This is a genomic window from Xanthomonas sp. NCPPB 4467 (assembly GCF_041475665.2).
Classification (GTDB): Bacteria; Pseudomonadota; Gammaproteobacteria; order Xanthomonadales; family Xanthomonadaceae; genus Xanthomonas; species Xanthomonas dyei.
Genome location: NZ_CM191260.1, coordinates 401,180 through 516,522, shown reverse-complemented (window position 1 = coordinate 516,522; position 115,343 = coordinate 401,180). Strand labels below are relative to the sequence as shown.

The 115,343-nt window shown below is 65.0% G+C and carries 99 protein-coding genes, 2 other RNA genes, 2 pseudogenes and 1 riboswitch (1 of these 104 cut by a window edge); of the genes and pseudogenes, 55 read left to right on the top strand and 48 right to left on the bottom strand.

All coding sequences use genetic code 11. The features are described 5' to 3' along the window. Positions 1-288: 288 nt before the first annotated feature. From mnmG to ACCQ06_RS02155, 3 genes are all read left to right on the top strand, one after another. Entirely contained in the window at positions 289-2,193 is a 1,905-nt protein-coding gene (mnmG, locus tag ACCQ06_RS02165; protein WP_316690002.1) for a tRNA uridine-5-carboxymethylaminomethyl(34) synthesis enzyme MnmG, read from the top strand. 76 nt (positions 2,194-2,269) lie between these two features. Beyond that, positions 2,270-3,091: a nucleotidyltransferase domain-containing protein gene (locus tag ACCQ06_RS02160; protein ID WP_228322867.1), complete on the top strand. Its 822-nt coding sequence runs from the start codon at positions 2,270-2,272 to the stop codon at positions 3,089-3,091. A gap of 273 nt (positions 3,092-3,364) precedes the next feature. Then, on the top strand, positions 3,365-4,075 hold the full coding sequence (locus tag ACCQ06_RS02155) for a DUF2490 domain-containing protein (protein WP_228322866.1): 711 nt from the start codon (positions 3,365-3,367) through the stop codon (positions 4,073-4,075). Between the two features lie 146 nt (positions 4,076-4,221). Here the strand turns inward: ACCQ06_RS02155 and ACCQ06_RS02150 are convergent, their stop codons facing one another. Continuing rightward, complete coding sequence (locus ACCQ06_RS02150; RefSeq protein WP_316690001.1) at positions 4,222-5,169, bottom strand: alpha/beta hydrolase; 948 nt, start codon at positions 5,167-5,169, stop codon at positions 4,222-4,224. A gap of 448 nt (positions 5,170-5,617) precedes the next feature. Next, on the bottom strand, positions 5,618-6,478 hold the full coding sequence (locus ACCQ06_RS02145; RefSeq protein ID WP_104617158.1) for a PA4780 family RIO1-like protein kinase: 861 nt from the start codon (positions 6,476-6,478) through the stop codon (positions 5,618-5,620). Between the two features lie 146 nt (positions 6,479-6,624). Between ACCQ06_RS02145 and ACCQ06_RS02140 the strand changes: the two genes are divergently transcribed. Further along, entirely contained in the window at positions 6,625-7,485 is an 861-nt protein-coding gene (locus ACCQ06_RS02140) for an IclR family transcriptional regulator domain-containing protein (protein WP_104617182.1), read from the top strand. Positions 7,486-7,690: 205 nt separating this feature from the next. Here the strand turns inward: ACCQ06_RS02140 and ACCQ06_RS02135 are convergent. The 9 genes and pseudogenes from ACCQ06_RS02135 to ACCQ06_RS02095 all read right to left on the bottom strand — a co-directional run bounded on the left by ACCQ06_RS02135 (position 7,691) and on the right by ACCQ06_RS02095 (position 15,773). Next, positions 7,691-8,616, bottom strand: a pseudogene (locus ACCQ06_RS02135) (alpha/beta hydrolase). 88 nt (positions 8,617-8,704) lie between these two features. Then, entirely contained in the window at positions 8,705-9,091 is a 387-nt protein-coding gene (gene pcaC / locus ACCQ06_RS02130; RefSeq protein WP_104617160.1) for a 4-carboxymuconolactone decarboxylase, read from the bottom strand. 26 nt (positions 9,092-9,117) lie between these two features. Further along, positions 9,118-9,900 (bottom strand): 3-oxoadipate enol-lactonase, encoded by a 783-nt coding sequence (gene pcaD, locus ACCQ06_RS02125; RefSeq protein WP_228322863.1) that lies wholly within the window; start codon positions 9,898-9,900, stop codon positions 9,118-9,120. Positions 9,901-9,910: 10 nt separating this feature from the next. Continuing rightward, on the bottom strand, positions 9,911-11,263 hold the full coding sequence (locus ACCQ06_RS02120) for a 3-carboxy-cis,cis-muconate cycloisomerase (RefSeq protein ID WP_228322862.1): 1,353 nt from the start codon (positions 11,261-11,263) through the stop codon (positions 9,911-9,913). 274 nt (positions 11,264-11,537) lie between these two features. Beyond that, complete coding sequence (pcaG, locus tag ACCQ06_RS02115; protein ID WP_316690000.1) at positions 11,538-12,101, bottom strand: protocatechuate 3,4-dioxygenase subunit alpha; 564 nt, start codon at positions 12,099-12,101, stop codon at positions 11,538-11,540. 4 nt (positions 12,102-12,105) lie between these two features. After that, positions 12,106-12,837 (bottom strand): protocatechuate 3,4-dioxygenase subunit beta, encoded by a 732-nt coding sequence (gene pcaH / locus ACCQ06_RS02110; protein ID WP_316689999.1) that lies wholly within the window; start codon positions 12,835-12,837, stop codon positions 12,106-12,108. Between the two features lie 82 nt (positions 12,838-12,919). After that, on the bottom strand, positions 12,920-14,128 hold the full coding sequence (gene pcaF, locus ACCQ06_RS02105) for a 3-oxoadipyl-CoA thiolase (protein WP_316689998.1): 1,209 nt from the start codon (positions 14,126-14,128) through the stop codon (positions 12,920-12,922). Further along, complete coding sequence (locus tag ACCQ06_RS02100; protein WP_316689997.1) at positions 14,125-14,913, bottom strand: CoA-transferase subunit beta; 789 nt, start codon at positions 14,911-14,913, stop codon at positions 14,125-14,127. The genes pcaF and ACCQ06_RS02100 overlap by 4 nt, the downstream gene beginning before the upstream one ends. Continuing rightward, entirely contained in the window at positions 14,910-15,773 is an 864-nt protein-coding gene (locus ACCQ06_RS02095) for a CoA transferase subunit A (RefSeq protein WP_104617166.1), read from the bottom strand. The genes ACCQ06_RS02100 and ACCQ06_RS02095 overlap by 4 nt, the downstream gene beginning before the upstream one ends. A 254-nt stretch (positions 15,774-16,027) precedes the next feature. Here ACCQ06_RS02095 and ACCQ06_RS02090 point away from each other — a divergent pair, with 254 nt between their 5' ends. The 7 genes from ACCQ06_RS02090 to glpK all read left to right on the top strand — a co-directional run bounded on the left by ACCQ06_RS02090 (position 16,028) and on the right by glpK (position 24,238). Then, the gene (locus tag ACCQ06_RS02090) at positions 16,028-17,110 is read left to right on the top strand and encodes an aromatic ring-hydroxylating dioxygenase subunit alpha (RefSeq protein WP_104617167.1); all 1,083 of its coding nucleotides are present in this window, start codon (positions 16,028-16,030) and stop codon (positions 17,108-17,110) included. A gap of 22 nt (positions 17,111-17,132) precedes the next feature. After that, the gene (locus ACCQ06_RS02085) at positions 17,133-17,936 is read left to right on the top strand and encodes a GntR family transcriptional regulator (protein ID WP_104617168.1); all 804 of its coding nucleotides are present in this window, start codon (positions 17,133-17,135) and stop codon (positions 17,934-17,936) included. After that, positions 17,929-18,912 carry a PDR/VanB family oxidoreductase gene (locus ACCQ06_RS02080; protein WP_228322857.1) on the top strand — a complete coding sequence of 328 codons (984 nt, stop codon included), beginning with the start codon at positions 17,929-17,931 and terminating at the stop codon, positions 18,910-18,912. The genes ACCQ06_RS02085 and ACCQ06_RS02080 overlap by 8 nt, the downstream gene beginning before the upstream one ends. A gap of 141 nt (positions 18,913-19,053) precedes the next feature. Further along, positions 19,054-19,881 carry a DeoR/GlpR family DNA-binding transcription regulator gene (locus tag ACCQ06_RS02075; RefSeq protein WP_104617169.1) on the top strand — a complete coding sequence of 276 codons (828 nt, stop codon included), beginning with the start codon at positions 19,054-19,056 and terminating at the stop codon, positions 19,879-19,881. A 221-nt stretch (positions 19,882-20,102) separates the two neighbouring features. Next, on the top strand, positions 20,103-21,617 hold the full coding sequence (gene glpD, locus ACCQ06_RS02070) for a glycerol-3-phosphate dehydrogenase (protein ID WP_228322856.1): 1,515 nt from the start codon (positions 20,103-20,105) through the stop codon (positions 21,615-21,617). Between the two features lie 169 nt (positions 21,618-21,786). Continuing rightward, complete coding sequence (locus tag ACCQ06_RS02065; RefSeq protein ID WP_228322855.1) at positions 21,787-22,608, top strand: MIP/aquaporin family protein; 822 nt, start codon at positions 21,787-21,789, stop codon at positions 22,606-22,608. 130 nt (positions 22,609-22,738) lie between these two features. Next, positions 22,739-24,238 (top strand): glycerol kinase GlpK, encoded by a 1,500-nt coding sequence (glpK, locus tag ACCQ06_RS02060; RefSeq protein ID WP_104617184.1) that lies wholly within the window; start codon positions 22,739-22,741, stop codon positions 24,236-24,238. Between the two features lie 111 nt (positions 24,239-24,349). Here the strand turns inward: glpK and ACCQ06_RS02055 are convergent, their stop codons facing one another. Next, entirely contained in the window at positions 24,350-24,862 is a 513-nt protein-coding gene (locus ACCQ06_RS02055; protein WP_228322853.1) for a nuclear transport factor 2 family protein, read from the bottom strand. A gap of 212 nt (positions 24,863-25,074) precedes the next feature. Continuing rightward, a complete protein-coding gene (pobA, locus tag ACCQ06_RS02050) occupies positions 25,075-26,262 on the bottom strand; it encodes a 4-hydroxybenzoate 3-monooxygenase (RefSeq protein WP_316689996.1) in 1,188 nt (395 codons plus the stop codon). Between the two features lie 96 nt (positions 26,263-26,358). On the opposite strand from pobA, the gene ACCQ06_RS02045 reads away from it, so the two are divergent. Further along, complete coding sequence (locus ACCQ06_RS02045) at positions 26,359-27,255, top strand: helix-turn-helix domain-containing protein (protein ID WP_316689995.1); 897 nt, start codon at positions 26,359-26,361, stop codon at positions 27,253-27,255. Positions 27,256-27,380: 125 nt separating this feature from the next. Here the strand turns inward: ACCQ06_RS02045 and ACCQ06_RS02040 are convergent, their stop codons facing one another. The 7 genes from ACCQ06_RS02040 to ACCQ06_RS02010 all read right to left on the bottom strand — a co-directional run bounded on the left by ACCQ06_RS02040 (position 27,381) and on the right by ACCQ06_RS02010 (position 35,123). Further along, positions 27,381-28,862 (bottom strand): benzaldehyde dehydrogenase, encoded by a 1,482-nt coding sequence (locus tag ACCQ06_RS02040; protein ID WP_228322850.1) that lies wholly within the window; start codon positions 28,860-28,862, stop codon positions 27,381-27,383. Between the two features lie 30 nt (positions 28,863-28,892). Continuing rightward, positions 28,893-29,660, bottom strand: a complete 768-nt coding sequence (locus ACCQ06_RS02035; protein ID WP_104617175.1) for a coniferyl-alcohol dehydrogenase — start codon at positions 29,658-29,660, stop codon at positions 28,893-28,895. Between the two features lie 33 nt (positions 29,661-29,693). Then, a complete protein-coding gene (locus ACCQ06_RS02030; protein WP_228322848.1) occupies positions 29,694-30,713 on the bottom strand; it encodes a SphA family protein in 1,020 nt (339 codons plus the stop codon). 137 nt (positions 30,714-30,850) lie between these two features. After that, on the bottom strand, positions 30,851-31,327 hold the full coding sequence (locus tag ACCQ06_RS02025) for a MarR family winged helix-turn-helix transcriptional regulator (protein ID WP_316689994.1): 477 nt from the start codon (positions 31,325-31,327) through the stop codon (positions 30,851-30,853). A gap of 543 nt (positions 31,328-31,870) precedes the next feature. Then, complete coding sequence (locus ACCQ06_RS02020; RefSeq protein WP_316692477.1) at positions 31,871-33,124, bottom strand: HD-GYP domain-containing protein; 1,254 nt, start codon at positions 33,122-33,124, stop codon at positions 31,871-31,873. A gap of 149 nt (positions 33,125-33,273) precedes the next feature. After that, positions 33,274-34,539, bottom strand: a complete 1,266-nt coding sequence (locus ACCQ06_RS02015) for an MFS transporter (RefSeq protein ID WP_316689993.1) — start codon at positions 34,537-34,539, stop codon at positions 33,274-33,276. 506 nt (positions 34,540-35,045) lie between these two features. Beyond that, positions 35,046-35,123, bottom strand: a non-coding RNA gene (locus tag ACCQ06_RS02010) — sX9 sRNA. 360 nt (positions 35,124-35,483) lie between these two features. Here ACCQ06_RS02010 and ACCQ06_RS02005 point away from each other — a divergent pair. Further along, positions 35,484-36,029 (top strand): gamma carbonic anhydrase family protein, encoded by a 546-nt coding sequence (locus tag ACCQ06_RS02005; protein ID WP_228322845.1) that lies wholly within the window; start codon positions 35,484-35,486, stop codon positions 36,027-36,029. Positions 36,030-36,085: 56 nt separating this feature from the next. On the opposite strand, the gene ACCQ06_RS02000 is transcribed toward ACCQ06_RS02005, so the two are convergent. Then, complete coding sequence (locus tag ACCQ06_RS02000; RefSeq protein ID WP_372364920.1) at positions 36,086-36,340, bottom strand: YkgJ family cysteine cluster protein; 255 nt, start codon at positions 36,338-36,340, stop codon at positions 36,086-36,088. Between the two features lie 416 nt (positions 36,341-36,756). Between ACCQ06_RS02000 and ilvD the strand changes: the two genes are divergently transcribed. Together ilvD and ACCQ06_RS01990 are read left to right on the top strand one after the other, a co-directional pair. Further along, a complete protein-coding gene (ilvD, locus tag ACCQ06_RS01995; RefSeq protein WP_316689990.1) occupies positions 36,757-38,595 on the top strand; it encodes a dihydroxy-acid dehydratase in 1,839 nt (612 codons plus the stop codon). 146 nt (positions 38,596-38,741) lie between these two features. Beyond that, positions 38,742-39,722 (top strand): IS5 family transposase, encoded by a 981-nt coding sequence (locus ACCQ06_RS01990; RefSeq protein ID WP_316689989.1) that lies wholly within the window; start codon positions 38,742-38,744, stop codon positions 39,720-39,722. Positions 39,723-40,127: 405 nt separating this feature from the next. On the opposite strand, the gene ACCQ06_RS01985 is transcribed toward ACCQ06_RS01990, so the two are convergent. Further along, the gene (locus tag ACCQ06_RS01985) at positions 40,128-40,556 is read right to left on the bottom strand and encodes a phage integrase N-terminal SAM-like domain-containing protein (protein WP_316689988.1); all 429 of its coding nucleotides are present in this window, start codon (positions 40,554-40,556) and stop codon (positions 40,128-40,130) included. A gap of 424 nt (positions 40,557-40,980) precedes the next feature. Here ACCQ06_RS01985 and ACCQ06_RS01980 point away from each other — a divergent pair, with 424 nt between their 5' ends. The 7 genes from ACCQ06_RS01980 (at position 40,981) to ACCQ06_RS01950 (ending at position 46,426) form a co-directional block, all read left to right on the top strand. Next, positions 40,981-41,562, top strand: coding sequence for a hypothetical protein (locus tag ACCQ06_RS01980; protein WP_316689987.1), 582 nt, complete (start codon positions 40,981-40,983; stop codon positions 41,560-41,562). Between the two features lie 83 nt (positions 41,563-41,645). Continuing rightward, positions 41,646-42,110, top strand: a complete 465-nt coding sequence (locus tag ACCQ06_RS01975; RefSeq protein WP_316689986.1) for a hypothetical protein — start codon at positions 41,646-41,648, stop codon at positions 42,108-42,110. A 398-nt stretch (positions 42,111-42,508) separates the two neighbouring features. After that, a complete protein-coding gene (locus ACCQ06_RS01970) occupies positions 42,509-42,994 on the top strand; it encodes a hypothetical protein (RefSeq protein WP_316689984.1) in 486 nt (161 codons plus the stop codon). A 130-nt stretch (positions 42,995-43,124) separates the two neighbouring features. Further along, a complete protein-coding gene (locus ACCQ06_RS01965; RefSeq protein WP_316689983.1) occupies positions 43,125-43,424 on the top strand; it encodes a hypothetical protein in 300 nt (99 codons plus the stop codon). Between the two features lie 565 nt (positions 43,425-43,989). After that, a complete protein-coding gene (locus tag ACCQ06_RS01960; RefSeq protein WP_316689982.1) occupies positions 43,990-44,538 on the top strand; it encodes a hypothetical protein in 549 nt (182 codons plus the stop codon). 473 nt (positions 44,539-45,011) lie between these two features. Then, on the top strand, positions 45,012-45,803 hold the full coding sequence (locus tag ACCQ06_RS01955; protein WP_316689981.1) for a hypothetical protein: 792 nt from the start codon (positions 45,012-45,014) through the stop codon (positions 45,801-45,803). A gap of 236 nt (positions 45,804-46,039) precedes the next feature. Beyond that, entirely contained in the window at positions 46,040-46,426 is a 387-nt protein-coding gene (locus ACCQ06_RS01950) for a YfeK family protein (protein WP_316689980.1), read from the top strand. A gap of 70 nt (positions 46,427-46,496) precedes the next feature. Here the strand turns inward: ACCQ06_RS01950 and ACCQ06_RS01945 are convergent, their stop codons facing one another. The 3 genes from ACCQ06_RS01945 to ACCQ06_RS01935 all read right to left on the bottom strand — a co-directional run bounded on the left by ACCQ06_RS01945 (position 46,497) and on the right by ACCQ06_RS01935 (position 50,016). Continuing rightward, positions 46,497-48,596 (bottom strand): methyl-accepting chemotaxis protein, encoded by a 2,100-nt coding sequence (locus ACCQ06_RS01945; RefSeq protein WP_316689979.1) that lies wholly within the window; start codon positions 48,594-48,596, stop codon positions 46,497-46,499. Further along, the gene (locus ACCQ06_RS01940) at positions 48,593-49,090 is read right to left on the bottom strand and encodes a hypothetical protein (RefSeq protein ID WP_316689978.1); all 498 of its coding nucleotides are present in this window, start codon (positions 49,088-49,090) and stop codon (positions 48,593-48,595) included. Before ACCQ06_RS01940 ends, ACCQ06_RS01945 begins: the two co-directional genes overlap by 4 nt. Positions 49,091-49,578: 488 nt before the next feature. Further along, the gene (locus ACCQ06_RS01935) at positions 49,579-50,016 is read right to left on the bottom strand and encodes a winged helix-turn-helix transcriptional regulator (protein ID WP_104615224.1); all 438 of its coding nucleotides are present in this window, start codon (positions 50,014-50,016) and stop codon (positions 49,579-49,581) included. A 136-nt stretch (positions 50,017-50,152) separates the two neighbouring features. Between ACCQ06_RS01935 and ACCQ06_RS01930 the strand changes: the two genes are divergently transcribed. Both ACCQ06_RS01930 and ACCQ06_RS01925 read left to right on the top strand, forming a co-directional pair. Then, the gene (locus ACCQ06_RS01930) at positions 50,153-51,043 is read left to right on the top strand and encodes an SDR family oxidoreductase (protein WP_104615225.1); all 891 of its coding nucleotides are present in this window, start codon (positions 50,153-50,155) and stop codon (positions 51,041-51,043) included. An 804-nt stretch (positions 51,044-51,847) separates the two neighbouring features. Further along, positions 51,848-53,299: an OprO/OprP family phosphate-selective porin gene (locus tag ACCQ06_RS01925; protein WP_228322829.1), complete on the top strand. Its 1,452-nt coding sequence runs from the start codon at positions 51,848-51,850 to the stop codon at positions 53,297-53,299. A 406-nt stretch (positions 53,300-53,705) separates the two neighbouring features. On the opposite strand, the gene ACCQ06_RS01920 is transcribed toward ACCQ06_RS01925, so the two are convergent. Continuing rightward, positions 53,706-54,065, bottom strand: coding sequence for a winged helix-turn-helix transcriptional regulator (locus tag ACCQ06_RS01920; RefSeq protein ID WP_228322828.1), 360 nt, complete (start codon positions 54,063-54,065; stop codon positions 53,706-53,708). Positions 54,066-54,268: 203 nt separating this feature from the next. Here ACCQ06_RS01920 and ACCQ06_RS01915 point away from each other — a divergent pair, with 203 nt between their 5' ends. The 3 genes from ACCQ06_RS01915 (at position 54,269) to ACCQ06_RS01905 (ending at position 56,664) form a co-directional block, all read left to right on the top strand. After that, a complete protein-coding gene (locus ACCQ06_RS01915; RefSeq protein WP_316689976.1) occupies positions 54,269-55,252 on the top strand; it encodes a quinone oxidoreductase family protein in 984 nt (327 codons plus the stop codon). 638 nt (positions 55,253-55,890) lie between these two features. Continuing rightward, positions 55,891-55,967: non-coding RNA, sX9 sRNA (locus ACCQ06_RS01910), on the top strand. 64 nt (positions 55,968-56,031) lie between these two features. After that, positions 56,032-56,664: a dihydrofolate reductase family protein gene (locus ACCQ06_RS01905; protein ID WP_228322826.1), complete on the top strand. Its 633-nt coding sequence runs from the start codon at positions 56,032-56,034 to the stop codon at positions 56,662-56,664. 175 nt (positions 56,665-56,839) lie between these two features. On the opposite strand, the gene ACCQ06_RS01900 is transcribed toward ACCQ06_RS01905, so the two are convergent. The 3 genes from ACCQ06_RS01900 to ACCQ06_RS01890 all read right to left on the bottom strand — a co-directional run bounded on the left by ACCQ06_RS01900 (position 56,840) and on the right by ACCQ06_RS01890 (position 59,505). After that, a complete protein-coding gene (locus ACCQ06_RS01900) occupies positions 56,840-57,838 on the bottom strand; it encodes an NADP-dependent oxidoreductase (protein WP_228322825.1) in 999 nt (332 codons plus the stop codon). 58 nt (positions 57,839-57,896) lie between these two features. Beyond that, positions 57,897-58,751 carry an oxidoreductase gene (locus ACCQ06_RS01895; protein WP_104615235.1) on the bottom strand — a complete coding sequence of 285 codons (855 nt, stop codon included), beginning with the start codon at positions 58,749-58,751 and terminating at the stop codon, positions 57,897-57,899. A 160-nt stretch (positions 58,752-58,911) separates the two neighbouring features. Beyond that, positions 58,912-59,505, bottom strand: coding sequence for a TetR/AcrR family transcriptional regulator (locus ACCQ06_RS01890; RefSeq protein WP_316689975.1), 594 nt, complete (start codon positions 59,503-59,505; stop codon positions 58,912-58,914). Positions 59,506-60,103: 598 nt separating this feature from the next. Between ACCQ06_RS01890 and ACCQ06_RS01885 the strand changes: the two genes are divergently transcribed. After that, positions 60,104-61,039, top strand: coding sequence for an NAD(P)-dependent alcohol dehydrogenase (locus ACCQ06_RS01885; protein WP_316689974.1), 936 nt, complete (start codon positions 60,104-60,106; stop codon positions 61,037-61,039). A 1-nt stretch (position 61,040) separates the two neighbouring features. Then, complete coding sequence (locus ACCQ06_RS01880; RefSeq protein ID WP_316689973.1) at positions 61,041-61,739, top strand: helix-turn-helix transcriptional regulator; 699 nt, start codon at positions 61,041-61,043, stop codon at positions 61,737-61,739. A 102-nt stretch (positions 61,740-61,841) separates the two neighbouring features. Here ACCQ06_RS01880 and ACCQ06_RS01875 read toward each other — a convergent pair whose 3' ends face one another. Together ACCQ06_RS01875 and ACCQ06_RS01870 are read right to left on the bottom strand one after the other, a co-directional pair. Continuing rightward, entirely contained in the window at positions 61,842-62,579 is a 738-nt protein-coding gene (locus ACCQ06_RS01875) for an SDR family oxidoreductase (RefSeq protein WP_316689972.1), read from the bottom strand. 591 nt (positions 62,580-63,170) lie between these two features. Next, positions 63,171-63,335: a hypothetical protein gene (locus ACCQ06_RS01870; protein ID WP_158255503.1), complete on the bottom strand. Its 165-nt coding sequence runs from the start codon at positions 63,333-63,335 to the stop codon at positions 63,171-63,173. 31 nt (positions 63,336-63,366) lie between these two features. Beyond that, positions 63,367-63,608, top strand: a riboswitch (cobalamin riboswitch). A 209-nt stretch (positions 63,609-63,817) separates the two neighbouring features. On the opposite strand from ACCQ06_RS01870, the gene metE reads away from it, so the two are divergent. Together metE and ACCQ06_RS01860 are read left to right on the top strand one after the other, a co-directional pair. After that, positions 63,818-66,109 carry a 5-methyltetrahydropteroyltriglutamate--homocysteine S-methyltransferase gene (metE, locus tag ACCQ06_RS01865; RefSeq protein ID WP_228322820.1) on the top strand — a complete coding sequence of 764 codons (2,292 nt, stop codon included), beginning with the start codon at positions 63,818-63,820 and terminating at the stop codon, positions 66,107-66,109. Between the two features lie 281 nt (positions 66,110-66,390). Next, a complete protein-coding gene (locus ACCQ06_RS01860) occupies positions 66,391-68,340 on the top strand; it encodes a choice-of-anchor X domain-containing protein (protein WP_316689971.1) in 1,950 nt (649 codons plus the stop codon). A gap of 615 nt (positions 68,341-68,955) precedes the next feature. Here the strand turns inward: ACCQ06_RS01860 and ACCQ06_RS01855 are convergent. The 8 genes and pseudogenes from ACCQ06_RS01855 to ACCQ06_RS01820 form a co-directional block, all read right to left on the bottom strand. Next, positions 68,956-69,441, bottom strand: a complete 486-nt coding sequence (locus ACCQ06_RS01855; protein ID WP_316689970.1) for a hypothetical protein — start codon at positions 69,439-69,441, stop codon at positions 68,956-68,958. Between the two features lie 179 nt (positions 69,442-69,620). Next, the gene (gene purU, locus ACCQ06_RS01850) at positions 69,621-70,472 is read right to left on the bottom strand and encodes a formyltetrahydrofolate deformylase (RefSeq protein ID WP_316689969.1); all 852 of its coding nucleotides are present in this window, start codon (positions 70,470-70,472) and stop codon (positions 69,621-69,623) included. A 218-nt stretch (positions 70,473-70,690) separates the two neighbouring features. Further along, complete coding sequence (locus ACCQ06_RS01845) at positions 70,691-71,083, bottom strand: XVIPCD domain-containing protein (RefSeq protein ID WP_228322816.1); 393 nt, start codon at positions 71,081-71,083, stop codon at positions 70,691-70,693. Between the two features lie 206 nt (positions 71,084-71,289). After that, positions 71,290-72,165 carry an NAD(P)-dependent oxidoreductase gene (locus ACCQ06_RS01840; RefSeq protein ID WP_104615245.1) on the bottom strand — a complete coding sequence of 292 codons (876 nt, stop codon included), beginning with the start codon at positions 72,163-72,165 and terminating at the stop codon, positions 71,290-71,292. Positions 72,166-72,204: 39 nt separating this feature from the next. Further along, positions 72,205-73,302 carry an NADH:flavin oxidoreductase/NADH oxidase gene (locus ACCQ06_RS01835; RefSeq protein ID WP_503297852.1) on the bottom strand — a complete coding sequence of 366 codons (1,098 nt, stop codon included), beginning with the start codon at positions 73,300-73,302 and terminating at the stop codon, positions 72,205-72,207. 81 nt (positions 73,303-73,383) lie between these two features. Beyond that, on the bottom strand, positions 73,384-74,265 hold the full coding sequence (locus ACCQ06_RS01830) for an NAD-dependent protein deacetylase (protein WP_316692476.1): 882 nt from the start codon (positions 74,263-74,265) through the stop codon (positions 73,384-73,386). 521 nt (positions 74,266-74,786) lie between these two features. Then, positions 74,787-75,207, bottom strand: a pseudogene (locus ACCQ06_RS01825) (VOC family protein). Next, entirely contained in the window at positions 75,170-76,444 is a 1,275-nt protein-coding gene (locus ACCQ06_RS01820; RefSeq protein WP_316689967.1) for an MFS transporter, read from the bottom strand. The pseudogene ACCQ06_RS01825 and the gene ACCQ06_RS01820 overlap by 38 nt, the downstream one beginning before the upstream one ends. 97 nt (positions 76,445-76,541) lie before the next feature. On the opposite strand from ACCQ06_RS01820, the gene ACCQ06_RS01815 reads away from it, so the two are divergent. Next, complete coding sequence (locus tag ACCQ06_RS01815) at positions 76,542-77,429, top strand: LysR family transcriptional regulator (protein ID WP_104615246.1); 888 nt, start codon at positions 76,542-76,544, stop codon at positions 77,427-77,429. 129 nt (positions 77,430-77,558) lie between these two features. Here the strand turns inward: ACCQ06_RS01815 and ACCQ06_RS01810 are convergent, their stop codons facing one another. Continuing rightward, positions 77,559-78,122: a hypothetical protein gene (locus tag ACCQ06_RS01810; RefSeq protein ID WP_146091660.1), complete on the bottom strand. Its 564-nt coding sequence runs from the start codon at positions 78,120-78,122 to the stop codon at positions 77,559-77,561. A gap of 370 nt (positions 78,123-78,492) precedes the next feature. Here ACCQ06_RS01810 and ACCQ06_RS01805 point away from each other — a divergent pair, with 370 nt between their 5' ends. Next, on the top strand, positions 78,493-79,161 hold the full coding sequence (locus tag ACCQ06_RS01805; protein WP_170068572.1) for a VOC family protein: 669 nt from the start codon (positions 78,493-78,495) through the stop codon (positions 79,159-79,161). A 9-nt stretch (positions 79,162-79,170) separates the two neighbouring features. On the opposite strand, the gene ACCQ06_RS01800 is transcribed toward ACCQ06_RS01805, so the two are convergent. After that, positions 79,171-79,977 (bottom strand): TatD family hydrolase, encoded by an 807-nt coding sequence (locus tag ACCQ06_RS01800; RefSeq protein WP_316689965.1) that lies wholly within the window; start codon positions 79,975-79,977, stop codon positions 79,171-79,173. Between the two features lie 202 nt (positions 79,978-80,179). After that, complete coding sequence (locus tag ACCQ06_RS01795; protein ID WP_104615249.1) at positions 80,180-81,097, bottom strand: LysR family transcriptional regulator; 918 nt, start codon at positions 81,095-81,097, stop codon at positions 80,180-80,182. A gap of 126 nt (positions 81,098-81,223) precedes the next feature. Between ACCQ06_RS01795 and ACCQ06_RS01790 the strand changes: the two genes are divergently transcribed. The 9 genes from ACCQ06_RS01790 (at position 81,224) to gvpU (ending at position 92,961) form a co-directional block, all read left to right on the top strand. After that, positions 81,224-82,276 carry an aromatic ring-hydroxylating dioxygenase subunit alpha gene (locus tag ACCQ06_RS01790; RefSeq protein WP_316689963.1) on the top strand — a complete coding sequence of 351 codons (1,053 nt, stop codon included), beginning with the start codon at positions 81,224-81,226 and terminating at the stop codon, positions 82,274-82,276. Between the two features lie 17 nt (positions 82,277-82,293). Next, entirely contained in the window at positions 82,294-83,253 is a 960-nt protein-coding gene (locus ACCQ06_RS01785; protein ID WP_316689962.1) for a PDR/VanB family oxidoreductase, read from the top strand. 383 nt (positions 83,254-83,636) lie between these two features. Beyond that, on the top strand, positions 83,637-84,950 hold the full coding sequence (locus ACCQ06_RS01780) for an NCS2 family permease (RefSeq protein ID WP_316692475.1): 1,314 nt from the start codon (positions 83,637-83,639) through the stop codon (positions 84,948-84,950). Positions 84,951-85,068: 118 nt separating this feature from the next. After that, on the top strand, positions 85,069-86,613 hold the full coding sequence (locus ACCQ06_RS01775; RefSeq protein ID WP_316689961.1) for an adenosine deaminase family protein: 1,545 nt from the start codon (positions 85,069-85,071) through the stop codon (positions 86,611-86,613). 403 nt (positions 86,614-87,016) lie between these two features. Beyond that, positions 87,017-88,477 (top strand): AtzE family amidohydrolase, encoded by a 1,461-nt coding sequence (locus ACCQ06_RS01770; protein WP_104615254.1) that lies wholly within the window; start codon positions 87,017-87,019, stop codon positions 88,475-88,477. Next, a complete protein-coding gene (ggt, locus tag ACCQ06_RS01765; RefSeq protein ID WP_316689960.1) occupies positions 88,477-90,057 on the top strand; it encodes a gamma-glutamyltransferase in 1,581 nt (526 codons plus the stop codon). Before ACCQ06_RS01770 ends, ggt begins: the two co-directional genes overlap by 1 nt. Positions 90,058-90,546: 489 nt before the next feature. Beyond that, positions 90,547-91,140: a hypothetical protein gene (locus ACCQ06_RS01760; RefSeq protein WP_316689959.1), complete on the top strand. Its 594-nt coding sequence runs from the start codon at positions 90,547-90,549 to the stop codon at positions 91,138-91,140. Between the two features lie 169 nt (positions 91,141-91,309). Then, complete coding sequence (locus ACCQ06_RS01755) at positions 91,310-92,023, top strand: hypothetical protein (protein WP_316689957.1); 714 nt, start codon at positions 91,310-91,312, stop codon at positions 92,021-92,023. A 479-nt stretch (positions 92,024-92,502) separates the two neighbouring features. Continuing rightward, positions 92,503-92,961 (top strand): gas vesicle accessory protein GvpU, encoded by a 459-nt coding sequence (gene gvpU / locus ACCQ06_RS01750; protein WP_055853542.1) that lies wholly within the window; start codon positions 92,503-92,505, stop codon positions 92,959-92,961. Between the two features lie 146 nt (positions 92,962-93,107). Here the strand turns inward: gvpU and ACCQ06_RS01745 are convergent, their stop codons facing one another. Both ACCQ06_RS01745 and ACCQ06_RS01740 read right to left on the bottom strand, forming a co-directional pair. Continuing rightward, a complete protein-coding gene (locus ACCQ06_RS01745; RefSeq protein WP_316689956.1) occupies positions 93,108-95,612 on the bottom strand; it encodes a S9 family peptidase in 2,505 nt (834 codons plus the stop codon). Between the two features lie 101 nt (positions 95,613-95,713). Then, on the bottom strand, positions 95,714-96,613 hold the full coding sequence (locus ACCQ06_RS01740) for an alpha/beta fold hydrolase (protein WP_316689955.1): 900 nt from the start codon (positions 96,611-96,613) through the stop codon (positions 95,714-95,716). A 371-nt stretch (positions 96,614-96,984) separates the two neighbouring features. On the opposite strand from ACCQ06_RS01740, the gene ACCQ06_RS01735 reads away from it, so the two are divergent. The 3 genes from ACCQ06_RS01735 to ACCQ06_RS01725 all read left to right on the top strand — a co-directional run bounded on the left by ACCQ06_RS01735 (position 96,985) and on the right by ACCQ06_RS01725 (position 99,494). After that, positions 96,985-97,878, top strand: a complete 894-nt coding sequence (locus tag ACCQ06_RS01735; protein ID WP_316692474.1) for a LysR family transcriptional regulator — start codon at positions 96,985-96,987, stop codon at positions 97,876-97,878. A 489-nt stretch (positions 97,879-98,367) separates the two neighbouring features. After that, on the top strand, positions 98,368-98,535 hold the full coding sequence (locus tag ACCQ06_RS01730; RefSeq protein WP_228322798.1) for a hypothetical protein: 168 nt from the start codon (positions 98,368-98,370) through the stop codon (positions 98,533-98,535). Positions 98,536-98,684: 149 nt separating this feature from the next. After that, positions 98,685-99,494 (top strand): oxidoreductase, encoded by an 810-nt coding sequence (locus ACCQ06_RS01725; RefSeq protein WP_311239146.1) that lies wholly within the window; start codon positions 98,685-98,687, stop codon positions 99,492-99,494. Between the two features lie 90 nt (positions 99,495-99,584). On the opposite strand, the gene ACCQ06_RS01720 is transcribed toward ACCQ06_RS01725, so the two are convergent. Both ACCQ06_RS01720 and ACCQ06_RS01715 read right to left on the bottom strand, forming a co-directional pair. Continuing rightward, entirely contained in the window at positions 99,585-100,784 is a 1,200-nt protein-coding gene (locus ACCQ06_RS01720) for an MFS transporter (RefSeq protein WP_316689954.1), read from the bottom strand. 527 nt (positions 100,785-101,311) lie between these two features. Then, positions 101,312-102,205: a LysR family transcriptional regulator gene (locus ACCQ06_RS01715; RefSeq protein WP_316692473.1), complete on the bottom strand. Its 894-nt coding sequence runs from the start codon at positions 102,203-102,205 to the stop codon at positions 101,312-101,314. Positions 102,206-102,776: 571 nt separating this feature from the next. Between ACCQ06_RS01715 and ACCQ06_RS01710 the strand changes: the two genes are divergently transcribed. From ACCQ06_RS01710 to ACCQ06_RS01675, 8 genes are all read left to right on the top strand, one after another. Further along, a complete protein-coding gene (locus ACCQ06_RS01710) occupies positions 102,777-104,048 on the top strand; it encodes an allantoate amidohydrolase (RefSeq protein ID WP_316689953.1) in 1,272 nt (423 codons plus the stop codon). Continuing rightward, positions 104,038-105,294, top strand: a complete 1,257-nt coding sequence (locus tag ACCQ06_RS01705) for a pyridoxal-phosphate-dependent aminotransferase family protein (RefSeq protein WP_316689952.1) — start codon at positions 104,038-104,040, stop codon at positions 105,292-105,294. Before ACCQ06_RS01710 ends, ACCQ06_RS01705 begins: the two co-directional genes overlap by 11 nt. Continuing rightward, positions 105,291-106,181 carry an allantoinase PuuE gene (puuE, locus tag ACCQ06_RS01700; RefSeq protein WP_316689951.1) on the top strand — a complete coding sequence of 297 codons (891 nt, stop codon included), beginning with the start codon at positions 105,291-105,293 and terminating at the stop codon, positions 106,179-106,181. The genes ACCQ06_RS01705 and puuE overlap by 4 nt, the downstream gene beginning before the upstream one ends. Further along, positions 106,178-106,573 (top strand): oxalurate catabolism protein HpxZ, encoded by a 396-nt coding sequence (gene hpxZ / locus ACCQ06_RS01695; protein ID WP_104615266.1) that lies wholly within the window; start codon positions 106,178-106,180, stop codon positions 106,571-106,573. Before puuE ends, hpxZ begins: the two co-directional genes overlap by 4 nt. Further along, the gene (gene uraD, locus ACCQ06_RS01690; protein ID WP_104615267.1) at positions 106,570-107,061 is read left to right on the top strand and encodes a 2-oxo-4-hydroxy-4-carboxy-5-ureidoimidazoline decarboxylase; all 492 of its coding nucleotides are present in this window, start codon (positions 106,570-106,572) and stop codon (positions 107,059-107,061) included. Before hpxZ ends, uraD begins: the two co-directional genes overlap by 4 nt. Beyond that, positions 107,058-108,479 (top strand): FAD-dependent urate hydroxylase HpyO, encoded by a 1,422-nt coding sequence (gene hpyO, locus ACCQ06_RS01685; RefSeq protein ID WP_316689950.1) that lies wholly within the window; start codon positions 107,058-107,060, stop codon positions 108,477-108,479. Before uraD ends, hpyO begins: the two co-directional genes overlap by 4 nt. Continuing rightward, positions 108,476-108,808: a hydroxyisourate hydrolase gene (gene uraH, locus ACCQ06_RS01680; protein ID WP_316689949.1), complete on the top strand. Its 333-nt coding sequence runs from the start codon at positions 108,476-108,478 to the stop codon at positions 108,806-108,808. The genes hpyO and uraH overlap by 4 nt, the downstream gene beginning before the upstream one ends. Before the next feature lie 232 nt (positions 108,809-109,040). Further along, positions 109,041-109,514 (top strand): YehS family protein, encoded by a 474-nt coding sequence (locus ACCQ06_RS01675; RefSeq protein WP_104615270.1) that lies wholly within the window; start codon positions 109,041-109,043, stop codon positions 109,512-109,514. 180 nt (positions 109,515-109,694) lie between these two features. On the opposite strand, the gene ACCQ06_RS01670 is transcribed toward ACCQ06_RS01675, so the two are convergent. Beyond that, complete coding sequence (locus ACCQ06_RS01670; RefSeq protein WP_104615271.1) at positions 109,695-109,979, bottom strand: hypothetical protein; 285 nt, start codon at positions 109,977-109,979, stop codon at positions 109,695-109,697. A gap of 231 nt (positions 109,980-110,210) precedes the next feature. Between ACCQ06_RS01670 and ACCQ06_RS01665 the strand changes: the two genes are divergently transcribed. Beyond that, positions 110,211-110,558 (top strand): hypothetical protein, encoded by a 348-nt coding sequence (locus tag ACCQ06_RS01665; protein ID WP_104615272.1) that lies wholly within the window; start codon positions 110,211-110,213, stop codon positions 110,556-110,558. A 186-nt stretch (positions 110,559-110,744) separates the two neighbouring features. On the opposite strand, the gene ACCQ06_RS01660 is transcribed toward ACCQ06_RS01665, so the two are convergent. Then, complete coding sequence (locus ACCQ06_RS01660) at positions 110,745-112,862, bottom strand: methyl-accepting chemotaxis protein (protein WP_316689948.1); 2,118 nt, start codon at positions 112,860-112,862, stop codon at positions 110,745-110,747. 309 nt (positions 112,863-113,171) lie between these two features. On the opposite strand from ACCQ06_RS01660, the gene hrpB reads away from it, so the two are divergent. After that, positions 113,172-115,343, top strand: the 5' portion of a protein-coding gene (hrpB, locus tag ACCQ06_RS01655; protein ID WP_316689947.1) for an ATP-dependent helicase HrpB. 330 nt of this gene lie beyond the right edge of the window; the window shows 2,172 of its 2,502 coding nt (coding positions 1-2,172); its start codon is at positions 113,172-113,174; its stop codon lies off the right edge, out of view.

Genomic DNA, 115,343 nt, shown 5'->3' with positions numbered 1-115,343 from the left:
GTTGCAGGAATCGCAGAAAAAAATAAGGGTCGGCAGTCCCCCGACTACCGACCCTTACGCTACCCCATCGCGCGCGCGGCTGGCCCCTGTTCCAATTCCAGCCTTTGCGCCCATGTCGCAATGCCACGATAGGTGCAGTAGGGATATCCGCACGGAACGTGCCAACTTGAGGGTCACTATCTTAAAATGTGACTCTCATCACATATTTAACGATTTAGTGACCATCGCGGCGCTTCAGTCGATACTTCTGCGGCCGTTTTCCTTCTCTCTGCTGATCAGTCCACGCCCATGTCCGACTCTTTCTATCGCTTCGACGTCATCGTGATCGGCGGCGGCCATGCCGGCACCGAGGCCGCGCTGGCGTCTGCGCGCGCAGGTGCCCGCACCTTGCTGCTGACTCACAACATCGAGACGGTGGGCGCGATGAGCTGCAACCCGGCCATCGGCGGGATCGGCAAAGGGCACCTGGTCAAGGAGATCGACGCGCTGGGCGGGGCGATGGCACGCGCGGCGGATCTGGCCGGCATCCAGTGGCGCACCCTCAATGCCTCCAAGGGGCCGGCAGTCCGCGCCACCCGCTGCCAGGCCGACCGCAACCTCTACCGCAACGCCATCCGTTGCATCGTCGAGGCGCAGCCCAACCTGACCGTGTTCCAGGCGGCGGTGGACGATCTGATCATCCACAACGGCGCCGCCGAAGGCGACAGCGTGCGCGGAGTCATCACCCAGACCGGGTTGCGCTTTGAGGCGCCGGCGGTGGTGCTGACCGCCGGCACCTTCCTGGCCGGCAAGATCCATGTCGGCGAAACCCAGTACGCGGCCGGGCGCATGGGCGACCCGCCGGCCACCACGCTGGCCGCGCGTCTGCGCGAGCGGCCGTTCGCGATCGACCGCCTCAAGACCGGTACCCCGCCGCGCATCGACGGGCGCACGCTCGACTACAGCGTCATGGCCGAACAACCCGGCGACGACCCGCTGCCGGTGATGTCGTTCATGGGCCAGGTCAGCGACCACCCACGCCAGGTCAGCTGCTGGATCACTCACACCACCGAGCAGACCCACGACATCATCCGCGGCGCACTGCACCGCTCGCCGCTGTATTCGGGGCAGATCGAAGGCATCGGCCCGCGCTACTGCCCGTCGATCGAAGACAAGGTGGTGCGCTTTGCCGACAAGACCAGCCACCAGATCTTCGTCGAACCCGAAGGCCTGGAGGTGACCGAGATCTATCCCAACGGCATCTCCACCTCGCTGCCGTTCGATGTACAGCTGGCGCTGGTGCGTTCGATCCACGGCTTTGCGCAGGCGCATATCACCCGCCCCGGCTATGCGATCGAATACGACTTCTTCGACCCGCGCGGACTCAAGGCCTCGCTGGAAACCAAGGCGGTCGGCGGGCTGTTCTTTGCCGGGCAGATCAACGGCACCACCGGTTACGAAGAAGCCGCCGCGCAAGGCCTGCTGGCCGGCCTCAATGCCGCCCGCCATGTGCAGGGGCTGCCGGCCTGGTCGCCGCGTCGCGACGAGGCCTACCTGGGCGTGCTGGTGGACGATCTGATCACCCACGGCACCACCGAGCCGTATCGCATGTTCACCAGCCGCGCGGAATACCGGCTGCAGCTGCGCGAGGACAATGCCGATGCGCGCCTGACCGGCGTTGGCCGCGCGATGGGCCTGGTCGATGAGGCGCGCTGGGCGCGGTTTTCGGCCAAGCAGGAGGCCGTGCAACGCGAGACCGCCCGCCTGTCGGCGCTGTGGGCGACGCCGGGCAATGCGCTGGGCCGCGAAGTGGCGCAGACGCTGGGCGTGTCGCTCAGCCGCGAAACCAATGTGCTGGACCTGATCAAGCGCCCGGAACTCAACTACGCCACGCTGATGCGGGTGCCGACATTGGGGCCGGGCGTGGACGATACGCAGGTGGCCGAACAGGTGGAAATCAGCGTCAAGTACGCCGGTTATCTGGATCGCCAGCGCGACGATATCGCACGCCAGCAACGCCAGGAAACCACGCCGATCCCGGAAGACTTCGACTACGCCGGCGTGCGCGGTCTGTCGATCGAGGTAAAGCAGAAACTCGAACGCGTGCGCCCGCAACACATCGGTCAGGCACAACGCATTCCCGGCATGACCCCGGCAGCGATCTCGCTGCTGCTGGTGCATCTGGAACGCGCGCGGCGCAGCAAGGTGGCATAGCCCTGGCCGTGTGCCAGGCTGCATCTGCGTGAGCTGGTTATGATTGGGGCACGTCATGCACAAGGACAGCGACCCCATGGACATCCATCCCATCGCAGCGGACAAACGCGAGGCAGTGCTGGCGGCGTTGCGCGAGATCGAGCAGCAACATGAGGTCCGCATTCTGCTGGCGTGCGAATCGGGCAGCCGCGGCTGGGGATTTTCCTCGCCCGACAGCGATTACGACGCACGCTTTGTCTACGTCCATCGGCGCAACTGGTATCTGAGCGTCAACGAAAGCACCGGCCCCGGCGAGCCGCAGCGCGACGTGATCGAGCTGCCGCTCTCCGACGATCTGGATGTCAGCGGCTGGGACCTGCGCAAGGCATTGCGGTTGGTCTCCAAGTCCAATCCGACGCTGCTGGAATGGCTGCATTCGCCGGTGGTGTATCGGCAAGATACGGTTGCTGTCGAGCAGTTGCGGGCGATCGCAGCGCACTTCTATTCACCGCTTGGCACCTGGTGGCATTACTTCAACATGGCCAAGAGCAACTATCGCGGCTACCTGCGCGGTGAGCGGATTCGCACCAAGAAATATTTGTACGTTTTGCGCCCAGTGCTGGCTTGCCAATGGATCGAGCGCAGGCAGGACATGCCGCCGATGGCGTTCGAACTATTGCTGGACGAATTGTTGCCGCATGGCGAACTGCGCAACGCGGTGGATCGCTTGCTGGCGCTCAAGCGCATCTCCACAGAAGTGGAAGATGGACCACGGATTGCGGTGATCAGCGACTTTCTCGAAGCAGAACTCGACCGCATGGGCGCGGCGCAGCCACGGCTGCCGGCCGGCAGCGGGCGTGCGGATGCTCTGGACACCTTGTTTCGGCAAATGCTCTCCAGCGACGCTGCATCGCCCTGACGCATTGGGATGCCCTGTCGGCCTGGTTATCGACCGCAAGTCACTGCAGCGCAGCGCAGAGCTGCCTATGTCGGCATCGAGCTGGTCAAGCAGAAGACAACAGATACGCCACCGGGCGGAGACCTGCACACCTTGCCAGCGGATGCACGAAAGCGAAGCTGTGTCGCGATTAGCGAAGATGCAGCCGAACAGAGGCGCTACGGGCCGACCAGACGGTCGATGGAAGCACGATAGATGTTGCTATGATTTGCCAACGCCGACACATTTCACTAAATGAACGCATTTGGCACGCTACGGACCGCAACGTTTCGCATCGCCGGTCCTGTTCTGTTTTTGCTGCTGGGCAGTATCTCCACGGCCCATGCCAATACCGAAGAAGATGGCCGGTATTGGTTGAGTATCTACGCCCAGGGCAAATTGCCGGTCGAGAACCTTTACTGGAGCATGGATATTCATCCGCGCTGGCGCGAGGAGGGCGAGCAGTTCGATCAATTGATCCTGCGCCCTGCGGTGTTTTACCGGCTCAACCCCAAAGCCAGCGTCTGGATGGGCTATGACACCATCATCAGCCATCCGGCCGGTCAGCCGTCCAACCGCGAAAATCGCTGGTGGGGACAGTTTCAGTATCAGTTCGATCCGATCGCCGAGATCAGCATCACCAGCCGCACCCGTCTGGAGCAGCGCCACCGCGAAGACTTCAGCGACGAGGGCTACCGCGTGCGGCAAATGATCCGCGCCACCCGCCCGAGCGGATTCAGTCCGCAACTGTCCTGGGTGCTGTTCAACGAGCTGTTCGTCAATCTCGATCAGACGCAATGGGGCGCACGCCGCGGCATCGACCAGAACCGCGTCTTTGTCGGCATCAACTGGAAATTCAACGCCATCTCCAATATGGACATCGGTTATCTCAACCAGTTCGTCAATACGCGCGCAGTGGACCGCGAAAACCACGTATTGATGACCACGTTCCGCTTCAACTTCTAAACGCCGCGGTAGCGCACCGGCATCCAGTGCCGGATCGCGCCGGAGTTTCTTCGCGTGGACCGAAGCGGCAGCGCGTTTGCATCCGCACCGTGCGCCAACCCGCCACGATGCTGCGCGTATTGCCGACACCTCGGCACTACGCCGGATTACACCGGCAACAGCCGCTGTCGCAGCATTTCGGCAAACAGGTCCACGCTCTTGTCGGCTGCCTGGATGATGCTGGCCATATGGATGAAGCCGTGCACCATGCCGGGAAAGGTGTGCACGCTGACCTCGACACCGGCTGCGCGCAGGCGCTCGGCATAGCGCAGGCCTTCGTCGTGCAGGATGTCGCGCTCGGCCAGCACGATCAGCGCCGGCGCAACGCCACTCAGATCCGGAGCAAGCAGCGGCGAGACGCGCCAATCCAGGCTGATGGCCGGGTCCTTGATGAAATGCTGGTTGAAGAACTGCGTGGCCTGCCGCGTCAGCGGCGGGATGTCGGCATTGATCGTGCGGGACGGATGCTCGCCGTTGTCTTCGCGTGCGTCTGTCAGCGGATACAGCAACAGCTGGCAGCGCAGCGCAATGCCGGCATCGCGGGCGGCGATTGCAGCGGCGGCAGCCATCGCACCGCCGATGCTGTCGCCGGCCACCGCCAACCGCTGTGGATCTGCGCCGACCTGCCCGGGATGTGCGGCCAGCCACTGCACCGTGGCGATGACGTCCTCCACCCCGGCCGGCGCGGGGTGCTCGGGAGCCAGCCGGTAGTCGACGGCCAGCACCTGGCAACCGGCGCGTGCCGCGAGCTGCCGGCACACATCGTCATGCGAGTCCAGATCGCCCACCACGCCACCGCCACCGTGCACGAACACGCAGGTTGGGGCGGGCGCGTCGCTCAGGCCCGGCGGCCGATACAACCGTAGCGGCACGTTGCCAACAGCGGTGTCGGCCTGCACGACGCGCACCTGCGCCATCTCCAGCACCGGAAAGCCGAGCTGCGCTCCCAGCCCACGCATCATTGCGCGTGCGTCTGCCAGGGGCAGCGTTTCCATCGGCGGCTGGGCGGCTTGCTGGAGAACAGCGAACAGGCGAACGACATCGGGATCGAACATGACGGTCTCATTGGCAGTGGACGACTACCGAGTTTGCCTGATACTTATTTTAAATAACCATTAAATGAAATAACTACCTGCCCGGATGATGCGCGATCGCTTGGGCAGGCCGGTGCTGGCTTGATACAGAAGGGTTCCGACCTGCAACGCGTTACATCTTGCGGACATGCACGCGACCACCTGCAACGCCGATTGCTGCGTTGCATCGCGTGGATGCGCAACCGCATGACGCGTGCGCAGACCTGCAAGTGCAGACCGTGCGGGATGAAGCGGCAGCGCGCCTCTTCCCCGTGCCCTCTTTTAGACGCACCGTGGCTCGCGTCGCTTCAATCCCATCAGTGCGCAAGCAACATGGTCGCGTCCGGACAGGTGACGCCCGTGCAACGGCAAGCCCCGTGCCGGCGGCGGCGGCCGGGCAAGGCAATGCGCCGTGTGGCGCACGCAGCGATCAGTCGTCGTCTTCGGCAGCGGCTTCGCGGCCTTGCTGGCGGATGAGGTTTTCCTGCCGCGCATCTTCGATGGAAGCGCGGATGGCGCGCACATCGGCGCGCTTGGTGTCGAACTTGAAGCGGCCGGTGAGCGCGCTGTCCGGGCGCAACTCACCCTTTTCGTAAAGCGCCCACATTTCTTCGCCGTAGTGGGTGTCGAGCAGATCCGGAGCGAAGCGGCCCAGGCAGTCGCGCAGGTTGTGCACATCGCGCAGCAGCATGTCGCGCGCGGCATTGTTGCCGGCGGCGCTGACCACCTGCGGAAAATCGATCACCACCGGGCCGTCGGGCGAGACCAGCACGTTGTATTCGGACAGATCGCCGTGCACCAGACCCAGCGACAGCATCTTGACCACATCGCCGATCAGGCTGATGTGGAATGCGCGCGCCTGCTCCGGCTCCAGCTCCACTTCGCCCAGGCGTGGTGCGCTGTGACCGGCGGCATCGGTGACCAGATCCATCAGCAGCACGCCATGGAAATAGCCGCGCGGTTTGGGGACGTGCACGCCGGCATCCACCAGCTGGTAGAGCGCATCGGCTTCGGTGTTCTTCCATGCGGTCTCGGCTTCGCGGCGACCGAACTTGGTGGCCTTGCCCATCGCGCGCGCCTGGCGGCTGCCGCGTACCTTGCGGCCCTCCTGATATTGCACGCGCGCCTGGAAGCTGCGCTGCGCCATGTCCTTGTAGACCTTGGCGCACAGAATGTCTTCGCCGGCGCTGACCACGTAGACGGAGGCTTCCTTGCCGCTCTTCAGTGGTCGCAACACTTCGTCGATGACACCGTCGTCGATCAGCGGCTGCAGGCCCTTGGGGGTTTTCATGGACGAGGGGGACCGATCCGAAACAAGTCAGTAGCGATTATGCGGCAAGCAGGATGAAGTGCTTACATGCGACGCACACACTGCGACCGGAGGCAGGCATTGCCGCGAGCGCTTACCATGCGTGGACCTGCCTGACCCGCGATCCGATGCCCGAGCCCACCGCCAGCCGCCGCAAACGTCCCGCCGCCATTGCCGCGACCGGGAGCGAGCGCGGCCTGCCGCACGAGTTGATGCAGCAGATTGCCGCCGCCCAGGGCGACCCGGACTTCATGACCTCGCTGGGGCGCGGGCTGGTGGTGTTGAGCGTGTTCGCCCAGCATCCGCGCGAGGTGACGATGTCGCAGATCAGCCTGGAAACCGGCATTTCACGCGCGGCAGTGCGCCGCGTGCTGCACACGCTGGCCAAGCTGGGCTATGTCGGCGAGCAGGGCCGTGGCTATGTGCTGTTGCCGCGCGTGCTGGGCATTGGCGGCGCGTATGCGGCGTCTTCGGCGATGACCGCAGCCGCGCAGCCGGTGCTGGACGGGCTGCGCGACCACCTGCACGAATCCTGCTCGCTGGGCGTGCTGGATGGCGACGACCTGCTGTACGTGGCGCGCGCGGAGACGGTGCGGATCATGTCGATCGGGCTACGCCCGGGCACGCGGCTGCCGGCGTATTGCACCTCGATGGGCCGGGTGCTGCTGGCCGCCCTGCCCGCCGACACCTTGCAGGCCTACCTGGAGCGCACCACGCTGCGCCCGCGCACCGACCGCACGGTGACCCAGGCCTCGGCGCTGCTGGAGATCCTGGCGCGTGCGCGCCGCGAAGGCATGTGCCTGACCGATCAGGAGCTGGAAATCGGCCTGCGTTCGATCGCGGTGCCGGTGCGCAACCTGCGTGGCGAGGTGATTGCCGCGCTCAACATCGGTGCGCAGGCCGGGCGCGTCAGCCTGCAGACCATGCAGACGCAGTTGCTGGAGCCGTTGAAGCTGGCGGCGCAGCGCCTGGGTGCGTTGTTGAGTTAGCGCGTGCGGCGCGTCCTGGGTGATGAAGCAACTCCAATCCTGAGCGAAGCGGCCGAGATCCTTGGGCGGCGCGTGGCTGGGTCCCGCGCACGTGTGGCCTGCGTCTCGCGTATAGCCGCATGTCGTTGCGTTGCATGCAGCCAGCAGCGCGTTCGTCGCCTGCTCCCGCGGCTTTCTGCTTCACTTGCGTCACCCGCCGAAGGGCTCAACGCGGCCGACGCAGAAACCCACCACCGTCTCCACCCAGGCCGCGTGGGTGTCTTCTACATGCGCCACATGATCGGCGTGCGGCAATGTGACCCAGCTGCGATCTTCGCTATGCAAACGTGCAAATAGATGCGCGTTGTCGGCCTGCGTGGCGATGGGATCGTCGACGCCCCGCAGCAGCAGCACCGGCAACGTCGTGACCTGCTCGGGATGGAACGCGAACTGCGCCATCGCGCGCCAGTCCGTACGCACCGGATCGGCGGCCACTGCCTGCGCTTCATAAGCCGCGCGCACACCCGGCGGCGCGGCATTGGCAGTGATGAAATCCTCGCCGGCCGCGGCGATGGTGGTGCGTGCGCGCAAGGGCTGGGCCGGCGTTGGCGTGTCGGTGGGCGGCGCATCGACATCGTCGGGGAAGCCGTACAGCACCAGCGCGGACACCGCCTGCGGCTGTTGCTGGCCGACCAGCAGCGCCACCCGCGCGCCGTTGGAATAGCCGATCAAGGCCGGCGGCGGCAGGTCCGGATGTTGCCGGGCGACCCAGGCCAGCACCTGGGCGACATCGCGCACCGCGCGGTCGGGCGTGTTCCATCCGCTGCGATCGCGCGCACTGCCGCCGTAGCCGCGCAGGTCCACCGCGTAGGCGGCAAGTCCGGCGCGCGCCAAGGCGGCCAGCACCGAGCGCGAATCGGCCGCTTCGCCCGGCACCTGCAGGTCGAAGTTGGGCAGCGAACTCCAGGTGCGGCCATGCACCAGCAGCACCGTGCCGCGCGGCTGCGCCGGCACGCGCGACCACACCGCCAGTGTCTGGCCATCGTCGGCGCGCACCTGCGCCAGCTGGGTGCCCGGCCCGGGCTGCGGTTGTGCGCCGGCAGCCAGCGAGAGCAACAGCAGCAGGACCAGGTAGACGGGGCGGACCGTCATGCGGCATCTCGTGATGGGCGCGGTGGACTGGCTACGCTGCGCGGCACGGCAGGCGGACGCGAAAGCGCAAGCGATGAGGCGAGCCGGATCAGGTCTCGGCAGCCTGTTCTTCCAGGATTGGTTTGGCCAGCGCAAAGGCGTGGTTGGCCGCCGGGACACCGCAATAGATGGCCGCCTGCAGCAGCACTTCCTTGATCTGCTCCGGGGTGACGCCGTTGTTGCGCGCGGCGCGCACATGCAGCTTGAATTCTTCGTCGTGGCCCAACGCGACCATCATCGACAAGGTGATCAACGAGCGGGTATGCGCAGGCAGGCCGTCGCGGGTCCAGATGGTGCCCCAGGCATACCGGGTGATCAGGTCCTGAAACTCGGTGGTGAGCTCGGTGCGCGCGGCCAGCGAGCGCTCCACATGCGCATCGCCCAGCACGCGGCGGCGTTCGCGCAGGCCGGTTTGATAGCGTTCGTCTTCGTGCATGGGGCGTCCTCGTCATACGGAAAAGATCAGTCGGCTTGCAGGAACCCCAGCACCGCGTCGTTGAACGCGGCCGGCGATTCCAGATTGCAGATATGGCGGCCCGGTACCTGGGCGTAATGCCCATCGGGCGCGGCGTAGGCGATCTCGCGCAGGTCCGGCGGCGGGCACACCGGGTCGTCGTCGCCGGCCAGGGCCAGCAGCGGCAGGCTCAGCCCATCCAGCGCGCCGCGGAAATCCGCTTCGGCCACCGCCTGGCAGCAGGCGATGTACCCGTCCGGGGAGGTGGAGACGAAGGCGGCGGCGATCATGTCCAGGCGCTGCGCGTGGCTGATGGAAAATTCCGGGGTGAACCAGCGCTGTAGCGTGGCATCGATCAGCATCGGCAGGCCTTCGCTGCGCACCTGCTCGATGCGGGTTTCCCAGGTGGCGGTACTGCCGATCTTTTGCGCGGTGGCGCAGACCACCAGCCGGCGCAACCGCTGCGCGGCATGCAGCCCCAGCCACTGCCCGGTCAGCCCGCCGATCGACAGCCCGCAGAAATCGCTGCGCTCGATCTGCAAGGCATCCCACAGCGCCAGCACGTCCTGCCCCAGGTCGGCCACGCTGTACGGGCCGGGCGGCGAGTCCGAATAGCCATGGCCGCGGCGGTCGTAGCGCAGGATGCGGTAGTACGGGGCGAAGGCTTCGATCTGCACGTCCCACATGTGCAGGTCGGTGCCGAGCGAATTGCAGAAGGTCAGCCAGGGCCGCCCGTCGGTGCCATCCAGACGGTAATGCAGACGATGCGTGGGCAATTGCAGATAAGCCATCGAAGCACCGTCAACGGGAGGAAGAGGCGGCCAGCACGCGATCGATCCAGACCGAGGACATGCCGCGCCAGCTGTCGCTATCGAACACCGCCTGCAGTTGCGCGTGCGTGAGTACCGCGCCCACTTGCGCGTCCTCTGCCAAGACCTCGCGCAGATGCCGCTGCTGCGCCTGCGCGCGCGCCACCGCCTGTTCGACCAGCGCGTGCGCCTGCGGCTTGCCGAGCTGCGCGGCCAGCGCGAACACCGCCGCCTCGGCGTAGAGCACGCCGCCATGGCTGTCCAGGTGCTGGCGCATGCGGCTGCGGTCCAGTTCCAGTTCGGCCAGGCAGGCCTGCATCTGCGCCAGGCTGCCGGCGGTCAGGCACACGATCTGCGGCAAGGTGTCCCATTCGGCATGCCATTGCCCGGCGGCGCGCTCATGCGGCTGCGCCATCGCACTGAACAAGGTGGCGATCAGCCCGGGTACGCGGGTGGCCGCGGCCACCGCCGCCACGCTGGAAACCGGATTGCGCTTGTGCGGCATCGCCGATGAGCCGCCCTTGCCGGCCGCCGCGGGCTCGAACGCCTCACCGACCTCCGATTGCATCAGCAGCACCACATCGCCGCCGATCTTGCCCAGCGTGCCGGCGAGCAGGCCGAACGCGCAGCCGACCTCGACGATGCGGTCGCGCGCGGTGTGCCAGGGCAACGCAGGCAGCGGCAGCGCCAAGCTGGTGGCCAACGCTTGCGCCACGTCCAGGCCGCGCTCCTGCAAGGAAGCCAAGGTGCCCGCCGCGCCACCGAACTGCAGCACCAGCGCCTCGTGCCGCAACGCGTGCAGGCGCCGATGCGCGCGCTGCAAGGCGTCCAGCCAGCCGGCCACCTTGAGCCCGAAGGTCACCGGCACGGCCTGCTGCAACAAGGTGCGCCCGGGCAAGCCGGTATCGCGCTCGCGTGCGGCCAACGCGGCCAGGGTGTCGCACAGCTGCTGCAGACGCGGCAGCAGCAGATCGAGCGCGGTGCGCAGTTGCAACACGCTGCCGGTATCGATGACGTCCTGGCTGGTGGCTCCCCAGTGCACCCAGCGCGCGGCCGCAGCATCGTGCGCGGCGACGCGCGCGGTCAGCGCCTTGACCAGCGGAATGGCAGGGTTGCCGGCGAGCGCGGTGGCCTGCGCCAAGGCAGCCATGTCGTAGTGCTGCACATCGCAGGCCGCTGCAATCGATGCGGCTGCCTCGGCAGGAATGACACCGCACTGCGCCTGCGCGCGGGCAAGCGCGGATTCGACGTGCAACATGGCCTGCACACGCGCCGCATCGTTGAACAATGCGTCGCACGCAGGCTCGCCAAACAAGGATCCCAACAGCAAAGACGTCGCACTCATGCATCGCATCTCTTGGCGTGCCGGCAGCATGGCACCGAAGCACGGGGGTGCCAACTAGACGTTAGGGCAATACGCGCAGCGAGGCCGCGGCGGGCGAAGGTGACGGCATAATCGCCTGGTGTGTATCCGCGCCTTGGAGACGGCGGTGCGCGCTTGCGGGCTGTCATCGTGATCGACGGCGGTGCGTGGCGTGCTGGACGTGCAGGCCGCAGGGTCAGGCTCACGGGGCGCATGGCAACACCGGCTGCGTGCAGCGCTGCCGACGATTTGCGCATCAATACCGAAAAAACACAGTCTCCATCTCGCCCTGCATATGGATATCCCAGGCATACGCGCCATTGCCCGCTGGCCGGGCCAGCAAGGTGGCGCGGCGCGCGGCCGGCACCAGCGCCAGGATCGGGTCGTTGCCCAGCTGCGGGTCATCGGCGAAGTACAGGCGCGTCGATACGCCGCGTAACAGCCCGCGCATGAACACCAGCACGCTCAAATGCGCGGCCTGCGTCCTGCCCTGCGGCCCGGCGACGGCACCCGGCTTGACCGTGCTGAAGCTAAAACGCCCCTGCGCATCGGTCGGCACCCGGCCCCAGCCATCGAAGCTGGCGTCGTGCGCCTGGTAGCGGCTGTCGGCAGCATGTGCGTAGATACCGGCGGCATCGGCTTGCCACAGTTCCAGCACCGCGTCGGCCACCGGGACGCCGGCACCATCGAAGACGCAGCCGCTGATCTGCACGTGCGTGCCGGCGGCCTGCGCCGGTGCGAGCTGGTCGCGATACAGCGGCTCCAGCCCAAGCCGGTAATACGGGCCGACGGTTTGCGAAGGGGTTGCGTGCAGGCTCATCGATTCACTCCCAGACCGTTTGCTTGCGGCCGCGCAGCACGATGTCGAAGCGGTAGGCCAGGGCATATTCGCTGATGGCGTTTTCCCAGTCGAAACTGGACACCATGCGCTCGCGCGCCAGCGCATCGTCGACGCAGTTGTAGATGGGGTCGTGCGCCAGCAGCGGGTCGCCCGGGAAATACATCTGGGTGATCAGCCGTTGCCCGATGCCATCGCCGTGCAGCGAAAAATGGATATGCGCCGGCCGCCAGGCGTTGTAGTGATTGCGCCACGGATACGCGCCCGGCTTGATGGTCTTGAAGACGTAGCGGCCATGCTCATCGGTGAGCACCTGGCCGGTGCCGCGGAAGTTGGGGTCCAGCGGTGCGTCGTGGCGATCGCCGGCATGCTGGTAACGGCCGGCGGCGTTGCATTGCCACACTTCCACCACGCTGTTGCGCACCGGCTTGCCGTTTTCGTCGAGCACGCGGCCGGAGACGATGATGCGCTCGCCCAGCGGCTCGCCACTGAACCCTGCGGTGAGATCGGCCGCTTGCTCGCCCAGGGTAAGCCGATCAAGGCGCGGGCCGGTGACTTCCGACAGCGTGGCCGGGATATCGATGGGCGCGTGCGTCGGCCCGCGCAGGGCGGTGGAGGCATAAGCCGGATGCAGATAGGCCGGCTGCGTGCCGGGTCGGGTGCGGCGGTAGCCGAGCAGCGGGTCTGCAAGTGTCGAATCATCGGGGGCATCGCGCATCGTGAGATCTCCCTGCGCCGCACTGCGGCATGGTCGAGCGGGTAGGTATGCGGTGGCGGCGCAGTGGTTGCAGTGGGCTGGCTCACAGGCGCTCGATCGCCAGAGCCACGCCCTGCCCCACCCCGACGCACATGCTGGCCAGCCCAAGCCGGCCGTTGCTGGCTTCCAGCTGGCGCAGCAAGGTGAGTACCAGCCGCGCGCCGCTCATGCCCAACGGATGACCGAGTGCGATGGCGCCGCCGTTGGCGTTGACATGCGCGGCATCGTCGGGCAACCCGAATGCGCGCGTGCACGCCAACGCCTGCGCGGCGAAGGCTTCGTTGAGCTCGATCGCATCGAACTGCTCGATACGCAGGTTCAGCCGCGCCAACAGACGCTGCGTGGCCGGCACCGGGCCCATGCCCATGTAGGCCGGCTCGACACCTGCCGACGCAAAACCCAGCACGCGTGCGCGCGGGGTCAACCGATGCGTCTGCACGGCCTGCGCGGAGGCCAGCAACAACGCGGCCGCACCATCGTTGATGCCGGACGCATTGCCGGCCGTCACGCTGCCGGGCTGGCGGAACACCGGCTTGAGTTTGGCCAGCATCTCGGCGGTGGTATTCGGGCGCGGGGCTTCGTCGTATTCGACGGTGACGGCATCGCCGCCCTTGCGTGCGGCCACCGGCACCGAGGTGATCTCTGCATCGAAGAAACCGGCGGCCTGGGCGGTAGCCACACGCTGCTGGCTGCGCAGTGCGAAAGCGTCCTGATCCTCGCGCGTGATGGCATGGCGCTGCGCGATGTTTTCGGCGGTTTCGCCCATCAACTCGGTGCCGTAGGCGGCTTGCAGGCGCGGGTTGATGAAGCGCCAGCCCATGGTGGTGTCTTCCAGTTGCTGGGTGCGGGCGAAGGCGCTTTCGGCCTTGCCCATCACCCAGGGCGCGCGCGACATCGATTCGACACCGCCGGCGATCGCCAGCCCCAGTTCCTCGGCGCGGATGCCGCGCGCCACCGTGCCGATCGCATCCAACCCGGAGCCGCACAGGCGATTGAGCGTGCTGCCGGGGACCGAACTCGGCAGGCCTGCCAGCAACAGGCTCATCCGCGCAACATTGCGATTGTCTTCGCCGGCCTGGTTGGCGCAGCCCAGATACACATCGTCGATGGCGGCCGGGTCCAGCTGCGGATGACGGGCCAGCAACGCGGCAATCGGTAGCGCGCCCAGGTCGTCGGCACGCACGCTGGACAGCGCACCGCCATAGCGACCGATCGGTGTGCGGATGCCGTCGATCAGATAGACCTCGCTCATGCCTCCGCTCCTGCCGATTGGGTGCCATGTGCGGCGTCGGTCCGTGCCTGCAACGCGCGCAATGCCTGCAGTTCCGTGATGCTGGGCGGTGCGGTGTGCGCAAGATCGTCGGCAAAGCGGATCGGCCAGCCGGTCGCCGCGCTGACCTGCTCGCGGCTGATCCCCGGGTGCAGCGACGTGACGGTGAGTTCGCGGGTTACCGCATCGGGTTCCATCACGCACAGGTCGGTGACCACCACGGTGGGGCCGGCGCCGGGCAGGCCGGCGCGCGCGCGCGCATCGCCACCGTCCAGATGCCCGACTGTGGTGATGAAGTCCAGCACCGACACGAAGCTGCGCTTGGACTGCCGCATGATGATGAACACCTGCTTGGCGCTGGCCGCGATTTCCGGCGCGCCACCGGCGCCGGGCAACCGCGTCTTCGGCGCGGCGTAATCGCCGATCACGGTGGTGTTGAGGTTGGCGTGTCGATCGATCTGCGCCGCGCCCAGGAAACCGACATCCACCCGCCCGCCCTGCAACCAGTAGCGAAAAATCTCCGGCGTGGAGACCACGGTGTCGGCAGTTTCGGCCAGCTCGCCGTCGCCGATCGAGAGCGGCAGCACGTCCGGGCGTGCGCCGATCGGGCCGGATTCGTAGATCAGGGTGACATCCGGCGCATGCGTGAGCCGGGCCAGATTGGCCGCGGTGGACGGCAGACCGATGCCGACGAAACACACCGCTTCATCAGGCAGGCGACGCGCCGCGGCGACGGTCATCATTTCATTGGTGCTGTAAGCGCTCATGCGGCCACCTGCTGCTGCGAGTGCGCATACACGCGCATGAATGCGGCGAAGTCGTCGGTGTCCAGAATATGTGCCTGGATCCACGCCTGGAAGCGCGCGCGGTCGCGCGCAATCGCGTCCCAGGCCAGATAAAACCGGTTGTCGCGGGCGTAGTAGCCATGCGCGTACGACGGCGCGGCGCCACCAGGCACATGGCACACCGCATCGACCACCCAGCGCGGCAGGATGCAGGCGTTGGGTGGCGCATCGAGCGTGTCGACGATTTCCTCAACCGTCACGATCACCTTGCGCGCCGCCAGTGCCGCCTCTTTCTGCACGCCAAGAATGCCCCACAGCAACACGTTGCCGCGGCGGTCGGCCTGCTGTGCGTGGATCACGGTGACATCGGGGTTCACCGCCGGCGTGGTGGCCAGCGTTTCGCCGGTATAGGGACATTGCAGGAACTTGATGCTGTCGTTGACGCGCGGCAGGTCAGAGCCGACATAGCCGCGCAGCACCGCGAATGGCAGACCCGACGCACCGGCCACGTAGGCGTTGGCCATGTCGGCATGGCTATGTTCGCGGATCTGCAGGGGCTGCGGCCAGGCGTGTTCCACCGCATCGCGCAGCCGGTGCAGCGAGCCGACCCCCGGATTGCCGCCCCACGAAAACCGCAACGCCGATGCGCAGCCGGCGCCGATCAGCTGGTCGTAGATCAGGTCCGGGGTCATGCGCACCAGGCGCAGCTCGCGTTTGCGCTGGCGGATCACCTCATGGCCGGCCGCATGCGGGATCAGATGGGTGAAGCCTTCCATCGCCACGCAATCGCCGTCGGCGATCAGGTTAGACACCGCATCTGATAAAGCGACGATTTCAGCCATGAGCAAGGCACCGCTGCGAATGTGCAGCCACGGTAGAGCCGGCTGAACAGCCTGGTCAATACGATTATCGGTAATTGAATTCGATAATCGCACAACTTCCGCTGCACAGTCATGTTCCCACATTGTCTCCGGTGTATACATAACTTCGCCTGCAAGCAGACGCCAGCGCTGACATGCGCGTCAACTGCTTGCACGCCGGCGCAGTGCGTCGATTCGTACCCCAGGTTGTATACAAAACCCCAGGAGTCACGGTCATGTCCGAGTCCCAGTCCAAGCCGCTGTTTCCCCTCAACGCGTGGTATGCCGTCGCCTGGGACCACGAAATCAAGCACGCCCTGACGCCGCGCAAGGTCTGCAACCTCGAAGTGGTGGTCTACCGCACCACGGCCGGCGCGGTGGTCGCGCTGGAAGATGCCTGCTGGCACCGGCTGGTGCCGCTGTCGATGGGCAAGCTGCGCGGCGACGATGTGGTGTGCGGCTATCACGGCCTGGTCTACAACACCCAGGGCCGCTGCGTGCACATGCCCTCGCAGGAGACCATCAACCCGTCGGCGTGCGTGCGCAGTTTTCCGGTGGCCGAGAAGCACCGCTATGTGTGGATCTGGCCGGGCGACCCGGCCAAGGCCGACACCGCGTTGATTCCCGACCTGCATTGGGCGCACGACCCGGCCTGGGCCGGCGATGGCCGCACCATCTACGCCAAGTGCGACTACCGGCTGGTGCTGGACAACCTGATGGACCTGACCCACGAGACCTTCGTGCATGGTTCGAGCATCGGCCAGGACGAGATCGCCGAAGCGCCGTTCGATGTCGTGCATGGCGATCGCTCGGTGGTGGTGTCGCGCTGGATGCGCAACATCGACCCGCCGCCGTTCTGGGCCGGCCAGATCGCGCGGCATCTGGATTACCACGGCAAGGTCGACCGCTGGCAGATCATCCGTTTCGAAGCGCCCGGCACCATCGCCATCGATGTCGGTGTGGCCATCGCCGGCACCGGCGCGCCGGAGGGCGACCGCAGCCAGGGCGTCAACGGCTACGTGCTCAACACCATTACGCCGGAGACCGATACCACCTGCCACTACTTCTGGGCGTTCATGCGCAACTACGCGCTGCACGATCAGTCGTTGACCACGCTCACCCGCGCCGGCGTCACCGGTGTGTTCGGCGAGGACGAGGCGATTCTGGAAGCGCAGCAACGCGCCATCGACGCGCATCCGGATCACACCTTCTACAACCTCAACGTCGATGCCGGCGGCATGTGGGCGCGGCGGGTGATCGACCGCCTGATCGCGCACGAACAGCGCGCGCAGGATCTGTCGCTGCGCATGGTGGGCTGAGCGCAACGCGCAGGAGACCCCCATGCCACCGACCACACCGTTCCACAGCAGCGCGGCGCAGACCACGCGCGCGCTGCTCTCGCTGCGTGAGCTGATCCTCGACGGTACCTTGCCCGCCGGCGCGCGATTGTCCGAAGTAGCAGTCGTGCAGCGGCTGGGCATGTCGCGCACGCCCGTGCGCGCGGCCTTGCAGCGCCTGTGCGAAGAAGGCCTGGCCAGCGCCTTGCCGGGCGGCGGCTACGCGGTGCAGGCCTTCAGCGAGCACGACGTGCACGACGCCATCGAACTGCGCGGCACGCTCGAAGGGCTGGCCGCACGCATGGCCGCCGAGCGCGGGGCGACTGCCGCGCAGCTGGGTCAGGCGCATCAGCTGCTGGAGACGCTCGATGGCATCGTCGGCGTGCCGCAGGGTGCCATCGACTTCGCCGCCTATGTCCAGGCCAACGCGCTGTTCCATGCGTTGCTGGTGGCGATGGCCGGCAGCGATGTGCTCGGCCGCGAGCTCACCCGCGTGCTGCAGCTGCCATTCGCCTCGCCCAACAGCCTGGTCATGGCCCAGACCAGTGCTGCCGATGCGCAGGTGCTCCTGACCGTGGCGCAGGACCAGCATCGCGAAGTGATTGCCGCCATCGCGCAGCGCCAGGGCAGCCGCGCCGAAGCGCTGATGCGCGAGCACGCCCGTCTGGCGCACCGCAATCTGCGCCACATCCTGCAAACCCCCGCGGCCATCGCCCAGGTGCGCGGTGGCGCCCTGCTCGGCCGCGCCCATGCATCCACCGCCGGCGTTGCCCGGCACGCTCTTCTGCCTGGAGTTCCCCATGCGTAAAGACACCCAATGGCATCGCGCCCATGTCGTCAGCATTGCCGACGCCTGCGAGGGGGTGCGCGAAATCGTGCTCGACCCAGGCACGGCAGCGCGTGCGTTCGAGGTGGGCAGCCACCTGGATTTTCGTCTGCAATTGAACGGCCGCAGCGATGTGCGCTCTTACTCGCTGGTGGGCGAGCCACGCGCGGACGGGTATTACCAGATCGCGGTCCGGCAGATGCCCGACAGCCGCGGCGGCTCGCTGCATATGTGGACGCTGCAGCCGGGCGATGTGGTGGAAATGTCGCCCCCCAGCAACAACTTCGCGCTGGACGAGAGCGGCGAAGAAATCCTGTTGATTGCCGGCGGTATCGGCATCACGCCGATCCTGGGCATGGCGCAGCGGCTGGCGCAGCGGCATCAGGCCTTTCGCCTGCTGTATGTCGGGCGCTCGCGCAGCGCGATGGCCTACGTGGACCCGTTGGAAGCGCTGCTCGGCGCGCGCCTGCAGCTGCATTGCGACGACACCGACGGCCCGCCCGATCTTGCCGCCGAACTGGCACGCCTGTCGCCCAATGCCGAGGTCTATGTGTGCGGCCCGCTGGGCATGCTGGAAGCGGTGCGCCAGCACTGGCATGCCGCCGGCCGCCCGCGCGCACGGCTGCATTTTGAAACCTTCGGCAATAGCGGCCGGGTGCCGGCGCAGGCGTTCGTGGTCAAGCTGCCCGGGCTCGGTCTGGAAGTGCCGGTGGCCGAAAACGAATCGATGCTCGATGCGCTGGCCGATGCCGGGGTCGAATTAATCGCCGAATGCCGTCGTGGCGAATGCGGCTTGTGCGCGGTGGAGGTGCTCGACAGCGCCGCCGATATCGATCACCGCGATGTGTTCTTCAGCGACGAGCAACGCCGCGAAAATCGCAAGCTGTGCGCCTGCGTGTCGCGTGCGGTGGGCGGCAGCATCAGCATCGACACCGGCTACCGCGGCGAGCTGGGCTGAACGTCGTCGTCATGCGCACCGCGCTCGCTGTCGGGCGGGCGCGGCGCTGCTGAAGTCGCCATACGCTATGCGGCGGCGTGAACTGATACGTCCACACGACTGACAACCGCACGCAACCGCTGTGTTTGCATCCTCACGCGCATGCGCGATCATCAGCGCATGGAGTCAACTCACTACAGGACTGTCCCGGCGCCGGCATTGAACCCGCGCCAGGAGCAATTGGTGGCGCTGGTGCGGCAGCAGGGCTTTGCCGATGTCGAAGGCCTGGCCACGCGCTTTGAGGTCACCCCGCAAACCATTCGGCGCGATCTGACCCTGCTGTGCGATGCCGGCGTACTGCGCCGCTACCATGGCGGCGTCAGCATGCCCTCCAGTGTGGAAAACCTGGCCTACACCGCGCGCAAGGCGCTGCAGGCACGCGAAAAGCAGCACATCGCCACGCACGTCGCGCGCTTCATTCCCGACGATGCCTCGCTGTTCATCAACCTCGGCACCACCAACGAAGAGGTCGCGCGCGCATTGCTGCAGCATCGCGGCCTGCGCGTGATCACCAACAACCTCAACGTGGCGGTGATGCTCAGCGCCAACCCCAGTTTCGAGGTGATCGTGGCCGGCGGCGTGGTGCGCGGGCGCGACCAGGGCGTGACCGGCGAGGCCACGGTGGAGCTGATCCGTCAGTTCAAGGTGGACTTCGGGGTGATCGGCATTTCCGGGATCGATCTGGACGGCACCTTGCTGGATTTCGACTACCAGGAAGTACGGGTGGCCCAGGCCATCATCGAACACTCGCGCCAGGTGGTGCTGGCGGCCGATCACAGCAAGTTCGGGCGCAATGCGATGGTGCGGCTGGGCGCGATCGCGCAGGTGCACGACTGGTTCACCGACCGACCGCCGCCGCAGGAACTGGCCAGCGTGCTGGCCGAGGCCGGCACCCGGGTGCACCTGGCGGACGCTAGCGACAGCGACTGAATTTGTTCGTTTAAGTACTTTTTTGATGCGCAGACCCGTGATAGCTGCCAGGATCGATTTACGTACCGAATCGAATCTCGGGTTTTGATTGCTTTTACAATCGAAACAACCACTTACTGAGAGGCAAGCCGCGTCTTCACGCCCCGAAAAGGTTTGATGTTCGAATATGTTCGAACATGACAACTTAGGTTCGCTCGCAGCGCACCTGGACGGAGGCACCGATGGGCGAGACATACGATCTTCTGGTGGTAGGCGGCGGCATCAACGGGGTCGGCATCGCCCGCGATGCGGCCGGGCGTGGCCTGTCGGTGTGCCTATGCGAGCAGGACGATCTGGCCGCGCATACCAGCAGCGCCAGCACCAAGCTGATCCACGGCGGGCTGCGCTATCTGGAGCAGTACGAGTTCGCGCTGGTCGGCAAGGCATTGGCCGAGCGTGAAGTGCTGTTGCGCCTGGCCCCGCACATCATCTGGCCGCTACGCTTTCTGTTGCCGCATCAGCCGCATTTGCGTCCGGCCTGGATGATCCGCGCAGGCCTGTTCCTGTACGACCATCTTGGCGGCAGCAAGCGCAGCCTGCCGCGCTCGCGTCGGCTGTCGCTGCGCACCCACCCGGTCGGGCAGCCGTTGCAGGAATCGCTGCGCACCGGCTTCGTGTATTCCGATGCCTGGGTGCAGGACGCGCGGTTGGTGGTGCTCAACGCGATGGATGCCGCCAAGCGCGGCGCCAAGATCCACACCCGCACACGCTGCGTCGGTGCCTGGCGCGATGCCGGATTCTGGTACGCCGAGCTCGAAGACCGCGACGGCCGCCGCCGCACCGTGCAGGCGCGCGCACTGGCCAATGCGGCAGGGCCTTGGGCGGTGTCGTTCCTGGACAAGGTCGCTGCGGTGCCGCATCAGCACGCGCTGCGCCTGGTCAAGGGCAGCCATATCGTGGTGCCCAAGCTGTTCGATCACGACCACGCCTACATCTTCCAGCAACCGGACCGGCGCATCGTGTTCGCCATTCCGTACGAGCACGATTTCACCTTGATCGGCACCACCGACGTCGATTACGAGGCCGACCCCGCCGCACCCAAGATCGATGCAGCCGAGGTGCAATACCTGTGCGATGCGGTGAACCTGTATTTCCAGCAGCAGATCAGCCCCGAAGACGTGGTGTGGAATTACAGCGGCGTGCGGCCGTTGCTGGACGATGCCGAAGACAACGCCGCCGAAGTGACCCGCGACTATCAACTGGAAGTCATCAACGACGGCGCGCCGTTGCTCAACGTGTTCGGCGGCAAGTTGACCACCTACCGCAAGCTCGCCGAAGAGGCGGTCGACCGGCTCACCCATGCGCTGGGCGCACGCAAGCCGGCATGGACGGCGCGCGGCGACGCGCTGCCGGGCGGCGAACAACGCGATATCGCCAGCCTGCTCGAACGGGTGCGCACCGCGCGCCCCTGGCTGCCCGCAGCCACCGCGCAGCGGCTGGTACGCAATTACGGCACCTGTGCAGAACAGCTGTTGGGAGATGCGCAGGATGTGGCCGGCCTGGGCACGCACTTCGGTGCAGACCTGTATCAGGCCGAGGTGGACTACCTGCGACAACACGAATGGGCGCAGACCGCCGACGATATCCTGTGGCGTCGCAGCAAACTCGGGCTGCGGCTTGATGCGGCCGGACGTGCGCGGCTGGAAGACTATCTGCAGACGCCGGCGCTCCAACCAGCCGAAATCGCGACCGTTTGAACACACCGCGTTGCCGACGAGGACGGGTCGTCGGCAACGTATCCTGGCGCACTGCCTGCATCACCCTGTGGAGGGCACCCCCGATGAGCACGACCCACTCCCCCTGCGCGCCAACGCGCGCGTCGCAATCCCCTGTTCGTTGCAATGACCTGCTCGCGGGCCTGCGCGCATGAACCGTCAACTCGTGGGTGAGTTGATTTCCGAGGCGATCGCGATGTTCATCATCATTGCGCTCGGCGATTCGGTCGCGGCGATGTACATCCTCTACGACCCCAGTCCTTATCAGAACGCCTATTGGGGCGTGTGTATCGCCTGGGGCCTGGCGGTGACGCTGGCGATCTATGTGACCGGCTCGGTGTCGGGCACGCATGCCAACCCGGCAGTGACCCTGGCGCTGGCGCTATTTCGCGATTTTTCGTGGAAAAAGGTGGTGCCGTACTGGATTGCCCAGGTCATCGGCGCCTTCCTGGGCGCGGCCATCGTCTACCAGCTGTACGGGCCGGTGATCGACCATTTCAATCAGGTGCAGCAGCTCACCCGCGAAGCCGGCGGCGCGGCCGGTGTGTTCTTCACCGCGCCCGGTCTTGCGGTCACCCCAATGCATGCGCTGGTCGACCAGATCATCATCACCGCGTTCCTGATCTTCGGCATCTTCGCCATCACCGAGCGCTTCAACGAAGCCGCGCCGGGCGCCAATTCCGGCGCGTTGATGATCGGCCTGCTGGTGGCAACGCTGGGTGCGTCGATGGGCTATCTGGAAGCGTGGGCGATGAACCCGGCGCGCGATTTCGGCCCGCGTCTGTTCGCGTATTTCGCCGGCTGGGGCGAGGCGGCGTTGCCGGCCAAGGACAATTACTGGTGGATCCCGATCGTCGGCCCGTTGATTGGCGGTCCGATCGGCGCACTGGCCTACCAGTGGCTGATCCTGCCGTTCCTGCCGGCGCGCGTGCGCCATCTGCAGGGCGACACTGCGCCGCTGGATCCGCGCTAGTCGCCGCGCAGTGAATCGACCACCACGACGATGCGCGGGCCGCCGCTAAACGGCAGCCCGCGCATCGCTCCCAGGCTGCACCGACCACTCTCGCCGCGCGCCAATGCCGGCATTGTTCGAGGAATCTTCGATGGAAAAGCAATACGTCCTTGCGATCGATCAGGGCACCACCAGCTCGCGCGCGATGTTGTTCGATCGCCAGGGCAAGGTGGCCGGCGTGGCGCAGCGCGAATTCGGGCAGATCTTCCCGCAGCCGGGCTGGGTGGAACACAACCCGCGCGAGATCATGACCAGCGTGTACACCACCATTACCGAGCTACTCAACAATGCGCAGATCGATGCGCGCTCGATCGCCGGCATCGGCATCACCAACCAACGCGAAACCGCGGTGGTGTGGGACAAGGCCACTGGCCAGCCGATCTACAACGCCATCGTGTGGCAATCGCGGCAGACCAAGGACATCTGCACCCAGCTCAAGGAAGCCGGCCATGAGCAGATGGTGCGCGACAAGACCGGGCTGCTGATCGATGCGTATTTTTCCGGCACCAAGGTCAAGTGGATTCTCGATCACGTGGAAGGCGCACGCGAGCGTGCACGCAACGGCGAACTGGCCTTCGGCACCATCGACAGCTGGCTGATCTGGAACCTCACCGGCGGCAAGGTGCACGTGACCGATTACACCAACGCCTCGCGCACCATGATGTTCAACATCCACACCCTGGAATGGGATGCGCAGTTGCTGGAGATGCTGGACGTACCGGCGCAGATGCTGCCGGAGGTGCGCTCCTCCAGTGAGGTCTATGGCATGACCCAGACCCAGTATTTCTACGGCGAGCAGGTGCCCATCGCGGGCATCGCCGGCGACCAGCAGGCGGCGTTGTTCGGCCAGGCGTGTTTCGAGCCGGGCATGGCGAAAAACACCTATGGCACCGGCTGTTTCATGCTGATGAATACCGGCGACAAGGCGGTGATCTCCAAGGCCGGCCTGTTGACCACGATTGCCTGGGGCATCGATGGCAAGGTCGAGTACGCGCTGGAAGGCGCGATCTTCGTCGCCGGCTCGGTGGTGCAGTGGCTACGCGACGGCTTGCGCATGCTGGGCAAGGCCAGCGACTCGCAGGCCTATGCCGAACGCGCTGGCGATAACGATGGCGTCTACCTGGTGCCGGCCTTCGTCGGCCTGGGTGCGCCGTATTGGCGCAGCGATATCCGTGGTGCGGTGTTCGGCCTGACTCGTGGCACCAGCAAGGAACACTTCGTGCGCGCGGCGGTCGAATCCATGGCGTATCAGACCCGCGACGTGCTCACCGCGATGCAGAGCGATTCGGGCATCGAGTTGAAGGAGCTGCGTGCCGACGGCGGCGCGATCGCCAACGACTTCATGGCGCAATTCCAGAGCGACATTCTCAACGTGCCGGTGCTGCGCCCGGAAGTGGCCGAAACCACCGCGCTCGGTGCGGCGTATCTGGCAGGTCTTGCAACCGGCTTCTGGAGCAGCCGCGAAGAAATCGCCAAGCAATGGGCGGTGGATCGACGCTTCGAACCGGCCATGGCCGAAGACAAACGCGAGCAACTGTATGCCGGTTGGCAGCAGGCGGTGGAAGCGACGATGGGCTTCCGGATCAGCTAAACGTCAGAATCTGACGGCGGCTGCCGGCGTACTTCCTGCTGCAGTGTTTGCCGATTATCCAACCCATCTATTGCCGGCCTGCATGGTGCAGGCCGGCGATACGTCAGATGATTACTGGCCGCTGGTGTTTGCGCGGCCGGCAATGGTGTCCGGGTCCCAATGTTCCTTGATCAGACCTTTTTCGATACGGAACATGTCGAACCAGGTGGTGGTGTAAGTCTTGCCCGGGTGACGCGGGTCCGGCAGCGTGCGGACCGACACCAGCGTGACCAGATCGCCATCGGCGGTGATGGCCACCAACGGCAACTGCACGCGCGGTTGCACCGGGGTCGGCTTGACGAAGGCGGTCAAAAACGCAATGAACGCATCGCGCCCGTTGGCCACATTCGGGTTGTGCTGGATGTAGTTCTTGTCCATGTACATCGGCGCGTACTGCACCTGCCCCGCTTCGAACACGATACGCCAGAAGTCGTAGACCAGGCGCTTGTTGGCGGTTTCGTACCAATTGGAACCGAGCAACAATTTCTGGTGATTGGTATTTTCAGTGACGGCGGTCTGCGCGAACGCCGCCATCGGTGCGACCAGCATGAGCAACAACAAGGCGCGGGAAACAATCTTTTTCATGGGGATCTCCTGGAAGGAAACGGGCCGTGCGCTCACGGGGGAGTTGGCACACGGCGCGATTGGGGCAATGACGCGTCCTTGCACAGACAGCAACCGCCACGCGTCCACGCCACCCTACCGAGCACATCCACTGCCGCGCTAGCCACCGCGAGGTGCACCAGGGAACCTTGAAACTGCCTGGTGATAAAAAAATCACCTTTTAACCGGCTGCCTCAGACTTCCGCCAGCTCCACCAGCGGCAGCCCCGCATAGTTTTCTGCGATGGTCGCGCGGCCGGCCTGGCTGCCGAGCAGATACTCCAGCTCGGCCCGGCGGATGCGTGCAGTAAAGGCATCTTCGTCGTCGAAGGTATGCAGCAGCGTGGTCATCCACCACGAAAACCGCTCGGCCTTCCACACCCGCTGCAGCGCCAGCGCCGAGTACTGCTGCAATACATCGGCATCGCCGGATGCCTTCCAGCGTATGAACAACTGCGCAAGCAGGCCGACATCGGCCAACGCAAGGTTCAGTCCCTTTGCACCGGTCGGCGGCACGATATGCGCCGCATCGCCGGCCAGAAACAGGCGGCCGTACTGCATCGGTTCGGCGACGAAGCTGCGCAGCGGCGCGATGCTCTTTTCGATCGATGGGCCGGTGACCAGTTGCTCGGCCAACGCTTCCGGCAGGCGTGCGCGCAACGCATCCCAAAACGCCGCATCGCTCCAGGCGTCCACACGGGCGTCGGCGGGCACCTGCACGTAGTAGCGCGTGCGGGTGGGCGAGCGCATCGAGCACAATGCAAAGCCAAGCCGATGACGCGCATAGATCAGCTCCTCGTGCACGGGCGGCGTGTCGGCCAGTACACCCAACCAGCCGAACGGATAGACACGCTCGAACACGCGCATGCGCTCGGCCGGGATGCTGGCGCGGCTGACCCCATGAAAGCCGTCGCAGCCGACGACGTAGTTGCAGGCAACGCGCAGGCGGCTGCCCTCATGCGTGAATTCCACGCTGGGCGTCGCGCTATCCAGCGCGTGCAGGGTGACGTCGTGTGCGTCGTAGTAGGTCGGCGCACCGCTACGCTGACGCGCCTGCATCAGATCGGCAGTGACTTCGGTCTGGCCATACACCGTGACCCCGCGGCCGCAACTGCGCAGCAGATCGATGCGCTCACGCTGGCCATCGAGCGACAGTTCGAAGCCGTGATGCGGCAGGCCTTCACGCTGCAGGCGCTCACCCACACCGGCGCGTTGCAGCAACTCCACACTGCCCTGCTCCAGCACCCCGGCGCGGATGCGCCCCACCACGTGTTCAGGCGTCTGCCGTTCGACGATGAGGGTGTCGATACCGGCCCGCAGTAACAACTCGCCCAGCAGCAGCCCGGATGGCCCGGCACCGATGATTGCAACCTGCGTCCGCATGGGGCGCTCCTGCTTTCAGTGATCAGGCCTGCAGTGTCGGTAGCCAAGCACGACCATTGAAGGGATGATTGCGCGCAGTGCTTGGACTTTTCGACGATGCCCACTCGCGCGCACCCCACTGCTGCCATCGCTGCTGTTCCCGCCTTCGGCCTGTATGGCGAGCGGCACGCCGATGCACCGGAGTTATTGCATTGGGAGTCGATCGCCGCGCGCAGCCGGCTGCACGACTGGCGCATCACCCCGCACCGGCATGAGGATCTGGCGCAGCTGCTGTATGTGCAGCGCGGGCCGGCAACCCTGCAACTGGATGGACGCACCCAGCGTCTGCGGGGTGCCACCGTGGTATGGCTGCCGCCGCTGTGCGTGCACGGGTTTGCGTTCGACCCGCAGGTGCGCGGGCACATCATCACCTTGTGCATGCCGCTGGTGCGCAGCGCACTGAGCGCTGCACCGCTGCTGCAATCCGGCCTGGCGATGCCGGCGGTGTTGCCGGTCAAGGCATCGCAACGCCTGCTCGATGTGCTGTTCGACAGCATCGCCGACGACCATGCGCATCAGCGCGTGGGGCACGAGGCCGCACTGCAGGCCGCAGCAACGCAACTGGTGATCTGGACTGCACGTGCTGCGCTACAAGGCCTGCAGGACGCGGCCGTGGCCAACGCGCAAGCCAATCCGGCGCTGCGGCATCTGCGCGCGTATCAAACCTTGATCGACCAGCACTACCGCGCACACTGGCCGATCTCCCGCTACGCCGATCAGCTTGGTCTGACGCCGGGCCATCTCAATGCGGTGTGCCGACGGCTTGCCGATGCCTCGGCCCTGGAACTGCTACAGCGCCGGATCATGCTCGAAGCACGTCGCACCCTGCGCTACACCAGCCTGAGCGTGCAGCAGATTGCCGCGGCCCTTGGATTTTTCGACGCTGCGTACTTCAGCCGCTACTTTGCGCGGCAGGCAGGCTGCTCGCCGACGCGTTTCCGCACCGGCGAGTGACTCGATAAAGCGCTGCCGAGCCGGGGCACGACGACGTCGCAACAAGCTCGGCACTGACACAGCAACGCAGCCCGCCATGCCTTGGACTTGCGTCGGGACCAGCTAGCCGATCCCGGCGCCTGCCGTCAGAACGGGTACTGCGGCACCTCGTTCTTGATCGTCAGCCACTGCCAGTGCGTGTATTGCTCCCAATCGGCCGGGCCACCGACGCTGGTGCCATTGCCGGATGCGCCGGTGCCGCCGAACGGGTTGATCACCTCATCCAATACAGTCTGGTCGTTGATGTGCAACAGACCCGGATGCAGGCGTTCGCCCAGCGCCAGCGCCCGCGAGACCGAGGCCGACATAATGCCGGCGGCCAGGCCGTATTCGCCATGGTTGGCCATCTGCGCGGCTTCTTCGTCGGTGTCGAACACGCTGACATTGATTACCGGCCCGAACACTTCCTCATCGAACACGCGCATGCCCGGACGCACGTTGGACAGCACGGTGGCCGCGTAGAACAGCCCCTCGTTGGTTGCGCCGGCTTCCACCACCGCGCCGGCGGCGACACTGTCGGTGACGATATCGATCACCCGCTGCAGCTGGCGCTGGTCGATGATCGGCCCCAGTGCCACGGTGCCGCTGACCGGGTCGCCCACTGGCAGATGGCGCGCCTTTTCCGCCAGACGCTGGGTCAGCGCATCGGCCACGCTCCGCTGTACCAGCACCCGTCCGGTGGCCATGCAGATCTGGCCTTGGTGCATGTACGCACCGAAGGCAATCGCCGAGGCGGCGCGATCCAGATCCGCATCGTCGAGCACGATCACCGCGTTGTTGCCGCCCAGTTCCAGCGCCACCTTTTTCAGATGTCGTCCGGCAATTTCGCCGATGCGGCGGCCGGCCGCAGTGGAACCGGTGAAGGCGATCATCGGGATATCCGGCGCTTCCACCAGCGCCTGGCCAATTTGCGCATCGCCGTGCAGCACGTGCAGCAAGCCCTTGGGCAGGCCGGCTTCTTCCAGCACCTGCGCAATGATCACCCCGCCGGTGTACGGCGTGCGCGGGTCGGGTTTGAGGATGACCGCATTGCCCATCGCCAATGCCGGCCCCACCGAACGCAGCGACAGGATCAACGGAAAGTTGAACGGGGAGATCACCGCCACCACGCCCAATGGCATGTGACGGGCCAGGCTGAGCTGGCCGGCACCGGTCGGCAGCACCTGCCCCATCGCCTGCAACGGCAGGCCGGCAGCGTGCTGGTAGAACGCCACCGCTTCATCGACCTCGCGCTGCGCCTTGGGCAGGATGCCGCCGGTTTCGCGTGCGATCAGCAACGCGGCTTCGGCACTGCGTGCCTGCATCACCTGCGCGGCGCGGTGAAAGACCGCAGCGCGTTCGCGCGGCGCGGTGGCGGCCCAGGCGCGCTGCGCGTGTTTGGCTTGTGCCACGGCAGCGGCAACATCGGCCAGATCGGCCTTGCTCACCTCGTGCAACAAACCGCCGGTGGCCGGCTCATAGATCGGCAAGGCGCCGCCGTGACCTGGCACCCACTCGCCATTGAAGATGCAGCCGTGCCACGCGGGTGTGGCGGTCGCAGCGATCGCTGCGCTGGGAAGAGCATTCATGGTCTAGCCTCCTGCTAAAACAGTGGGGAATTACAGCGTGGTGGATGCCAGGCCGCCATCGACCGGCAAGGTAATGCCGTTGATCCAGCGCGCGGCATCGGATGCGAGGAACACGATGGCCTCGGCCACTTCGTCGGCATACGCAGGCCGCGTCATGCGCTTGGCATCTTCCTTGACGCGCTCCTCGCCCAGCATGGCGGCGAAATCGCCAAGGATCGGCGTAAACACCGGCCCGGGTGAGACGTTGTTGACGCGCACGCCGCGCTCGGCAAACCACGGCCGCGATTGCAGCAAGGTCCACACGATCAGGGCTTCCTTGAAGTATTGATAGCAGGTGTCGTGCGCCACCGGATGCGCGGCCAGCCAGGCGGTACCGGCGTCGAAACTGTCGGTAGCGGCCAGCTGCTTGTGCAGGTCCAGCCGCTGCGGCCATTCGGCGCCCAGGATCGAGGCGACATTGATGATGCTGCCGCCGGCCGCGATGCGCGGCAACAGCGCCTGGCTCAGATGCCGCAGGCCCAGGTAATTGACGCGCGCCACCACATCCAGCGGCGCGGTGCCCGGCACGCCGGCCACGTTGGCCAGCGCATCGATCTGCTGCGGCAGCGCGCGCACCAGCGCGTCGATGGAGGCCGCATCGCCCAGGTCGGCCTGATGGAAGCCATGCAGGGTCATCTGCACCGGTGTGCGGTCGACACCGATCACCGTGGCGCCATGGAACCGCGCAAGCCGTGCGACCTCTGCGCCGATGCCCGACGCCACACCGGTCACCACGATCGTCTTGTTTTGCAAATTCATTGCCACCCTCCGTAGGAGCCAGCTGCGCCGGCGCTAGAACACATGGACGTACTGCAGGTTGACGTTGTTGCCGGAAGCCGCGTTTCTGACTTCCACCGGCAGGTAAAGATTGGCGAACAGGATGTTGTTGGCATCGAACCGCCACACACCGCCCGGGCCGGCGTAGAACACGCGCTGGCGGCTGTCGGACACGCGCTGGCCATTGGTGCGGTTATCGCGAAATTGGGTGAGGTAATACGCGTTGATGCCGAATCGCACATCCGGCACCACTTCCCAGGAAGTGGCGAAATTGATCCAGCCCGCGTCGCCGGCCTGGCCGTTGCGGAAGGCAAACCCGTCGGGCAGGTTGGGCCGGCGCTCGCTGCGAAAGTTGTAGACGTAGTTGAGGCGTGCGCTGATTTCCCACTTGGGCGTGGGCAGCACCGTCACTGCGTAATTGGGGATCAGCGACCAATAGCCCGAGCCCTGGTTGAGATCGCGGTCGCGGTCGAACTTGCCGATCGGTGCCACCGCGTTGAATTCGAACCGCTGCGAGAACACCGGCCGCCCGTCGCGCATCACCGGCAGCATCTGCAGATACGGGCCGAAGGTCAGATCGCCCACCCCGGCGCCGTTGTCGCGCAAGGTGGCAATGCTGTTGCGACCGAACGAGGCATCCAGATTCACCAGCGGCAGTAGCGTGTTGAAGCCCACTACGCCACCGAACAATTTGTAAGGCGTGACGTACGCGATCTGCGTCAGCAGCAGCGTCGAGTCGATGCGCGGGTTGTCGAACACCGGCACATCGTCGCCGCGTGCATCCTTCACCGAATCCAGCGAGGTCTGGCGCAGGTAGGTGACCACGGCCCAGCCAGGCGTGGTGCGGGTAAAGCCATCCAGAAAACTCGTCCCGCCGGTATTGAGGCCGTTGGTCAACGCCATGCTCTGGGGCACGCCCTGCGCCAGCGCCGCCCCACTCGCAAGCAGCCCCACGAGGCCGAGCGCTGCACGCACCCGCCACGCCGCCTTTACAGCCACGCCACGCACCACCGAGGATCGAATCACGACGCACATCTCCAGCGTTGGAAGGAAACAGCGGGCGTGCCACCTGGCACGCGATCAGGCAGGGGCGATCCCCGCGCTGCGTACGGCACGTGTCATCAAGACATTGGTGAGATCACGCTGGCCGGCAGAGGGCCGGCGCAGTGGGCTTACAGCGTGTCGAGCCGATCCAGGCGATCGAGCGCGCGCAGCAGCGGCGCCTCGCTGGTGCCGAGCACCGCACTGAGCTGCTGTTCCATGCGCAGCACTTCGGCTTCGGCATCGGTCAGCAGGGTCATGCCGGCCGGCGTCAACGACAGATGCTGCATGCGCCGGTCCTGACGCCCGCGTACCTGCCGTAGCAGACGACGCTTGACCAGCCGCGCCACCACGATGGCCAGGTTCGGCGGCGAAACATGCAGCACGTCGCCGATCTGGCGCTGGTTGATGCCCGGATTGCCGTCCACCAGCATCAGCAGAGAGAAATCGACCGGCTTCAGATCGAAGGCGGCAACGCAGTCCTGAAACATGCGCCTCACCAGTAGCTCGGTGCGGGTGATGCGGTAGCCCAGCAGTCGCAGCAGACGCGCCTGGTCCACCACAGTGATGGCATCGGGCAACGGTGCAGCAGTGGCAGTAGCGGGCATGACGGTTCTCGCGACAAAGGCAGCGGGCGGAGCGGTACGCACCATGCGCCCGGTCCGCAACGCCGATCCCCGGCGTGCAGCGCATTGTAGACGCGGCCAGGCCTGCCGATGTGGACACGCCGGCTGTCGATACGTGCCGTGTCCCTGCGCGTGCCGCTGCCGCACCGCCCTTCCACGCACGCGCATGGTCGCGATGCAGCGCTGCGGTGTGCGGGGGACGGTGGTGATCCAGGCACGGCTTGGACATGAGATCCGGTCGGCAAGTGTTTGCGTTTCGGAATAGTTATTTATCATAACTACATTTGCCAAGCTGCAGCGCAGCATGGTCGCGCTCGCTAGTTCATGGACGGGTGCCGGGCAGACGGGAAGGCGGGCGCCCATTGTTCAGGTACTTGAGCCATCGCTCTTTGCGCGTGTCCAAGCCGTCCGGCAGCATCGAGGCCGCCATCCCTGATGCGCAGAAACGCGCTGCGGTGTGTGGGCGAGCGACGCACGCACGCGTCGCGCAAGCAGCATCCCGCAACGCCTGCATGCGCAGCGCGCTTACGGCAGCCAGAGTTTCTCGAGATCGCGGAAGCCCCAGTCGGTCGGGCTTTCCATCTGCGCGATACGGTCCTGACAATCGGGCCGCGACAGGTCGATGTCCTGCACCAGCACGTGGCTGCGCAACTTGGCCGAATAGAACACGCGCACCTTGGGCTTGAGTAGCGCGTCCTGGGTCTGTTCGATCACCACGGCCAATTTTTGCGATTCCAGACGCACCAGCGAGCCGACTGGATAGATGCCCAGCCGGCGCACAAACGCCTGAAAGATCGTGGGGTCGAAGTGACCTTTCCACGACGCCATCTGCTTGAGCGATTCGGCCGGGTCCCAGGCGCGTTTGTACGGGCGATCGGAACTGATGGCGTCGTACACATCGCACACCGCGCCCATCCGCGACATCAGCGAGATGTCTTCGCCGACCAGGCGGTTGGGGTATCCGCTGCCGTCCATCTTTTCGTGATGATGCAGCGCAATTTCCAGCACCACCGCGTTCTGCACGCCGCCGGCCACCAGCAGGCGATGTCCATCCAGCGGATGCTGGCGCATCACATCCATTTCTTCATCGGTGAGCCGGCCGGGCTTGTTGAGAATCTCCAGCGGCGTCACCGCCTTGCCCATGTCGTGCAGCAGGCCGCCCATCGCCGCTTCCACCACCTGCGCCTCGGGCAGACCGAGCTGCCGCGCCAGCCCGCTCATCAGCCCGGCCACAGCCATCGAATGCAGATAGGTATAGTCGTCGGCGGTCTTGAGCCGCGCCACGCTGATCAGGGCCTGCGGATGACGCAGCACCGAATCGTTGATGGCTTCCACCAACGGCATGGCCGCCTCGGTGTCGACAGTGCGCCCCAGCCGCACATCGCGAAACATCGCTTCCACCGTGTCGCGGCCGTCTTCAAAAATGCGCCGCGCCCGCACCACTTCGGCTTCGATCCCGACCTGCGCGGTGACGCTGTTGGTCCGTGCACTGCGCACGGTGGACGCCGGCTCCGGCGGTTCGGGCTCCGGTTCCGGCGTGGGCGGCGACGCTGGCGCATCGCCCGCAGCCTGCTCGCCGACCGCCGCGCCGGTCTCCACATCCAGGCCGCGGGCGGTGTCGATCACCAGTTGCTCGATCCGACTGCCGTGAATCTTGTCCACGTCGTCGGAATCGACCAGAAACGACGTTTTCCAGAACGGATGGTGCACCCACGCGCCCAGCAGCTTGTAGACATACATGCCGGGACGGAGTTGGTCGGAGTCGATGGTTCTGAGCATGCCGGCGCTGGTCTGCACAATGTCCACGGAAGAGTCCGCCACGGGCTTGGCGGTCTTCGGAGTTATCGGCACCGGTCTGGATTTCTTTGGTCTGCGAACGCAACCGCAGCAGCGCGGTCAGCGGTTTCGGGCACCCCCGGCGGAGCGGTTCAGCGCTCCGGCAAGCGCATCGCCACCACCGCAGCAGCGGCGAACAGCAACGGCACGCCACAGGCCAGATACAACATGGCCGGCGACCAACCGGCATCCAGCAGCACCCCCGCGCACAGCGGCGAGGCAATGGCGCCCAGCCGCCCAATCCCGATCGACCAGCCCATGCCGGTGGAGCGCACCGCCGCGGTAAAGACCACCGGCGCCACCGCGTATAGCCCCCCCATCGCCGCCGTCAGGGCCGCACCGGTCAGCAACGCGGTGACAAATGCCCAACTCAGCACCGTGCTGCTCAAGCCGAACGCGACCATCCCGATCGTCACCAGCACCAGTGCGCCGGCGGTGAGCCGCGACAAGCGCCCGCGCAGGGCCAGCCAACTGAATAGCGTACCGCCAACGATGCCGCCCAGGTTCAGCAGCACCCCGCCGGTAAGGCCCTCGGCCGCCGACAGGCCGGCGGTCACCAGCAGCTTGGGCGTCCAGCTGAGCACGAAGTAGAACGCGAACATCAGCAGGAAGAACGCCAGCGCGATCAGCAGCGATTGCCGCCGCAGCTTACCCACGAACAAGGCCGCATACCCCTGCGCCTGCCCTGCCGCCTGCGCAGGTGGCAGCGGCAACTGCGGATGCGGCGCCATCCCCATGCGTGCCAGCACCGCATTGAAGCGCGCATGCGCGTGAGGCGGCCGGCGGGCGATCAAAAAGTCCAGCGATTCGGGCAAGAAGGCCAGCACCAGCGGCACGCAGAGCAGCGAGCCGAGCGCACCGAGCCAGAACACCGATGGCCAGGACCAGTGCTGCACCAGCAGCGCCGCGATCGCGCCCCCGATCGTTGCCCCGACCGGGTAGCCGGTGGCCTGCAGCACCGTCGCCGTAGTGCGCCAGCGTGCGGTGGAATATTCGGCAGCGGTCACCGCCACGCAGGCCAGCATGCCGCCGATCCCGACCCCGGTGAGCGCCCGCAGCGCGCCCAACTGCCACACATCGCCTGCCAGTGCGGATGCGCCCATGCCGACGGTCAGGATGGTCAGACACACCAGGATCAGCGCACGGCGACCGATGCGGTCTGCCAACGGCGCCAGCAACAGCGAGCCGACCGCCATGCCGACCAGCCCGGCACTGAAAAGCGCACCCAGCAGCTTGCCCGACAGCTGCCAGTCCGCCGACACATGCGGAGCGGTGAATGCCATCGCCATCACGTCGAAGCCGTCGAGCATCGTCAGCAGCACGCACACCGCCACGGCCCTCCACTGGAACGGCGTCATGCGCTCCAGGACAAACTGCGTGGACTTGGCGTGTTTTGGAGCATTGGCGTGTCCTGTGAGGGAGCTGATGTGGCGCAGCGTTAGCGCTGGTGCATTCACGCTGCGGCATGGGACCCCGCGCGGACGCACACCTGAAGACCTGGCACGTGCGGCAGAGGCGACCGACACGTGGCAACGGCCTGCACGCTAGGCCGATTGCCGGTGCCATTCAAGGCCGATTACCGCAGTGTTGTGCGCTTATCGGATGCAGACCCGATGGGCTTCGCTTGCGCAGCGCTGGGTTCGGATGTGGGGTCTGCGTTGGCGGTTGCGCCTCCAGGCACAGGGCACGACTGGCGATCAGATCCTGCGCGGTTGCCTTGTTCGTAGGCGCATCGTTCACGCGTTAGCTGCGCGAAGTCGCCTTCAAACGCGAATGTGCGGTGCTTGTCCGGAGTGTCGCGCCACCTTTCGCAAGGCACTTCGTCGGCGAATATCACGGCGACAACGATCTTGCGGCTTGGGGTGGCTGACAGAACGTGGCGAGCAGCTGCCAGGTGGCTATGGACTGCGCGCTCAGAATCGGAGAGTTACGAATGGCTCATACCGATTCCGAACAACCGCCGCGCCTGCCTGGTGGTCGCGCAGCAGTGTGGTCAGGCACTCCTGGTCGCGCCTGCATCGTGATTAACGCACGCGCTGCATCTGTGTCAGATCGCCGGATACACCGCATGTGCACGCAACAGCACCGCAGGCGACCTCGAATCGCGTCACTCACATGCAGCGATAAACCACGGCCTCACCCAACACGCATCGATACGCGCTTCCACCAAAGCATCCACAACGCGCATCCATCATGCCATCTGCCATCGCGCAGCACTGACGCTACCGCAGCAACACACACCGCACAGGTATCATTCACCTGTGTCCGCAGTTGGCGGCACGCTGACTTGCAGGAGAGTGCCGTGACCCCGATCCGCCCATTTCTGGACCACACCCCACAGCTGGGCGCACGCGTCTATGTCGACCCGGCCTGCACCATCATCGGCAAGGTGAGCCTGGGCGACGATGTGTCGGTGTGGCCAGGCACGGTGATCCGCGGCGACGTCAATCACGTGCAGATCGGCGCACGCACCAACGTGCAGGACGGCACCATCATTCACGTCAGCCACCACAGCCCGTTCAACAAGGCCGGCTATCCAACCATCATCGGCGCCGACGTGACCGTCGGCCACGGCACCATCCTGCACGCCTGCACCATCGAAGACCTGTGCCTGATCGGCATGGGCGCCTGCGTGCTGGATGGGGCCACCATCAAACGCTACGGGTTTGTCGGCGCCGGTGCGGTGGTAGGGCCCGGCAAGGTGGTTGGCGAAGCGGAATTGTGGCTGGGCAATCCGGCGCGGCTGGCGCGCGCGCTCAGCGACAAGGAAATCGAAAGCCTGCATTACTCCGCGCAACATTATGTGCGGCTCAAGGATCAGTATCTGAGTGGGCCGGCGGGCGACTGAGCAGGCGCGTGGCCGACTGCTGAATCGCGTCGACGCACCGGCGCGTTGCTGGTTTTTCAGGGCTGCGTGGCGCGCTCCAACGCCGTCAGCATCGTCAACGCCTGTTCGCGCGATGTGCCGCACATCTCCAGCGACGGCCGCAAGTTGCCGCACACTGCCGGGCGCTGCGGCAACCCGAACAACCGGCAGCCCAGCTGTGCGTCCAGTTGCACGCACGCCACCCCCGCCGGCTTGCCGTTGGGCATGCCGGGAATCGGCGAACTGATCGAGGGCGCGATGCAGCACGCGGCACAGCCGGCGCGGCACGACATGGCAGGGGTCATGCGCGCAGTTTAGAGCGGCTAGCAAAACGTAGCGAGCGAAGGTCAGATACGTATGGGCGAGGCACCCGGCCCCGCGATTCGCATGGTTGGCGACGACGCTGCGACCCGAATGCCCCCCCTGACGGTGAGCGCTGTGGTTGTCGTGGCCGCCCCCGAACCCGCGCGCATGCGCGCAGCCTGGAAAACGCGTGTATCGCGCCGCATCGATGAACCGTTTGGGGTGGCCGCAACCCCTGTCTGCCCGCGCGCGCGCCGCATTCGTACTCGTCTGCCGCCGCGCTCGTGCCTGGCGGCTGCGTGCTACCGTGCCCGATCGCCAGAACGCGCCGCGACGGTTGCAGCAGCAACAGTCGCGACGCGCTCTAATTGCCAGCCACCGCTCGCTGATCAGCCGTCGAATCGCCATGCCCGAGTATCGCTCCAAGACCTCCACCCACGGCCGCAACATGGCCGGCGCGCGCGCACTCTGGCGCGCCACCGGCATGCAGGATGGCGACTTCCACAAGCCCATCATCGCCATCGCCAATTCCTTCACGCAGTTCGTGCCCGGGCACGTCCACCTGAAGGATCTTGGTCAGCTGGTCGCGCGCGAGATCGAGCGCGTCGGTGGCGTGGCCAAGGAGTTCGACACCATCGCCGTGGACGACGGCATCGCGATGGGCCATGACGGCATGCTGTATTCGCTGCCTAGCCGCGAGATCATCGCCGACTCGGTCGAATACATGGTCAATGCGCATTGCGCCGACGCGCTGGTGTGCATTTCCAACTGCGACAAGATCACCCCGGGCATGTTGATGGCCGCGTTGCGGCTGAATATTCCGACCGTGTTCGTCTCCGGCGGCCCGATGGAAGCCGGCAAGACCAAGTTGTCCGAACATAAACTCGATCTGATCGACGCCATGGTGATCGCTGCCGACGACAGCGCATCGGACGAGAAAGTCGCCGAATTCGAACGCAGCGCCTGCCCCACCTGCGGCTCGTGCTCGGGCATGTTCACCGCCAACTCGATGAACTGCCTGACCGAAGCGCTGGGACTGTCGTTGCCGGGCAACGGTACCGTGGTGGCCACGCATGCCGACCGCGAGCAATTGTTTCTGCGTGCCGGGCGCGTGGCGGTGGAACTTTGCCACCGCTGGTATGGCGGCGAAGATCCCACCGCACTGCCGCGCGGCATTGCCACCTTCGAAGCGTTCGAAAATGCGATGACGTTGGACATCGCCATGGGCGGCTCGACCAATACCATCCTGCATCTGCTCGCCGCCGCGCAGGAAGGCGAAGTACCATTCGGCATGCGCGACATCGACCGCCTGTCAAAGCGCGTGCCGCAGCTATGCAAGGTGGCGCCGAATACGCCCAAGTACCACATCGAAGACGTGCATCGTGCTGGCGGCATCATGGCCATCCTGGGCGAGCTGGCACGTGGCGGCCTGCTGCACACCAACGCGGCCACGGTGCATGCACGCACCCTGGCCGACGCCATCGCGCAATGGGATGTCACCCAGACCGACGCGGAGACCGTGCACACGTTCTACAAGGCCGGACCGGGCGGCATCCCCACGCAGATCGCCTTCAGCCAGGCCACGCGCTGGGACACGCTGGATACCGACCGCAGCGAGGGCTGCATTCGCGATGTCGCGCACGCGTTTTCGCAGGAAGGCGGCCTCGCCGTGCTGTACGGCAACATCGCCCGCGACGGCTGCGTGGTCAAAACCGCTGGCGTGGACGAATCCATCCACGTGTTCGAAGGCAACGCCCGCGTCTACGAAAGCCAGGATTCGGCGGTCAAGGGCATTCTTGCCGACGAAGTCAAAGCCGGCGACATCGTGGTGATCCGCTACGAAGGCCCCAAGGGCGGCCCAGGCATGCAGGAAATGCTGTACCCCACCAGCTATCTCAAATCCAAGGGCCTGGGCAAGCAGTGCGCCCTGCTCACCGACGGCCGCTTCTCCGGCGGCACCTCGGGCCTGTCGATCGGCCACGCCTCCCCGGAAGCCGCTGCAGGCGGTGCGATCGGTTTGGTGCGCGATGGCGACAAGATCCTGATCGACATTCCCAATCGCTCGATCAATCTGCTGGTCTCCGACGAAGAGCTTGCTAGTCGTCGCGCCGAGCAGGACGCCAAGGGCTGGAAGCCAGTAGAGGTACGCCCACGCAAGGTCACCACGGCGTTGAAGGCGTATGCGTTGCTGGCGACCAGCGCGGACAAGGGCGCGGTGCGGGACAAGGCGTTGTTGGACGGCTGAGATATCTCCGAGCCAGGCCCATGCCGTCCGTCCCCGCAACCGCGGCCATGACCAACTGCACTCCCTGACTTGCGAAGACTTAAGGAACCTCTGAACAAAGCACGGCAGATGCGCGACACTATCCGCCTCGTGTTGAGGAATCATCCATGCAACTGACGTTCGGTGACGCTGAGGGCCTGGGCAAGCGCAAGCAGACCCGGCGCGAGATCTTTCTGGCCGAGATGGAGCAGGTCGTTCCGTGGCAGCAATTGCTCGGTCTGATCGCTGCACACTATCCGGTGTCGGGACGGCCAGGTCGGCAGCCGTACGCACTGGCGACGATGTTGCGGATTCATCTGCTGCAGCAGTGGTATGCGTTGAGCGATCCGGCGATGGAAGAAGCGCTGCACGAGATTCCGACCTTGCGGCGCTTTGCCCAGCTCGGTGGGTTGGACGACATTCCGGATGAGACCACGATTCTCAACTTTCGGCGCCTGCTGGAGACCCATGGCCTTGCCGCACGGATGCTGGAAGCGGTCAACGCACATCTGGCGCGCAAGGGCCAGAGCCTGCGCTCCGGCACGATCGTCGATGCGACCCTGATCGCTGCACCCAGCTCGACCAAGAATGCCGACCATGCGCGCGACCCTGAGATGCATCAGACCAGGAAGGGCAATCAGTGGTATTTCGGGATGAAGGCGCACATCGGCGTGGATGAGTTTTCCGGGTTGGTGCACCACGTCCATTGCACAGCGGCCAATGTCGCCGATGTCACGGTGATGCACACGTTGCTGCATGGCAAAGAAGACAGCGTGTTCGGCGACAGCGGTTACACCGGCGCGGACAAACGCGACGAACTGCAGGCGTGCGACGCTGCATTCTTCATCGCCGCCAGGCCCTGGACGATCCAAGCCATCGGCAAGAAGCGCGAGCGTGCTCGGGCACAGCGTTTGGAACACGTCAAGGCCAGCGTGCGCGCGAAGGTGGAGCATCCATTCCGGGTGATCAAGCGCCAGTTCGGTTACACCAAGGTCCGCTATCGCGGCCTGGCCAAGAACACCGCACACGTGCTGACCTTGTTTGCGCTGTCAAACCTGTGGATGAAGCGAAAGCAATTACTGCCTGCGATGGGGAGCGTGCGCCTGTGATCCGTGGAATTCCCACGGAAAGCGCCAGAAATGGCGAAACTCCGAAGATCCAAACGCGATTCTCCGGAACGATGCGGACATTCTGCCCTCTTAGGCCTCGTTGTTCAGACCTTCCTTAAGGAAAAACCACCCTGCGCCCTTCCCCCGCCTGCGGGGGAAGGTGCCCGAAGGGCGGATGGGGGCAGCCACGCGATCACGCGACAATGCCGACGAACCTAAACCGCGCCCACTGCAAAGCACCCTGCAGAACTTCCCTGTAAGCGTGACGCCGGCCAATCCAGCGGATGCCTGGATCCACCGACTGACGCGGCGACCGAACGGATATTGCCAACCATGGCGCGGCGTCGGCTTGGGGACACTTCCGCGCTACTGCATGCGACAGCACCACCCACCAGGCACAGGTCATCACTTCCCCGCACGGAGCAGCAGCATCCGCTCGCATTGCTGCATCATCGCCGCGCGCAGACTGAGCGCCAGTGGCAACAACCCGTCGCTAACAATCTCGCCGTCGCGCACCACGATCTCCCTGCGCGCGGCATCCACATCCTTGATGCGTAGACGCACGCATTCCATCAAACGCATGCCGCCGCTGTAGAGCATTGCCGCCATTAGTGCGTGACACCCTTCTATCTGCGCCAGCACCGCCATGACCTCCGCCTCACTCAAGACCGTAGGCAACCGCCGCGGCCGCTTGGCCCGCTCAATCACGTCCATCCATGGTAGATCGCGTCCCAACACCTCGCGATACAGAAACAGCAAAGCAGCCAGCGCGTGATTCTGCGTCGAAGGCGCCACATGATCGCGCGCCGCCAGCAGAGTCAGGAACGCTTCCAAGTCGCGCACTCTCATCGTCTCTGGATGGCGTTTGCCGTTGGCCAGGCTGAAGCGCCGAATCTAACCAACATAGGCATCCTCGGTGCGCTTGGCACGGCCCAGCCGCCCCAACCGATCGAGGACGCGATCCAGCAACCGAGCCGGTCGTCGCCCGGTAGGCGCTGCCGAAGACGGCTACCTGGCGCCCGATGCAGACCAGGAGATTGAAGCCGTTCGGTCGGAATGATACGGTCGCATTCATGATGAGTCGGTCAAGGGGAATGCGACATGCTGACGCATCGTAGTCACGCACCACGATCGGCATACCGCGTTGATACGACTGGGGTTGCACTGGGTGGGGAGGTCAGAAATTACGTACTACACCCCGGTGCTACGCACCTTTTTGACTTCGAATAGTTGTTAGGCATCAGAGCGAGGGCTGCTAGTGGTCGACCGTCCTCAGGGCACAGTGATCCTGGATCTCCAGCTATCTGATCGAGAAATGTTTCTGATCGGAATGATCGTTGCCCATTGGGGAACGATCGAGCATGAAATCTTCATGCAGACTTTTGTCACGTTTGATGACGCTCAAACTAAGGCCTCTGATTTTCCAAAAGCAATGAACAACCTCCAGTTCACGCAGGTCCTTGCCTTATGGAAAGAACGTGTCGTAGAAAAATCTGAAGGCAAGCGGGCTACGGTCCTGCGAGATGTACATGGCCAACTGCTTGACCTTAAAGAGCCTCGGGACGCGCTAATCCACGGCATGTGGCAGTGGTCGCCGGAACATCTCCATCGGATTAGTACTGTGCGAGTCAGGAAGTGTGAGATAAAGACTAGCCATTTTGACGTGGAGTACTTGCAGGATCTCGCGATGCGCCTCGCAGAGCTCAACTTTTCGGTCCATTATCCTCGTGGAACAGTTGATCTCGTCGCGTCCAGGAAGGATGCAGGCTTTTACATCAGTCGCAAGGGATTTCAGTTGATGTCCGATCTGTCTAAAGCAAAGGATGCACCAGATGAGTAGGCTGATGCCTAACAATTCATTCAAGCCGAACTTGCTTCGCAAGTCGGCTTAATTCAGGTGTTAGGTGCGTACAGGAGGCCGCGATGGAACATAACTTCGAACGATTGAAAGCCCACATACTTCCCCTGTCGCAATCGGGAGTATTCGAGGTAGCCCGCATTGAGTGGGATTTGGTAAGTGTTGAGATCACGGAAGAATTCGATAGCTGCCCCTGCGGGCAAGAGATCAAAGAACATTGCTACATAACAAATCGCATCACCGGACAGTCGACGCATGTCGGAAATGTCTGCATCAATCGCTTCATTGGCATTGACACGGGCACCTTGTTCGAAGGCCTGAAGCGAATTGCAAAAGACCCATATGCCAACGCTAACCTCGACGTCATTGAGCATGGACGCAAGATGGGATACATCTATGACATTGAATATGCGTTCTTGGTCAGCACACGCCTCAAGCGCAAGCTTTCGGACAAGCAGCTTGAATGGAAGCGAAAGATCAATCGTCGCATTGCACAGCAAATTTCTGTGCAACGTCGCACACGCACCTAACAATTAATCCAAGCCGAACTGGCTTCGCCGGTCGGCTTATTTCGGGCGTTAGAGCCCACGAAGGGCACAAGGGGGACTGAAATGGCAAGAAACGAGATTTGTTCTAATTGCGGCTATACGGGAAATTCCAAAAGCATTACAAAGGGCAGCATTCTCATTGAGCTGGTCCTTTGGCTTTTCTTCATTATTCCAGGCTTGATTTATTCGCTTTGGCGTCTTACTACTCGTCATCCTGCTTGCCCGCAATGTGGTGCAACCAACATGGTTCCGCTAGATTCGCCACGCGGCAAAAAGCTTCAAGCAGAGCTGAGTCAGTAGGTGGGCTCTAACAATTCAATCAAGCCGAACCTGCTTGGCAGGTAGCCTTATTTTAGGCGTTAGGTGCCACAGGGAGATTCATGACGATCCAACGAGAAGCCGCGTATCACGAGGCAGCGCACGCCGTCCTGGCGCACATTTCTAATTACCACGCGATCGTGGGGAATATAAATCTGCTCAGCTACGGCGCTGGAGATTCCTACATGTCACTCAGCAGGTCAAAGTGCGCCGCTGGCGGGAAGCCCCAAGATGCTTCTGCGCAAGGGGACAAAGAGGTGGCTCGAGACTTCGCCATCGTCCTTTGCGCAGGTCTGGTCGGAGAGCAGATTGCTTCAGAACTAGACAGCTCCTTGACGCCAAACCCGGCGTGTGCCGAGCCCGATCATGCTCTTGCGGAGCGGCAATTGCGCATTGCGGGCTTGAGCAAAAAGTGCGATCTATACCAGTCACAAGCACGCGACCTGTTGCAGCAAAACTGGGATACTGTTGAAAGGCTAGCCACGTACTTGTTCGCAAATCACTCGGTAAGTCCCCACCAGGTGGTCGCCATCATCGATGGTACCTAACAATTCATTCAAGCCGAACTTGCTTCGTTACGGCAACGACATGGCCAAAAAGCTCGCCACGTTCTTGCCTCCACTACACAACTCGGCTTAATTCGGACGTTAGGCCTCACATCGACCAATGGAGTTAGCCATGCAAATCCAGCGATACTCGAAAGATCAGCCCTTCGTTGATTGGCAACAAGGCGCAAACGGCTTCAAACGAGCCTGGATTCAGTGCAAGCCCGGAACAGACAAGGACTGGGCAAGTGCCAAAGATGGCCGTTATCTCAATGTCGTGCGCGTGGAGAGGCGTGGCGCAGGTCCAGCGGGCAACGCCACAGACTTCCCTATCTTCTCGGATCTCTCAGACGAACAGATTTTGGTCGCTTTTGTCACTGCTGTCTCTGCGATCACTGGCTGCAAACTTGAGCCAACTGGCAGTGAGGCCTAACAATTCGTCAAGCCGGAACCACATCGTGGCGTCGACCACGTGCCTACGCTACGCTAGATGTGGTCGCCACCCCGCTGCGGGGCGGCCTAACTCAGGCGGTGGGCCACATGACAGAATCCCCGGCTTTGCCGCTCTCAACCTGGCTTCTCCAAGCCGTACCATCCAGCACTCCCGATGGAGTGGTGGCTTACAATTTCAATTTGGCGGAATGTGGCGACTGGATCGTAGAGTTGATCGGAGCCGGCACCTACGACCAAGATGATTCTGAGTGGGCTTGTCCGGCGGAGTTATGGTCATCTCAGCCACTTGAGCTTACGCTTGAGCGCTCTGTTGCGGGCGCCGGGTGGGAACAAGCGCTGACGTACGTGACTGCAGAGGTAAGATCTTTTATCGAGAACTCACCTACCTTGCAGGCAAGTGTGCTTCGCGACGCTACGGCGGTATGTGTCGGCTTTGTCGACGGTGAATTGGTCGAAGTTTGGCCCGCAAATACGGCTGACAGGTAATTGGCGCAGAGCCATTTTCACAGGTCGGCTTAGTTCAGGCCTTGGCGACCTGGAACGGTATGCGCGCACTCGTCATTCTTTGCCTTGCTTCGATCGTTGCTATGGCGGGATGCACCTCCATTCCGCTTGCAACGGCGCTTAGTCTTTCGTCGATGAGCCCGCGTTCGTTGGCCCAACTAGACCCAGCGAAGCTGTTGGTCCGCGTTTCCGTTCCGGTCGGCTTTGAGCTCAACGTCGCGGCAACGCGCCTCGACCTTCAACTGAAGGCCTCTGGCACCAGTAAAGCTGCCGCTATGGGTCTGACCGCAGTCACGGTCTCGCGCGCCGTGCGCTCAGGCGGCCTCTTCAACCCGGATGTACCGGTGTCGACATATCTTCTGCGGCTGACGCCGGAGGGAAGCCGGCAGCTTCATGAATTACAGCGCTTTATCCTCGCAAACGATGCGAAGCAGTTTGAATTTGTCCTGCATGTGCCCTTTGCTACCGTGCCCGCCTCGGCGCGCGAAGCGATCTTCTGGGCCGATCTCAAACTTTCACAGTCCGAGCCGTTCAAGCCTTTGGTCGATGGTGCAACCATCAAGTTTACAATTGAGCAGGATGGTGGTTGAGAATGTCATTCAAAAGGTTCGCCGTCCGACGTCTACCCGTCAGCGCGTAATCTCCTTCACCTGCCCATCGACGTTGCAGAGCAAGTTTGCAGTTTGCATAGCGACATCATCGAGAAGACATCCCGGTGTTGCAGAACTGCAGTTGCCTTCATCGAACCGCTACGCTTGGATCTTTAGGCTCACAGACTACGCACCAACGGTGTCGGCTCCTCCGATGTCCCGCGCCAGATGCGTTTGGCCACCCTGGCCCACGGCTGCATGCCTGGTTGCCTGCACCTGCGCCCCGAAGGCGAGCATCAAACATCGAGTTCGACGCGAATGCAGTAGGCCAATGAGCGCGTCGCCGGCTCCGTGACAGGTTGGCAAGACGATGCCGCGTCAGGCATGGTGAGCGCCCTGTGTCTGCGCGCCGCTCCATCACGCGTGCACTCGGCGCCCTGCCCTGCCACCCACACGTTGTTGCCAAGGACCGCATGTTCTCCATCTTCAAGAAGAAAGCCACAGCGTTGTTGATCGTTCGAGCCGATGGAAATGAGTTGTGTCGCGTGACAGAACAAGATCTCCCTTGCGAAATGACGCCTTCAGTGCAGTTGAAGTCTGGCAGCGTGCTGGAATGTGTGGATTCGGCAGGAGACGTGCGCACGCATGAGCTCGGCAGTGCGTCTGGATGGTTCCATTTTTCCGTGCGCGTCCATGCCAATCTGGGATGCCAGGTGGATTGCGTCATTTCCGAGGAGCAGCAGCTCGCTTCGGATGCGTTTGCGACCGGCAAGGCATCCGGGATCAGGTTTCAGCCATTCTTTTTGCCGGACGCAGCCATCAGCAACTCCGCGCTTGCAGGCAAGGGGCTGTTTGCGCGGGGACTGCACTACGGTGGCACGGTCACCAGTGGCAATGTGGTGCTGTCCTGTGTGTGCGACCACTGCCAGCGTTCATTCCTGATCCGCTCCTATCACGCAGGGTTTAGTAACGCGGGCTACTTCTATTCGGCATCCGGCGCGTACACCATGACGGTCGACAGCCATCTGCCTGGCAGCCCAGCAGCGTTGTCCGAGCCCGATGCTGAGGCACTTGCTGCGTTGGAAAGCGCATTGCCTCTGGCGCCGGATGGGTCGAGCTATAGCTACCTCAACCCTTTCCGCTGCCCGCATTGCTCCGCGCCGTATATCGATTTCATCGCCAATCCCGGCTTGCGGCAGAGCGAGTACTACGGCAACTATTTTGATGGCTCCACGCTGCTGCGCTATGTCCCGGCAGATGCCTAGCGTTCGCCCTTGATACGTGCAGGGCTGGATTGGTGCCGTTAGCCGGACGCGGCGCCGTGGCGCATAGTGCGCGCTGCGCCATGCAATGCCGATACCCGCACTATCTTGCAAGAGCGACGCTTCCAACCGTCTTGCACCATGAAGTGTGCCGTGCTCTTGATTGACGGTAGACAACCCTCGCCGCCACCGGCTCTTCTAGCGGCCAACAGGGTGGCGTCCTGCGCTACCATGCGGTCATGAACACTAAATTTCTTCTTGTTGCACTACTGCTGTGTGCCTCTGCTTCTGCACAAGGTGTTTCGCCCACCACTACGCGGGAGGTGAACCAGCTTTTCAAAGTACTTGAGCAATCCAACTGCGAATTTTCCCGCAACGGGTCGTGGTACGCAGCGCCGAAAGCCAGCGAACACCTGCAGCGTAAATACGAGTACCTGCAGAAAAAGGCATTGGTAACGTCTACCGAGTCTTTCATTGAACTCGCCGCGACCAAGAGCAGCATGTCGGGCAAGCCGTATCAGGTGCGCTGCGGGAACGCTGCGCCGGTATCGAGCCAGTCGTGGTTCATCGGCAAACTGCGGGAGTTGCGCAAGCGCGCTTCCAATAACGACGCCACGTCCGGCTAAACCGTGCGGGCGGATGTTGATCGGCCGATCAACATCCGGCGATCGATGAGCCTGAAGACGGCATGCGCCATCAGGCGACCAGCCGCTGCCTCGGCAACGTGGTGCCACGTGCCTGCGCATCGGCCACAAAGGCACTCACCGCATCTTCCAGCTGCGCGGCGTGATCGCCCATCGCGCGTGCGGCAGCACTGGCGTCCTGCATGCGGGTGACGCCGTCGCGCATGTCGGTATCCACGTCGTTAAGGGTGTGATGTACCTGCGCGATGCTGCCAGCTTCCTGTTGCGAGGCGATGGCAATCTTGCTGAGCGTGCTGCTGACCTGACCGATGGTGGTCACGATGTGCTGCATGCCTTCGCCAGCGTGGCGCACCTGCTGCACGCCTGCCTGCATGTGCGTGACCGACTCGCCGATCAGCGTCTTGATCTGGCTGGCGGCGGTGGACGAGCGTAGCGCCAGCGCGCGCACTTCGCTGGCGACCACTGCAAAACCACGGCCTTCGTCGCCAGCGCGCGCGGCTTCGACTGCGGCGTTCAAGGCCAGGATATTGGTCTGGAACGCAAGGCCGTCGATCACCGAGATGATGTCCTGGATGCGACGCGATGCGTGCTCCATCTGCTGCATGGTGCCCATCGCCTGTTGCATGGTGTCGCCGCCACTGCGTGCGGCCTCCGATGCGGCGGCAGTGAGTTTGTCCGCATCCGCTGCCTGCGCGGTGTGTTGCTGCATGGTGCCGAGCACCGCCTGCATCTGGGCAGCGGTGCGGCCCAACGTGGCCGACTGGCGCTGCACCTGCTGCTCCAACGCATCGTTGCGGGTGAGGATGTGGCCGGCCGCATGATTGATCGCGCTGCTTGAGCTGCGGATCTGCGCAATGATGCGGGCCAGTTCATCGGCGGTGGCATTGGCATCGCGCTTCATCTGCTCGAACACGCCTTCGCACGGGCGATCGATGCGTTGCGACAGGTCGCCGCGCGACATCGCGGCCAGCATCTTGCGCATGTCCTGCAGGCTGCCGTCGGTGATGGCGAGAAAGCGGTTGACGCCGTCGGCCAGCTGGCCGAGCGTGCCGCCGTTGGCGTGCCCGTGCAGGCGCGCCCCCAGTTCGCCGCGCGTGGCCTGGGCGACGACCGTCGCCAGCTGCTCTTCCAGCATCAGATCCTGGGTGCGGTCCTGCCACTCCACCACCACGCCCAGCGAACTGCCGTCATGATCGTGCACAGGCGTGATGTTTTCCTGCAGCTGCAGCGCAGCGAGGGCGCGCGTTCTGCTGGTGCCGGTGGCATTCCCCAGCTGCACTGCATCGGCCAGCGCGGTCTCCAGCGCATCGGCATCGACATGCGTGCTCAGTTGCTGGAACGACTGATTGCGGTAGATGGCAGCGCCCTGCCCGTCGACGATGGCCACCGCCATCGCCGAGGCATCCAACGCCAGACGGATGCGGCGGTTTTCCAGCAGTAACTGTTGTTGCTGCGCGATGCGTTCTTCCACCTGCACGCTCATCCGCACCAGCGCTTGCGCCAGCGACCCGCTGCGGAAGGTCTGCTGCATGATCGCCGGCGGCAAGGTGGCACCGGTCGCCAGGGTGTCGGCCAGTTCCGCCAATGCATCGGCTTCGTGATCCAACGCATCCACCTGTCGCCGCAGTTGGATAGCCATCACGCAGACGAAGGCGGTTTCCACGATCACGTAGCCGGCGTGCAACAGCACGATGCCGAAACCGCTGCCGGCGGTGAAGGCCTGCACCGGCATCCCGCGCGATTGCAGCCAATAGAACGCAAGATGGTGCACGGCGATGGCGCCAGCGGCGACGACCACTGGAAGCCAGTCGCGGTAATACAGCAACAACGCCAGGATCACGAACACGCCGAAGTGCATTTCCACCAGGCCATGCGCTTGCTGGATGGTGGCGGCGACCAGTGCCATCAGCACCAGCGCGTTGGTGATGCGGGTCAGGCGCGTGCCGGGGTTTGCATGCACTTGCCAGGCCATCAATAGCAGGCTGGGCAGCGTGACCGCAAGAAAGGTGGTCCATTGGCCCTGGCTCCAGGCCAACGCCAGCGAGCCGGCGCTCTGCAGCACCGCCAGCCGCAGGAATAGCCGGTCGGCCTTGATGGCCAGACGCGTGGCGTAGTTGGAGGTCGGCGGCGCCGATGCGGACAGTTCCATCATGACAGCGACTCCATGGCACACGGACAAGGGGACGCCACTGCGGCACTTGCCGCGCGGCTCAGGACATCGGGTAACCAACGCGACCACGCCGCTGCGCCGGCAGTGCCGCACACCGCGCCACCGTCTGCGGGGCCGGCATAGCGCGGCTGACCATCGGCGCCGAGCAGCCACACGGCGTAACCGCTGCCCTGCAGTGCCGGGCTGTCGAGCAGCCGCACCTGGCCGCCGCGGGCGCGCACGGCGGCGCTGAGCTCAGCCCAGGCGCGATCCGATGCGAGATCGGTGCAGGCGCAGGCGTCGACGACGCCGATCAACATCGGCGCCGGCTGCGCGGCCGGCAGGCTCGCCTGGACCTGTGCCCAGGCACTACCCAGATCACCTGCTTGCGCGCGTGGAGTTGTCCAGGCCACGGCAATCCAGCCGCACCACAGTGCGAGCAGTGCGATGCCCAGGGTACGTCGCGATGCACAAGACAGGCTGCCGAACACAGGCATGGAGGGTTGGCTTCGCGAGATAAGGTGAGCCCTTATCGGACGCGCTTGCGTGCGCTTGAGCCGGCTTGCGATTGAAGTTTGCGATGGGTGCGATAGCCAAAGGCATCGCCATTGCGCTGCAAGGGTTTGCTATCGAATTTGCCCATGCAGCGGCAATCAGGCATTTAGCTGAAGCGGGATTTTGTGAGCACGTGTTCACATCATTGCAGCTGCCCGCAGCAGCTCGTCAACGCCGCCGATTACGGGCGAGGCGGCATCGCCATGCCTCCGTGACTTGCCGGATCACCACAGCTCGGCCGTCGGGAGCGCATCGGCGCAACACTCCCGACCGCATCCTGCCGTGCGCCACCGGACGTCAGCGGTGGCAATACGGCGGGCAAATCGGAGCACGCCGGCGTGCCTGTGCAACCACACGGCCACTGGTGTGGTGGCAACCATCGTTTCCAAGCTGCGGACACCGCCCAGGCCGTCCGCGCTGGTTGACCGCGTTACGCCTGCGCCATCGCTTCGTCGGCATCCAGCGCGACCAGCGGCTGCTGCGCACGATCGAAGCGCTCGCGTGCGGCGCGGATACCGGCGTGGTTCTCGCCTGCCCAGTTGAGCAATTGCGAGACCGGGCCGAGCAGGGCGACACCGAGCTTGGACAGTGCGTATTCCACGCTGGGCGGCTTGGTGGCGTAGACCTTGCGGGTGATCATGCCGTTGCGCTCGAGGTTGCGCAGGGTCTGGGTCAGCATCCGCTTGGAGATGTCCGGCACGGCGCGCTGGATGGCGCTGAAGCGGGACGGGCCGGGGATCAGCGTCAACAGGATCAGCAAGGTCCACTTGTCGCCGATTTGATCGAGCACATCGCGCACGGGGCACTTGGTAGCATCGAAGGGGCCTTCCAGGGAGGGCGGCGGTGGGAACAAGGCAATCGCATTCACGGGGGGTATCTCACAGTAACCAGGGGGAGTAAAACTGCCTCCTTGCGAAGGACCGGGCGGTCCTGACAATAGGCTCGCTGACCACAAGGTCTAGATACTAGACCAAACCTCTTCTCTAAACCTATTGGAGCACCACATGGCACATGCCTCCCCCCTGATCCTTGTCACCGGCGCCAGCGGGCAGCTGGGCGCGCTGGTCGTCGACGCACTGCTGAACCATGTGCCTGCCAGCCGCATCGTAGCAACGGCCCGTGATACTGCGTCACTCGCGGAGTTCGCAAAACGCGACATCACGGTGCGTCAGGCCGACTACGCCGACCCGCACAGCCTGGACCTGGCCTTTGCGGGCGTCGGCCGGGTGTTGCTGGTGTCGTCCAACGCGGTGGGCGCACGCGTGGAGCAGCACCGCAATGTGATCGACGCGGCCAAGCGCGCCGGGGTGGAGTTGCTCGCCTACACCAGCATCCTGCGCGCCGAGACCAGCACGCTGTCGCTGGCCGAAGAGCATCTGCTCACCGAGGCGCTGCTGCGCGAGAGCGGCCTACCGCATGTGCTGCTGCGCAATGGCTGGTACACCGAAAACTACACCGGCTCGATCGCGGCCGAAGTGGCGCACGGTGGGGCGATGGGCAGCTCGGGCGAGGGCAAGCTCAGCACCGCCACACGTGCCGACTATGCGGCGGCCGCCGCGGCGGTGCTGGCCTCGGATGCACCGCAGGCCGGGCAGGTCTATGAGCTGGCCGGCGATACCGCCTTCACGATGGCCGAGTACGCAGCCGCGCTATCGCAGTTGGCGGGCAAGCCGGTGGTGTACCACGACCTCCCGGAAGCCGACTACGCCGCAGCGCTGGTGCAGGTTGGCGTGCCGGCCGGGTTTGCGCAGGTGTTGGCGCAGTGCTCGGCGTCCTCGCGCGGCGGCAGTCTGTTCGACGACAGCCACACCCTGAGTCGTTTGATCGGCCGCCCCACCACGCCATGGCGCGACACCGTGGCGGCGGCGCTGGCGGCGGCACAGCCGGCAGCCTGAGCCAGGGGGCCGGGCAGGCCGCGAGACGCAGCGATGCGTGTGGCGGCCGGTGGCCAAATCAAGCAACGCCATGCCCGGCGGGTGTGGCGTTTTAAGCGCTTACGCGGCATCCGTGCCGCGTCAGGTCCCGCGACGGTGCGCAGGCAAGGATCTGTGGAGAGTGTCGGTACGCATGGCTTTCAACACAACAGCCATCACACTGTCTGGCGCGGTGTTCTCGCCGATTGCGGGACCGTGTGGCGGCATGGATGCCATCACCGAGCCCCCAGGGACGCGTTCACGACGTGTCCCGCGAGCGGTGCGGGCGCCGCACATTCGACCCTGCACTCACTGACAGGCGCTCGCTCGGTTTTGTTAGCCGCTCTTAACTGGCGAGGTGCCACCAGCCCCGCTCGACGAGCGCATTCCTCAATCTGGCCGACTGTTCGACCGTCACGGTCAACGTGCGTGCCAGGCGTATCGCTGCACGTAGCGCCTGCTCAGGCGGGTGGGCCACGCAAGGATCAGTGCAGACGTTACGGCCGCCAGGGCCCCCGCCGTCGCAAGGCCACCACCGCTTCTCGACACAGCTCGCATCGCCGGACTGACATCTACCGGACACGTGGCTGACACAGTCGCCGGTCGAATCGCGGCGCGGATGTCACCAAACTGACATCAAACCTAAATATAACTGCACCCTATCGCTGCTACGGCAGCAGTGCGGAGCGCCATGACGGTGCCCGGCGTCTGGCCGCACGCGCCCCTGCAAGGGCGCCCTGACTGGCCACGCCACCGCCGCCCAGTTTCCCTTGCCGAGCCGTGTCCATGAAAAAACGCAATCTCGCCACCGTCCTGTGCGCCCTCAGCGCGACCGCCAGCGGCAGCACTCTGGCCGCCGAGCTGGAGTTGTACGTCGACCGCAAGACCAAGCAGATCTTTGCCGAGCCGGCACCCGGGCGCGACAAGCTGGGCACCTTCGTGCAGGTGGACGAAAACGGCAAGCTGCCCGCCTCGGCGATGCCTGCCGCGCCGACACAGGCCCTGCCACCGGCACCTGGCGCAACCGTGCCGGCCGACACTGCCATCGCACAGGCCGCCCCTGCACCGGCGCCAGCCGCCGCACCGGCCAAGGCCGGCGATGTCGGCAAGAAGTGGTACGACAAGCTGAGCCTGCGCGGCTACACCCAGATCCGCTACAACCAGGGCATTGGCGGCGATGCGCAAGACTTGCGTGCGCCGGGCGATCGCTTCATCGGCAACGACCAGAGCCTGGGCATCCGGCGTGCGCGCCTGGTGCTGAGCGGCGATCTCAACGAACACGTGTCGCTGTATTTCCAGCCGGATTTCGCCAGTACCCCGACTGGTTCGACCACCTCCAACTTTGCGCAGCTGCGCGATGCGTACGCCGATATCTTTTTCGACAAGAAGCGCGAATACCGCGTGCGTGTGGGCCAGTCGAAGATGCCGTACGGCTGGGAAAACCTGCAGTCCAGCCAGAACCGCCTCACCCTGGATCGCGCCGATGCGCTCAACTCCGGCCTGCGCGACGAACGCGATATCGGTGCGGTGTTCTATTACAGCCCCACCGTGGCCAAGGGCCGCTTCCAGGACCTGGTCAAATCCGGTCTGAAGGGCTCGGGCGATTACGGTGTATTGGGCGCAGGCGTGTACAACGGCCAGGGCGCCAACCGCGCCGAGCGTAACGACGGCATGCATGCGGTGGTGCATGCCACCTACCCGTTCAAGTTCGCCAACGGCCAGTATCTGGAAGTGGGCGCCGATGCCTACAGCGGGCGCTTCGTGCCGACCGCTGCGGCGGTGAATATCGGCGGCCGCAGTTTCACCCCGGCGATCACCGACCCCAATGGCTATACCGACCAGCGCGTTGCTGCGCACGTCATCTACTACCCGCAGCCGTTCGGCTTGCAGGCCGAGTGGACGGTGGGCCGCGGCCCGGAGCTGGATGTGGCGCAGCGCCGCATCCGCACCCGCTCGCTGAGCGGCGGGTATGTGCAGGCGATGTTCAAGCACGACTTCACCTACGGCACCTTGCTGCCGTACCTGAAATGGCAGACCTACCGCGGCGGCTCCAAGTTCGACACCAATGCGCCGCGCATGCGTCTGGACGAAGTGGAAGCCGGCGTCGAATGGCAGCCGATGGACGCGCTGGAACTGGTGTTTGCGTATTCGAAGATGAAGCGCACCGACGTCACCACGGCGCCGTATCCGGTGGTGGAAGGCGATCTGCTGCGTCTGCAGTTACAGGTCAACTACTGAGGCACGCCACGCGGCCTGCATCGCGCGCAACACCGCAGCAGTGGGCGTGATGCAACGCTGCAGTACTACGACTGCAAACGCCCCGCCCTGTGCGGGGCGTTTGCATGACGACGCTGCGTGTTGTACGCCCCTGCAATGCGATGCCTGCACAACGTTGAGGGCAGTGGCGGTTGCTGCACGTCAAGGTATCGCGCTGCGCGCCCCTTCGTGCAGCAATGACAAGTCCATGCCACGGTGTAAGCCCTGTATTACTTTCGGCTGTCCGTTTCTGCCAGGCTGGTGCAAGCGCGGATCGTGCGCCATTGCATGCGCTGCGATGCCCGGCCGTCAAGGCATCGCGGCGTGCCTGTCTGCCACTGAGCTGCGCATCGCAGCCACGCCCTGTCGCCTATCGCCGGATCAGCAGCTACGCGGTCTCGCGGTCGAAGGTTTCCCGTGCTTTGGCGATGGCACGCTGATTGTCGAGCGTCCAGGCGCATAGCAATTGGATTGGCTCTTTCAGACGCAGGCCGAGCGGGGTGATGCGGTATTCCACCGCGATCGGCGAGCGCACGATCACCGTGCGCACGATGATGCCGTTGCGCTCCAGCCGACGCAGGCACTGGGTCAAGGCTTTTTGCGACACGCCTTCGAGATTGCGCTTGATCGCGTTGAAACGCAGCGGCGTCACCAGCAGGCAGGCCAACACCATCACCGACCATTTGTCCGCCAGTTGCTCCAACGTCTCACGGCCCGGGCAGTCGAATTTGAAGGCGGGTTGCGGCATCGCTGTGTGCATTGCAAGTGTCTCGCGGGATACCTAGTGGATGAGTGGTGCCTGATTGACATCAGGTTTACAGAATATACCTTGTGATGCGTCCCGCGACGACCGGCTGCACAGCCTCTCCCAGGGACAACATCTCCTGCCGACACTCTGGTTGCGGCAGGCGTCTCCGGCCACTCGGCCCCCTGACCCAGCGAGCATGCATCATGAAGGCAGTACGGTTTCACCAGCACGGCGGCACCGACGTGCTGGTCTATGAAGACGTTCCGCAGCCGCAGCCCGGCAATGGCGAAGTGCTGATCAAGATCGAAGCGGTCGGCCTGAACTTTGCCGACGTCATGCGTCGGCGCGGCGATTACATCGAGGCGTCGCCCCTGCCGTACACCCTCGGGATCGAGGTGGCCGGTACGATCGCCGCGCTCGGCGAAGGCGTCACCGGGCTGGAGGTGGGCATGGCGGTGCTGGCCACGCCGGGCGTGGGCGGCTATGCGCAATACATCGCCTTCCCCGTCGCGCTGGTGGTGCCGTTGCCGCCGGGCGTGAGCGCGGTGCAGGCCGCCGCAGTGGTCGCGCACGGGCTCACTGCCGGTATCGCGTTGCGGCATGCCGCGCGGCTGGCACCGGGCGAGACGGTGTTGATCGAAGCGGCGGCCGGCGGTGTGGGTTCGTTCGCGGTGCAACTGGCCAAACTCTATGGCGCCGGCAAGGTCATCGCCGCGGCCAGCTCGCCGGAAAAACGCGCACTGGCCGAACGCCTGGGCGCCGATGCCTCGGTGGACTACACCGCACCCGGCTGGTCCGAGCAGGTGCTGGCATTGACCGATGGACGCGGCGTGGATCTCATTCTGGAAAGTGCCGGCGGCGACAATGTCGGCGAAGGGCTGGCGGCACTGGCACCGTTCGGGCGCATGGTGTTTCTGGGCCAGTCCAGCGGCAAGACCGCATTGATCGACCCGTGGCAGCTCACGCTGAAGAACCACACGGTGACCAGCTTCTACATCGGCGGCTATCAGACCCAGCCCAGGCTGATGCAGGAGGTGCTGGGCGAGATCATGGGCTTCATCATGACCGGCAAGCTGGCCCCGCAGATCGGCACGGTGTTGCCGCTGGCGCAGGCCGCGCAGGCGCACCAATTGCTGGAAAGCCGCCAGACCACCGGCAAGGTCGTGCTGGAGCCCTGGGCCGAGTAACCGCGACAGACAAAACGACCGCCCCGGCAATCGGGCGCGGTCGGCGTCGGCGAGGTCCATGCACCGGGCTGCGTGGCGAGGCCCGCAACCGGGCTTCAAACCCATCGCGAGATTGGATGGATTTGAAGGCATGCACGGCATCACTGCTGGTCACACCACACAACACCCGCAGCGGCCATCGAATCGGCGGTCACTGCGGGTGTTGCACGTTGCGCGTTTCAAAAATACACGTCTGTATGCCGCACTGCGCGATGGCGCTGCGGTCAGTGCTGGATCGTTGCGCTGCGGCCGGCCATACCGGGCGCACTTGGCATCAGCGCCAGCACCTCGTTTGCGGTTAGCCCACGAAGACGCGGGTAAGAACCCGTGCAGCACGCCACAAGGACGCACGCATAGATCGGTTGGCAAGCCACCGACATGCGCACGCGTTGGCGTACGGCGCATCGCGCTTCTGGTGGTTTCTATCTTCCGTAACGGAAAAAACCACTGGCCTGCAGATGTGGTTGCATCAGCGCTGTACCAAGCGAAGTCTGCGCATCGTGGGGGACTAACAATGCATGCAAGCAGACGCAACTAAGAGCAGCTAACAAAAGGACTGTGCTCACCATCAGGTGGGCGCGGCCGATACTCGATGCGGCATGGACCACGCGTACACTCCGGTTTTGAACGCGCCGTCCACACCCACCTGACAACTGCTCGCTATGTTTTGTTAGCCGCTCTTAGCGGGTCGAGATGAATTCGGATGTTCTGCAGCCCTCAGACGCGTGACAGGTGAAATCATGAGCAAGGTATTCGTCAGCATCGGCCTTAGCCTTGATGGCTACATGGCGCCGGAAGGGATGACCATGGACGATCCCGAGCACAAGAACTGGGGAGCCAAATGGGGTGCGATGATGGGCTGGCTGATCACATCGCAGTATTTCCGCGAGAACGTGCTCAAGCTCGCATCGGGTGGTACTACCGGCCCGGTCAACGACCTGGTCCGCAGCACCTTCGCGCGCATCGGCGCCAACATCATGGGCAAGCGGATGTTCGACCAAGGCGAGGTTGCCTGGCCAGAGGAGGCTCCGTTCCACACACCGGTCTACGTGCTGACCCACGAAAAACGCGAGCCCTGGGTGCGTCCCGGCGGCACGACCTTCCACTTCATCAACGACGGGCCGGAGCATGCGCTGGAACTGGCTCGCGAATCGGCTGGCAGCCGCGATGTTCGGATTGCCGGTGGCGCAGATCTGATCCAGCAGTATCTGAGCTTGGGCGTTGTCGACGAGCTGGAGATTGCGTTGGCACCGGTATTGTTCGGCGGCGGACGACGTCTGTTCGAACACCTTGGCGAGCCCCCGACACAATTTCGTATCGACAGGGTGTTTGATGGGCCTGCGGCCACCCACCTGCGCTATGTGCGGCAGTGAGCCGAGGCCTGGCTCATACACTTAGGTGCGAGGCGCCCAAGTCACTTATTGCAAACGCTCACTTCGCCTGGAGCGCATACGCAAACGGGGTGGGTACCCTGCCCACCCCGTTATCGTTTTCGAAGCACGGCCTTATCGCTGTCAACGATAAGGCAACATCACGCGATCGCCGCTGCTACAGCGTGACCACGACCTTGCCTTTGACGCGGCCGCTGTCGACATGCGCCAGTGCTTCTTGCGCACGTGCGAGCGGATATACCGTATCGATCACCGGGCGTAGCACGCCGCTGTCGAGCAAGCCCGCCAACGTGCGCAGCTGCGGGCCATCGCCGCGCATGAACAGGAAGGTGTACGACACCTGCCGCTGCCTGGCCTGCGCGCGCACCTTGCGGCTGAGCAGGCGCATTACCAGCCTGAGCGGGAACGCTAGGCCGAGTTGCTGCGCAAATGCCGGCGTGGGCGGGCCGGTCAGCGAAATCAGTACACCGCCGGGCTTGAGCAGTTGCAGCGACTTGAGCAGCGTCGGCGTGTCCAGGTTGTGCAGCACCACATCGTAATCGCGCACCAGCGTCTGGAAATCCTGCTGTTTGTAGTCGATCACCAGATCGGCCCCCAGCGACCTGACCAGCTCCACATTGGCAGTACTGGTGGTGGCGGCCACGTACGCTCCCAGATGCTTGGCCAGCTGGATCGCGATGGTGCCCACGCCGCCGGAGCCGGCATGGATCAACACCTTCTGCCCCGGCTTGAGCGCAGCGGTTTCCACCAGCGCCTGCCAGGCGGTCAGGCCGACCAGCGGAAATGACGCGGCGTCTTCCATGCTCAGGCTGGCCGGTTTGGGTGCGACTACTGCCGCATCGATCGCCACATACTCGGCCAGGGTGCCGATGCGGCCCGGTTCGATCTTGGCGAACACCGCATCGCCAACCGCGATGTCGCGCACTGCGGTGCCGACCTGTGTCACCACACCGGCCACGTCGTTACCCAGCACGAATGGCGTCTTGAACGGCAGCAGCATCTTGAATTCGCCATCGCGCACCTTGGCGTCCAATGGATTCAGGCTGGCGGCGCTGACCTTGATCAACACATCGTTGGGGCGCAGCTGCGGCATCGGCATCTCGCCGATGCGCACCGGGCCATGTTTCTTGTACTGGTCGACAATGACGGCTTTCATGCGTGTCCCCAACAGGCGCGTACCGCTATCTTGGCATCGGTGCGATCAATCCTGTGCATCATGCGCGTGCTCCGGCAACATTCGAGCCGCGGGCTGGCGATGCGACCTGATCCAGCTTGAATTCCTTGCGCAGCGCATTGCCGAGCATGCGGTTGGGCAACAGGCGACGCAGCAGGCTCATCTGTTTGGCCACCTTGCCGGCGGTGTAGCGCGCCTTCGGTTGCGGATCCTGCGCTGCTTTGAGCACGACCTCGGCCACCACGCTGGGCGCATCGGCCTTTTGCATCACCTGCGCGACGTGCGCGGCTAGATGCGCGCGCATATCACGGTAGATCTCCAACGGTGCGTCGGGCTGCAGCGCATTGGCGTCGAACGGCGTCCTGGTGTAGGCCGGCTCGATTACCGAGACCCGGATACCCCAATCGCGCAGTTCGTGATCCAGCGATTCGCTGTAACCCTCAACGGCATGCTTGCTGGCCACATACAGCGCGGTGTACGGAACCGGCACCAGGCCCAACACCGAGCCGATATTGAGGATGCGTCCACCGCCTTGCTTGCGCATCTGGCCGATCACCGCATTGGTCATGCGCACGGTGCCGAAGAAGTTGGTGTCGAACACTGACTGCGCCTGCGCGATGGAGCTTTCTTCTGCCGCGGCAGGCGCGACGCTGAAGCCGGCATTGTTGACCAACAGATCCAGGCGACCTTCCTTGCGCAGCAGGGTATCGATGGCGGCGGCCACCGACGCGTCGCTGGTGACGTCCAGCGACAGCATCTGCACGCCGGGCGTGCTGGAGCGGCCACCGCGGCGGCTGGTGCCATAGACGGTGTAGCCGGCCTTGGCCAGGTGGGCGGCGGTGGCTTCGCCGATGCCGGAGGAGGCTCCGGTCACGAGTGCGATCTTGCTGTTCATAGGTGCCTCTTTCTCGGGTAGTGGGTGGCGGCAAGCCATTGAAGTGCTGCCGTCGCACGCGGTGATGGTGGAGAGCCGCGGCTGCGGCGGACTGCGATCTGTACGTCTAAAATATTACGATCATCATATTTTTGAACAACGATCAACTTGTGCGTTTTGCTCAGGCTGCGCCGAAGTGGTCGAGTGCCGCCTCACGCATCGCGGCCGACAGTGCGGGGTCGTCCACGGCACGCGCCAGCATCAAGGTGCCGGCCATGGCACAGACCGTCACCAGTGCCCGCGCATGCGCCTGCGGCGTTCCCCAGTCCGGCGATTGGCGGGCGGCCAGGTCGATCATTTCCTTGATGCGACGTGTTGCCGCCTGGCGCACCGCCGGTGCCTGACGCGGCATCTCCGAGCCTAGCGCAGCAATCGGGCAGCCGGATTCGACGTTGTTGACGTGCCCATCGGACAGATACGCCCGCATCAGTGCCTGCGCCGCCTGCTCCGGCGGCACGGCGGCCGCAATCTGCGCGGAGTTGGCCACCGTCTGCGCACCGGCATGGTCGGCAGCCTCGGCCAGCAACGCATCGCGCGATGAGAAGTGTGCGTAGAAGCCGCCGTGGGTCAGCCCGGCCTCTTTCATGATGTCGGCCACGCCGGTGCCGTCGTAGCCGGTGCGCCGGATCGCGCGCGCCGCGACTTCGACGATGCGTGCATGGCTGTCGGCCTTGCGGCCTGAGGATGCGCGAGAGCGTGGCGAGGTGTTTTTCATGATGGTCATCATACATAAGATCGGTTGCGATGGAAGCCGCATTGGCTGCTGTCCGACGAGCGGTAGGGCACGGCGCACCGCCTGCTTTCAGAACCCAGCGGCACCGCGACAGCACAGACAAGGGCACGGCAAGGGCAGTCGCATGCTTTCCACGACGCGATTGCCGTGCGGCACGCGGCTGTCTGATGGACCGAATGGCAAGGCTGGGTCCGCGCGTCGCGCTGCGCGGGCATGTCGTGCCATCACACAGTGCCGGCGCTGGCTACGGCTATTGCGCATCAGCGGCGTGATGCAATGGTGCCAGAATCTGTCACCACCGCTTCCTACACTGGGCACCCAACACGAGGAATGTCCTAGTGATCATCTTCACCCGCTCCCGCATGACCGCACCTGCAACCTCGCGCGCGTTCGATGCCCACGCGCCCACACGGATGCTCTGGCAGACAGCAACGCGCACGCTCTTCCGCGCTGGCCGGCCTCTCGTCGGTCGCAGAACCGAGTCTGCCGCCAAGCCCGGCAGCGCAGTCGACCGACTGCACGTGCTTCCCGCTTGCCAGGTCGCCTCCGCACCTGCCGTTGCCATCGGAGCACCGCGCCAATGAAGCGCCTTCAATACAACCGCTATGGCGGCCAGGACGTCATGCAGCTGGCCGAGTTCACGCTTGCTGCGCCGGCAAAGGGCCAGGTCGCGGTAAAGGTGAAGTACGCCGCGATCAATCCGGTCGACTGGAAGATGCGCAACGGCGTCATGAAGATCGTGACCGGGCGGACGTTTCCGCGTGCGATGGGCATGGATCTGTCGGGCGTGGTGCTCGCGGTGGGCGAAGGCGTCACCCGCTTCAAGCCCGGCGATGCGGTGTTCGGTCTGGCGCGCTTCAAGGAGTGCGGCGCACTGGCCGAGGCGGTGATCACCACCGAAGAGAATCTGTTCAAAAAACCCGATAACGTCTCCTACGAAAACGCCGCGTGCCTGGGCACGCCCGGGGTCACCGCGTGGAATGGTCTGGTCGACAAGGCGGCGCTGAAGAAAGGCCAGCATGTGTTCGTCAACGGCTGCGCCGGCGCGGTGGGCGAAGCGGCGGTGCAGCTGGCGCAGCGTTTGGGCGCAACCGTGTCCGGGAGTTGTAGCGCGGGATCGATGGAGCGGGCCAGATCGCTGGGCCTGAAACAGGTCTACGATTACAGGGTGACCCGACCGGAAGACATCCATGAGCGCTTCGACGTCATCTTCGACACCTCGGCGGTCATGAAAGCTGCTACGGGATTGGCGTTGTTGCGCGACAAGCGCGGCAGCTTCCTGGATCTGGAACCTGACCTGGGAAAGTTCGTCCGCGCCGTGGTGGACCGCCGCTTCAAGCTGGTGATCGGCAAGCCGTCCAGTGCCATCCTGGCTTACCTCGCCAGCGCTGCGGAAGCGGGAACCTTCGGCCTGCCGATCGGCGAGATCGTTCCGCTGGAAGGTGCCATCGGCTTGATGAATACCCTTGAATCCGGCCAGAAGCGTCCGGGCAAGGGCCTGGTCAGAATGGACTGACATGTCGCGTAGCCAGCGCCTGTTCGATCTCTTGCAAGTGTTGCGTCGACACCGGGGAACCGTGTCCGGCAGCACGCTCGCACAAGAGCTTGGCGTCTCGTTGCGCACGATCCGGCGCGACATTGCGACCTTGCAGGCAATGGGTGCCGATGTCGAAGGCGAAGCGGGCGTGGGCTACATCCTGAGACCAGGCTTTGTGCTTCCGCCGCTCTCCTTCACCGAGGAAGAAATTCGCGCACTGGTCACCGGCGCGCAATGGGTCAGCAGCCAGAGCGACGATGCAATGACGCAGGCAGTGCAGAACGCACTGGCAAAACTCGACGGGGTGATCTCGCAGGAGGTGCGCCTGGCACTGGACGACAATGTTATGTACATCAGCCGGGCGCGGCGGCCAGAAGCAATCGTCGACCTTGGAAAAATCCGCAAGGCGCTGCATGCGCAACACAAGCTGGGAATCGGCTATACAAGCAAGACCGGCGTGGTGTCGGAGCGCACGATCTGGCCGATCATGCTGGGCCTGGTCGACGCGCGCTGGAAGATCGCCGCATGGTGCGAAGCGTGCGGCGATTTCCGCATCTTCCGCGCAGAGGCCATCGACAGGATCGAATATCTGCAGGAGCAGTATCAGCGCAATCGCCGCCAACTAGTGAAGCAGTGGCGCGCCAGCGATAGCCATCCATGCAAGCAGGGCGATTGCTGAGCGCTTGAACGTCAGCGGCCACACTGGTCGCTATCGTCGCCAGGACGTCGCTGGTGGCGTTGTGCAACATGCAACCACCACCAGCGACACTACCCCAACAACCTAGCGGTGATTCATCCGCTCGAACAAGGCTTCACCCAAACGACGCGTCTCGGCCGAAATGCCGATCAGCACCTCGTCCTTGCCGGCCTCCAGCTGGGCAATGGCCTCTTGCGCAAACTGCTCGGCAGACATCATGTTGCGCGTTGCGGTCCCTGCACTGCGCGTGCCGCCGCCTAGCCCGGTATCGACGATTGGCGGGGCGATCTCGATCACGCGCACGGTACTGCCTTTCAACTGGTGACGCAGACTCAGGGTGAATGAGTGCAGCGCCGCCTTGCTGGCGCAGTACACCGGCACATCGGCCATCGGCGAGAACGCCAGCCCCGAGGTGATGTTGATGATGGCCGCGTGCTGTTGCTGCTGCAGCAACGGCAGCAGCTCGGCAATCAGCTGGATCGGCGCGGTCAGGTTGATGGCAATTTCCTGATCGAGATTGGCCACAGCATCGCTGCCGGTGAAGTCGCGATGCTGTTGCACGCCCGCGTTGTTGATCAGGACGTTGCAGTGCGGATGGTGTGCCCGCAACCAATTCACCAGTGCATGGCGACTTGCCTTGTCGATGATATCGCAGACCTGGGTGATCAACGCAGGCAGCGTGTCCTTGGCCTGGCGTAACGCCGCGGCGTTGCGCCCGCAGATGATGACGGTGTTGCCCTGCTCCACCAGCGCGCGTGCGAGCGCAAAGCCAATACCGGTGGCACCGCCGGTGATCAAGATCGTGTTTGAGGTGAGATGCATGCGCAATATCCTTCCAGGGTTAGTGGAGGCGCGCCGATGATGGGTCGTGAGAGATCACCGGGCACACCTCGTTCCGGCAATGCCGGTCTCGGTGTCGCGGATACCCTCAACGGGAGAGCTTGCCACCCGGATTGGATGGATGACCGGGCTACCATCCGGCCTGCACTCTTTCGACTCCGCAACTGTAGCGAGGCCACGCGACAGAGGCAATTGCAAACGCCCGGCGAGACGTACGCAGGTTCAGCATCAGCGCTGCGTCGGCTGCACCGGAGGGCAGTGCGAACGCCTGAAACTGACGCGCACGATGTGCACCGTGTTCGTCGGCCCGCTACAACGCCCTGCGAGTGATGCCACCAAGTGAGACAGCAGCGCTGCTGTCTCAAGGATGCGGCTATGCCCAACGGTGGAGTTGTGTGCGATCAGGGCGCGCTACGAAACCGCGCATGCGAAGCCTCGGTTCTCGAGATCGCCCAAAGGAGCCTTCGAGCAACTGCATGCTTGGAAATCCATGCCAACGCGCCGGTTCATTGTGTGCATATCGGGTCGCCGCACCTCCATTGCGATGCCGAGCAGACAGCACCGATGTTCCGCTCACGCAGGTGGATAGAGATCACCCCCACTGCAGTTGAGTGCAACGTCATCGGCGACGTCCATCCCGGCCTGCACCACATCACCTAAGCCCCGCTCCGGGTGCAGCACGGAACGTTCGAGCATCGTCGCATCTGCCGCAGGCGCGGCTGCGATCACATCCTTCACCGTCCCCGCTTGACCTGCACCCCACAGCCCCCTACTCTGCGCACGCCACGGTTTCCATCGCTTCATTCGGATGAAGCGATGGAATTAAACGGGAATCCGGTGAAAGGTGCGATCTGCACCTCATTCCGGAGCTGCCCCGCAGCGGTGAATGGAAACGACCTCCGTCAACAGCACTGGGCCGGCAACGGCCTGGGAAGCGACGGACAGTAGGCACCCGTGCGTTTGCACGGCACGTCCATCAGCCCGAATACCGGCCCTGGCCGAAGGACACGACCGTCCTTCGTTTCGACCTGGCGCTCCGCGGGGAGCTGTCGGATCCGTGCGCTGCTTGAGCAGGAGCGTGCGTGTCTGTCGTTGCCCGTGGATTGCCGGCTCGCCCGCGGGGGCGAAGGTCGCTGGTGTGGCGGGCCTGCGTGCAAGCGTGGGGACGTTGCACGGTTCCTTCGTTCCTCAATGCCATCCATGCAATGAGGACATGCAACATGACCATCGTGACCAATCTCGGGTTTCCGCGCATCGGCGCGCGCCGCGAGCTGAAACAGGCACTCGAACGCCATTGGCGTGGCGACAGCGACGCCGCCGAGCTGCAGGACACCGCACGCACGCTGCGTGCACGCCACTGGCAGCTGCAACGCGATGCCGGGGTGGACGTACCGCCCAGCAACGACTTCAGCCTGTACGACCACGTGCTGGATACCGCGTTCCTGTTCGATGCGATTCCGCAGCGCTACCGCGCCTTGACCGAGCGCGATCCGTTGGCCGGCTATTTTGCGATGGCACGCGGCCATCAGGCCGACGGCGTGGACGTACACGCGCTGGAAATGACCAAGTGGTTCGATACCAACTACCACTACATCGTACCGGAGCTGCATGCAGGGCAGCATTTCGCGTTGCGCGGCGACAAGCCGGTGGCCGAGTTCCGCGAAGCACTGGCGCAAGGCATCACCACCCGCCCGGTGCTGCTCGGCCCGGTGAGCCTGCTGCTGCTGTCCAAGACCACCGATGGCAGCGACAGGCTGGCCTTGCTCGAAGGTCTCCTGCCGGTCTACGCGCAGCTGCTGCGCCAGTTGCACGATGCCGGTGCCGAATGGGTGCAGATCGACGAACCGGCGCTGGTGCTGGATCTGGATGCCGCCGCGCAGGACGCCTATCTCAGCGCGTACGCGGCGCTGGCCACTGGCCCGCGCCCCAAACTGCTGTTGACCACCTACTTCGGCGCGCTGGGCGACAACCTGCGCCTGGCCGCTGCACTGCAGGTGGACGGCCTGCATATCGATCTGGTGCGCGGCCTGGAACAACTCGATGCGGTGCTCGGTGCATTGCCCAGCGAGCGCGTGTTGTCGCTCGGCCTGGTCAACGGCCGCAATGTGTGGCGCACGCCACTGGACAACGCCCTGACGCTGGCGCGCTACGCGCAAGGACACGTGGGGGCGGACAAGCTGTGGTTGGCGCCGTCGTGCTCGTTGCTGCATGTACCGGTGGATCTGGATGCGGAGAAAACCCTCGATGCCGACCTGCGCAGCTGGCTGTCGTTTGCCAAACAAAAACTCGGTGAACTGCGTACGCTGGCCGATGCGCTGGATGACAAACCGCATGCCGACGCCGCGTTGGAGCAAGCACGCACCGCCGTGGATGCACGCCGGTCCTCGCCCAAGGTGCATCGTCCCGACGTAAGCAAGCGGTTGGCTGCGCTGGATGCCGACAGCGCACGGCGCGCATCGCCGTATGCGCAGCGGCGCGGCGCGCAGCAACAGGCATTGCACCTGCCGGCCTACCCCACCACCACCATTGGCTCCTTCCCGCAGACGCATGAGGTGCGCGAAGCACGCGCACGCTACAAATCCGGCAAATTGTCGCAAGCCGACTACGATGCCTTCCTGCGTGCGCAGACCGAAGCCTGCGTGCGTTTTCAGGAAAGCATCGGGCTGGACGTACTGGTGCACGGCGAGTTCGAACGTAACGACATGGTGGAATATTTCGGCGAACAGCTGGAAGGCTTCGCCTTCACCAAGCTGGGCTGGGTGCAGAGCTACGGCTCGCGCTGCGTGAAGCCGCCGATCATCTACGGCGATGTGGCACGCCCGGCACCGATGACGGTGTACTGGTCGCAGTACGCACAATCGCTGACCGATCGGCCGATGAAGGGCATGCTCACCGGCCCGGTGACGGTGCTGCAATGGTCGTTCGTGCGCGACGACCAGGAGCGTGCACAAACCTGCCGGCAAATCGCACTGGCCTTGCGCGATGAAGTGCGCGATCTGGAAGCGGCCGGCATCGGCGTGATCCAGATCGACGAGCCGGCCATCCGCGAAGGCCTGCCATTGCGGCGTGGCGAGTGGGCGGCATACCTGGACTGGGCGGTGGAAAGCTTCCGCATTTCCTCGTGCGGTGTGCGCGATGCCACGCAGATCCACACCCACATGTGCTACTCCGAATTCAACGACATCATCGCCGCGGTGGCAGCGATGGATGCGGACGTGATCTCGATCGAGACTTCACGTTCGCGCATGGAATTGCTGGATGCATTCGTGAAGTTCCAGTATCCCAACGAGATCGGGCCGGGCGTGTACGACATCCATTCGCCGCGTGTGCCGGACGCACGCGAGATGGTGCAGCTGCTGGAAAAGGCACGCGCGGTAATCCCACCCGCACAACTTTGGGTGAATCCCGATTGCGGCCTGAAGACGCGCGGCTGGGACGAAACGCGCGCGGCATTGCAGGCAATGGTGGATGCGGCACGCACGCTGCGCAGCGCGTTGGCCAAGGCGGCCTGACCGCCGAACGCATAGCTCTGAAGGTATAGGCGACATGGCAGCGCATGCGTGCGCTGCCTTTTTTATTGCCTGAAACTCTGCTCGTCCGCGATACGCATCACACTCTTGGACATGCACGGCACGCGAAGTATGTGTCGCGTGTGAGGTGTTGCAGCGCACAGCAGCCTTGTCATACGCGCGAGGTATAACCATCGGCGAATCGCGGCGAGGGGGCGCTGCATCCGATGCCGCTGCCCTGCGCGGCGGCATTGCATCCGCAACGTCCAAGGAGAGATGTCGCCATGCCCAAGCCGTCGTTGTTATCGCTGATGTGCAGCCTGTCGCTCGTGTCCCTGCCGCTGGCCGCGGCCGAGTTGCAGCCCAAATTGCTTGCCGGCCCACCGGAGGAGTTCGCGCAGATGCGCGTGCCCGACCCGGCCGAGTCGGCGATCCTGTCAAAGAGTGCACTGCTGCCGGTGGAGCTGACGCCAACAGGCACTGCGGCGCGCTGGCACGGCACGCTGCCGGTGGAAAACGGCCAGCTGCGTTTCATGGTGCTGGCGGGCGAGCAGGCGTGGGATGCGGCGGTGAGCGCGCCACGCGTTGCCGGCGCACGCGCTGCTGCCGCACCCCAGGTGCAGGCACAACGCACGGTATTGGGCAGCGCAGAAAGCGGCACCAGCGGCATGCGCTATGCCGTGGATACTGCACAAAACGGCGATTGGTCGCTGACACTGCAATCGGCATCGCCGGTGGCGCAGCGTGGCTATGTGCTGATGGAAGGCGATGCGCGCACGCAGCTGGCTTCGTATCCGCGCGACCGCCAGCAACTGGTGGGCAAATCGCTCACGCTCAACGCCATGCTGAGTGGCAGTGACGCGCGTGGTGCGACCTTGCTGGCCGGCCAGGCCGGACAGATCGACCAAGCCAGCCTGCGCGTGATCGACCCGCAAGGCGGCGTGCGCATTCTGCCGATGGCCGACGATGGTGCGCACAACGATGGCGCCGCAGGCGACGGTGTGTATGGCGGCAACTTCCAGCCAACGCGCGAGGGCACCTGGATCGCGCAGGTGATCGTGCGTGGCCACGACCAGGCCGGGCAGGCGTTTGTCCGTACCAGCGAACACGTGCTGCCGGTGCTGGATACCGCGTTGCGATTGCTCGGCAATGCGCTCAGCGCACGTGCTGCCGAAGGCACGCGACTGACCGTGGCACTGCCGGTGGCCGCACGCGGCAATGCGCCGTCGCACTATCGCGTGTTCGGCCAGGTGTGGGGCACCGATGCCAAGGGCAAGGACGTGCCGGTAGCGTGGATCGGCGGCATGCTGACGCCGCAGCAGGGGCAGTTGCCACTGAGCCTGGACGAACGTTGGATCGCGCGTGCCGGCGCGCGTGCACCGTTCACGCTGCGTGGGTTGCGTATCGAAGACCCGGACCACTACATCCCGTTGGTGCAGGCAGATACGCTGCCCTTGCAGGTGCCCGCATTGCGACGCGCCAGCATTGCGCGGTCCAGCGCCGTAATAGACGAAAGCATGCGCATGGGTCCGCGCCCGTCGACGCTGGCCACCGCGATGGCACAGCCGCAGGCGGCTGGCTCGCAACTGGTGCTGGTGCACGGCTATTGCTCCAACGGCGTGTGGCCGCAGGCGCAGTTCACCAATGCCTCGACGTTTCTCGATGCCAAGCAGAATCGCAGCAACGACCAGTTCGCACAGCGCATCGCACAGTTCGCCAGCCAGTGGTCGTCGTTTTCCACCGTGGCGCACAGCCAGGGCGGCATGGCCGCATTGCATCTGTATGCGTATTACTGGAGCGGCCTGGATAACGCCACCGGTGGGCGCGTGATGCAGTCGGTGGGCACGCCCTACCAGGGCACCAATCTGTCGGGCGTGCTTGCTGCGGTGGGCTCGTGGTTCGGCGTGGGCTGCGGCACCAACACCGACCTCACCTACGATGGCGCCAAGGCCTGGTTGGCCGGTATTCCCGCCGACGCGCGCGCCAAGGTCAACTACTACACCACCTCGTTCGCCAAGACCAACTGGTACACCAACGACTATTGCAACGCCGCATCCGACCTGGTCTTGAACGACCCCGAAGACGGCACCGTGGAGCAGGTCAATGCGCAGCTGCCGGGCGGCGTGAACCGCGGCCACACCACCGGGCAATGCCACACCACCGGTATGCGCGACCCCGCGCAGTATCTTGATGCAAACCGCAATGCGGTGATGAACGCTAACGCGGCGCGGTGAGGCGTAACTGATGCGATCCGTGCAGCATTGGTAAGGGAGCCGGCCAGTGCTGCACGGGCGCTAGCTGATTGAATCGCTCAGTGCGCTAGGCGAATTGCTATTGCATGCCTATCGAAGCGCTGTATCAAAGCAGTGTGCGGCAAGACTCTTGCGTTGCTGTACATGCCTTGCCCGACGTCGCCGGGTTGAGTAGCTCGCCGGAAGCTCATTCGACATGCAGGGTCTCGACGATGCCGTCGCTGACGCGGCGTACATTGCCAAAGTTGGATAGATACCTCGAGCATCGCCCACGCGCACGCGCGCCCTCCCGTGCAGATGCCGGAGCAATGCACTCACCCTCGCACTGGGTGGAATCGGTACACCTGCGGCCTGAATTAGCGGCCTGAATCAGCGGCCTTCAGATCGCACACCTTCGGATTGTCCGGAGCCGGCAAGCCAAGCATTGTCCAGGCACCACCTCGGGCAATGTATTCGCTTTCCGTCTGAGGAATCATCGGCTTGACTGCCGCAACCGCTGAACATGCGCAGCCTGCCAACGCCAAACAGAGGGTTAGCTGCCGCAATTGCTTCCAGGTGTACATAGGGTGAGACCCAATCCTTGTTGTATTCGAACCGTCAGCATCCAGATCCACGACTGACTGCATTACCGGTGAGGGAATAGCACTCGTAAATCTCCCTCTGCTGAACATCGAACTTCCCGGTAAATACAAGAAAACTTGTTCTGCCATCCGGCTGCAGATGTATTTGACTAGGTGCTCCAGGAAGGCGATTGACCAGCTGCGCTCCGACAACACCGTGTGTATCACGTTTGACCGCATAGAGCGCACCCTCGTTGAGACCCACGTGGAGCAGGCCGGTGAACACAAAGATTCCTTGTTCGTTCTTGACAATATCGAGCACGTTTTCTTCAAGAAGCGAGTGGGTTTTTCCAGCAGCATCGGTGAATTGGAGACGGCCGATCCACTCCCCGCGATCAGTACCGGTCAGCAAGCCGCCAAACGCGGCCACGGCATACTCCGGCTTAGGCGCCTGTGCAAACACGACGGATGTACCGATCGCCGCCAGGGTGACAGCCAATATCCAGTTGAAAATGGATTTCATCCGAGCCTCAAAATGCGTTGATCCTGCATGCAGAGATCCTGACACGGACCAACGATGCTAGGTGGCATCGTTGTGGGGCCCAAACCCCACAAGCGATAAGCAAGCCGCTACAACACCTGCAAGGATCTACATGGACCGGACCAATGCGTAGCCCACTTCATCCATACAGCCACTGCCTCTCAGCGAAACACCACCGTGCGATGGCCGTTGAGCACGATGCGATGCTCGACATGGCGTCGCACCGCACGCGCCAGCACCAGCGATTCGGTGTCGCTGCCCAGGCGCACCAGATCGCGCGGGGTCATGGCGTGATCCACGCGAGCGACGTCCTGTTCGATGATCGGGCCTTCGTCCAGATCTTCGGTAACGTAATGCGCGGTGGCGCCGATGATCTTGACCCCGCGCGCATGCGCTTGGTGGTACGGCTGCGCGCCCTTGAAGCTGGGCAGGAAGCTGTGATGGATATTGATCGCGCGTCCGGCCAGCGCGCGGCACAGGCCGGGCGAAAGAATTTGCATGTAGCGCGCCAGCACCACCAGATCGATATGCAGGTCCTCGACCAGCGCGAGCAGCTGCGCTTCCTGCTCGGCGCGCGTTTCTGCAGTCACAGGCAGATGATGAAAGTCGACGCCGTAGGACGCGGCCAGCGGTGCGAAATCGGCGTGGTTGGAGACCACCGCGACGATATCCACCGGCAGTTGCCGGCTATGGGTGCGGAACAGCAGGTCGTTGAGGCAATGACCCTGCTTGCTCACCAGCACCAGCAGCCGCGCGCGACGGCGCGCGTCGTGCAACTGCCAGTCCATCTCAAACGCGTTGGCCAACACCGAAAACTGCTGCTCCAGGGTGGCGATGTCGGTTGATGGCGGTTTGTCGAAATGGACGCGCAAGAAAAAGCGGCCGCTTTCGTCGTCACCGAATTGCTGGGCGTCGAGGATGTTGCAGGCCAGATCGAACAGCAGCCCGGTGACGCGGTACACGATACCGGTGCGGTCGGGGCAGGACAGCGTAAGAATGTAGTCGGAGCGCATCGGCGCAATGATAGCCAATGGATGACACCGCTGGCGCAGTGCTTGCGTCGGTAACTTTTACGCTGCGACGCGCTGCAAACGTTGAGCCAGCGGCACTGCAGCTGTGCGCGATGGCATGGAGCCTGCGTTGCGTGCAGATCGGCCGATCAGCGCACTGCAGGCGTTGCGCTGGTGGCATGCCTCGCCAGACGCGATGCGCATGCCGCTCCCGATGAAGGTCAGCGCGGCGGCAGCCGTAACATCAGTCGCCGATTGATCTCGTCCAGTTGCGCCATCGAGGCCTCCACCGAGGTCTCCATCGCTTCCTGGGTGGTGATGTGCGCACGCAGATGCGCGGGGTCGGAGAGTTCGCCACGCACCAGAAACACGTTCTCGCCCACCTCGCCGACGTGCCGGCTGAGCACCACGTAATCCACCTGATCGAAGCCATGCTGCTTGGCCAGCGGCAGCAAGCGTGCGGCCATGCGGACGCTGGCCTCGTCGGTGGGTTTGTTCAACTCGGCATCGAGCACGCCCACCGCTTCGCGGATCTGCGCGAACAGATAGTGGTCCGGATGTTCGGGATGGTCCGGACCCACCGGGCCCTGGTTGACGACCGGCTCGGCGGTCATCGTGTGCCACCGGCGCAGGTCAGTGCGCGCGTTGTGCGCTCGGTCGAACCGAGCGTGATATGCAGGTGTCGCATCGCATCCTCCCTGGAGCGGCGGCTGTAACGAGCCGCCATTTTAGAAGGTCTGCTGCATGTTGAGGTGAGCAAGACGCGCCGCGCCGCGCTTTCAAGCGAAGCGCGCGACACGCGCGCGCCTCTGCGTGGCCATCAGGCCTGCCCTGCCCGCCGCGCCGACACCTCTGCCAGCACGGCCCAGTCTGCATTGCCATCGCCATGCGCGATGGCGTCGTCCAGGCTGGCGCGCAGCAGTTCGCCCAACGGCATCGGCACCTGTTTGTCGGCGCCGGCCTGGATGGCCAGGTCCACATCCTTGCGCCCCAGCGTGGCGGTGAAGCCGGCCGGTGTGTATTGGCGCTGCATGATCAGCTTGCCGTAGCCCTGGTACGCGGGTGCGGCAAACAAGGTAGTGGTAAGCATACCCAGGAATTGGGTGGCGTCCACGCCGTGCCCGCGTGCCAGTGCGCTGGCCTCGGCCATGGCGCCGATGGCGCTGGCAAGGCAGAAGTTGGCCGCCAGTTTCACCGCGTTGGCCTGCTCCGGGGCATTACCGATGTGCCAGGTCTTTTGCCCCAGCACATCGAACATCGGCTGCACCCGCGCCAGCGCGGCAGCGTCGCCGGCCGCCAGGATATTGAGCTTGCCTGCCTCGGCCACGTCGACGCGGCCAAGCACCGGTGCGGCAACATAGGCGATGCCGCGCTCGGCGTGCAGTGCGGTCAGCTCGTGCGCCAGCGCCACCGAGATGGTGGCCATGTTGACGTGCACGCTGCCTGCCGGCAGTGCGTCCAGCACGCCGCCGTCCAGCACGGTCTGACGGACCGCGGTGTCGTCTGCAAGCATCGAGAACAACAGCGGGCCGTGTGCGGCGCCCACCGGCGCATCCACCACCGTTGCCCCGGCATCACGCAAGGTCTGCGCGCGCTCTGGCGAGCGGTTCCAGACGCTCACTTCGAAGCCGCCGCGCAGCAGGTTGTGCGCCATCGGCAGGCCCATCGTGCCCAGCCCCAGAAATCCTATCGGCATGCGTGTGCTTCCTCTTCGGTATGACGTCGGTGGCGTGGGTCAGCTGGCGAACACGCCGCGTGCCTCGCGCGGTTCGCAGCGCAGATATTGCGGCGCCGGTGTGACCGATGCACCCAGCGCAGCGGCGGCATGCCACGGCCAGCGCGGGTCGTACAGGATGCCGCGTGCGAGCGCGATTGCGTCGGCCTGGCCGTCTTGCACAATCGCCTCGGCCTGCGCCGGCTCGGTGATCAGGCCCACGCCGATCACCGGCATCGTGACCTGCGCACGGATCTCCTGCGCAAACGGAATCTGATAGCCGGCCTGCACCGGAATCTGCTGACGCGGGTCCAGCCCGCCACTGGAGACATGGATGTACTGCGCGCCAAGTGCATCCAGCGCCTTGGACAAGGCGATGCTCTGCTCCAGATCCCAGCCGCCTTCCACCCAATCGGTGGCCGAAATGCGCACGCCGACCGCGATGCGCTCGGACACTGCCGCACGTACCGCCTCGAAGATGCGCAGCGTCAGGCGCATGCGGTTTTCCAGCGAGCCGCCATACGCGTCGCTGCGCTGATTGCTCAGCGGCGACAGGAACTGATGCATCAGATAGCCATGCGCGGCATGCAGTTCGATCAGCTCCAGACCCAGGCGTTCGGCGCGGGTGGCCGCGGTGACGAACGCGGCAACCACCGCATCGATCCCGGCCTCGTCCAACGCCTGCGGCGACGGTTTGCCCGGATTGAACGGCTGCGCCGAGGCAGACACGGTCTGCCAGCCATGCGCGTGATCGGGGGCGATGGCCTCGCTACCCTTCCACGGCAGATCGGTGGAGGCCTTGCGACCGGCATGCGCCAGCTGGATGCCCACCGGCATCGGCGACCAGCGTCGCACCGACTGCAGCACCTCATCCAGCGCTTGCTCGGTGGCGTCGTCGTACAAACCCAGATCGGCGTAACTGATGCGCCCTTCCGGCAGCACCGCAGCGGCCTCCAGGATCAACAGCCCCGCACCCGATTGCGACAGCGTACCCAGATGGATGCGGTGCCAATCGCTGGCGCGGCCGTCCTGTGCGGAGTACTGGCACATCGGTGCGATGACGATACGGTTGGCGAGCGCGAGCGGGCCGAAGGCGATGGGGGTGAACAACTGGCTCAAGGCAACATCCAGACGCGACATGGGGACACCCATTGCACTGCGCCAGGCGTCGCCGCACAACCGCTGCAATGGATCACTGCGTCATGCAGAGCGCGCACTGTCGTACCTGGCCGACGCGCTGTGCAGCGGGTCCGGTGGCTGCTGCAGGAAAGCCAGCGCCTGCGCGCACGACTGCTCCACCTTCAGGCTGAGCAAGTCGTCGGCGCGGGTACGCCCGAAGTTCAGCGCGGCAATCGGCAGGCCGTTGCGCGCGGCAGTCTGCACGAAGCGAAAGCCCGAATACACCATCAGCGACGAGCCCACCACCAGCACCGCATCGGCGGCCTGCAAATGCGCAAACGCACGCTCCACACGCTCGCGCGGCACGTTCTCGCCGAAGAACACCACATCCGGCTTGAGCACGCCGCCACACTCCGGGCACGGCGGCACCACGAAGGTCTCGAAGGCGACATCGTCCAGATCCGCATCGCCATCAGGCGCCTGCGCCGCGTCCAGCGTGGCCCATCCGGGATTGTCACGCTCCAGCAGCAGCTGAAACTCGATGCGCGGCATGCGCCGCTCGCAGCCCATGCACCGCACCACATCGAGCCGGCCGTGCAGGTCGATCACCGCGGCGCTGCCGGCGGCCTGATGCAGGCGGTCCACGTTCTGGGTGAGCAACACTTCCAGTTGCCCGCGCGCTTCCAACGCGGCCAATGCGTGATGGGTGGCATTGGGTTGTGCCAGCCCGAAGCGCGGCCAGCCCACCAGGCTGCGCGCCCAATAGCGTTGCCGCGTGGACAGCTCGCCCATGAAGGCCTGAAACGTCACCGGTTGCGGACGCTTCCAGCCGCCCTGCAGATCGCGGTAATCGGGAATGCCCGAGTCGGTGCTGCAACCGGCGCCGGTGAGCACGAACAGGCGCTGGTGGCGCTCGATGAACGCCTGCAGCGCATCGCCGGTGTGGTCGGTCAGGCCCGTCATCATGCAACTCCGTTAGCGGTGAGATCACTGTGCAACACCTTGGCGTGACACGCTTGCAGCGGTGCAACATGTTCAGCCGGTGCACTGCGGGCAGTGGGCGTCGTGCAAGACGCGCGCAGCATGCCATCGTGGTGTCTGCAGCACAGGGTACGACTGGTCGGTTGCGGTGGATGCAGATGCAGGTGCATCGGCAGGCAACACGCGGGTCTGTCGCACACGATGGGGCCGTGCAGGCCAATTCCAAGCCGACGCCTGCGGCGGACTCAGGCGCAGCATCTGCGACAAGGCAGTATGAAGGTGCGGGTTTGCGCTGTCGCTCGTCGTGTGCCTGCAGGCAGGGGACCGCGCGTGTACAGCGTGGCCCGGTGCTTACGCGCAGCGCCATCTGGCGGTGGCACTGCGACACCAACGCTTAGCACGTGCGGGTGAGCGATGGCCATCGCGTCAAGGCCCTCGGCATCGCGAAGAACCGCAGCATCGCGCACAGACGCACAGTCCGCAGATGCGGCAGCAATCCGCCGTTACAGCAAGCTGCTGACCTCGATCAGGTCGCCACCCGGGTCGCGGCGAAGATCGACAACACCGCGCAGGTTGCGTCGCTGCGCTGGATCGGGCCCTGCTCGATGGTGACGCCAGCAGCGACGATGTGGTCCTGCGCCTGCTGCTGCAGCGCAGTTGCGATGATCAGGCCCAGATCGGCCGATTCGGGCGCTGGACCCCGCAGCTTGGGTGCGAAGGCACGCCTGGCGGCATGCAGATTGATCTTCTGCTGCCCGAAGGCCAGCGCAGGCCAGCCTTCGCCAAACTCACCACCTGCATACCGGGCACGCGCGCATCAAAGTCGCAGGTGGCATGCACGTCGGCAACGGTGAGCAACAAGTGGTCGAGCTGCTCGATCCGCCTGTCATTCGCCACGCGCAGGATGCGGCGCAAAGCGGCCATACGGGCGTGCGTCGTCCGCGCGTTGGCGCAACACATGCGCGGCGGCAAACGCCAGCACCAGCAACGTCAGGCACATGCCGACCAACCCGGCCCAACCGCCGTGCTGCCAGAACCAGCCGCCGAGCGCGCCGATCACGCTGGAGCCGGCGTAATACGCCAGCAGATACAGCGACGCAGCATGACTGCGGTGCGCGCCGCCGAGCCGGCTCACCCAGGCGCTGGCCGCCGAATGGGCGATAAAAAAACCGATCGTCAGCAACACGATGCCGCCCACCACCAGCGCCAGCGCATGCGCCAGCGTCAGCGCCACGCCGAGCACGCACAGCACGATGCCGGCACTGACCACCGGCCCGCGACCGAACCGATCCGACGCCGCCCCTGCCACCGACGAGCTGACGATGCCGAACACGTAGGCACTGAAGATCATGCCGATCTGGCTCTGGCTCAAGCCGAATTCCGGCCCGCCCAACCGGAACCCGGCGTAGTTGTAGAGACTGACGAACACGCCCATCAACAGGAACGGCAACGCAAACAACCACGGCAGATTGCGATCGCGCAGATGCCCGGCCCAGGCACGCAGATGGAACTGCAGGTTGACCCCATGCCGACGCACGAAATGCCGCGACGGCGGCAGCAACCACACAAACGCGACGGCACACAGCAGGTCGAACCCACTCAACAGCGCCAGCGCGGTGCGCCAGTCGGTGTGGTCGGTCAGTACGCTCATCATGATGCGCCCGCTCATGCCGCCGAATGCATTGCCGGCCACATACAGGCCGGTGGCCGCGCCAAGTTTGTTGGCCGGCAGTTCTTCGCCCAGATACACCATCGCTACCGCCGGCACGCCGCCCAACGCGATGCCGGACAGGGTACGTACTGCCACCAGCGCGCCCCAGTGCGGCAGGAACGCTGCGATGAGGTTCAGCACCGCGGCCAGCGCGATGGAAGCGAACATCAGCCCGCGCCGGCCCAGGTTTTCCGAAACCGCACCGGCGCAGAAGATCGCCACGGCCAGCCCGCCGGTGGCCAGCGACAGCGGCAGCGAGGCGGTGGCCGCATCCACACCGAAGGCGCGTGCGAACTCGGGCAGCACCGGCTGCACGCTGTAAAGCAGCGAGAAGGTGGCAAAGCCGGCCAGGAACAATGCCAGCCGGATGCGGCCAGTGGCGGGCGCCGCGATCTGGGGGACGGCGGCACTGGCCGGTAGGGCGCTGGAGCGAGAATCGGGAGCAGGCACGGGTATCTGGATGAGACCGGGGACGGGGAGTATTCGCCCGCCACCACCCCCTGTCCAATATATGATGCTGGCAGTTGCCATATATGAAACAGATACCATGGAGCTGCGTCACCTGCGCTATTTCCTGGCGGTTGCCGAGGAAGGCAACTTCACCCGCGCTGCGGCACGGGTCGGCATCGGCCAGCCGCCGCTGAGCCAGCAGATCCAGACACTGGAGCGCGAGCTGGGCACGCCGCTGTTCCGCCGCACGCACAGCGGCGCGGAACTGACGCCGGCCGGCGAGGCCTTTCTCGGCGAAGTGCGCCGGGTACTGGCCGATGTGGAGCGCGCCGCCGAAACCGCCCGGCGTGTGGCGCGCGGCGAATCCGGCCGGCTGCGCATGGGCTTCACCGCCTCGGCCGCCTTCAGCCCCGTGGTGCCGCGCCTGATCCGCGACTTCCGCCGGCAATGGCCGCAGGTCGAACTGCTGCTGGAAGAAACCAACACCGCCAGCCTGCTGGTAGGCCTGGCCGATGGCCGCCTGGATGCGGCGTTCGTCCGCTACGGGCTGAGCACGCCACCGGACCTGCAGCTACTGCGCTTTGCCGATGAGCCGATGAAGATCGCGGTGCCGGCCGCGCATCCGCTGGCCGCCCACCACAGCGCGCCGTTGGCGGCGTTGGCCGGCGAGCCGTTCATTCTGTTTCCGCGCAGCTTCGGCTCGAGCCTGTACGACGAAATCCTCGCCGCCTGCCGCGAGTCCGGCGTGACCTTGCGCATCACCCAGGAGGCGCCGCAGATGTCATCGATCATCAACCTGGTCGCCGCCGAACTGGGCGTGTCGGTGGTGCCCGCCTCCACCGCGCAACTGCAGCGTCCCGGGGTGCGCTACCTGGATATCGAAGGGCGCATGCCGCTGGCGCGCCTGGCCCTGGCGGTTGCACCGGGCGCGCTGGACAGCGCTCCGCTGGTGCGCCATCTATGGGCGCTGGCAGAACTGCTTTGAGCGATGGCCTCGGGCGCAGCTTGCGTCAGCCTGGGGAGCGAGGATCAACGTCGTGCTCGAACAGACGTGAGCGCTCCTCGCCTGTGCCCGACATCAACTGCGACAGATCACCTTCAGACCTGGTCAGATTCAGCGTCGGACACGGGGTTCACCTAACCTCAAGGTGGCAAGCAATGCCGGGCGTATCGAATCAAAGCCTCCGGGATTCTTATTTTCAAACATTCTCTTAAGCGTATCCGCTTGCATTTGCATGAGTTCCAGCTCCTCTTCCCATCTTTCAGAACTCGGATCGGCAGTGAGGTTGGGATCCATCTCGCGAATCAACTCCTTTTGAATTTGCTCCAGGCGTGGCTGCTTTTCTTCAAATTTACGTGCCAGCTCCGCATCTCCTCTCTGCAACAAGGCACTTTGCAGTTCCCCCCAACGACTGATAAGCAAAGTTGCGTCCTCCTTCAGCTCGCCCAGCCGTTTATGTTCCTTTTGCCGCATCCGCTCCAGCCGCTCTCTTGCCGTGGCGATGGCTGGAGTAGACGGGCTGGATCGCCTAGATACGGGGGGGCGACGCAACGCTACGAACCGGTGATCCGCCTCTACGCTACCGTCGGCACCAGAGGACACGGTTGAGCTGCCGCCAGGAATCTCCAGTGGCGGGTTTGTACGTGCTGAAGAGGCAGGCTTTATGGAATTTTCCATCTCGATTCTCCGCAATGACCTTGGGGAAAATAGATGTTTTCCGGCGACCCTCGCGTCCCACCCTGGAAGACGCGTTTACACGAGCGAACTCACCATAGCCTTTGCGTGCCTGCATTTTCGTCCGTCGGCATTGCGCTCCATCTTGCTTGGAGCGGTCGCCGGAGACCCTTTCACATTGCACAAGCGGGCTCGATCACCCGTCTGGATTGGGTGCCAAGGCCTCGCGCATCGGCCAGGTGCATCGCGGTTAAGGCGTTTCTGAGCGCCGCGGCTCGGAAGCCGGGCATCGTCATGTCTGGCGCATCGAATGCTTGACCTCAACTGCGATTGAGGTTGTTCAATGCAGTCCTCTTCCATCGATCTGAGTGCCATGCATCTCCGTCATCTCTTGCTGCCCTGTCTGGACCCCGCACTGACCCGGCGCTTTTATCGCGATGTGCTGCAGCTTCCGCTGCAGGGCAACACCGTGCACATCGGCTGGACCACGCTGGACTGCGTGCAGGCACACCATCCGGTCGGCAGCGTGCATCTGGCTTTCAACGTCGCGCCGGCGCGCTTCGAGGCCGCAGCGCAATGGATCGGCGCGCGCAGCACGCTGCTTGCCGACCCACAAGGTCGCCAGCGCTTTGCGCTGGACGGGGTGTGGCAATCGCAATCGGTGTACTTCGCCGGCCCCGATGGTGCGGTGCTGGAGCTGATCGCGCGCGATGCGCTGCAGGATGTGGCCACCGGCGAGGGCGAGTTCCACGGCGAAGAATTGCTGTGCCTGAGCGAGATCGGCTTGCCCAGCAACAATGTCGAGGCAGTGACCAGCAGCGTGGCTCATCATTTTGGCGTGCAGCCGTTTGCGCCGGCCGTGGAAGGCTTTGTCGCGCTAGGCGACGATCAAGGTTTATTGATCGTGGTGGACCAGCGCCGGCGCTGGTTCCCGCAACAGCGCCAACTGCCGTGGGCCGACGGCTTGCGCGTCAGTGTGGATGCGCCACAGCCGGGCCTGCGCCTGCGCGATGCGCAGGGCTGGGAATTGCTGGCCGCATGAGCCAATGACTCATGCGGTGGCAGCAGGCACAGGCAAACGGAAAAACGCACGCGCCGCAGCAGTGCTGTTGGCAGCGGTGACGGCCACATCTTCGCCACGGTCGCGCGCCAGCTCTTCAACGATATGCGACAGAAACATCGGCTCGTTGCGGCGGTCCTTGGGCATGGGCTTGAGCGTGCGCGGCAACAGGTAGGGCGCGTCGGTTTCGATCATCAGGCGGTTGGCCGGGATGTTGCGTACCAGCTCGCGCAGATGCGCGCCACGGCGCTCGTCGCACAGCCAACCGGTGATGCCGATGTAATAGTCGCGGTCCAGATAGGCGAACAGCTCTTCGCGCGTGCCGGTGAAGCAATGCACCACGGCCGCACCCAGCTTGCCGTCGAAGCTGCGCATGATGGACAGGAAGTCGTCGTGCGCATCGCGCTGATGCAGAAACAGCGGCTTGCCATTGTTGGCGGCCAGTTGCAGCTGCCGCTCGAAGGCCTTGTGCTGGGCCGGGCGCGGTGCGAAATCGCGGAAGTAATCCAGCCCGCACTCGCCCACCGCCACCACCTGCGGATGCGCCTGCAGCGTGCGCATTTCGGCCTCGCATTCGGCAGTGAATTCCACGGCGTGATGCGGGTGGACGCCGGCGGTGGCGTACAAGACTCCGGGATGTTGCTGCGCCAGTTGCAGGGCCAACGGCGAATGCTCGCGGCTGGCGCCGGTAATCACCAGCTGCGCCAAGCCCGCCTCGCGTGCACGTTGCAGCACGGCGTCGCGGTCGCGGTCGAAGGAATCGTGGGTGAGGTTGGCGCCGATATCGATCAACTGCATGGTGCGGGTGTGGCCTGAAAGAGCAGATGCGATTGTACTGGGTGAGCGTTGCCCTCATCCGCCCTGCGGGCACCTTCTCCCGCAGGCGGGAGAAGCGACGCACTGCGGCATCTGCATGCCATCAGCCCTTACAAACGCGTTGCCGTTCCCCTCTCCCGCCTGCGGGAGAGGGGCAGGGGTGAGGGCCGCTTGCGCAACACGCTCACCCCACCACGGGTACCGCCATCGCATCGATCTTCGCCGCCAGCGCCTGGATCGCCAGCTGCGCCGAGCGCGAGAGCTGTCGCTGCGGGGCCACGCACAAGGCCAGCGTCATCGGCTTGGTCAGGTGCTGGCGGAACGGCACGAACGCCAGTCGCCCGTCGGCCACATCGGGGGCGGCGTCCAGCCACGACATCAGACCCACGCCCGCACCCGCGCGCACCAGTCCACGCAGGGTGCGCACATCGTTGCAGTGGGTGAGCCGCTTCACGTCGATGTGCTGGCGCTGGTACAGCACCTTGGCGTGCTCGCCCACGATCAGCGGCGCGGCCGGCAGCAACAACCGGTGCTCCAGCGTCTCGCTCAGCTGCAGCTCGGTGCGCGTGCTCAACGGGTGCCCGACCGGCATCGCAATGCCCAACGGGATATCCGCAAACGCGCGCACCTCCAGGTCCACGCTGCTCACCGGGTCCAGCAACAGGCCGATATCCACGTCGGCGGAGGTCACCATTTCCATCACCCGCTGGTTGCGCGCAGTGGACAGGTTGAAGGTGATGCCCGGATAGTCCTGCACCAGCGCGGCCACCGCTGCCGGCACCACGCCTTCGCTGAGCGCGTCGATCATGGCGATCTCCACATGCCCGCGGCGCAGCCCCTTGAGCTCGTCGAAGCGCTCCAGGGTGCGCGCGTAGGCCTTCTCCCAGCCGCGTACATCCACCAGCAGCAGCTCGCCGGCGGCGGTCAGCCGCAACCGGCCCGGCAGGCGTTCGAACAGCTGCGCGCCCAGCTCTTCCTCGGCCTTGAGGATCTGCCGGTCGATCGCCGAGGCGGACACGTGCAACACGTCGGACGCCTTGCGGATGCTGCCGCAGCGGGCCACTTCGATGAAGTAACGGGTGAAGCGGGAGAAGGTCAGCATGCGGCGGGGCTCGGTTGGCGTTGCATTTTTTGCAATGGCTTGGCGGAAAAACGATGTTTGATCACACACCCCCGGCTTCCTAGAGTCAATCGGGCACCGCTCCCGCCTCACGCCAGAGACCGCCCCATGGATGTCGCCGTCCCCGCCCTGCCGCTGCACTGCACCTTCGACGCCGCCGACTGGCAGCGCCTGGCCCAGCATTGGCACGCGGTGGCGCTGAGCAGCGAGGTGGGGCAGGCGCCGTTCAAGGCCACCCTGCTGGACGAGCCGCTGGTGCTGTACCGGCTGGGCGAGGAGCTGGTGGCCGCGCGCGATGTCTGCCCGCACCGCGGCGTGCCGCTGAGCATGGGCACCGCCGACGGCGGCGGCGTGGTCTGCGCGTACCACGGTCTGCGCTTCGGCGCGGACGGGCGCTGCAATCACATCCCGGCCAGCCCAAACCAGAACATCCCGGCCAAGATGCGCCTGCACACCTATGCGGTGGCCGAGCGCTACGGCTTGATCTGGGTGTGCCTGGCCAAACCGGCCGACGTGAGCGCGGCCGAGGTGCAGATCCCGCCGATGCCGGGTTGGGACGAGGATGGCTTCCAGCAGATCGTGTGCCCGGCGTTCGACATCGGCGGCAGCGCCGCGCGGCAACTGGAAGGCTTCATCGACGTGGCGCATTTCGCCTTCGTGCACACCGCTACCTTCGCCCAGCCGGACAAGCGCGAGGTACCGGCCTACACCACCACCGAAACGCCGACCGGTTTCAACGCCGATTACCTCAGCAGCGTGGCCAATTATTCGGTGGACATGCCGCTGCCGGAGGTGGACCCCAGCTTCCAGTGGCTGCGGCACTTCGAAATCCATCTGCCGTTTACCGCCACGCTCACCATCCACTTCCCGGTGCCGGGCAAGCGGCTGGTAATCATGAATGCCGCCAGCCCGGTGTCCAAGCACAAGACGCGTCTGCTGGTGCCGATCGCGCGCAACTTCGACACCCATTTGCCGGTGGAAGACGTGCACGCCTTCAACCTGCGCGTATTCGAAGAGGACCGCGCCATGGTCGAGGCGCAGCGCCCCGAATACCTGCCGCTGGACCCGCTGCTGGAGGTGCACATCCCGGCCGACCGCAGTTCGATCGCCTATCGCCGTGGCCTGCGCAGCCAGGGCTATAGCGACTTTTTTCTGCGTTGACCGCCGAGGATCACGCCATGCAACTGCACGAGGTCCGCGTCGCCGACGTCTTCGACCAGGGCCATCGCCAACGCGCGATCCGGCTGGAGCCGATCGACGCCGAACTGCCTGCTTTCGAGGCCGGCGCGCACGTGGATCTGCATCTGCCGGATGGGTTGATCCGCCAGTATTCGATTGCCAGCGCACCGCATGCGCGCGATCACTATTTGCTGTGCGTCAAATTGGCCGACGCCTCGCGCGGCGGCTCGCGGCATCTGTGCGAGCAGCTCAGCGCCGGCGACCGCCTGCAGATTTCCAGCCCGCGCAATCTGTTCCCGCTGCATCCGGGCGAGCGGCATGTGCTGCTGGCCGCCGGTATCGGCATCACCCCGCTGCTGTCGATGGCCGAAGCACTGGAAGTGCGTGGCGAGCCGTTCGTGCTGCATTACTACGCGCGCCGGCATGCCGATGTGGCCTTCGTGCAGCGGCTGCAACAGGGCTTCACCCATGGGCAGGTGCACGTGCATCTGAGCGATGGCGGGCAAAGCCCGCGCGTGCATGTGCCCGACGCAATCGTGCAGGCAGGCGCGCACGATCAGCTGTATCTGTGCGGGCCGGCCGCGTTCATGGACCACTTCACCCAACTTGCCAGGACGTATGGATGGACGGCGGCGCAGTTGCATCGCGAACACTTCGCCGCTGCCGAAACCAGCCTGGCGCACGATGCCGACAGCGCCTTCGAAGTGGAACTGGCCGCCAGTGGCCGCGTGGTGCAGGTGCCGGCCGATTGCAGCATCGCCAGCGCCTTGCTCGATGCCGGTATCGCGGTGCCGCTGTCTTGCGAACAAGGCATGTGCGGTGCCTGCCTGACTGGCGTCATCGCCGGCACGCCGGATCACCGCGACAGCGTGCTCAGCGACGGCGAACATGCCGCCAATACCCAGATCACGCTGTGCTGCTCGCGCAGCCGCTCGCCACGCCTGGTGCTGGATCTTTGAGCGCTTTGTGTGTCATGCGTTTGCGCAGACGTGACGACAGCGATAGCGCAGGTGGCTGACGACGTTCACGCTGCAGCGCAAAGCAGCCGCAAAGGTTGCAGGACACCTGTGGATGGAGGTGCGCCCCGCGTCGTCTTGCACGGTGCGATTGATCGTTGCACAAGACAACGCCGGCGCAGAGACAGACAACTGCCTGCGGTTATGTCATTGCACTGCGCAACACGCAGTGCACTTGCAGTGCATTCCGTGTCCAAGGTCCGTGGCAATCGTCCTGCCACGGTGCAAGATATTCGGCCCGCGCGTGCCCCCCCTGTGTCGATGAGATGTCTGCCGATGGTTGTTTGTGTGATCGCCTTCGCCCGCCCTTGCAGAGGTGCATGCTGATGCGCTGGCCCGGATTTGCGCTGGCCGCCAATGGCAGCAGCGTGCGCACGGAGGTCCTGGCCGGCGCCACCACCTTCCTGACGATGGCTTACATCGTCTTCGTCAACCCCGACATTCTGGCCACCACTGGCATGGACCACGGCGCGGTGTTCGTCGCGACCTGTCTGGCCGCCGCGCTTGGCTCGCTGCTGATGGGCGTGCTGGCCAACTATCCCATCGGCATGGCGCCGGGCATGGGCTTGAATGCGTTTTTTGCCTTCTCGGTGGTGGGCACGCTGGGCTACAGCTGGCAGCAGACGTTGGGGCTGGTGTTCGTCTCCGGCTGCGTGTTCCTGCTGCTCAGCGTCACCGGCGCGCGGCGCTGGCTGGTGGATGGCATCCCGCCCGCGTTGCGCAGTGCGATTGCGGCAGGTATTGGCCTGTTTTTGGCATTGATCGGCCTGCAAAAAGCCAGGCTGGTGGTGGCGCATCCGCAGACGCTGGTGACCCTGGGCGATCTGCATCGTCCCGAACCACTGCTTGCGCTGGCGGGGCTGCTGCTGATCGGCGTACTGGAAGTCCGCCGCGTGCGTGGGGCGATGTTGCTGGGCATCCTGGCGGTCACTGTGGCGGCGCTGGCGCTGGGTCTGGTGCACTACCAGGGCGTGCTGTCGCTGCCGCCGAGCCTGGCGCCTACCCTGCTGCAGCTCGATATTGCCGGCGCCTTGCAAGGCCATGGCGGCAGCGGCGCATTGACCGCCGTGCTGCACGTGGTGCTGGTGTTCGTGCTGGTGGAAATGTTCGATGCCACCGGCACCTTGATGGGCGTGGCCGAGCGCGCCGGCCTGTTGCATACCCCGGCGCACCGTCGTCAGTTCGACCGCGCCCTGCTCGCCGACAGCACCGCCATCCTGGCCGGCTCGCTGCTTGGCACCTCCAGCACCACCGCCTACGTGGAAAGCGCTGCCGGCGTGCAGGCAGGCGGGCGCACCGGCCTCACCGCGCTGGTGGTGGCAGCGCTGTTTCTGCTGGCGCTGTTGTTTTCGCCATTGGCGGCGATGGTGCCGGCGTATGCCACCGCACCGGCGCTGATCTACCTGGCATCGGTGATGCTGCGCGAATGCACGCAGATCCAGTGGGACGATGTCGGCGACGCGCTACCGGCCGCGATCTGCATGCTGGCGATGCCGCTCACCTACTCCATCGCCACCGGTCTGGCCTTCGGCTTCATCACCTACGCAGCACTCAAGCTGGGCAGTGGCCGCTGGCGCGCGGTGCATCCGGCTACTTGGGTAATCGCCAGCCTGTTCGTGCTGCGCTATGCGTTGGAATGAGCGGATCGCCACGGCTGTTTCATCTCACGCCCCACTGGTCACCCGCCGCGTCGCGCGGCAAGCTGCAGCGCAATCGGCAGCGCCACAGCATTGCCGCCTCTTTCCCAGAGCTCACCGCATGCCACCTCGTTCTCGCTGTCTGATCCTTGCCTTGTGCGCCTTGTTACCGGGCATGACGCTCGCACGTCCCGCGCAAGCGCCCGCGCAGCACCGCGAGCAGCAGGTGGCGCAGCTGTTTCACGACGCGGCCGCGCACCCTGCGCAATTGCGCGCGTGGCTGCAGGCCATGCCCAAGGGCGGCGACCTGCACAACCATCTCTCCGGTTCGGTGTATGCCGAGGACTATCTGCAATGGGCCAGCGAAGACGGTGCCTGCGTGCAACTGGACGACCTGAGCCTGCGCGCTGCGCCGTGCGGTCAGGGTCAGGAGCCCGCACGTGGTCTGGCCGCGCGCAATGCGGCGCTGTACGGGCGGGTGGTCGATGCATTGTCGATGCGCAAGTTTCTCCCCGATGTTGCCCAGCCCAGCGGGCACGACCAGTTTTTCAGCACCTTCGGCAAGTTCGACGCGGTAGTGCGAGCGCGCGTGGCAGACACCGTCGCTGCGGTGCTCGACCAGGCCGCGCGCGACCGCGTGCCATATGTGGAGATCATCGCCAACCCGCCGCAGATGGAGCAGGCCGCACAGCGTATGCAGTCGCTGCCGTGGAGCGGCGATGACGATGCCGCCAACCTGCGCGCGCTGCAGGGTGACTTGCCGCCGCTGGTGCAGGCCGCGCAACGCGCGCTGGCGGCCACCGACGCGCAGGTGCGCAGCGTGCTGCGTTGCGACCAGGCCGATGCACGCCCCGGCTGCCAGGTGAGCTACCGCTACGTGCCCTATGTGCTGCGCGTGTTGCCGCAACCGATGGTGTTCGGGCAGATGGCGCTGGCGCATGCCCTGATCGCGGCCGGCGGCAGTCGCGCGGTGGCGCTGAATATAGTCGCGCCCGAAGACCACCCGGTGGCATTGGCCGATTACACCCGGCATATGGCGATGTTCCGCTTCTTCGCTACCCGCTATCCGGGGGTGCCGCTGTCCTTGCATGCCGGCGAGCTGACGCTGGGGTTGGTGCCGCCGGCGCAGCTGCGCTCGCATATCCGCCAGGCCGTGGAGGCCGGTGCGCAGCGCATCGGCCATGGGGTGGACCTGCCCTACGAAGACGATGCCAACGGGCTGCTGCAACAGATGCGCAGCAAACAGGTTGCGGTGGAGATCAACCTCACCAGCAACGATGTGATTCTGGGCGTCAAAGGCGCCGCGCACCCACTGGCGATGTATCTGCGCGCCGGTGTTCCGGTGGTGCTGTCCACCGACGATGCCGGCGTCTCGCGCGCGGACATGACCCACGAATATCAGCGTGCCATGCAGGAGCAAGCCATCGATTACCCGACCCTCAAGCAACTGGCACGCAATGGCCTGAGCTACAGCTTTCTGCCCGGTGCCAGCCTGTGGACCGACGACGGCGCCGCCGTGCCGGCCTGTGCGGCAGCGGTGCAGCGCGACACCGACGATGCGGCCTGCGCCGAGTTCCGCAAGGCCAGCGAGAAGGCACGCTTGCAATGGCAGCTGGAAACCGACCTGGCGCAGTACGAGCGCACGTTGCTGGCAGAACGAAAATAGGGCTGAGACCACCCATATGAAACGCACCACTCAGGCACGCGGTCGCATGCGATGCACTTCATCGACACAGCGTCATCGCACGCAGGCACGCTCCTACGCATGGGAGGTCCGCTCCATCGTCGCCGCACTGCCGTCCTTTTCCCCGCCCCAAGCGCAATGACCCACTTGCGCGCTACCAGTGCCCCACGCATCCCCAACCTATCGGGCACCATCACCTAACGCATCACCCGCAGAAAGGGGCTAGCGTCCAGAGCGCAACACGCTGAGACAAAACCACCGCACTTTCCCGCCGCATCGTGCTTTGATCGCGCATCCACAGCGTCGCCTGGCACCACAGCCGCAGGCGCCGTGGTCCGGCAACGCACCACACACCCGCACCACTCCCAGCAACCCAAGGTGACCCATGCAACTCCCAGCGCAGTGGCAGGTCGGCATCGATCGCAATAGCGAGGTCCTGCGCGGCCACGCGCAGCTCCTGGCCACCTTCATCGCTCCGCGTCCCGCATCGCCGGACACAGCCACCCCGCGCGGCCAGATCGCCGCGATCGTCAGCACCACGCGTAGTCAGCCCACGCTGGCCGCACGGCATGCCACCCAGACGCTGACGCGCATCAACCAGGCTAACGACCGCCTGTGTGCGATCACCCGCCTGCTGCCCGCACGCGCCGCTGCCGATGCTGCGCGCGTGCAGGCCGCGCTGGCCGGCGGCAGCGATGGCGGTGCGTTGGCCGGGGTGCCGTTCGTGGTCAAGGATCTGTTCGACGTCGCCGGCCAGGTCACCACCGCTGGCGCCGTGGTCCGCGCGCAGTGCGCGCCCGCCAGCCGCGATGCGGCGGTGGTGCAACGCCTGTGCGATGCCGGTGCGGTGCTGGTGGGCACCGCCAACATGGACGAATTCGCCTACGGCTTTGCCACCGTCAACGCGCATTACGGCACCACCGCCAATCCGCACGATCACCGGCATCTGGCCGGTGGTTCGTCCGGCGGCTCGGCGGCAGCGGTGGCGGCCGGGCTGGTGCCGTTTGCACTCGGCTCGGACACCAACGGTTCCATCCGCGTGCCGGCCGCGTTATGCGGTGTGTACGGCCTGCGCCCCACTCACGGCACGTTGCAGCTGGAGGGCGTGTTCCCATTCGTCGATGCACTGGATGTGGTCGGCCCGTTCGCTAACTCGGTGGCCGATCTGCGCCGCGTGTACGAGGTCATGCACGGCCATGCGCTGCGCAGCTGCAACGTCGCCAACCTGCGTATCGCCCGGCTCGGCGGCTGGTTTCAACGCAATCTCGATCCCGAGCTGGATGCTGGCATCGGCGCATTGCTGACCGCGTGCAACAGCAGCACGCTCGTCGAATTGCCGGAAGCAGAGCGCGCCCGCGCCGCTGCCTTCGTACTCACCGCGGCCGAGGGCGGCCACCGCCATCGCGCAGCACTCAGCACGCACGGCGATCAGTTCGACCCGGCCACGCGCGACCGCCTGTTCGCCGGTCTGCAGCTGCCGGCCAGCGCGGTGGCCGATGCACACCGCTTCGCGCACTGGTTTGGCGCAGCCATGCAACAGCTGTGGGACGACGTGGATGTACTGATCGCCCCGGCTACGCCCTGCGTTGCGCCGCGCATCGATCAGGACACCATCGTGATCGATGGCCTGCCCGTGTCTGCACGCGCCAACCTCGGCATCTTCACCCAACCGCTCGGCCTGGCCGCCTGCCCGGTGCTGGCCGCGCCGTTGTCGCGCCCGGGGCGGCTGCCGCTGGGGGTGCAATTGATCGCCGCACCCGGCCGCGAAGACCGCCTGTTCGCACTCGCCGCACAACTCGAGCGCGACGGCTTGCTCGCCTTCAGCGCGCCGCCGGAGACACCCTGATGCTGCATACCTTGCGCGCACGTCGCGGCATGGTCGTCGCCCCGCACCATCTGGCTGCACAGGCCGGGCGCGACATCCTGCGCGCCGGCGGCAACGCCATCGAAGCGGCCGTCGCCACCGCCGCCTGCCTGGCCGTGGTGTATCCGCACATGACCGGCATCGGCGGCGATGGCTTCTGGCTGATCCATGAGCCCGACGGCCGCGTACACGCCATCGATGCCTGCGGCCGCGCCGCGCAGGCGGCCACGCTGGACTTCTATCGCGGCCACGCGCAGATCCCCTGGCGCGGCCCCGGCGCAGCCAACACCGTGGCCGGCACCGTCTCCGGCTGGGCGCTGGCGCTGCAACAAGCCGGTGGCGCACTGCCCTTGCCGCAGCTGCTGCAAGAGGCCATCCATCACGCCGACGCAGGCGTGGCCATCACCCTCGGCGGTGCGCAGGTCGCCGCCAGCAAGGGCGATGCACTGCGCTGCCTGCCCGGCGCGTATGCGCGCATCTTCGAGCCGCGTGGCGCGCCCCTGCACGAAGGCGCAGTGCTGCAGCAGCCGCAACTCGCCCGCACCCTGCAGCGGCTGGCAAACGATGGGCTGGACAGCTTCTACCGCGGCGCCCTGGCCGACGATATCGCTGCCGATCTGCACACGCTCGGCAGCCCGCTGAAGGCCGACGACCTGGCCGCACATACCGCCGAAGTCAGCGTGCCGCTGTCGGTCGCCATTGCCGGCGCGCGCTTGTACAACCATGCACCGCCCACGCAAGGATTGGCGTCGCTGCTGATCCTGGCCTTGTTCGATCGCCTGCATGCCGACCAGCCGGATAGCTACGCGCATCTGCACGGCCTGATCGAAGCCACCAAACAGGCCTTCCTGATCCGCGATGCGCACATCGGCGACCCGGCCTGGATGTCGCTCGACGCACAGGCGCTGCTCGACGATAGCGCCGCGCTCGACGCATTGGCCGCACGCATCGACATGACCACCGCATTGCCGTGGCCGCAACCCTCGCAGGCTGGCGACACTGTCTGGTTCGGCGCCATCGACACGCACGGCCGCGCGGTAAGCTGCATCCAGTCCACCTATTTCGAATTCGGCTCAGGCCTGGTCCTGCCACGCACCGGCATCACCTGGCAAAACCGCGGCTGCAGCTTTCGTCTCGCACCCGATGGCTGGAACGCCCTCGCCCCAGGGCGCAAACCTTTCCACACGCTCAACCCCGCGCTGGCCACCTTCGACGACGGCCGCGTCATGACCTACGGCACCATGGGCGGCGAAGGCCAACCGCAAACCCAGGCGGCGATGTTCTCGCGCTACGCCCGCTACGGCATGCCGCTGCAACAGGCCATCACCGCACCGCGCTGGCTGCTCGGCCGCACCTGGGGCGAAGACAGCACCTCGCTGAAGCTGGAAGACCGCTTCGATCCGGCCGTGGTGCAAGCACTGTGCGACGCCGGACATGCAGTGGAACTATTGCCCGCCTATACCTCGGTGATGGGCCATGCCGGCGCATTGGTGCGCGAGGTGGATGGCGTGATCAGCGGCGCCAGTGACCCGCGCTCCGATGGCGCAGTGGCTGGGTGGTGAGGGTTAGGGCGTGTTCGCCGCCGGTTATCTACGCGCTTCAAAAAAGTCGTGGCGTATCTGGGCCAATCCGACCTCCTTCGATTACCGGCCTTGATCGTGTCATCGATATGCACTAGCAATTTACTATTTTTCTGCCCTTTTTGGCAGTATGTGACTAAGAGCGGCTAAAAAACGTAACGAGCGCTCGCCAGGCAGATATGGATAGCGCGATAGCGCGCTGGAACCTGAGCCCACGAGTAGTGCATGTCGATTCCGAGCACCGGCCGCGCCCGTCTGGGCTGGCGCAGTATTTTTTAGCTTCTGCCTGAAAGTGCATAAGATTTTCTAATATTTTATATGCCGGAAAATAATATTATATTTACCATGCGAAAGCGGAATGCTAATTTTACTATTTTTTGTAAAATTTAGATTTACATCACTTTTTTTAGAAGAATTTTCGAAAAAATTTTGTGTGCGGATCATCCCGCAAAACGAGAGAAGGAAGATAGAGTGAACAGAATTCACTATAAAGGATTACTCGTACCGATGGTTGTTTCGATGGCGATATTATCGACAGGCTGCTCTGCCACTTTCACAAAAGCAAGAGTTTATGGCGAGTGCTCAAATAGAGCTGGCGGTGGAGGAGAATGCAAAGTTGGCGCAGAAGCAACATGGGAGCGAGGTGGCCCCATGTTTGCAGCTGCGCTGGAAGCCATGAATATCAGCGCCGATGCTCAAAGTTATGAGTTGGACACATCGGGATCCACCATCCCATATCCCGCCCAGGGAGATTTCGTTGTCACTTTATCCGACTCTGCAACAGGCACGGTACAAGCAGCTCGGACCTTCCGTTGGGTAAAGGTGGGTACGGTATTGAAGGCAGCAGACCCAAATGCAATAAATGAATGGGCATATGCCAACTCTGGTAGCTCAGACAAAATCACTTACGAGGTAGTGAAATTTCGCTCCAGTTATTCGTCTGGGCAGCAAGTGATTGCAGGGCAATCGAGGTATGAAGGGAATACTCAAGCCACGTATTCTGTTGCATTCGATGGAACCTCCTGCCCACGTGTTCCAACGCCTACGCCCTGCAATCCCAACTGAGCCTGGATCCACACACGATATGGAAATGATGCCACCGCGGAAGAGATCGAGAGCATTTTTGTCACGGCCTTGGACTGCATGCTTTTACACGCTGGTGCTTGCACCAGTTATTTCCCTGTTGGGCTGCGCATCATTGAGAGAAGTGCCACAAGGCGTCAGTCCCGAGGGCATGAATCTGATCTCCATAAGACGTTTTTCCGCTTTCACTTATGTCGTGAGCGATATGTATCTACCGGAGGAGAAGAAAATGGAGCGCCGTCGAGGCGCTCCACATCTTCAGCGCCTGCGGTGCCCTGATACCCGCATGAGTATCACCCTACTGACCGTCAGAGAGACCGAGGATGTCGGGAAATACTGCGCGGCAGTCGAAGGCGCACTCGGACAGGTCATGGGCGTCTACAGAAAGACTGCGATCGGCATCAATCTTTACCTGCTTCCCCCCGGATCCGGCTTCCATAAGCGAACGGCCTCACTAGGACTCAATGATGCCACTCTTAACCTGGCGGCCCCATTATTTGCGGACAATCCGAGGACGCTGGGAAATCTCGTTGATCTCGTCTCTCATGAGAGCTTCCATCTAGCGGGATACCTGGCAGGGGATAGCCGGGCAGCTGATGAGCATTCCGCCTATTGGATGGGGCTGTGTTCTCAACTCACGGTGCTCGGCCTAGTGCGCGGCGACAATTTGCCAGGCGGCATCATCCGCACTGGGAACGAGGCCATTGCAGAGTCCTCTGAGCAAGCCTTTGCCGTCAGGCGTGATGTTCAGGCCTACATGATAGACGGAGAAATCCGGATAGATAGTGTGGGAGGCAAGGCCATGCTTGAGACCTGCCGAAACACATTTCCCGCCGTTGACGCCGCAAATACACCAGGCCACTGACGAAACCTCGTTTTTCGAACGCTACCGCCATACAAAAAGCCGGCTACGTTGCGCTTCTCGCTGTCTTACGTGCAGCTCGAGCGATTTCCAGATGGAAGTAACAGGCAACCCACCACGGCCATTGATTGCTTCGGCACCTGTCAAAGGCTGGGCACGCCGAAAGTACGGTAGCCGCCTGGCAACTGGGTACCTGCGGAGCGCATGGACATGACGAACCACCATGACAAGCCGCCTCGCGGGAGTTAAGGAAGGCAGGCGTGGTCGCGACTGGACGTCGGATCAATCATCTGAGGCAGGACGGTTCAAGGTAAGGAACATGCCATAGACTCACCCCATGCTCTTCCACGTGGCACTGGCGGCCCCAACCGCAGCGATCACCTGACAGAACGCACCCGCGTTCTTGGGCATGCAAGGCGATGCGTAGGCAGGTCGCCGCGCTGATTCCGACACACATCACACCTTCAATCAGGGAGAGCCACATGACAGATCAAGAAGACAATCAACCGAGCCTGGAAGACGTCAAGCTGGCGTTCGACGGCCAGAGCCTGGATTGGTATCTGCAGAAGCTGGTCGCGACCGTCAACACCTCGAACGTGCAGTTCGGCATCACGCTGTTTGTGGAAGGCATCATTGTTTCCGGCCAGCTGGTTAGCGGGAAGCAGTACTTCGAAGCGTTTGCGCAGGAATTCTCCGCTGCCTATCCCGGCGATGCCGAGGAAAAAGAGGATATCCGCCGCGCGTTCGCCAGCCATGCCAGCATCTACGACACCGAGGACGATGCGCAGCAAAGCAGCAGGCCGCCGCAGTTCATTCACCTGATCGAGTCACGTTGCTTCTCGCCCGGTGGACAGCCGCTGCCCAGCAACCGCGGCGTGCTCTGGCGCGGCAAGGTCAATGCCGTGTCCGGCTTTACGCTGGGATCGCTGTCGGCGGATTAAGCCCGATAGGCTCGGTGTTGGTGTGAGGTGCTCGCCACCTCACACCGCACGGTTGGACAGATCGCCAAGCGTGCTAAAGCGCTGCGCAACAGCGAAAGCCACTTGCGTTGCGGCCTTCGTTACAACCAGCGCCAGGAGTACCTGATTTACCGCGCGGGCTTGTTGGCCGTCTCACGCGGCGGCGCGTTTTTCACGTAGCGGTCGAACCAGTCCAGCATCTCGGCGACCACATCCTCAGTGGATTCGCGTGCGGTATACCAGTGCGGTTCGAACGGCAGCAGCACCAGCCGTGCGGTGCCGCCGTTGCCGCGGATGGCCTGAAACAAGCGCGGTGCCTGGGTGGTTTCGGTGCCGGGATTGGCGTCGTCCATGCCGTGCACGATCAACAACGGCTCGTTGATCTTGTCGGCGTGGAAGAACGCCGACGCCTGCGCGTAGACCTCCGGTGCGGCCCAGAACGAACGGCGCTCGCTCTGGAAACCGAACGGCGTCAGCGTCTTGTTGTAACTGCCGCTGGTGGCGGCGCCGGCGCGGAACAGGTCGGTGTGGGCCAACAGGTTGGCGGTCATCAGCGCGCCGTGGCTATGCCCGGTGACGCCGATACGTTGGCGATCGACCACGCCCAGCTCCACTGCCTTGTCCACCGCGGCGGTGGCATCGTCCACCAGCTGCTGCAGGTAGGTGTCGTACGCGGTCTTGGGGTCGCCGACGATGGGGAAGGCGGCATCGTCGATGATCGCGTAACCGGCCAACAGCAGCACTTGGTAGTAGCTGAGGCGGGTGAAGTCGCGCTCGCTGGCGCCGCTGACCTGGCCGGCCTTGGAGGGGTCGGCATAGTCGAGCGGGTAGGCGTACAGGATCGCCGGTACGCGCGTGCCTTCCTTATATCCGGGCGGCGTGTACAGGGTGAACGACAGCTCCACGCCGTCCTTGCGCTTGTAGGTCACCAGGCGCTTGTTGATCTGCCGCACCAGCGGGGTCGGATCCGGGAAATGGGTGACCGGCGTGGCAGTGGAGGCAAGGATCGCCTCACCTGTTGCCGCCGTCGGCAATGGCTGACCCAACGTGCGCAGATACACGTTGGGCGGGTCGGTCGGCGACTGGTGCCAGGTCAGCAGGCGCGACACGTCGTCGCCGGCAAAGCCGAAGAACAGTTCGTCCACACTGGCGTCGCTGCGGAACAGTCGCTGGGTCGTGCCGCTGGCCAGCGCATAGCGATCCAGGAACGGCCGATCGCCCGCGGGGGAAGCGCCCTGCCCGCTCAGGAACAACGCACCCTGTTCTTCGCGCAGCACGGCCTGGCCGTTGGCCAGCAGACGCGTTTCCGGCACGCCGGGATCGGCATACAGGTCGTCGGTGGACAAGTCGAACAACACCCGCCCGGCAGTACCGGGGCGGTCGGCATCCAGCAGCGTGGTACGACGCCAATGACGGTTTTCGTCGTCCTCGTCCAACAGTGCCTGGCCGCCTTCGGCAAACCACGACAGGCCGGCATAGCGCTGCTGTACGCGCGTGAGTTCACGCGGCTTGGCGGTGAACGGTGCAGCCAGCGTCATCAGCTTGTCGCGCGCGGGCACGCTGGTTTTCCAGTCGCCCCCATCCAGCGCCTCGGCCCAGACCAGCGTGGCCGGTTGGTTGGCGCGCCAGGAATAGGCGCGTGGGCCGATCGCAACCCCTTGCACCGGCACCCGGTCGGCAACGGGCAGATCGGCCAGCCTGCGCTCGCTGCCGCTGGACAGATCCAGCACCGCCACCTCGTGGGCGAAGCGCGCATAAGTAGTGACGTAGGAATACGGCTGCTTCGCCCGCTCCACCAGCACGTGGCGGCCATCGGGCGCGCCATCCACGGTGGTGTAGACCGCAGGCGTGCCGAGCTTGCGCTGCTTGCCGGTGGCCGCATCCACCGTGAGCAGCTGGGAGGTGGCGTAGTAGCTAAACAAGGCCTCGTCTTCTGGACTGGAGAGTGTGTCGCGCGCCTCGTAGGTGCTGCTTTCGCCCTTGCCCTGGATGGTTTCCTTGACCTCCGGGCCCGGCGGCACCGCCGCCTTGCGCGGCGCGGCACCCAGCTCGTGCGGCACCGTCTTCAGCAGCAAGGTGTCGCTGCCGCCCAACCACTGGATTTCGCCACCCAGCACCGGGTTGAGTTGCACACCGTCGATCTTGCGCACGCTGCCGGTGGCCACCTCGCCCACCCAGAGCTCGACGCGATCGGTGGCCGTGTTGTTGAAGGCGAAGCGGCGCCCGTCCGGCGACCACACCGGCGCTGCCGGGCAGGCCCCTGCCGGCAGGGTCACCGCGGTCTGCTTGCCGGTGGCGACCTCGACCAGGCTGAAGCCTTCCAGGCAGGAACGAATGCCGTAGCCGCTGGACATGTCGTGACGGCTATGCGTGCGCGGCTCCACCCGCACGCCGGCCAGCTTCAGGTACGGCTCGGCCACGCGCGCGATCGGTGGATACTGCGTGCGCTGCACCAACAACAGGGTCTTGCCGGTGGGATCCAGACGCGGCGATGGATTGAGCGGCGCGCGCAACACGCTCAAGAGCGGCTCCGGCGGCTGCCGGTAACCGCCCTCAGGCGTACCGGCAAGGGCAGACGCCGGCAACAGGCTGGCAAGCACCAGCCACCCGCTCCATCGGTACGCGCTGAGCATCTCGGCAATCTCTGGGGGAGTGATCGCAGCAAATTAACATGCGCCTGCAGCCTCCACCCGCAGGCGGACGCAGCCCTGTCGCCGCGCCCGCAATCCCCGCGTTAACGCAGCAACGACGTCGACGCTGCAAGCGTCCGCTGCAGGAACTCACCGATGTACTGCGCGATCTCTGGCGCATGCGTTTCCAGCGCGAAGTGACCCGTGTCCAGCAGATGGATTTCGGCCTTCGGCAGGTCCTTGGCATACGCCTGCGCGCCCGCCGGAATAAATGCCGGATCGTGCTTGCCCCACACCGCCAGCAACGGCGGCTGATGTTTGCGGAAATACGCGTGGAATGCCGGATAGGCCGCCACATTGCTGCGGTAATCCAGGATCAGATCCAGCTGGATGTCTTCCGCACCTGGGCGCGCCATGTACGCGATGTCCAACGTGTAGCCATCGGGCGAGAGCCTGCTCGGGTCGGCACCGGTACCGTATTGCCAGTCGCGGATGGTCTGCGGCGACAGCGAGGCGCGGCACGCCTGGCGATTGGCGTCAGTCGGCTCGCGCCAATACGCTTGCCACGCACCCCACTGGTCGCTGAAGCCGTCCAGGTACGCATTGCCGTTCTGGCTGATGATGGCGCTCACCTTGTGCGGGTTTGCCGCAGCCAGGCGAAACCCGACCGGCGCGCCGTAATCGAACACATACAAAGCGTAACGGCGCAGTTCCAGTGCTTCGGTAAAGCCCTCGATCACCTTGTAAAGCTGTTCGAAGGTGTACTCGAACTGCCCGCGTGGCGGCGCCGTGGTATTGCCGAAGCCCGGCAGGTCCGGTGCAATCAAGCGGTACTGGCGTGCCAGCAACGGCATCAGATCGCGGAACATGTGGCTGGCGCTGGGGAAGCCATGCAGCAACAGCAACACAGGCGCATCCGCGCGCCCGGCTTCGCGATAGAACACCTCGACATCGCCGACGCGTTGGGTCTTGTAGGTCACGTTGATGCTTGGATCATGGGACATAGCGGCTCCTTTAGTGGTCTGCGTGTTGCCGGGACGTTCGCCCGCACGCAACCCACAAGCGCCCAGCGCGAATGCCGTTGCGATGCATGAGGCAAGCATCTGTCGGCGGCCGGGTTCATTGGCGTGATCGGCGTTGAGCGCGACGGGTGAATCGGACTGCGTCATGGCACATCGAAGATCGGATGAAGTGATCGACATGCTAGGCGTCGCGTCGCACCAGCAGAACCACCGCGCCCATCAATTGACCATTGCGGCGCTCGCAATGCTGCGGCGCTCCCTGCACACGCCCTGCCCCGCACCGTGCATCGGCGGCGCACTGCTACTCTGTGGCGATAACCAAGCGTGAGGCGCCGGTGGACCGCATCCAGGAAATGACGCTGTTTGCCGCACTTGCAGAGCAAGCGAGCTTTGCCGGCGTCGCGCGCCGCCTTGGCATTTCCACCGCCACGGTGACACGCACCATCGCACAGCTGGAAGAACGCCTCGGCGTACTGTTGGTGGTGCGCACCACCCGCACCATGCGGCTCACCGAGGCTGGACAGCAGTACGCCATCGACTGCCGACGGCTGCTGGCCGACCTGGAGGATGTCGAAAACACAGCAGCCGGGTTGCACGCACTCCCCAGCGGATCGCTGACGGTGACGGCTCCGCAGATGTTCGGCGCGTTGCATGTCATGCCGGTGTTGACGCGCTTTCTCAGTCGTTATCCAAAGGTCACCGCACGCGCCATTCTGGCCGACCGCGTGCTACCACTGCTGGACGAGGGCATCGACGTCGCGGTGCGCATCGGCGCACTCCCCGATTCATCGTTGACCGCGATCCCGGTGGGCAGCGTGCGTCGCATGGTCTGCGCGTCGCCGGGCTATCTGGCAGAACACGGCATTGCGCAGCACCCAGACGATCTATCGCAGCACCGCACCCTCTCGGTGGCATCTTCGGAGCGCGCACCCAAGTGGCCGTTTCGCATCGATGGGCGTGAGTCTGTGGTCGAGGTTGGCTCACGCCTCAGCGTAACTTCGTCCAAGGCCGCCATCGGTGCCGCAGTGCAGGGCTGGGGACTGACGCAAGTGCCGTCTTACCAGATCCGCGAACACCTCCAGAACGGCACACTCACGTGCATCCTCGAGATGTTCGAGATCGCACCGGAACCGGTACATGTGGTCTATGTGGAAGGCCGTCGGGGCTCATCCAAGGTGCGCACGTTTGTCGATGACTGCGTGGATGCCCTGCGGCAGGATCTGATTTCTGCAGCATCGCTGAGCTAGACGTTTCGCCGCCACTGTTTTCGGGTTGTTCCCTCATGCAGCGGCTAGCCAGTCAGACCATGTCGACGGGATTGCTGCATTGCGCCTGCTCGATGAGTGCACTGGAATCACGGCCCAACAGTGCTGGCTTAGCCGGCCGCGACTGCATTGCCGAGACAGCCGATGCCCGGCGATGTAGGCGTGGCATGCGCACGCAGGACGCGCATGCCAAGGCGTTAAACAGCGCCCGTCACCGATCACGTTGACGCAGCGGACTTCGCAAGTCCCCAGGCAGCCGTTCGGATTGTCGATGCAACGCCAGTCTGGCTAACGCGCTGCACGGGGTTCCACCGCGCCCACCCAATAACACCCTGCCCGGCCGATTGCCCGAGCACGCGCGGCGCCCATCCAGCCAGTCCTTGGCAGGACCCGATATCGAGCATCAGCAAACGCTTGCTTTTTTAGATTATGATAATCATCATAAATTCCATCTCAACCCGAAGACCTGTCATGACCACGCGTCCCACTGTTCTGATCACCGGCGCTTCCAGTGGCATTGGCGCCATCCCGCCGCTGCACGCGGCCGAACGCTGGGACGCACTGGACGGCGCCCGCCAGGGCCTGCTGTCGAACCTGCGCCAGGCGCATGCGGCCGAGCGGTATCACACCAGCACCTAAGCGCAATCCACAACACGGCTGCGCGGGCGAGGCGACACAGTCCTGCACGCCGCGCGTCAGCCGGCTGCACAGCCACACAGACGCGCATTACCGCACGCTCCACGTGTGGCAACGCGTTTCTTCTTCGCCGTGACCATCGAGAATATTCCATGACATCCAAGCATCCCGTGGCGCTGGTCACCGGCGCATCTTCAGGTATCGGCCTTGCCGCAGCCACGCAACTGGCCGCTGCCGGCTACACCGTCTATGGCACCAGCCGCCGCGGCGCCGATGCAGGGCAGCGCGGCTTTCCGTTGCTGGCGCTGGACGTCACCGACGATGCGTCGGTGCAGGCCGCCATCGCCACGCTACAGACGCGCGAAGGACGCATCGACCTGTTGGTCAACAACGCCGGCATCGGCATCACCGGAGCCGCCGAGGAAAGCTCGATCGAGCAGGTGCGTGCGCTGTTCGACACCAACGTGCATGGTGTGGTGCGGGTGACCAACGCGGTGCTGCCGATCATGCGTGCGCAACGCAGCGGACGCATCCTCAACGTGGGCTCGGGTCTGGGCTTGCTGCCGGCACCCTTCAGTGCGTACTACTCGGCCACCAAGCACGCGCTGGAAGGCTATTCCGAATCGCTCGATCATGAAGTGCGCGGCTTCGGTATTCGCGTGGCGGTCATCGAGCCGGGCGCCACCAAGACCGGTTTCGAGTCGGGCACCGCAACGGCGGACCGCCTGCTGCCAGCCTACGATGCGCTACGCGCCAGCTACCAGCGCGCCTACGACACGGCGATGGCAGTTGCCGACAGCGCCGACAGCGTGGCCGAGACCATCGTGCGGGCGGCCCGCGACCAGCACCCCAAGCTGCGCTATCCCTCGGGTAAATCGGCACGGCAAGGCGCATTCGCCCGGCGCTTTTTGCCACGCGCGTTGCTGGACAAGGTGCTGCACAAGCAATTCGGCATGGGCTGATTCCAGCCCTGGCTTACCCGCCGCGCTACGCGGCGCTTAAGGCAACGCGCATTGCGCGTTGCTGCGTCCGTGCCGGCGAGGGCGCTGGCATCACGGCTGTAGCCGCGCGCCGTTGCTTGCCACCAGCGACGACGCCAGCAACAACAGGCTTGCACCAATGAACGTGGCGCCGATCGACAAGTGATCCAGCAACACACCGCCCAGCGCGCCACCGAGCATGATGGACAGCTGGATCGCAGCCACCATCAGGCCGCCGCCGCTTTCCGGCGCATCCTTGATGCAGCGGCTCAGCCAGGTGGACCACGCCACCGGAATTGCCGCGTTGAGCGTGCCCCAGGCGATCATTGCCACCGCCACCGCCCACAGCACGTGGCCGCCCAGCAACATGCCAAGCGTGACGACGCCCAGTGCGGCCGGCAACACGCTGAGCAGGCCGAACAGCCGCTTGGCGACCAGCGCGGTGGCCGCATAGGTGCCAACGAAGCCGGCAAGGCCCAGGCCAAGCAACAGCAATGACAGCTGCGACACATCGACCTGCGCGACGGTTTCCAGGAACGGGCGGAAGTAGGTGAATGCAGAGAATGCGCCAGCAAAGCCAAGCATCACCGCGAGCATCGCGCGAGCGACGTAGCGGCGCTTCAACAAGCGAGCGATATCGCGCAGCGAACTGGCACCTTGCGCCGGCATCGACGGCAGGCTGCGCCATTGCCAGGCAATGGCGAGCACCACCAACGGCACCATGCCCCAGAACACACCACGCCAGCCGATGATGGCGCCGAGGTAACTGCCCAGCGGTGCGGCAAAGGCAGTCGCAACGGCATTGCCGATAAATACGATGCCCAATGCCTTGGGCACGGCATGCTCGGGCATGATGCGCATTACCGTGGCGGTGGACAGCGCCCAGAACCCACCGATGGTGATGCCGAGCAAGGCACGCGCGACCATCAACATGCCAAAGCTGTGCGCGCTGGCAATCAACAACAACGACAGCAACATCACCGCGCTCAGACCCAGCAATACATGGCGCCGGTTCAAACGCGACGACAGCGGCGCGATCAGCAGGCTGGCAATCACTGCAAACAGGCCGGAGATGGAGATCGCCTGCCCGGCCATGCCGGCGCTTGCGTGCAGGTCCGCAGCAATCGGCGTCAGCAGGCTCACCGGCATGAATTCCGATGCGATCAGCAGCGCAACGCACAGCGACATCGAGCCGACCGCGCTCCAGGTCTGGCGGGTCGCAACGACGGTATCGGGTTGGGCTGTGTCGGTGGTCAAGGTGTTGGCTGGCATGGGGAAGCCTTAGGTAGGAGACAAGACACAGGGCGCATCGCGAGGGCGCGATGCGCGTGTGCTGTTCGGGATGGAAGCGCCACGGGCGGCGATGGACCGCATCGGCCCGCGCCTGCTTCGGCCGCACGACAAACGTGATGCAGCGCATGATTGCGGCGCAGGCATGCGCGTGTCTGGAGGTTGCGCAGGTTACGTGGTCTGCCTGCGCCGAGTAAGACACCTGCGCAGCACGGGCTTATGAGGTGCACTCATGAGCGTGGCCGCAGGCTGATCGTGGCGCGGCGCGCGATGCGCTGCAGTTCGACGGCGCAATTATGCGGGTACAGATCGGAATACCGGATGCGCATGAGGGTGGCGCATCCGTGCAGACATCATCTTGTAGACGCTATCCGCCGGCGGGAGCTTTTTTGGGGTCTGCGCGCTGTTCGTAGCACGGGGTGCGACTCATCTCAGCAACGCCTCGCCGATCCAAGCAGGCCCAACCATTCGCACGACAACTGCGCACGTTCAACCACCACGCATACCCATCAGCCTTTGTAACGCAATGCATCCAGCACCAGATTGAAGGCTGGCGAAGAATGCCTGCGGCTGGGATAGAACGCATGCAGGCCCGGCCAGGTGGGCGACCAATCCTTCATGATCCAGCGCAGGCGTCCGGCCTTGATATGTGGGCGGGCAAGATCCTCCTGCACGAACGCGATGCCGAAACCATCGACGGCCGCGTCCACCGCTTCATAGGTGCCGTTGAAGGTCAGCTGGCCCTGCACGCGCACGATGACTTCGCGGCCGTCCTTCTCCAGCTCCCAGGCATAGATGCCACCGGCGGTTTTCATACGCAGGTTGATGCAGCGATGCGCGGTGAGGTCCTGCGGCGTTTTTGGCAGCGGCCGGCGCGCCAGGTACGACGGCGATGCAACAAGCGCCATGCGCATGTCCGGCGCGATGCGCGCGGCGATCATGTCCTTTTCGACCTGGTCGCCCAGACGTACGCCAAGATCGTAGCGATCGGCAACGATGTCGGTCAGTCCATTGTCGATCACCATTTCAACGTTGATGTCGGGATATTGCTGCAGCAGCTTGGACAGCTTGGGCCACAGGATCGCGCGCGCGGCATAGTCGGTGGCGGTGATGCGCACGTTGCCTGCAGGGGTATCGCGCATTTCGCTCAGCGCCGACAGCGCGTCTTCGATCTCCGTAAATCGCGGCGCCACCGTCTGAATCAGACGCTCGCCCGCCTCGGTGGGCGCCACGCTGCGGGTGGTGCGCGTCAGCAGGCGCAAGCCGAGGGTGGCTTCCAGCCCGCGGATGGTATGGCTCAACGCCGACTGCGAGACGCCCAGCGTGGCTGCGGCCCGGGTGAAGCTGCCTTCGCGGACGATGGCGATCAGCGCCAACAAATCCTTGAAATTGTCGCGCGCCATTGGTGAATCTCTTTCATGGAATGCGCCGACTGTAGCAGCCGTTTGGATTCGAGGCGTCGCAGTGATTGTCCTTCTCCCGCGGGGCTCCAAGGTACGGCGTGCGCGCCACTGGCGTGCGTGCATTGGTGCGCCCGCGCCGCAAGTGTGGGCCGGGGCGCGGAGCGGGGGTTGGGGAAGGAGGGCTTGGCGAAGCAGGCGGTGCCTCGCTTCTATAGACGCGTGGCGAGGCGTTTGTCTTTGCAGGGACTGACAGCTCTCTGCGGCGTCCCCTCATCCGCCCTTCGGGCCCCTTCTCCCGATGGGAGAGGGGACGCATGGCCACGGTGCCTGTCGCATTTTTTGCAACGCGTGACCCTAAAAAAACCGCTTTGGGGTGACGGGGGTGGTTCGTATAGTCGATCTCAATGCGCTGCCCGCTCGGTAAGCGCCTGTCGCCACGCCATCGTCCGGGCACGCCATCGCCCGGCGATGCCTCGCCCTTCCCTACCGCCTGCGGAGGCTCCATGCATCAGTCGCTATGGCATCGCGGTCCGTACAGCGCCTGTGGATCGGCTCACCCGCACCACGCCCTATGCTGAGCACCCAGCGCCTCTCACCGGACAGCGGCTCCGGCGCACGTGCGGTGGCGCGTTGCGATGCGCTGGGCGTCGCGCCCTACAGCGACACACCCCAGGGACTGTTCCGCGCCTGGCTCAGCCCGGCGCACCGCGCTGCCATCGCGCAGGTGAGCACGTGGATGCGCCAGGCCGGCATGCAGGTGCGCCTGGACGCGGCGGCAAACCTGATCGGCCGCTACGACGGCACGCAGGCCGACGCACCCGCGCTGCTGATCGGCAGCCATCTGGACAGCGTGCGCGATGCCGGCCGCTATGACGGCCCGCTCGGCATCCTGCTCGGCATCGAATGCGTCGCCGCACTGCACGCGCAAGCGCGGCGCCTGCCATTCGCCATCGAAGTGATCGCGTTCGGCGACGAAGAAGGCTCGCGCTTTCCGGCCTCGATGTTCTGCAGCCGTGCGGTGGCCGGCACGCTCGACCCGACCACGTTGGCGGTGACCGACGCCGCCGGCATCGACGTCGCCACCGCATTGGCAGACTGGGACATGGATATCGCGCACATCCAGCACGCCGCACGCACGCCGGGCAGCGTGCTGGCGTATCTGGAAACCCATATCGAACAAGGCCCGGTGCTCGAAGCCGACGGCCTGCCGGTGGGCATCGTCACCGCGATCGCCGCGCAACGCCGCTTCGCGCTGCGCTTCGACGGCCGCGCCGGGCATGCCGGCACCACCACGATGGCGCTGCGTCGCGATGCTTTGAGCGCTGCGGCCGAGGCGCTGCTGGCGATCGAGCGCATCGCGCGCGATGGCAGCAACGATCTGGTCGCCACCGTCGGCAAGCTGCAGCTCGCACCCGGCGCCGTCAACGTGGTGCCCGGCCGCGTGGACTGCACGCTGGACGTGCGCGCCGGCGACGACGCCACTCGCGATGCCGCGGTGCGCGCCATCGAACAGGCACTGGCGCGTATCGGCGCAGCGCGCGGCATCGCCATCGCCATCGACCCGCTGCAAACCCTCGCCGCCAGCCCATGCGCACCGACGCTGATGACCCGGCTCGACCACGCTGTCGCCGCGCAAGGCATCGCCCCGCGGCGTTTGGTCTCCGGTGCCGGCCACGACGCGATGACGATGGCCGCACTCTGCCCAACCGCGATGCTATTCGTGCGCTGCGCCGGCGGCATCAGCCATCATCCGGACGAACACGTCGACCCGGCCGATGCCGAGGTCGCCCTGGCGGTCATGCGCCACTTCATCGAACACCTGGGAGACCCCCTTGTCACCTGATCTGCGCCACCTGCATACCTTTGGCGAACTCGACCCACCACAACGCCTGTTGATGGGCCCCGGCCCGGTCAATGCGCATCCACGCGTGCTGCGTGCGATGGCGGCCGATCTGTTGGGCCAGTTCGACCCGGAAATGACCACCTACATGAACGAGGTGATGGCGCTGTACCGGCCATTGTTCGGCACCGAAAACCGCTGGACGTTTCTGGTCGACGGCACCGCGCGTGCCGGCATCGAAGCGGCGCTGGTATCGCTGGTGCAACCGGGCGACCGCGTGCTGGTAATCAACTTCGGCCGCTTCGGCTTGTTGCTTACCGAAATCCTGCAGCGCCTCGGAGCCGACGTGCACAGCGTGGATGCACCATGGGGCGAGGTGGTGCCGCTGGCCGCCATTGCCGAGGCGATCGAACGGGTGGCGCCCAAACTGGTGGCCACCGTGCACGGCGACACCTCCACCACCATGGCGCAGCCGCTCGATGGCCTGGGCGCACTGTGCCGCGCGGCCGGCGCGCTGAGTTACGTGGATGCAACCGCCACCATCGGCGGCATGGAGATCGCCAGCGACCGCTGGGGCGTGGACGTGGTCACCGGCGGCCTGCAGAAATGCCTGGGCGGGCCGTCCGGCTCGGCACCGATCACCGTGTCCGAGCGCGCGGCCGAAGCGATCTTTGCGCGCCGGCATGTCGAACGCGGCATCGTGCGCAACGACATCGTCAACGGCACCGGGCCACGCATCGCATCGAATTATTTCGATCTGGCGATGATCATGGATTACTGGTCGGACAAGCGCCTCAACCACCACACCGAAGCCACCACCATGTTGTACGGCGCACGCGAATGCGCACGCGTCGCGCTGCAGGAAGGCCTGCCCGCGCGGTTCGCGCGCCACACCGCCGCCGGCCGTGCGGTGAGCGCCGGCATCACCGCGATGGGTCTGGAGGTGTTCGGCGACGCGGCGCATCGCATGACCAACGTGACCGGTGTGGTGATCCCGGCGGGTATCGACAACGACGGGGTGCGGCGGCGTATGCGCGAGGATTTCGAGATCGAGATCGGCACCGCCTTCGGCCCGCTGCAAGGCAAGATCTGGCGCATCGGCGCGATGGGCTACAACGCGATGAAGCACAAGGTGCTGCTCACCCTGGCCGCGCTGGAGGCGGTGCTGCGTGCCGAAGGCTACGCCTGCACGCCCGGCCTGGCAGTGGAAGCCGCCTTGGCGGCCTGGCATGCGGAGCCCGCTGCATGAGCGCGGCGCGCGACCTGGTCGGCTACGGCGCCACCCCGCCAGCTGCGCAGTGGCCGGGTGGCGCGCGCATCGCCGTGCAGTTCGTCATCAATTACGAAGAAGGCGCAGAAAACTGCGTGCTCAACGGCGATGCGGCATCCGAAGCATTTCTGTCGGAAATGGTCGGCGCACACGCCCAAACCGGCGCACGCGCCATGGCCATGGAAAGCCTGTACGAATACGGCAGCCGCGCCGGGTTCTGGCGGCTGTATCGGCTGTTCACTGCGCGCGCGGTGCCGGTGACCGTGTTCGGCGTGGCGAACGCACTGGCCGCCAATCCAGACGCAGTGGCCGCGATGCAGGCCGCCGACTGGGAAATCGCCAGCCACGGGCTGCGCTGGATCGACTACCAACACATCGACGAAGCCACCGAGCGCGCGCATATCGCGCAGGCGATCGCGGTGCACACCCGCGTCACCGGCAGCCGTCCGCTGGGTTGGTACCAGGGCCGCACCAGCCCCAACACCGCGCGCCTGGTTGTCGAAGAAGGCGGCTTTGTCTACGACGCCGACAGCTATGCCGACGATGTGCCGTATTACGACACCCGCCACGGCCGCGCGCAGTTGATCGTGCCGTACACGCTGGATGCCAATGACATGAAGTTCGTCGCCTACAACGGGTTTGCCGATGGCGAACCGTTCTTTCGCTATCTGCGCGACAGCTTCGAGCAGTTGCGCAGCGAAGGCGGGCGCATGCTCTCGATCGGTCTGCACGGGCGCGTCGTCGGCAAGCCCGCACGCGCGGCCGCACTGGCGCGCTTTGTCGATCACGTGCTGGCCAGCGGCGATGCCTGGGTGGCGCGGCGCATCGATATCGCGCACCACTGGCTGCAGGTGCATCCGGCATGAGCATTGTCACTGCCGACATCGATCTGCCCGAGGTGATCGCGCAGGTGACCGCCGCCTTCCACGCTTACGAAAGCGCATTGATGCGCGATGACATCGCCGCGATGGATGCGCTGTTTCATGCAGCGCCCAGCACCGTGCGGTATGGCGTGGGCGAGGTGCTGTACGGCATCGACGCGATCCGCGCGTTTCGCAGCGGCCGCGGCGGCTCGCCGCAACGCCAGCTCATGCACGTGGAAGTGCACAGCTATGGCCAGGACTGCGCGACCACGCATGCCGAATTCGTCCGCGAGGGCAGCAGCGCGCGCGGTCGCCAGAGTCAGAGCTGGGTGCGCTTTGCCGATGGCTGGAAAGTGGTGGCCGCGCACGTGTCGCTGCAAGGGACTCACGCATGAACGCGCTCGACGACCGTATGCTGGACGATGCCGCCTTCGTCGCGCGGTATCGCGAGGTGTTCGAACATTCGCCGTGGGTGGTGGAGCGCGCCGCGCGCCGTCGCCCGTTCGAGGATGTGTATCGCGGCTTGATGCAGGTGGTGTTCGATGCATCGCCGCAAGATCAGGTCGCGTTGATTCGCGCGCATCCGGAGCTGGCCGGCAAGGCGGCCATCGACCGCACGCTCACCGCCGCCTCGGCGGCCGAGCAGGCCTCGGCCGGTCTTGATCGGTTGAGCGAGGACGAATTCACCCGCTTCCATGCGCTTAATCAGGCCTATCGCCAGCGCTTCGGTTTCCCGTTCGTGATCTGCGTGCGGCTGCACGACAAGGCCGGCATTCTGGCCGCGCTGGAGCAGCGCCTGGATGCCTCGCGCGACGCCGAGATCGCCACCGCCCTCGCCGAGATCGGCAAGATCGTCCACTTGCGCCTGGAGGTACTGCCATGAGCCTGGCCCAACTCGAACGCGAGCTCGCCCGCGACCTACAACGTCTGGCCCACGGCGGCGATGCCTGGGTGCAACCGCGCGTGCATCCGGCCGGGCATGTCTACGACGTGGTGATTGTGGGCGCCGGCCAGAGCGGTCTGGGCGCGGCGTTCGCACTGCAACGCGAGCGCGTGCACAACGTGCTGGTCATCGACGAAAACCCCGCCGGCCAGGAAGGCCCCTGGGTGACCTATGCACGTATGCAAACCTTGCGCACACCCAAGCAGATCACCTCGATCGACCTCGGCGTGCCGTCGCTGACCTTCCGCGCCTGGTGGGAGGCGCAACACGGCAGCGCCGCCTGGGACACGCTGGACAAGATTCCGCGCGCCCGCTGGATGGACTACCTGCGCTGGTACCGCGCGGCGCTGCGGCTGCCGGTGCGCAACGCCACGCAACTGGCGCGCGTCGAACCGGAGGTCGCGCCCGGCATCCACCGGCTGCATCTGACAATGGGCGCGCCGCTGCTGACGCGCAAGCTGATCCTGGCCACCGGCATCCAGGGCGGCGGCCAGTGGGTGGTGCCGGACTGGATCGGCCGTGCCCTGCCCAGCCACCGCTACGCACACACCTCCAGCCACATCGACTTCGCCGCGCTTGCCGGCAAGCGCGTGGGCATTCTCGGCGGCGGCGCATCGGCATTCGACAACGCCTGTTTTGCGCTGGACCAAGGCGTCGCCACGGCCGAAGTGTTCGTGCGCCGCAGTGAATTGCCGCGCATCAACCCGTTCCGCCACATGGAGCAGGCCGGCATCATTCCGCGGTTTCTGACCCTGCCCGATGCGGACAAGTACCGGATGATGGCCAGCTTCTTCGCACACAACCAACCGCCCACAAACGACACCTTCCGGCGCGCCTGCGCGCACCCTGGCTTTGCGCTGCACCTGGGCGCGCCGTGGCTGGAGGTGGCCGAGCGCGATGGCGCGGTGGTGGTGCGTACCCCGCACGGCGAACACCGCTTCGATTTCCTGGCCGTGGCCACTGGCCTGGTCACCGACCCGCAGCTGCGCCCGGAGCTGGCCGCGCTATCCGGCCGCATTGCCTGTTGGGCAGACCGCTATCAAGCACCGCCGGGCCAGGCCAACCCGGTGCTCGATGCACACCCGTACCTGGGGCCGGGCTTCGAACTGCTGCCACGCACGCCGGACGACGCCGCACTACTGCACGGGTTGTTCGCCTTCAACTATTCGGCGCTGATCAACCACGGCCCCTCGGCCGCAGCGCTGTCCGGGCTCAAGGTCGCCTTGCCGCGGCTGGCCCGCGCGGTGGCAGACCAGCTGTTCCTGGACGACCGCCAGGCCATCGTCGACAGCTATCTGGCCTACGACCAACCCGAATTCCTCGGCCAGTGGCCGCAACCGACCCAGGCAGTGGCATGAGCAGCCTGTCCACCCATGTGCTCGACACCGCCAATGGCCGGCCTGCCGCTGGCGTCCCGCTGCGCCTGTTCGCCGGCGACACACTGCAGCTGGAAGCGGTCACCGACCAGGACGGGCGTTGCCCGGCGCTGGCCGCCCTGACCCTGCCCCCCGGCCGCTACCGGCTGGAATTCGACGTGGCCGGCTACTGGCGCGCCACCGGCACGGCACTGGCCGCCCCCCCGTTCCTTGAACAGGTGCCCATCGCCTTCGGCATTGCCGACGACGGCCATTACCATGTGCCGCTGCTGCTGTCGCCGTACGGGTATTCCACTTATCGCGGCAGCTGAGGAGCGCTCAGACCAACTGCGCTCCCCCGCCAGGCGGCGCGATCGGTCCGTGGGCCGGCGATACCGCTCGACCTGCAACTGCCGCGCACCGACCGCTTGCATACAACGACTGCTCGCAAGGCCTTGTCAGCCGCTTCCGAGCAGCCTCGGAGCGGCGCGACACACGCCGCGTTCCGTCCCGGCCCCGTAGAATGACGCCTTTCCGGCGACAGGCCGGGGCTCCGGAATTGTCATGATCCACAACGATGTACTGCGCAGCATCCGCTACATGCTCGACCTCAGCGACGACAAGGTGGTGGAAATCACTCACCTGGCCGACCCCGAGTTCGCGCTCGACAAGCCGCAGGTACAGGCCTGGCTGAAGAAGGAAGACGAGCCCGGTTTCGAGCCCTGCACCGATGCGATGCTGGCGCGCTTTCTCGATGGCCTGGTGCTGCGCTTCCGCGGCCGCGACGAAAGCCAGCCGGTCCGCCCGCTGGAAACTCGCGTCGGCAACAACCTGGTGCTGAAAAAACTGCGTGTGGCCTTCGAACTGAAGGATGTGGACATGCACGCCATCTTCGCCGGCGCCGGCTTCCCGTTGTCCAAGCCGGAGTTGTCGGCCCTGTTCCGCCAGCCCGGCCACAAGAACTTCCGCCCGTGCGGCGACCAACTGTTGCGCGCCTTCCTCAAAGGCCTCACCGCCCGGGTACGCGAAGCGGGGTGATCTTCAGCGCACGGGCTTGGCCGCTGGCGCTTGTCCAGCGGATGCTCGTTGTCGGCACAAGAGTACTGTCGAGAACGGCATGCACGACCTGCCTCACCACTACGGTGCGGATGACCATGCGCCATCCGTCCCGTAGTGGTCAGATCACGCGTGAGCGCGCCGAAAACGCAGCAGGTGCGATCAGCTGAAACGTCTGTGGCGGATCTGCTCGCGTTCTTGTTCGGTCAAATCATCCATGTGGATGTAGTGGACGCCTTGTCCGCGCGGGGCACTGAGAAGCTGCGACTCGACGTCCTCCTGGCCGCCGTCGGGCGAGGAGATCAGACCCACGATGTTGCCGTGCGGGGCAACCCGCCATAGCGCCACACGTTGGAAGACGCGCACCTCGTTGGTATCGGTCACTTGGGGATAGGTGGCGTACCAACCATCGGCAGGCAGGTAGCGATAAGAACCGTAGTCGTTCATAGCGTCTCTGGATTGGCGGAGTGGCCTGCTGATTGTGGAGAGACGCTGACCGAAGTGGGATGCGGGGATTTCTGATTTAGCGCTGCGATTACGCATCTCGCACCCGACGCTTCGCTGCGGCGTGGAGCGTTTCGTGCGCTGTATGCGATAAGCCAGAACGCAGCGGGCTGCCGACAGTCGCGCACAGGTCTCTGTCGCACTCCATGCAGCAGAAACGTCTCCTTGCCGCGCATGACCGAGCCTGCCTTCCCCATCGCCCCGCTGCGGCCGCAGATCCGCGATAGCCTTGCCGCCCATCCGCGTCTCACGCCGGTGATCGCCGCACGCAGCCAGCGCCTGCTCACGCCGCCGGATGCATTGCCGGTGGACACCACGCGCTTCAACCAGGCCTGGGCACCGGATGGTGGCGAAGTGCAGCAGACCTGGGCCTTCCGCTCCGGCGTGGCGCGCGCAGCGTTATCCATGACCGGGGCCTTACGCCAGCCCTGCAACCAGCGCGAGCGCGATCAACGCCTGGAAAAATGCTTCGGCAGGCAGTACCCGGGCGATGTGGAGCCGCCCGCATCGCCAGGCCGCTGAAACAGGCGACGCAGCTGCGGCGATCCATCGCCACTACCGCGCCATGATGCAACCCACACCACCCAGCAAGCCGTGATCAGGCGGCAATGCGCGGCGCGCAGAAACCGGCGTGCAGACGTCGCCCTTCTTGCCGGCACCGCAACCCCACCGCGCACCTGTCGGCGACGCAGCGGCTGTGCGCCGCCCTCATGCAGCCGCCACCAACCGCGGCTTGCGTGCATCCAGGCGGAATACCGACACCGCTTCGCTCAGCTCCACTGCCTGTTCTTCCATCGCACGTGCAGCGGCCGAGGCTTCTTCCACCAGCGCGGCATTGCGCTGGGTGGTTTCGTCCATGTCGTTGACGGTGCGCGCCACCTGTTCGATGCCCGACGATTGCTCGCGCGAGGCAGCGGAAATCTCGGCGATCAGCGTGGTGACCTGCTGCACCGATTGCACGATGTCCTGCATCGTGCGTCCGGCCTGATCCACGCGTGCGCTCCCGCGCGCCACGCTCTCCACCGATGCATCGATCAACTGCTTGACCTCCTTGGCGGCCCCGGCCGAGCGCTGCGCCAGCGCGCGCACTTCCGAAGCAACTACGGCAAAGCCGCGGCCCTGTTCGCCGGCGCGCGCCGCTTCCACCGCCGCGTTCAACGCCAGGATATTGGTCTGGAACGCGATGCCGTCGATGACGCTGATGATCTCGGCGATCTTCCTGGACGACACTTCGATCTCGCCCATGGTATCGACCACGCTGGCGACCATCTCGCCGCCACGGCCGGCGATCTCGGCAGCGGCCTGCGCACCCCGGCTGGCCTGCTGCGCGGTGTCGGAGTTCTGGCGCACGGTCGAGGTGAGCTCTTCCATCGAGGCGGCGGTTTCTTCCAGATTCGCGGCCTGTTGTTCGGTGCGTTGCGCCAGATCGCTGTTGCCGGCGGCGATTTCTGCCGAGGCGGTGCGGATGGTCTGCGCGGCCAGCGTGATATCGCCAACGATATCGGTGAGGCGTTGCACGGTGGCGTTGGCATCGTCGCGCATCCGCGCGAACACGCCCTGCTGGTTGCCGCGCATGCGCGCGGTCAGATCGCCATCGGCAATGGCCTTGAGCAGCTGCGACAACTCGCCCAGATTCTGGTCCACGTTCTGCATCAGGCCATTGAGGCCCTCGACCATGCCGCGGAATTCGAACTTGTAGGCAGCGGCATTGCCGCGGGTGGCAAAATCGCCGGCCGCAGCGGCGTCCACCAGGCCACGAATTTCGCCATTGATGGCAGCCAGGTTGCGCTTGGTGGTGTCCATCGCATCGGTGATCTGCGCCTTTTCGCCGGGCAGGCGCGGCATGTCCACCGACATGTCGCCCACCGCGTAATGCTGCATCACCTGCAGCATGGTGCCGATCAGGCCCACTTGCGCGCCGATCAACCCGTTGGTGTCATCGACCATGCGGCCGTAAGCGCCGGGAAACGCCTGCGCGTCCATGCGGTAGCTCATCTGCCCGGCGTCGTGGCGCTGCGCCATGTCCGCCTGCGCACTGGAGACATCGGTGAGCGTGTTGACCACCTGCCCCATTGCCTGGCCGAGCAGGCCGATTTCATCGCGGTTGCTGACCGCAGCGTGCGCGGATAGATCGCCGACCGCCACCAGGCGTGCCGCACGCGCGACGTTTTCGATGGGCCGCACGATCGAGCGCCGGATCCACCACCCCAACACCGCCACAAGACAGAGTGCGGCGGCAATGGTGGCCAGTGCCGAATACACCAGCATGCGCTGCGCCGATTGCGAACTTGCCAGCACGGCCGCATCGGCCAACGCCTTACTGCGCGCGACCAACGCCTCCAGCGTCTGGCTGGGCGCGCGGTCCTTGCCCTTGACCAGCTGATCGCCCACCTGGGTGTCGTAACCGGACTCGGCAAACTTGCCCAACGCCGCTTCGTAGCTGGCCTGCAGTTCCAGGTGCGCCTTGGCAAAGTCCTGCGCCAGCGCACGCGCCTGCGGATCGGCCAGCGCGCCTGCCAGTGAGGCGACCGTGCCCTGCACGCTCTTGCCCTTGTCGCGGAAGGCAGTCAGATGTTTTTCGAGCTGTGCGGGGTCGCGGCCACGGATCAGCACGTTCTTCCATTCCTGCACCTGCAGGCGGAAATCGCGGGTGAGTGCTTCGCTGGCCGAAGCCTGCGCCACTTCCACCGGCACCTTGCCGGACAGGCTCAGCCAGGCAGAGCCCAGGCCGCCGAGTGCGCATAACAGGATGATCGACAGGCCAAGCGCAAGGGCGCCCAACAGCTTGCTTTGCAGACTGACAAAACGCGGGGAGGGGGTGGACATGGTCGATCCAGTGACGGGTTCAACCGGGTTATCGACGCCGGCCATGCACTCTGAAGCAGAAAAGCCCCCTGCATTTGCACGCGTCCGGCCCACCGCGCAGCAGACCGAGCGGACGCTGCCGGAGCGGCTAAATGGCGCACATCTTTGTGCACGCAAGGCTCTTGGTCCGCCGCACGTTGCCGGGCAGCGAGCGCTGGCGGCAAGCCCAAACAGTTGCGTTGCCGACAGGTCCTACGCCACTCCCTGACAGGCTTCACCTGCCTCCCCGACCATCGCACCGGCGCGAGCAGGCCCGTATCCTTGCCGCGCATGACCGAACCTGCCTTCCCCATCGCCCCGCTGCTGCCGCAAATCCGCGATAGCCTTGCCGCCCATCCGCGGTTGGTGCTCGAAGCCCCGCCCGGTGCCGGCAAGACCACCCAGGTGCCGTTGGCGTTACTGGATGCGCCATGGCTGGCCGGCCGCCGCATCGTGATGCTGGAGCCGCGCCGGGTGGCCGCACGTAGCGCTGCGCTGTTCATGGCACGCCAGGTGGGCGAGCCGGTCGGCGAAACGGTGGGTTACCGCATCCGCTTCGAAAACAAGACTTCCGCGCGTACCCGGATCGAAGTGGTCACCGAAGGCATCCTGACCCGGATGATCCAGGACGACCCGATGCTGGAACGCGTGGGCGCGCTGCTGTTCGACGAATTCCACGAACGCCATCTGGCCGGCGACCTCGGCCTGGCATTGGCGCTGGACGTGCAGGCACAGGTACGCGAGGACCTGCGCATCGTGGCGATGTCGGCCACGTTGGATGGCGAGCGGCTGGCCGGCTTTCTGGATGCGCCGCGCCTGAGCAGCGCCGGGCGCAGTTTTCCGGTGGAGATCGCACATTTCCCCGCGCGCCGCGACGAAGCGCTGGAACCACAGACGCGGCGCGCCGTGGAGCATGCCCTGCTCACCCATCCCGGCGATGTGCTGGTGTTTTTGCCCGGCCAACGCGAGATCGCGCGCGTGCAAGGCGCCTTGCAGGACGCACTGGACCCGGCCATCCAGGTATTGCCGCTGCACGGCGAGTTGTCGGTGGAGGCGCAAAGCCAGGTGCTGCAGCCGGATGCGCAGGGCCGCCGCCGCGTGGTGCTGGCCACCAACGTGGCCGAGTCGTCGGTGACCTTGCCCGGCGTGCGCGCGGTGATCGACAGCGGCCAGGCGCGCGAGCCGCACTACGACCCCAACAGCGGCTTTTCGCGGCTGGATGTAGCCACCATTTCGCAGGCATCGGCCGACCAGCGCGCCGGCCGTGCCGGACGCGTGGCCAGCGGCTGGGCTTACCGGCTGTGGCCGCAATCGCAGCGCCTGGAACCGCAACGGCGCGCCGAGATCACCCAGGTGGAACTGGCCGGCCTGGCCCTGGAACTGGCCGCCTGGGGCAGCGATGCGCTGCGCTTTGTCGATGCCCCGCCCACCGGCGCGCTGGCGGCCGCGCGCGAATTGCTGCAACGGCTGGGCGCGCTCAGCGACAGCGGCGGCATCACCGCGCTGGGCCGCCGCATGCTGGCGCTGGGCACGCATCCGCGTCTGGCCGCGATGCTGGCGCAGGCCGGCGCTGCATCGCGCCTGGCACTGGCCTGCGACCTGGCCGCGTTGCTGGAAGCGCGCGACCCGCTGCGGCAGGGCGGCGATGGATTGGCCGCACGCTGGCGCGCATTGGCGGCATTTCGCCAGGGCCGTAGCGCGCCCGATGCCAACCGCGGTGGCCTGGCCGCGATCGACAGCGCCGCCAAACAATGGCGCCGCCGACTGCGCTGCGACACCGCCCCACCCACCAGCGTGGAGGCGCACGCGCTGGGCGACCTGCTCGCGCATGCCTTCCCCGACCGCATCGCCGCACGCCACCCCACCGACCCGTTGCGCTATCTGCTCGCCAACGGCCGCAGCGCGCGTTTGTTTGACCACAGCGACCTGCGCGGCGAACCGTGGCTGGTCGCCAGCGAACTACGCTACGAGGCCAGGGACGCCCTGCTGCTGCGCGCCGCTCCGGTCGACGAGGCGTATCTGCGCCGCAGCCTGCCCGAGCGCTTCGTGCAGCAGGACGTGGTGCAGTGGGACGCCGACAAACGCGCCTTGGTCGCGCGCCGGCAATCCAGCTTCGACCGCATCGTGCTCGATAGCCGCCCCGCCGGCCGCGTCGATCCCGCGCAGGCGGCCGGCGCCCTGACCGAGGCGGTGCGCCAGCTCGGCCTGGATGCCCTGCCCTGGACCGAGACCCTGCAGCAATGGCGCGCGCGTGTGTTGTCGCTGCGGGTGTGGATGCCCGAGCTGGAGCTGCCCGATCTCTCCGATGCCGCACTGCTCGCCTCGTTGGACCGTTGGCTGCGTCCGGCCTTGGCCGGCAAGACCCGGCTCGACGCGCTGGATGAGTCCAGCCTGGGCGAAGCGCTCAAGGCCGCACTGCCGTGGGAACGCCGCCAGGCCATCGACCGCCACGCTCCCACCCGC

Bases quoted from the DNA above. Each gene is read 5' to 3' on its own strand.
- ACCQ06_RS01930 (WP_104615225.1), top strand. From the start codon at position 50,153: ATGGCACATGCCTCCCCCCTGATCCTTGTCACCGGCGCCAGCGGGCAG.
- ACCQ06_RS01720 (WP_316689954.1), bottom strand. From the start codon at position 100,784: ATGCCAGCCAACACCTTGACCACCGACACAGCCCAACCCGATACCGTC.
- ACCQ06_RS01925 (WP_228322829.1), top strand. From the start codon at position 51,848: ATGAAAAAACGCAATCTCGCCACCGTCCTGTGCGCCCTCAGCGCGACC.
- ACCQ06_RS02040 (WP_228322850.1), bottom strand. From the start codon at position 28,862: ATGAATGCTCTTCCCAGCGCAGCGATCGCTGCGACCGCCACACCCGCG.
- ACCQ06_RS01945 (WP_316689979.1), bottom strand. From the start codon at position 48,596: ATGATGGAACTGTCCGCATCGGCGCCGCCGACCTCCAACTACGCCACG.
- ACCQ06_RS02015 (WP_316689993.1), bottom strand. From the start codon at position 34,539: ATGACGCCGTTCCAGTGGAGGGCCGTGGCGGTGTGCGTGCTGCTGACG.
- ACCQ06_RS02000 (WP_372364920.1), bottom strand. From the start codon at position 36,340: ATGTCGTGCCGCGCCGGCTGTGCCGCGTGCTGCATCGCGCCCTCGATC.
- ACCQ06_RS02150 (WP_316690001.1), bottom strand. From the start codon at position 5,169: ATGTTCGATCCCGATGTCGTTCGCCTGTTCGCTGTTCTCCAGCAAGCC.
- ACCQ06_RS01860 (WP_316689971.1), top strand. From the start codon at position 66,391: ATGCCCAAGCCGTCGTTGTTATCGCTGATGTGCAGCCTGTCGCTCGTG.
- pcaC (WP_104617160.1), bottom strand. From the start codon at position 9,091: ATGCACGAAGACGAACGCTATCAAACCGGCCTGCGCGAACGCCGCCGC.
- ACCQ06_RS01920 (WP_228322828.1), bottom strand. From the start codon at position 54,065: ATGCCGCAACCCGCCTTCAAATTCGACTGCCCGGGCCGTGAGACGTTG.
- ACCQ06_RS02155 (WP_228322866.1), top strand. From the start codon at position 3,365: ATGAACGCATTTGGCACGCTACGGACCGCAACGTTTCGCATCGCCGGT.
- ACCQ06_RS02080 (WP_228322857.1), top strand. From the start codon at position 17,929: ATGCGTAAAGACACCCAATGGCATCGCGCCCATGTCGTCAGCATTGCC.
- ACCQ06_RS02120 (WP_228322862.1), bottom strand. From the start codon at position 11,263: ATGAGTGCGACGTCTTTGCTGTTGGGATCCTTGTTTGGCGAGCCTGCG.
- hpxZ (WP_104615266.1), top strand. From the start codon at position 106,178: ATGAGCATTGTCACTGCCGACATCGATCTGCCCGAGGTGATCGCGCAG.
- ACCQ06_RS02065 (WP_228322855.1), top strand. From the start codon at position 21,787: ATGAACCGTCAACTCGTGGGTGAGTTGATTTCCGAGGCGATCGCGATG.
- ACCQ06_RS01780 (WP_316692475.1), top strand. From the start codon at position 83,637: ATGCGCTGGCCCGGATTTGCGCTGGCCGCCAATGGCAGCAGCGTGCGC.
- uraD (WP_104615267.1), top strand. From the start codon at position 106,570: ATGAACGCGCTCGACGACCGTATGCTGGACGATGCCGCCTTCGTCGCG.
- ACCQ06_RS01810 (WP_146091660.1), bottom strand. From the start codon at position 78,122: ATGGAAAATTCCATAAAGCCTGCCTCTTCAGCACGTACAAACCCGCCA.
- ACCQ06_RS01905 (WP_228322826.1), top strand. From the start codon at position 56,032: ATGAGCAAGGTATTCGTCAGCATCGGCCTTAGCCTTGATGGCTACATG.
- ACCQ06_RS02090 (WP_104617167.1), top strand. From the start codon at position 16,028: ATGTCCGAGTCCCAGTCCAAGCCGCTGTTTCCCCTCAACGCGTGGTAT.
- ACCQ06_RS02020 (WP_316692477.1), bottom strand. From the start codon at position 33,124: ATGCTCAGAACCATCGACTCCGACCAACTCCGTCCCGGCATGTATGTC.
- metE (WP_228322820.1), top strand. From the start codon at position 63,818: ATGACCATCGTGACCAATCTCGGGTTTCCGCGCATCGGCGCGCGCCGC.
- ACCQ06_RS01790 (WP_316689963.1), top strand. From the start codon at position 81,224: ATGGATGTCGCCGTCCCCGCCCTGCCGCTGCACTGCACCTTCGACGCC.
- ACCQ06_RS02145 (WP_104617158.1), bottom strand. From the start codon at position 6,478: ATGAAAACCCCCAAGGGCCTGCAGCCGCTGATCGACGACGGTGTCATC.
- ACCQ06_RS02160 (WP_228322867.1), top strand. From the start codon at position 2,270: ATGGACATCCATCCCATCGCAGCGGACAAACGCGAGGCAGTGCTGGCG.
- ACCQ06_RS01675 (WP_104615270.1), top strand. From the start codon at position 109,041: ATGATCCACAACGATGTACTGCGCAGCATCCGCTACATGCTCGACCTC.
- ACCQ06_RS01710 (WP_316689953.1), top strand. From the start codon at position 102,777: ATGCTGAGCACCCAGCGCCTCTCACCGGACAGCGGCTCCGGCGCACGT.
- pcaH (WP_316689999.1), bottom strand. From the start codon at position 12,837: ATGCGCGATGCCCCCGATGATTCGACACTTGCAGACCCGCTGCTCGGC.
- hpyO (WP_316689950.1), top strand. From the start codon at position 107,058: ATGAGCCTGGCCCAACTCGAACGCGAGCTCGCCCGCGACCTACAACGT.
- ACCQ06_RS01665 (WP_104615272.1), top strand. From the start codon at position 110,211: ATGACCGAGCCTGCCTTCCCCATCGCCCCGCTGCGGCCGCAGATCCGC.
- ACCQ06_RS01725 (WP_311239146.1), top strand. From the start codon at position 98,685: ATGACATCCAAGCATCCCGTGGCGCTGGTCACCGGCGCATCTTCAGGT.
- purU (WP_316689969.1), bottom strand. From the start codon at position 70,472: ATGCGCTCCGACTACATTCTTACGCTGTCCTGCCCCGACCGCACCGGT.
- ACCQ06_RS01755 (WP_316689957.1), top strand. From the start codon at position 91,310: ATGAATCTGATCTCCATAAGACGTTTTTCCGCTTTCACTTATGTCGTG.
- ACCQ06_RS02095 (WP_104617166.1), bottom strand. From the start codon at position 15,773: ATGGCTGAAATCGTCGCTTTATCAGATGCGGTGTCTAACCTGATCGCC.
- glpD (WP_228322856.1), top strand. From the start codon at position 20,103: ATGGGCGAGACATACGATCTTCTGGTGGTAGGCGGCGGCATCAACGGG.
- ACCQ06_RS01715 (WP_316692473.1), bottom strand. From the start codon at position 102,205: ATGGCGCGCGACAATTTCAAGGATTTGTTGGCGCTGATCGCCATCGTC.
- ACCQ06_RS01885 (WP_316689974.1), top strand. From the start codon at position 60,104: ATGAAGCGCCTTCAATACAACCGCTATGGCGGCCAGGACGTCATGCAG.
- pcaF (WP_316689998.1), bottom strand. From the start codon at position 14,128: ATGAGCGAGGTCTATCTGATCGACGGCATCCGCACACCGATCGGTCGC.
- ACCQ06_RS01735 (WP_316692474.1), top strand. From the start codon at position 96,985: ATGACGCTGTTTGCCGCACTTGCAGAGCAAGCGAGCTTTGCCGGCGTC.
- ACCQ06_RS01950 (WP_316689980.1), top strand. From the start codon at position 46,040: ATGAACACTAAATTTCTTCTTGTTGCACTACTGCTGTGTGCCTCTGCT.
- ACCQ06_RS01965 (WP_316689983.1), top strand. From the start codon at position 43,125: ATGCAAATCCAGCGATACTCGAAAGATCAGCCCTTCGTTGATTGGCAA.
- mnmG (WP_316690002.1), top strand. From the start codon at position 289: ATGTCCGACTCTTTCTATCGCTTCGACGTCATCGTGATCGGCGGCGGC.
- ACCQ06_RS02025 (WP_316689994.1), bottom strand. From the start codon at position 31,327: ATGCCCGCTACTGCCACTGCTGCACCGTTGCCCGATGCCATCACTGTG.
- ACCQ06_RS01745 (WP_316689956.1), bottom strand. From the start codon at position 95,612: ATGCTCAGCGCGTACCGATGGAGCGGGTGGCTGGTGCTTGCCAGCCTG.
- pcaD (WP_228322863.1), bottom strand. From the start codon at position 9,900: ATGGCTTATCTGCAATTGCCCACGCATCGTCTGCATTACCGTCTGGAT.
- ACCQ06_RS01775 (WP_316689961.1), top strand. From the start codon at position 85,069: ATGCCACCTCGTTCTCGCTGTCTGATCCTTGCCTTGTGCGCCTTGTTA.
- ACCQ06_RS01990 (WP_316689989.1), top strand. From the start codon at position 38,742: ATGCAACTGACGTTCGGTGACGCTGAGGGCCTGGGCAAGCGCAAGCAG.
- ACCQ06_RS01955 (WP_316689981.1), top strand. From the start codon at position 45,012: ATGTTCTCCATCTTCAAGAAGAAAGCCACAGCGTTGTTGATCGTTCGA.
- ACCQ06_RS01815 (WP_104615246.1), top strand. From the start codon at position 76,542: ATGGAGCTGCGTCACCTGCGCTATTTCCTGGCGGTTGCCGAGGAAGGC.
- ACCQ06_RS01795 (WP_104615249.1), bottom strand. From the start codon at position 81,097: ATGCTGACCTTCTCCCGCTTCACCCGTTACTTCATCGAAGTGGCCCGC.
- ACCQ06_RS01830 (WP_316692476.1), bottom strand. From the start codon at position 74,265: ATGACGGGCCTGACCGACCACACCGGCGATGCGCTGCAGGCGTTCATC.
- ACCQ06_RS02140 (WP_104617182.1), top strand. From the start codon at position 6,625: ATGCCCGAGCCCACCGCCAGCCGCCGCAAACGTCCCGCCGCCATTGCC.
- ACCQ06_RS01785 (WP_316689962.1), top strand. From the start codon at position 82,294: ATGCAACTGCACGAGGTCCGCGTCGCCGACGTCTTCGACCAGGGCCAT.
- ACCQ06_RS01960 (WP_316689982.1), top strand. From the start codon at position 43,990: ATGCGCGCACTCGTCATTCTTTGCCTTGCTTCGATCGTTGCTATGGCG.
- ilvD (WP_316689990.1), top strand. From the start codon at position 36,757: ATGCCCGAGTATCGCTCCAAGACCTCCACCCACGGCCGCAACATGGCC.
- ggt (WP_316689960.1), top strand. From the start codon at position 88,477: ATGCTGCATACCTTGCGCGCACGTCGCGGCATGGTCGTCGCCCCGCAC.
- ACCQ06_RS02085 (WP_104617168.1), top strand. From the start codon at position 17,133: ATGCCACCGACCACACCGTTCCACAGCAGCGCGGCGCAGACCACGCGC.
- ACCQ06_RS01730 (WP_228322798.1), top strand. From the start codon at position 98,368: ATGACCACGCGTCCCACTGTTCTGATCACCGGCGCTTCCAGTGGCATT.
- ACCQ06_RS02075 (WP_104617169.1), top strand. From the start codon at position 19,054: ATGCGCGATCATCAGCGCATGGAGTCAACTCACTACAGGACTGTCCCG.
- ACCQ06_RS01890 (WP_316689975.1), bottom strand. From the start codon at position 59,505: ATGAAAAACACCTCGCCACGCTCTCGCGCATCCTCAGGCCGCAAGGCC.
- ACCQ06_RS01660 (WP_316689948.1), bottom strand. From the start codon at position 112,862: ATGTCCACCCCCTCCCCGCGTTTTGTCAGTCTGCAAAGCAAGCTGTTG.
- ACCQ06_RS01845 (WP_228322816.1), bottom strand. From the start codon at position 71,083: ATGACCGCCGAGCCGGTCGTCAACCAGGGCCCGGTGGGTCCGGACCAT.
- ACCQ06_RS02100 (WP_316689997.1), bottom strand. From the start codon at position 14,913: ATGAGCGCTTACAGCACCAATGAAATGATGACCGTCGCCGCGGCGCGT.
- ACCQ06_RS02030 (WP_228322848.1), bottom strand. From the start codon at position 30,713: ATGTGCGTCGTGATTCGATCCTCGGTGGTGCGTGGCGTGGCTGTAAAG.
- ACCQ06_RS01880 (WP_316689973.1), top strand. From the start codon at position 61,041: ATGTCGCGTAGCCAGCGCCTGTTCGATCTCTTGCAAGTGTTGCGTCGA.
- ACCQ06_RS01875 (WP_316689972.1), bottom strand. From the start codon at position 62,579: ATGCATCTCACCTCAAACACGATCTTGATCACCGGCGGTGCCACCGGT.
- pobA (WP_316689996.1), bottom strand. From the start codon at position 26,262: ATGCGGACGCAGGTTGCAATCATCGGTGCCGGGCCATCCGGGCTGCTG.
- ACCQ06_RS01670 (WP_104615271.1), bottom strand. From the start codon at position 109,979: ATGAACGACTACGGTTCTTATCGCTACCTGCCTGCCGATGGTTGGTAC.
- ACCQ06_RS01770 (WP_104615254.1), top strand. From the start codon at position 87,017: ATGCAACTCCCAGCGCAGTGGCAGGTCGGCATCGATCGCAATAGCGAG.
- ACCQ06_RS01940 (WP_316689978.1), bottom strand. From the start codon at position 49,090: ATGCCTGTGTTCGGCAGCCTGTCTTGTGCATCGCGACGTACCCTGGGC.
- glpK (WP_104617184.1), top strand. From the start codon at position 22,739: ATGGAAAAGCAATACGTCCTTGCGATCGATCAGGGCACCACCAGCTCG.
- ACCQ06_RS02045 (WP_316689995.1), top strand. From the start codon at position 26,359: ATGCCCACTCGCGCGCACCCCACTGCTGCCATCGCTGCTGTTCCCGCC.
- gvpU (WP_055853542.1), top strand. From the start codon at position 92,503: ATGACAGATCAAGAAGACAATCAACCGAGCCTGGAAGACGTCAAGCTG.
- ACCQ06_RS01840 (WP_104615245.1), bottom strand. From the start codon at position 72,165: ATGCCGATAGGATTTCTGGGGCTGGGCACGATGGGCCTGCCGATGGCG.
- ACCQ06_RS01895 (WP_104615235.1), bottom strand. From the start codon at position 58,751: ATGAACAGCAAGATCGCACTCGTGACCGGAGCCTCCTCCGGCATCGGC.
- ACCQ06_RS01740 (WP_316689955.1), bottom strand. From the start codon at position 96,613: ATGTCCCATGATCCAAGCATCAACGTGACCTACAAGACCCAACGCGTC.
- ACCQ06_RS01900 (WP_228322825.1), bottom strand. From the start codon at position 57,838: ATGAAAGCCGTCATTGTCGACCAGTACAAGAAACATGGCCCGGTGCGC.
- ACCQ06_RS01805 (WP_170068572.1), top strand. From the start codon at position 78,493: ATGCATCTCCGTCATCTCTTGCTGCCCTGTCTGGACCCCGCACTGACC.
- puuE (WP_316689951.1), top strand. From the start codon at position 105,291: ATGAGCGCGGCGCGCGACCTGGTCGGCTACGGCGCCACCCCGCCAGCT.
- ACCQ06_RS01855 (WP_316689970.1), bottom strand. From the start codon at position 69,441: ATGAAATCCATTTTCAACTGGATATTGGCTGTCACCCTGGCGGCGATC.
- ACCQ06_RS02055 (WP_228322853.1), bottom strand. From the start codon at position 24,862: ATGAAAAAGATTGTTTCCCGCGCCTTGTTGTTGCTCATGCTGGTCGCA.
- pcaG (WP_316690000.1), bottom strand. From the start codon at position 12,101: ATGAGCCTGCACGCAACCCCTTCGCAAACCGTCGGCCCGTATTACCGG.
- ACCQ06_RS01915 (WP_316689976.1), top strand. From the start codon at position 54,269: ATGAAGGCAGTACGGTTTCACCAGCACGGCGGCACCGACGTGCTGGTC.
- ACCQ06_RS02035 (WP_104617175.1), bottom strand. From the start codon at position 29,660: ATGAATTTGCAAAACAAGACGATCGTGGTGACCGGTGTGGCGTCGGGC.
- ACCQ06_RS01800 (WP_316689965.1), bottom strand. From the start codon at position 79,977: ATGCAGTTGATCGATATCGGCGCCAACCTCACCCACGATTCCTTCGAC.
- ACCQ06_RS01975 (WP_316689986.1), top strand. From the start codon at position 41,646: ATGGAACATAACTTCGAACGATTGAAAGCCCACATACTTCCCCTGTCG.
- ACCQ06_RS01970 (WP_316689984.1), top strand. From the start codon at position 42,509: ATGACGATCCAACGAGAAGCCGCGTATCACGAGGCAGCGCACGCCGTC.
- uraH (WP_316689949.1), top strand. From the start codon at position 108,476: ATGAGCAGCCTGTCCACCCATGTGCTCGACACCGCCAATGGCCGGCCT.